The 115,343-nt window shown below is 75.2% G+C and carries 103 protein-coding genes and 1 pseudogene (2 of these 104 running past the window's edge); 31 read left to right on the top strand and 73 right to left on the bottom strand.

What is annotated here, in order from left to right; all coding sequences use genetic code 11:
• A protein-coding gene (locus OOK41_RS12260) for a YciI family protein (RefSeq protein ID WP_117669799.1) crosses the window boundary here: on the bottom strand, positions 1–242 show its 5' portion. The gene continues 124 nt to the left of window position 1, outside the view; 242 of the gene's 366 nt are visible here — the first part of the coding sequence; it begins with the start codon at positions 240–242; the stop codon falls past the left edge of the window.
• 175 nt (positions 243–417) lie between these two features.
• Between OOK41_RS12260 and OOK41_RS12255 the strand changes: the two genes are divergently transcribed.
• Complete coding sequence (locus tag OOK41_RS12255) at positions 418–2,037, top strand: GMC family oxidoreductase (protein WP_266264676.1); 1,620 nt, start codon at positions 418–420, stop codon at positions 2,035–2,037.
• Positions 2,038–2,964: 927 nt separating this feature from the next.
• Entirely contained in the window at positions 2,965–3,633 is a 669-nt protein-coding gene (locus OOK41_RS12250; RefSeq protein ID WP_266264675.1) for a hypothetical protein, read from the top strand.
• A gap of 203 nt (positions 3,634–3,836) precedes the next feature.
• Here the strand turns inward: OOK41_RS12250 and OOK41_RS12245 are convergent, their stop codons facing one another.
• Both OOK41_RS12245 and OOK41_RS12240 read right to left on the bottom strand, forming a co-directional pair.
• Entirely contained in the window at positions 3,837–4,241 is a 405-nt protein-coding gene (locus OOK41_RS12245) for a hypothetical protein (protein ID WP_266264673.1), read from the bottom strand.
• 229 nt (positions 4,242–4,470) lie between these two features.
• On the bottom strand, positions 4,471–5,379 hold the full coding sequence (locus OOK41_RS12240; RefSeq protein ID WP_266264672.1) for a LysR family transcriptional regulator: 909 nt from the start codon (positions 5,377–5,379) through the stop codon (positions 4,471–4,473).
• Positions 5,380–5,567: 188 nt separating this feature from the next.
• Between OOK41_RS12240 and OOK41_RS12235 the strand changes: the two genes are divergently transcribed.
• Positions 5,568–6,524: an FAD-dependent oxidoreductase gene (locus tag OOK41_RS12235; protein ID WP_266264670.1), complete on the top strand. Its 957-nt coding sequence runs from the start codon at positions 5,568–5,570 to the stop codon at positions 6,522–6,524.
• A 29-nt stretch (positions 6,525–6,553) separates the two neighbouring features.
• On the opposite strand, the gene OOK41_RS12230 is transcribed toward OOK41_RS12235, so the two are convergent.
• From OOK41_RS12230 to OOK41_RS12220, 3 genes are all read right to left on the bottom strand, one after another.
• Positions 6,554–7,393 (bottom strand): hypothetical protein, encoded by an 840-nt coding sequence (locus OOK41_RS12230; protein WP_266264668.1) that lies wholly within the window; start codon positions 7,391–7,393, stop codon positions 6,554–6,556.
• A gap of 3 nt (positions 7,394–7,396) precedes the next feature.
• Positions 7,397–9,970 (bottom strand): FtsK/SpoIIIE domain-containing protein, encoded by a 2,574-nt coding sequence (locus OOK41_RS12225; RefSeq protein WP_266264667.1) that lies wholly within the window; start codon positions 9,968–9,970, stop codon positions 7,397–7,399.
• 214 nt (positions 9,971–10,184) lie between these two features.
• The gene (locus tag OOK41_RS12220; RefSeq protein WP_266264665.1) at positions 10,185–10,997 is read right to left on the bottom strand and encodes an SGNH/GDSL hydrolase family protein; all 813 of its coding nucleotides are present in this window, start codon (positions 10,995–10,997) and stop codon (positions 10,185–10,187) included.
• 199 nt (positions 10,998–11,196) lie between these two features.
• On the opposite strand from OOK41_RS12220, the gene OOK41_RS12215 reads away from it, so the two are divergent.
• Positions 11,197–12,741, top strand: coding sequence for a M1 family metallopeptidase (locus OOK41_RS12215; protein WP_266264664.1), 1,545 nt, complete (start codon positions 11,197–11,199; stop codon positions 12,739–12,741).
• A gap of 752 nt (positions 12,742–13,493) precedes the next feature.
• Here the strand turns inward: OOK41_RS12215 and OOK41_RS12210 are convergent.
• Positions 13,494–15,002 (bottom strand): glutamate synthase subunit beta, encoded by a 1,509-nt coding sequence (locus OOK41_RS12210; protein WP_266264663.1) that lies wholly within the window; start codon positions 15,000–15,002, stop codon positions 13,494–13,496.
• On the bottom strand, positions 14,995–19,719 hold the full coding sequence (gene gltB / locus OOK41_RS12205; protein WP_266264660.1) for a glutamate synthase large subunit: 4,725 nt from the start codon (positions 19,717–19,719) through the stop codon (positions 14,995–14,997). Before gltB ends, OOK41_RS12210 begins: the two co-directional genes overlap by 8 nt.
• A 145-nt stretch (positions 19,720–19,864) precedes the next feature.
• Here gltB and OOK41_RS12200 point away from each other — a divergent pair, with 145 nt between their 5' ends.
• Positions 19,865–20,716 (top strand): GNAT family N-acetyltransferase, encoded by an 852-nt coding sequence (locus tag OOK41_RS12200; RefSeq protein ID WP_266264659.1) that lies wholly within the window; start codon positions 19,865–19,867, stop codon positions 20,714–20,716.
• Between the two features lie 70 nt (positions 20,717–20,786).
• On the opposite strand, the gene OOK41_RS12195 is transcribed toward OOK41_RS12200, so the two are convergent.
• The 5 genes from OOK41_RS12195 to trpC all read right to left on the bottom strand — a co-directional run bounded on the left by OOK41_RS12195 (position 20,787) and on the right by trpC (position 26,204).
• Complete coding sequence (locus tag OOK41_RS12195) at positions 20,787–21,974, bottom strand: NAD(P)/FAD-dependent oxidoreductase (RefSeq protein WP_117668838.1); 1,188 nt, start codon at positions 21,972–21,974, stop codon at positions 20,787–20,789.
• Positions 21,975–21,990: 16 nt separating this feature from the next.
• Positions 21,991–23,154: a prolipoprotein diacylglyceryl transferase gene (gene lgt, locus OOK41_RS12190; RefSeq protein ID WP_117668839.1), complete on the bottom strand. Its 1,164-nt coding sequence runs from the start codon at positions 23,152–23,154 to the stop codon at positions 21,991–21,993.
• A 161-nt stretch (positions 23,155–23,315) separates the two neighbouring features.
• Positions 23,316–24,119, bottom strand: coding sequence for a tryptophan synthase subunit alpha (gene trpA, locus OOK41_RS12185; protein WP_117668840.1), 804 nt, complete (start codon positions 24,117–24,119; stop codon positions 23,316–23,318).
• 4 nt (positions 24,120–24,123) lie between these two features.
• Positions 24,124–25,359, bottom strand: coding sequence for a tryptophan synthase subunit beta (gene trpB, locus OOK41_RS12180; RefSeq protein WP_117668841.1), 1,236 nt, complete (start codon positions 25,357–25,359; stop codon positions 24,124–24,126).
• Between the two features lie 41 nt (positions 25,360–25,400).
• On the bottom strand, positions 25,401–26,204 hold the full coding sequence (gene trpC, locus OOK41_RS12175) for an indole-3-glycerol phosphate synthase TrpC (RefSeq protein WP_207892762.1): 804 nt from the start codon (positions 26,202–26,204) through the stop codon (positions 25,401–25,403).
• Positions 26,205–26,727: 523 nt separating this feature from the next.
• Here trpC and OOK41_RS12170 point away from each other — a divergent pair.
• Positions 26,728–26,985, top strand: a complete 258-nt coding sequence (locus tag OOK41_RS12170) for a hypothetical protein (RefSeq protein WP_117668978.1) — start codon at positions 26,728–26,730, stop codon at positions 26,983–26,985.
• A 7-nt stretch (positions 26,986–26,992) separates the two neighbouring features.
• Here the strand turns inward: OOK41_RS12170 and OOK41_RS12165 are convergent, their stop codons facing one another.
• From OOK41_RS12165 to OOK41_RS12140, 6 genes and pseudogenes are all read right to left on the bottom strand, one after another.
• Complete coding sequence (locus OOK41_RS12165) at positions 26,993–27,598, bottom strand: Trp biosynthesis-associated membrane protein (RefSeq protein ID WP_266267794.1); 606 nt, start codon at positions 27,596–27,598, stop codon at positions 26,993–26,995.
• 11 nt (positions 27,599–27,609) lie between these two features.
• Positions 27,610–29,163 (bottom strand): anthranilate synthase component I, encoded by a 1,554-nt coding sequence (locus OOK41_RS12160; RefSeq protein ID WP_117668843.1) that lies wholly within the window; start codon positions 29,161–29,163, stop codon positions 27,610–27,612.
• A complete protein-coding gene (gene hisI / locus OOK41_RS12155) occupies positions 29,160–29,597 on the bottom strand; it encodes a phosphoribosyl-AMP cyclohydrolase (protein ID WP_117668980.1) in 438 nt (145 codons plus the stop codon). Before hisI ends, OOK41_RS12160 begins: the two co-directional genes overlap by 4 nt.
• Before the next feature lie 180 nt (positions 29,598–29,777).
• Positions 29,778–30,101, bottom strand: a pseudogene (locus tag OOK41_RS12150) (phosphoribosyl-AMP cyclohydrolase); the annotation flags it as partial.
• 488 nt (positions 30,102–30,589) lie between these two features.
• Positions 30,590–31,594, bottom strand: a complete 1,005-nt coding sequence (locus OOK41_RS12145; protein WP_266264654.1) for an aldo/keto reductase — start codon at positions 31,592–31,594, stop codon at positions 30,590–30,592.
• Positions 31,591–31,818 (bottom strand): hypothetical protein, encoded by a 228-nt coding sequence (locus OOK41_RS12140; protein WP_266264653.1) that lies wholly within the window; start codon positions 31,816–31,818, stop codon positions 31,591–31,593. Before OOK41_RS12140 ends, OOK41_RS12145 begins: the two co-directional genes overlap by 4 nt.
• A gap of 25 nt (positions 31,819–31,843) precedes the next feature.
• On the opposite strand from OOK41_RS12140, the gene OOK41_RS12135 reads away from it, so the two are divergent.
• Genes OOK41_RS12135 through OOK41_RS12125 form a run of 3 tightly spaced genes read left to right on the top strand, consistent with a single transcriptional unit; the run spans position 31,844 to position 34,024 of the window.
• Entirely contained in the window at positions 31,844–32,632 is a 789-nt protein-coding gene (locus tag OOK41_RS12135; protein ID WP_165878130.1) for an ABC transporter ATP-binding protein, read from the top strand.
• Complete coding sequence (locus tag OOK41_RS12130; protein ID WP_117668845.1) at positions 32,629–33,384, top strand: ABC transporter permease; 756 nt, start codon at positions 32,629–32,631, stop codon at positions 33,382–33,384. Before OOK41_RS12135 ends, OOK41_RS12130 begins: the two co-directional genes overlap by 4 nt.
• Before the next feature lie 46 nt (positions 33,385–33,430).
• Positions 33,431–34,024 carry a TetR family transcriptional regulator gene (locus OOK41_RS12125; RefSeq protein ID WP_266264651.1) on the top strand — a complete coding sequence of 198 codons (594 nt, stop codon included), beginning with the start codon at positions 33,431–33,433 and terminating at the stop codon, positions 34,022–34,024.
• A 108-nt stretch (positions 34,025–34,132) separates the two neighbouring features.
• Here the strand turns inward: OOK41_RS12125 and OOK41_RS12120 are convergent, their stop codons facing one another.
• From OOK41_RS12120 to OOK41_RS12110, 3 genes are all read right to left on the bottom strand, one after another.
• On the bottom strand, positions 34,133–34,885 hold the full coding sequence (locus tag OOK41_RS12120; RefSeq protein WP_117668981.1) for a DUF2470 domain-containing protein: 753 nt from the start codon (positions 34,883–34,885) through the stop codon (positions 34,133–34,135).
• 145 nt (positions 34,886–35,030) lie between these two features.
• On the bottom strand, positions 35,031–36,812 hold the full coding sequence (locus tag OOK41_RS12115; RefSeq protein ID WP_117668982.1) for an ABC transporter ATP-binding protein: 1,782 nt from the start codon (positions 36,810–36,812) through the stop codon (positions 35,031–35,033).
• A gap of 109 nt (positions 36,813–36,921) precedes the next feature.
• Positions 36,922–38,796 (bottom strand): ABC transporter ATP-binding protein, encoded by a 1,875-nt coding sequence (locus tag OOK41_RS12110; RefSeq protein ID WP_207892757.1) that lies wholly within the window; start codon positions 38,794–38,796, stop codon positions 36,922–36,924.
• Between the two features lie 151 nt (positions 38,797–38,947).
• Between OOK41_RS12110 and OOK41_RS12105 the strand changes: the two genes are divergently transcribed.
• The 3 genes from OOK41_RS12105 (at position 38,948) to OOK41_RS12095 (ending at position 42,591) form a co-directional block, all read left to right on the top strand.
• Positions 38,948–39,577 (top strand): TIGR03085 family metal-binding protein, encoded by a 630-nt coding sequence (locus tag OOK41_RS12105; protein WP_117668847.1) that lies wholly within the window; start codon positions 38,948–38,950, stop codon positions 39,575–39,577.
• Between the two features lie 130 nt (positions 39,578–39,707).
• A complete protein-coding gene (locus OOK41_RS12100; RefSeq protein WP_266264649.1) occupies positions 39,708–40,646 on the top strand; it encodes a terpene synthase in 939 nt (312 codons plus the stop codon).
• Positions 40,647–40,764: 118 nt separating this feature from the next.
• Complete coding sequence (locus OOK41_RS12095; RefSeq protein ID WP_266264648.1) at positions 40,765–42,591, top strand: long-chain fatty acid--CoA ligase; 1,827 nt, start codon at positions 40,765–40,767, stop codon at positions 42,589–42,591.
• 55 nt (positions 42,592–42,646) lie between these two features.
• Here the strand turns inward: OOK41_RS12095 and OOK41_RS12090 are convergent, their stop codons facing one another.
• Together OOK41_RS12090 and OOK41_RS12085 are read right to left on the bottom strand one after the other, a co-directional pair.
• On the bottom strand, positions 42,647–42,778 hold the full coding sequence (locus OOK41_RS12090; RefSeq protein ID WP_266264647.1) for a hypothetical protein: 132 nt from the start codon (positions 42,776–42,778) through the stop codon (positions 42,647–42,649).
• Between the two features lie 137 nt (positions 42,779–42,915).
• A complete protein-coding gene (locus OOK41_RS12085; RefSeq protein ID WP_117668850.1) occupies positions 42,916–44,373 on the bottom strand; it encodes a PLP-dependent aminotransferase family protein in 1,458 nt (485 codons plus the stop codon).
• A gap of 59 nt (positions 44,374–44,432) precedes the next feature.
• Between OOK41_RS12085 and OOK41_RS12080 the strand changes: the two genes are divergently transcribed.
• Together OOK41_RS12080 and OOK41_RS12075 are read left to right on the top strand one after the other, a co-directional pair.
• Positions 44,433–45,167: a YitT family protein gene (locus tag OOK41_RS12080; RefSeq protein ID WP_266264646.1), complete on the top strand. Its 735-nt coding sequence runs from the start codon at positions 44,433–44,435 to the stop codon at positions 45,165–45,167.
• Between the two features lie 68 nt (positions 45,168–45,235).
• Positions 45,236–45,697: a hypothetical protein gene (locus OOK41_RS12075; protein WP_266264644.1), complete on the top strand. Its 462-nt coding sequence runs from the start codon at positions 45,236–45,238 to the stop codon at positions 45,695–45,697.
• Positions 45,698–45,731: 34 nt separating this feature from the next.
• Here OOK41_RS12075 and hisF read toward each other — a convergent pair whose 3' ends face one another.
• The 10 genes from hisF to hisD all read right to left on the bottom strand — a co-directional run bounded on the left by hisF (position 45,732) and on the right by hisD (position 53,103).
• Positions 45,732–46,499, bottom strand: a complete 768-nt coding sequence (hisF, locus tag OOK41_RS12070; RefSeq protein ID WP_266264642.1) for an imidazole glycerol phosphate synthase subunit HisF — start codon at positions 46,497–46,499, stop codon at positions 45,732–45,734.
• 90 nt (positions 46,500–46,589) lie between these two features.
• On the bottom strand, positions 46,590–47,588 hold the full coding sequence (locus tag OOK41_RS12065; RefSeq protein WP_266264640.1) for an NADP-dependent oxidoreductase: 999 nt from the start codon (positions 47,586–47,588) through the stop codon (positions 46,590–46,592).
• Positions 47,572–48,003, bottom strand: a complete 432-nt coding sequence (locus OOK41_RS12060) for a RidA family protein (RefSeq protein WP_117668854.1) — start codon at positions 48,001–48,003, stop codon at positions 47,572–47,574. Before OOK41_RS12060 ends, OOK41_RS12065 begins: the two co-directional genes overlap by 17 nt.
• Positions 48,000–48,725, bottom strand: a complete 726-nt coding sequence (gene priA, locus OOK41_RS12055) for a bifunctional 1-(5-phosphoribosyl)-5-((5-phosphoribosylamino)methylideneamino)imidazole-4-carboxamide isomerase/phosphoribosylanthranilate isomerase PriA (protein WP_266264639.1) — start codon at positions 48,723–48,725, stop codon at positions 48,000–48,002. Before priA ends, OOK41_RS12060 begins: the two co-directional genes overlap by 4 nt.
• 32 nt (positions 48,726–48,757) lie before the next feature.
• Positions 48,758–49,081 (bottom strand): hypothetical protein, encoded by a 324-nt coding sequence (locus OOK41_RS12050; RefSeq protein ID WP_117668856.1) that lies wholly within the window; start codon positions 49,079–49,081, stop codon positions 48,758–48,760.
• A gap of 75 nt (positions 49,082–49,156) precedes the next feature.
• On the bottom strand, positions 49,157–49,792 hold the full coding sequence (gene hisH / locus OOK41_RS12045) for an imidazole glycerol phosphate synthase subunit HisH (RefSeq protein WP_266264637.1): 636 nt from the start codon (positions 49,790–49,792) through the stop codon (positions 49,157–49,159).
• Complete coding sequence (locus tag OOK41_RS12040; protein WP_165878132.1) at positions 49,792–49,962, bottom strand: hypothetical protein; 171 nt, start codon at positions 49,960–49,962, stop codon at positions 49,792–49,794. The genes hisH and OOK41_RS12040 overlap by 1 nt, the downstream gene beginning before the upstream one ends.
• A gap of 28 nt (positions 49,963–49,990) precedes the next feature.
• Entirely contained in the window at positions 49,991–50,602 is a 612-nt protein-coding gene (gene hisB / locus OOK41_RS12035) for an imidazoleglycerol-phosphate dehydratase HisB (protein ID WP_266264635.1), read from the bottom strand.
• A 37-nt stretch (positions 50,603–50,639) separates the two neighbouring features.
• Positions 50,640–51,713 (bottom strand): histidinol-phosphate transaminase, encoded by a 1,074-nt coding sequence (locus OOK41_RS12030; protein ID WP_266264633.1) that lies wholly within the window; start codon positions 51,711–51,713, stop codon positions 50,640–50,642.
• 67 nt (positions 51,714–51,780) lie between these two features.
• A complete protein-coding gene (hisD, locus tag OOK41_RS12025; RefSeq protein WP_266264631.1) occupies positions 51,781–53,103 on the bottom strand; it encodes a histidinol dehydrogenase in 1,323 nt (440 codons plus the stop codon).
• A 106-nt stretch (positions 53,104–53,209) separates the two neighbouring features.
• Between hisD and OOK41_RS12020 the strand changes: the two genes are divergently transcribed.
• The gene (locus OOK41_RS12020) at positions 53,210–53,911 is read left to right on the top strand and encodes an LON peptidase substrate-binding domain-containing protein (RefSeq protein WP_266264630.1); all 702 of its coding nucleotides are present in this window, start codon (positions 53,210–53,212) and stop codon (positions 53,909–53,911) included.
• On the opposite strand, the gene OOK41_RS12015 is transcribed toward OOK41_RS12020, so the two are convergent.
• From OOK41_RS12015 to mraZ, 25 genes are all read right to left on the bottom strand, one after another.
• A complete protein-coding gene (locus tag OOK41_RS12015) occupies positions 53,826–54,749 on the bottom strand; it encodes a DUF2567 domain-containing protein (RefSeq protein WP_266267790.1) in 924 nt (307 codons plus the stop codon). The two genes, OOK41_RS12020 and OOK41_RS12015, sit on opposite strands and share 86 nt — an antisense overlap.
• A gap of 89 nt (positions 54,750–54,838) precedes the next feature.
• Positions 54,839–56,518: an AAA family ATPase gene (locus OOK41_RS12010; RefSeq protein ID WP_266264627.1), complete on the bottom strand. Its 1,680-nt coding sequence runs from the start codon at positions 56,516–56,518 to the stop codon at positions 54,839–54,841.
• Positions 56,519–56,594: 76 nt separating this feature from the next.
• Positions 56,595–57,584 carry a hypothetical protein gene (locus OOK41_RS12005; protein WP_266264626.1) on the bottom strand — a complete coding sequence of 330 codons (990 nt, stop codon included), beginning with the start codon at positions 57,582–57,584 and terminating at the stop codon, positions 56,595–56,597.
• Between the two features lie 43 nt (positions 57,585–57,627).
• Complete coding sequence (locus tag OOK41_RS12000; protein WP_266264624.1) at positions 57,628–58,572, bottom strand: RluA family pseudouridine synthase; 945 nt, start codon at positions 58,570–58,572, stop codon at positions 57,628–57,630.
• A complete protein-coding gene (gene lspA, locus OOK41_RS11995) occupies positions 58,569–59,183 on the bottom strand; it encodes a signal peptidase II (protein ID WP_117668985.1) in 615 nt (204 codons plus the stop codon). Before lspA ends, OOK41_RS12000 begins: the two co-directional genes overlap by 4 nt.
• Before the next feature lie 62 nt (positions 59,184–59,245).
• Positions 59,246–59,665 (bottom strand): TraR/DksA family transcriptional regulator, encoded by a 420-nt coding sequence (locus tag OOK41_RS11990; RefSeq protein WP_117668865.1) that lies wholly within the window; start codon positions 59,663–59,665, stop codon positions 59,246–59,248.
• A 224-nt stretch (positions 59,666–59,889) separates the two neighbouring features.
• Positions 59,890–61,395, bottom strand: a complete 1,506-nt coding sequence (locus OOK41_RS11985) for a potassium/proton antiporter (protein ID WP_266264623.1) — start codon at positions 61,393–61,395, stop codon at positions 59,890–59,892.
• A 22-nt stretch (positions 61,396–61,417) separates the two neighbouring features.
• A complete protein-coding gene (locus OOK41_RS11980; RefSeq protein WP_117668867.1) occupies positions 61,418–61,717 on the bottom strand; it encodes a DUF167 domain-containing protein in 300 nt (99 codons plus the stop codon).
• Positions 61,718–61,723: 6 nt separating this feature from the next.
• Positions 61,724–62,440 carry a hypothetical protein gene (locus OOK41_RS11975; protein WP_117668868.1) on the bottom strand — a complete coding sequence of 239 codons (717 nt, stop codon included), beginning with the start codon at positions 62,438–62,440 and terminating at the stop codon, positions 61,724–61,726.
• Positions 62,441–62,513: 73 nt separating this feature from the next.
• Entirely contained in the window at positions 62,514–63,314 is an 801-nt protein-coding gene (locus tag OOK41_RS11970; RefSeq protein ID WP_117668869.1) for a DivIVA domain-containing protein, read from the bottom strand.
• A 52-nt stretch (positions 63,315–63,366) separates the two neighbouring features.
• On the bottom strand, positions 63,367–63,666 hold the full coding sequence (locus OOK41_RS11965; RefSeq protein ID WP_117668870.1) for a YggT family protein: 300 nt from the start codon (positions 63,664–63,666) through the stop codon (positions 63,367–63,369).
• 29 nt (positions 63,667–63,695) lie between these two features.
• Positions 63,696–64,406 (bottom strand): cell division protein SepF, encoded by a 711-nt coding sequence (locus tag OOK41_RS11960; RefSeq protein ID WP_117668871.1) that lies wholly within the window; start codon positions 64,404–64,406, stop codon positions 63,696–63,698.
• Between the two features lie 192 nt (positions 64,407–64,598).
• Positions 64,599–65,345 (bottom strand): YggS family pyridoxal phosphate-dependent enzyme, encoded by a 747-nt coding sequence (locus tag OOK41_RS11955; RefSeq protein WP_266264619.1) that lies wholly within the window; start codon positions 65,343–65,345, stop codon positions 64,599–64,601.
• Between the two features lie 9 nt (positions 65,346–65,354).
• The gene (ftsZ, locus tag OOK41_RS11950; RefSeq protein WP_117668873.1) at positions 65,355–66,470 is read right to left on the bottom strand and encodes a cell division protein FtsZ; all 1,116 of its coding nucleotides are present in this window, start codon (positions 66,468–66,470) and stop codon (positions 65,355–65,357) included.
• Positions 66,471–66,744: 274 nt separating this feature from the next.
• Positions 66,745–67,563: a cell division protein FtsQ/DivIB gene (locus tag OOK41_RS11945; RefSeq protein WP_117668874.1), complete on the bottom strand. Its 819-nt coding sequence runs from the start codon at positions 67,561–67,563 to the stop codon at positions 66,745–66,747.
• Entirely contained in the window at positions 67,560–69,041 is a 1,482-nt protein-coding gene (murC, locus tag OOK41_RS11940; protein WP_266264616.1) for a UDP-N-acetylmuramate--L-alanine ligase, read from the bottom strand. Before murC ends, OOK41_RS11945 begins: the two co-directional genes overlap by 4 nt.
• A gap of 142 nt (positions 69,042–69,183) precedes the next feature.
• Positions 69,184–70,290, bottom strand: coding sequence for an undecaprenyldiphospho-muramoylpentapeptide beta-N-acetylglucosaminyltransferase (gene murG / locus OOK41_RS11935; RefSeq protein WP_117668876.1), 1,107 nt, complete (start codon positions 70,288–70,290; stop codon positions 69,184–69,186).
• A complete protein-coding gene (locus tag OOK41_RS11930; protein ID WP_266267789.1) occupies positions 70,290–71,696 on the bottom strand; it encodes an FtsW/RodA/SpoVE family cell cycle protein in 1,407 nt (468 codons plus the stop codon). The genes murG and OOK41_RS11930 overlap by 1 nt, the downstream gene beginning before the upstream one ends.
• A 292-nt stretch (positions 71,697–71,988) precedes the next feature.
• Positions 71,989–73,125 carry a phospho-N-acetylmuramoyl-pentapeptide-transferase gene (gene mraY, locus OOK41_RS11925; protein WP_117668878.1) on the bottom strand — a complete coding sequence of 379 codons (1,137 nt, stop codon included), beginning with the start codon at positions 73,123–73,125 and terminating at the stop codon, positions 71,989–71,991.
• Positions 73,122–74,522, bottom strand: coding sequence for a UDP-N-acetylmuramoyl-tripeptide--D-alanyl-D-alanine ligase (murF, locus tag OOK41_RS11920; protein WP_266264614.1), 1,401 nt, complete (start codon positions 74,520–74,522; stop codon positions 73,122–73,124). The genes mraY and murF overlap by 4 nt, the downstream gene beginning before the upstream one ends.
• Positions 74,519–76,081: a UDP-N-acetylmuramoyl-L-alanyl-D-glutamate--2,6-diaminopimelate ligase gene (locus OOK41_RS11915; RefSeq protein WP_266264612.1), complete on the bottom strand. Its 1,563-nt coding sequence runs from the start codon at positions 76,079–76,081 to the stop codon at positions 74,519–74,521. The genes murF and OOK41_RS11915 overlap by 4 nt, the downstream gene beginning before the upstream one ends.
• 52 nt (positions 76,082–76,133) lie before the next feature.
• A complete protein-coding gene (locus OOK41_RS11910) occupies positions 76,134–78,353 on the bottom strand; it encodes a penicillin-binding protein 2 (protein WP_266264609.1) in 2,220 nt (739 codons plus the stop codon).
• A gap of 3 nt (positions 78,354–78,356) precedes the next feature.
• Entirely contained in the window at positions 78,357–78,959 is a 603-nt protein-coding gene (locus tag OOK41_RS11905; protein WP_117668882.1) for a hypothetical protein, read from the bottom strand.
• Entirely contained in the window at positions 78,959–80,056 is a 1,098-nt protein-coding gene (rsmH, locus tag OOK41_RS11900; RefSeq protein WP_266267788.1) for a 16S rRNA (cytosine(1402)-N(4))-methyltransferase RsmH, read from the bottom strand. The genes OOK41_RS11905 and rsmH overlap by 1 nt, the downstream gene beginning before the upstream one ends.
• Positions 80,057–80,260: 204 nt before the next feature.
• A complete protein-coding gene (mraZ, locus tag OOK41_RS11895) occupies positions 80,261–80,692 on the bottom strand; it encodes a division/cell wall cluster transcriptional repressor MraZ (protein ID WP_266264608.1) in 432 nt (143 codons plus the stop codon).
• Between the two features lie 355 nt (positions 80,693–81,047).
• Between mraZ and OOK41_RS11890 the strand changes: the two genes are divergently transcribed.
• Genes OOK41_RS11890 through OOK41_RS11880 form a run of 3 tightly spaced genes read left to right on the top strand, consistent with a single transcriptional unit; the run spans position 81,048 to position 83,690 of the window.
• On the top strand, positions 81,048–82,295 hold the full coding sequence (locus OOK41_RS11890; RefSeq protein ID WP_117668987.1) for a MurT ligase domain-containing protein: 1,248 nt from the start codon (positions 81,048–81,050) through the stop codon (positions 82,293–82,295).
• Positions 82,285–83,004: a type 1 glutamine amidotransferase gene (locus OOK41_RS11885; RefSeq protein WP_117668884.1), complete on the top strand. Its 720-nt coding sequence runs from the start codon at positions 82,285–82,287 to the stop codon at positions 83,002–83,004. Before OOK41_RS11890 ends, OOK41_RS11885 begins: the two co-directional genes overlap by 11 nt.
• A complete protein-coding gene (locus OOK41_RS11880; RefSeq protein ID WP_266264607.1) occupies positions 83,001–83,690 on the top strand; it encodes a TVP38/TMEM64 family protein in 690 nt (229 codons plus the stop codon). Before OOK41_RS11885 ends, OOK41_RS11880 begins: the two co-directional genes overlap by 4 nt.
• A 111-nt stretch (positions 83,691–83,801) precedes the next feature.
• Here OOK41_RS11880 and leuS read toward each other — a convergent pair whose 3' ends face one another.
• Entirely contained in the window at positions 83,802–86,639 is a 2,838-nt protein-coding gene (leuS, locus tag OOK41_RS11875) for a leucine--tRNA ligase (protein ID WP_266264604.1), read from the bottom strand.
• A gap of 546 nt (positions 86,640–87,185) precedes the next feature.
• On the opposite strand from leuS, the gene OOK41_RS11870 reads away from it, so the two are divergent.
• From OOK41_RS11870 to OOK41_RS11860, 3 genes are all read left to right on the top strand, one after another.
• Positions 87,186–88,241, top strand: a complete 1,056-nt coding sequence (locus OOK41_RS11870; protein ID WP_266264602.1) for a MoxR family ATPase — start codon at positions 87,186–87,188, stop codon at positions 88,239–88,241.
• 2 nt (positions 88,242–88,243) lie between these two features.
• Entirely contained in the window at positions 88,244–89,542 is a 1,299-nt protein-coding gene (locus tag OOK41_RS11865) for a DUF58 domain-containing protein (protein ID WP_117668988.1), read from the top strand.
• A 145-nt stretch (positions 89,543–89,687) separates the two neighbouring features.
• The gene (locus OOK41_RS11860) at positions 89,688–92,159 is read left to right on the top strand and encodes a DUF3488 and transglutaminase-like domain-containing protein (protein ID WP_266264600.1); all 2,472 of its coding nucleotides are present in this window, start codon (positions 89,688–89,690) and stop codon (positions 92,157–92,159) included.
• 8 nt (positions 92,160–92,167) lie between these two features.
• On the opposite strand, the gene OOK41_RS11855 is transcribed toward OOK41_RS11860, so the two are convergent.
• Positions 92,168–93,397 carry a helix-turn-helix domain-containing protein gene (locus tag OOK41_RS11855; RefSeq protein ID WP_266264598.1) on the bottom strand — a complete coding sequence of 410 codons (1,230 nt, stop codon included), beginning with the start codon at positions 93,395–93,397 and terminating at the stop codon, positions 92,168–92,170.
• A gap of 2 nt (positions 93,398–93,399) precedes the next feature.
• Positions 93,400–93,585: a hypothetical protein gene (locus OOK41_RS11850; protein WP_117668889.1), complete on the bottom strand. Its 186-nt coding sequence runs from the start codon at positions 93,583–93,585 to the stop codon at positions 93,400–93,402.
• Between the two features lie 229 nt (positions 93,586–93,814).
• On the opposite strand from OOK41_RS11850, the gene OOK41_RS11845 reads away from it, so the two are divergent.
• Together OOK41_RS11845 and OOK41_RS11840 are read left to right on the top strand one after the other, a co-directional pair.
• Positions 93,815–94,669, top strand: coding sequence for a helix-turn-helix transcriptional regulator (locus OOK41_RS11845; RefSeq protein WP_266264596.1), 855 nt, complete (start codon positions 93,815–93,817; stop codon positions 94,667–94,669).
• On the top strand, positions 94,666–94,839 hold the full coding sequence (locus tag OOK41_RS11840) for a DUF397 domain-containing protein (protein WP_117668891.1): 174 nt from the start codon (positions 94,666–94,668) through the stop codon (positions 94,837–94,839). The genes OOK41_RS11845 and OOK41_RS11840 overlap by 4 nt, the downstream gene beginning before the upstream one ends.
• Positions 94,840–95,034: 195 nt before the next feature.
• Here the strand turns inward: OOK41_RS11840 and OOK41_RS11835 are convergent, their stop codons facing one another.
• From OOK41_RS11835 to OOK41_RS11795, 9 genes are all read right to left on the bottom strand, one after another.
• Complete coding sequence (locus OOK41_RS11835) at positions 95,035–95,430, bottom strand: DUF3040 domain-containing protein (RefSeq protein ID WP_117668892.1); 396 nt, start codon at positions 95,428–95,430, stop codon at positions 95,035–95,037.
• Between the two features lie 115 nt (positions 95,431–95,545).
• Positions 95,546–96,805, bottom strand: a complete 1,260-nt coding sequence (locus OOK41_RS11830; RefSeq protein WP_117668893.1) for a DNA polymerase IV — start codon at positions 96,803–96,805, stop codon at positions 95,546–95,548.
• Positions 96,806–96,854: 49 nt separating this feature from the next.
• On the bottom strand, positions 96,855–98,114 hold the full coding sequence (locus tag OOK41_RS11825) for an alkaline phosphatase family protein (protein ID WP_266264593.1): 1,260 nt from the start codon (positions 98,112–98,114) through the stop codon (positions 96,855–96,857).
• The gene (locus tag OOK41_RS11820; RefSeq protein WP_266264591.1) at positions 98,111–98,878 is read right to left on the bottom strand and encodes a methyltransferase domain-containing protein; all 768 of its coding nucleotides are present in this window, start codon (positions 98,876–98,878) and stop codon (positions 98,111–98,113) included. Before OOK41_RS11820 ends, OOK41_RS11825 begins: the two co-directional genes overlap by 4 nt.
• 79 nt (positions 98,879–98,957) lie before the next feature.
• Entirely contained in the window at positions 98,958–99,137 is a 180-nt protein-coding gene (locus tag OOK41_RS11815) for a hypothetical protein (RefSeq protein WP_117668896.1), read from the bottom strand.
• 89 nt (positions 99,138–99,226) lie between these two features.
• Positions 99,227–102,499, bottom strand: a complete 3,273-nt coding sequence (locus OOK41_RS11810) for an error-prone DNA polymerase (protein ID WP_323136258.1) — start codon at positions 102,497–102,499, stop codon at positions 99,227–99,229.
• A 342-nt stretch (positions 102,500–102,841) separates the two neighbouring features.
• Complete coding sequence (locus OOK41_RS11805; RefSeq protein ID WP_266264586.1) at positions 102,842–104,464, bottom strand: DNA polymerase Y family protein; 1,623 nt, start codon at positions 104,462–104,464, stop codon at positions 102,842–102,844.
• Positions 104,461–105,294, bottom strand: coding sequence for a hypothetical protein (locus OOK41_RS11800; RefSeq protein ID WP_266264585.1), 834 nt, complete (start codon positions 105,292–105,294; stop codon positions 104,461–104,463). The genes OOK41_RS11805 and OOK41_RS11800 overlap by 4 nt, the downstream gene beginning before the upstream one ends.
• Before the next feature lie 278 nt (positions 105,295–105,572).
• Positions 105,573–106,022 (bottom strand): SAV_6107 family HEPN domain-containing protein, encoded by a 450-nt coding sequence (locus OOK41_RS11795; RefSeq protein WP_266264583.1) that lies wholly within the window; start codon positions 106,020–106,022, stop codon positions 105,573–105,575.
• Positions 106,023–106,548: 526 nt separating this feature from the next.
• Between OOK41_RS11795 and OOK41_RS11790 the strand changes: the two genes are divergently transcribed.
• From OOK41_RS11790 to OOK41_RS11760, 7 genes are all read left to right on the top strand, one after another.
• The gene (locus OOK41_RS11790; RefSeq protein WP_266264581.1) at positions 106,549–107,604 is read left to right on the top strand and encodes a DMT family transporter; all 1,056 of its coding nucleotides are present in this window, start codon (positions 106,549–106,551) and stop codon (positions 107,602–107,604) included.
• 117 nt (positions 107,605–107,721) lie between these two features.
• The gene (locus OOK41_RS11785; protein ID WP_117668901.1) at positions 107,722–108,210 is read left to right on the top strand and encodes a YbaK/EbsC family protein; all 489 of its coding nucleotides are present in this window, start codon (positions 107,722–107,724) and stop codon (positions 108,208–108,210) included.
• A complete protein-coding gene (locus OOK41_RS11780) occupies positions 108,207–108,944 on the top strand; it encodes a monooxygenase (RefSeq protein WP_266264577.1) in 738 nt (245 codons plus the stop codon). Before OOK41_RS11785 ends, OOK41_RS11780 begins: the two co-directional genes overlap by 4 nt.
• Complete coding sequence (locus tag OOK41_RS11775) at positions 108,941–109,531, top strand: GNAT family N-acetyltransferase (RefSeq protein WP_266264575.1); 591 nt, start codon at positions 108,941–108,943, stop codon at positions 109,529–109,531. Before OOK41_RS11780 ends, OOK41_RS11775 begins: the two co-directional genes overlap by 4 nt.
• Positions 109,532–109,557: 26 nt before the next feature.
• Complete coding sequence (locus OOK41_RS11770) at positions 109,558–110,349, top strand: carotenoid biosynthesis protein (protein ID WP_117668990.1); 792 nt, start codon at positions 109,558–109,560, stop codon at positions 110,347–110,349.
• Positions 110,346–111,473: a glycosyltransferase family 2 protein gene (locus OOK41_RS11765; RefSeq protein WP_266264573.1), complete on the top strand. Its 1,128-nt coding sequence runs from the start codon at positions 110,346–110,348 to the stop codon at positions 111,471–111,473. The genes OOK41_RS11770 and OOK41_RS11765 overlap by 4 nt, the downstream gene beginning before the upstream one ends.
• Positions 111,474–111,484: 11 nt before the next feature.
• Positions 111,485–112,972: an NAD(P)/FAD-dependent oxidoreductase gene (locus OOK41_RS11760; protein ID WP_266264571.1), complete on the top strand. Its 1,488-nt coding sequence runs from the start codon at positions 111,485–111,487 to the stop codon at positions 112,970–112,972.
• Positions 112,973–113,103: 131 nt separating this feature from the next.
• Here OOK41_RS11760 and OOK41_RS11755 read toward each other — a convergent pair whose 3' ends face one another.
• Together OOK41_RS11755 and metF are read right to left on the bottom strand one after the other, a co-directional pair.
• Positions 113,104–113,793, bottom strand: coding sequence for a CDP-alcohol phosphatidyltransferase family protein (locus OOK41_RS11755; RefSeq protein ID WP_117668906.1), 690 nt, complete (start codon positions 113,791–113,793; stop codon positions 113,104–113,106).
• Positions 113,794–113,836: 43 nt separating this feature from the next.
• Positions 113,837–114,754 carry a methylenetetrahydrofolate reductase [NAD(P)H] gene (gene metF / locus OOK41_RS11750; protein ID WP_266264569.1) on the bottom strand — a complete coding sequence of 306 codons (918 nt, stop codon included), beginning with the start codon at positions 114,752–114,754 and terminating at the stop codon, positions 113,837–113,839.
• Between the two features lie 289 nt (positions 114,755–115,043).
• Between metF and OOK41_RS11745 the strand changes: the two genes are divergently transcribed.
• Positions 115,044–115,343 carry the 5' portion of a helix-turn-helix domain-containing protein gene (locus OOK41_RS11745; protein ID WP_266264567.1) on the top strand. The gene runs 225 nt beyond the window's last position, so 300 of the gene's 525 nt are visible here — the first part of the coding sequence; its start codon is at positions 115,044–115,046; the stop codon falls past the right edge of the window.

Below are 115,343 nucleotides of genomic sequence, written 5' to 3'. Positions count from 1 at the left end.
TCCACCGAGCCGGTGCGGGCCAGCCCGAAGCCGATCGGCGGGTCGGGCTCGCGGGCGGGGCCGTCGATCGAACCGGCGACCAGCACGATGCCCCGCCGTTGCAGCGCCCCCATGTGCTCGGTGTGTTCGGCCTGCAACCGCTGGACCGTCTCGTCGGGCAGGGCCCGCCCGGCGGGCCCCGGGTAGAGCACGATGCACTCGTAGGTGTCGAGCGCGAAGTCGACCTGCGGCATCCCCGTCATGGTGCTCCTCCCCCGTTCCCGCGCGTCCCGCGCCGGGCCGGACGGCTCCGGCCCAGCGTCGCACGGGGCGGGCCGGCGGCGGGGCCGCTCGGCGCAATCACCCCGCCCTCTTTCCCCTCGGTGATCGAGCAACTACCTTCTGAGTGGTTCTCGTATCGTCGAGCGGGGGGCCCGCGTGCAGGAGTACGACTACGTCGTGGTGGGCGCGGGCGCCGCCGGGTGCGTGCTGGCGAACCGGCTGAGCGAGGACCCGACGACCCGGGTGCTGCTGGTCGAGGCGGGCGGCTGGGACCGCAGCCCCTTCGTCCGGGTGCCGAAGGGGTTCAGCCGGCTGATGGACGACCGGCGCACCGCCTGGCACTACCCGGCGGAGGCGGCCCCCGCGCGGCGCGAGGTGTGGCAGCGCGGCCGGCTGGTCGGCGGGTCCAGCTCGATCAACGGCATGGTGTACGGCCGGGGCGACCGGGTCGACTGGGACGGGCTGGAGCGGCTCGGCAACCCCGGCTGGGGCTGGGACACCATGCTGCCGATCTTCAAGCGGTTGGAGGACCACCCGCTGGGGGCCTCCGAGGTGCGCGGCGCCGGCGGGCCGCTGCGGCTGTCCTCGGCGACCGGCACCGACGAGCTGTGCGAGGCGACGATCGGCGCCGGGGAGGCGCTGGGCTGGCGCCGGGTGGACGACCTGAACGCCGAGGACGACGAGCGGATCGGCTACCTCACCGCGACGATCCGCGACGGGCGTCGGGTCAGCGCCGCCGACGCGTTCCTGCACCCGGTCCGGGACCGGCCCAACCTGACCGTCGCGGTGGAGACGGAGGTGCTGCGGGTCCTCGTCCACGCCGGCCGGGCCATCGGGGTGCGGGCCCGCCGCCGGGGCCGGACGGTCGACTACGCCGCCTCGGCCGAGGTGGTCCTCGCCGCCGGGGCGATCGCCAGCCCGCACCTGTTGCAGGTCTCCGGCATCGGGCCGGCGGACACGCTGCGCCGGGCCGGGGTGGACGTGCTGCTGGACCGGCCCCGGCTGGGGCGCGGGCTGCGCGAGCACCGGTCGACGCCGGTGCAGTTCCGGCTGGTCGGCAACGGCGGCTACAACCACATGCTGGGCAGCGTGCTCGGGCAGGGGCTGGCCGCGCTGCGGTACGCGCTGACCCGGCGCGGCCCGCTCAGCCTGCCCGTGCACGACGTCGGGGCGCACATCCGCAGCACCCCGGACGTCGATCGTCCCGACGCGCAGTTGCTGGTCGCGCCCTTCTCGGCGGCCCCGCGCCGCCCGGGTCACGCGCTGGAGCTGGAGGCCGAGCCGGGGATGATGGGCCTGTGCACGGTCACCCGGCCGGACAGCGAGGGCAGCCTCGCCATCACCTCCGCCGACCCGTCGGATCCGCCCCGGATCGTCGCCAACTACCTCGACACCCCGCACGACCGGCGGGTCGCCGCGAACGCCTTCCGGCGGATGCGGGAGCTGTTCGCGACCGACCCGGTCGCCGGGCGGCTCGCGGTGGAGACCGTGCCCGGCCCGGACGTGCGCGACGACCGGGAGATCGTCGAGGCGACGCTGGCGCTGGGCTACTGCGGGTACCACGCGGTGGGCACCTGCGCGATGGGGCCGGGCGACGAGCACGTCGTCGACCCCGAGCTGCGGGTGCGTGGGATCGACGGGCTGCGGGTGGTGGACGCCTCGGTGCTGCCGGTGCTGGTGTCGGGCTACCTCAACGCCCCGGTGATGGCGCTGGCCTGGCGGGCGGCCGACCTGATCCTGGCGACGGGCGGGGTGGGGCCGTCAGGAGCAGCCTGAAAAGGCGCGCGGAACTATGAACCCGCGAGCGGTCGGGCCAGCACCCGGAGCCTGGCCTTCTGGGCGAAGATCGAACGTCGCGCGACCGCGTCGCCCCTGTCGTACCGGGTCATGTGGCGGAGCATGCCCGCCTGGAGGAGGGGCTCCCGTGGCGCCTTTGAAGCTGAGTCGTTCGCGACATCGCCCGCCGCGTTCACGCCGGCCGCCTCGGGGAAGGCACCCGGGGCGTGCACGGCCGTCGCAGTGCCGGAGCGGCCTCACCGGCCCGTGGGCCGTCGGTCGCCCTCGCCCTCGCTCGGCCGGTGGCACTGGCGGATCGACAGGCGGTGCCGATGCCGGCAGGGCAGCCCGTTCCCGCACTGGCAGACGTACCGCCACCTGATCCACGACCACACCGGCTCGTGCCGACAGGCCAGGGTCATCGCCGTGGCGAGCAGACACTCCTTGTAGGACACCCTTCGCGGATACGGTGTGACTCAGGCCGGAAGGCGGATAACGGGCAGGTCGGCACCATCCCCGTACACCTTTGCTTCGCCGGTCAGCACGCAGGCATCGTGCTCCAGTACCGCCATCACCACGGCCGCAAGGTCGACTCGGCCCGTGAATTTCCGCCAGTACGCCAACTCCTGCCACGCCGGGCGAGTTCGGCGTCCAGATCCTCGGCGCGCATCCGGTCGCGGATGACACTGACGACGTACGCGCTGGCACGAACTCCTCCCGCTTGCCGGCAGAGACCTTCAAGAATCCGCGATTCTCGACGTCCACAGTCGACGGTGAACACGACAGTATATGAAGAGTCGCCGATGTTCGCCGACCACAGGCGTATCGGATATCCGACAGATATTCGCGAGAACTATCGACGATCTTCATCCGTTGATGGGTCAAGATTCTTCGCGATCAGAGTCGACCGACACGACCGGGAGAGCCATGCGGGACAGCGTCCTCAGTACCGCCGACGAGGTGTTGGAACGGCTCGAAGAGGAGATCGCGTTCCTGGCGGAGGGCCTGGCCGGCGTGTCCGGCCAACTGCACGACCTGACCTTCGCGCTCGGCGGCCTCCTCGCCGGCCACGACCACGAACAGGTGAGGAACGCGACCGACCAGGTCGTCGCGATCCTGGGCGAGCAGGTGCGCAGGGACCTCACCGCGCTGGCCGGCCTCGGCGCGATCCGCCACGGCCATCCCCCGGCCCACGACGACGACGTCACCGCGTCCGTCCCGGCCCTGGCCGTCGAGGCGTTGGCCGCCGCCCCCGAGGAGGACGAGGCCGACGAGTCCGAGGCGGCCCGGATCGCCAACCTCAGGGATCGGCTCGCCACCACGGCGGAGCACCTGCGGCGGCTGCTGGCCTTCGCCGCCGGCCGGTTCGACCTCGCCCGGACGGCGGCGGAACGCGGCGACGCCGACCGGGCCCTCGACGGCCTCCGGCTGGCCCGGGAGGCCACCGGGAGCGCGCCGGACGGTTACCACCTCTGGGCGCGGTGCCTGGTCGAGCTGGCCGAGGCGAGCCCGGAGAGCCTGGGCGACCTCGGGCAGCGGCTGCGGGACGTCGCGGCGTTCCGGGACACCGCCCGCAGCGCCGGCACCGGGCGCTGAGCCTCCGCCCGACCTGACCGGGTGCCCGACCTGACCGGGCGCCTGGCCTGACCGGGCTCCCCCGGTCCAGCCCACCCGAGGCGCGGCGCCCGGCTCGACTCGACCGGCTCACCCGGCCCCGGCCCGAGGCGACGGCCCGGGGCAACACCGGGCCGGGGCGACACCGACCCCGGGCGACACCGACCCCGGGCGACACCGCAAGCTCAGCCCGGGTGGATCCGCGCGAGCACGGCGCGCAGCTCCGCCTCCGGCACCCGCTCCGGGTCGGCCAGCACGTCGACCGCGACCCCGGGCTCGACCAGCCGGAACGCCTCGCCGTCGCCGACCAGGCCGGTGACGTCGCCGTCGGTGAACTCGGTGGGCCGCCACCGCGCGGCGTCCCGCTCGTGGTAGCCGGCGAGGAAGTCGCGCAGCTCGTCGAGGGTGCCCAGCCGGCCGCCGCGCAGGACGTGCACCCGCAGGTCGACCCGGTAGCCCTCCTCGACCTGCCGCTCCCACACCCGGGTACGGAAGCGCACGTCCTCCCACTCGCTGGCGAAATCGGACACCTCCGCGCCGATTCCCGCCGGCACGTACCCGATGACGAACCCGTCCAGCTCCCCGCTCACCGGCACCTCCCCGTCGCCCGACCCAGCCCGCCGCCGAGTCCTGGATACCTATCGTCCACAGCAGACGAGTATCGGCCAAGGTCCACGAGTGCCGAAACGAGATGCGGTATGTCGTGGCTTCGGCGCGGCTCGAAGGCGCGACATGCCGCACCCCGAGTCGATCTGCGCCCGAGTCGATCATGGAGGTCCGGTCGTCGAGCGCGTCCGGACCCTCGATCCCGGCCCCGGGTCAGTCGTCGTCGAGGAGGGCGAGGAGGTGGTGGACGGCCGGGTTCGTGGTGTCGCGGGGCCAGGCCAGCCGCACGTCCACGGTCGGGGTCGGGGCGGTGAACCGGCGCAGCCGTACCCCCGGCACCTTCAGCGCCCGGGCGCGGCCGGCCGGCACCGCCGCGACCACGTCTCCCCCGGCCACGGCGCGCAGCAGTTGCTCGTCGTCCGGCTCGTGCCGGACGAGGCGGAAGCCGCCGTGCGGCCAGACCTGGGCGATGGTCCGGTCGAACATGCCGGGGCCGTTGTCGCGCGGCCACATCACCGCGGGCAGGTCGACCACCTCGGCCCGGCTGATCCGGCGGCGGCCGGCGGCCAGCGGATGCCCGGCCGGCAGGGCGAGCAGCAACTCCTCGGTGTCGACGAGCCGGCACCGCAGGCCCGGCTCCTCGACCGGCGTGCGGACGAACGCCGCGTCGAGCCGGCCGGTGAGCAAGCCGGCGACGTTCGGCGCGGTCCAGGCGGTCTCGGCGACCACCTCCACGTGGGGGTGGGCGGCCCGGAACCGGGCCACCAGGGCGTCCACCCGGCCGCCCCGGGCCGAGCGGGTGTACGCCAGCCGGAGCCGGCCGTCCCGGCCCCGCACCAGGTCACGGATGCGGGCGGTGCCGGCGTCGACGTCGGCGAGCAGCCGGCCGGCCTCGGCGGCGACCCGCTGCCCCACCTCGGTCAGGGTGCAGCCCCGGCTGGTGCGGTGCACGAGCGGGACGCCGAGCTGGCGTTCCAGTGCCCGGATCTGCTGGCTGAGCGCCGGCTGGGCGACGTGCAGGCGGGCGGCGGCCCGGGTGAAGTGCAGTTCCTCGGCGAGCACCGCGAAGTACCGCAGCCGGCGCAGGTCCCACCAGGGGTCCCGGGTCGCGGAGTCGGGCATGTCCGCCATCATAAGCGCCGCTTATCGCCCGCTGCCGTTTCCGTCTTGGACGGCGCACCGCCCGCCCGGGCACGATCCGAAGCCACGGCATGACGCTGCGGCACGACAGCCTCGGCACGACGGCCGTGGACGACCGGCGCGAACGACAGCCACGGCACCACGGCCGTGGACGACCGGAGGGAGCGGCGATGACGGAGACGACGGACGTGGTGGTGGTCGGCGGCGGGGTGATCGGGCTGACGGCCGCCGTCGCGCTCCAGGAGCGGGGCGCGCGGGTGACGGTGTGGACCGCGGACGATCCGGCCGACACCGTGTCGGCGGTGGCCGCCGCGGTCTGGTTCCCCAGCCACACGGAGGAGGATCCCCGGGTGCTGCGCTGGGCCCGGGAGACCCACGCGGAACTGGGCCGCCAGGCGGTCGGCGGGGTGCCGGGGGTGGTGGCCCGGCCGACCCGGATGCTGCTGCGGCACCGCTACGCCGGCCCACCCTGGTGGGCGGACGCGACCGGGGACCTGGTGGCCGAGCCGGCCGCCGAGCCGTACACGACGCTGCTGCGGTTCACCGCGCCGATGGTGGAGATGACGCCGTACCTGGCGTGGCTGACCGAGCGGGTCGAGGCGGGCGGGGGGCGGGTGCGGCGCCGCCGGGTGCAGCGGCTGGACGAGGCCTTCGAGGCAGCGCCCATCGTGGTGAACGCGACCGGGCTGGCGGCCGGCTGGCTCGCCGCCGACCCGGCGGTGCATCCGGTGCGCGGGCACCTGGTGTTGGTGGCGAACCCGGGCCTGACCACCTCGGTACGCGACGAAGACGCCCCGGCCGGGATCACCTACGTGCACCCGCGCCGGCACGACGTGGTGCTCGGCGGCACGTTCCAGCCGGGGGTGTGGGACACCCGTCCCGACCCGGAGACGGCGGCGGCGATCCGGCGCCGCTGCGTGGCGCTGGTGCCGGAACTGGCCGACGCGCCGGTGCTCGGCGAGCGGATCGGGCTGCGGCCGGCCCGGCACGGCGGTCCCCGGGTGGAGGTGCAGCCGGCCGGGGCGGTCGGCGGCCGGCTGGTGCACGCGTACGGGCACGGCGGCGCCGGCGTCACCCTCTCCTGGGGCTGCGCCGCCGAGGTCGCCCGCCTGGCCCTGGACGGCTGACCCCGGCCGGTGGGCCGACGGGCCGGCGGTCAGCGCACCAGGCGGAACAGCAGCAGGTAGCCGCAGTAGGCGAGGGGCACGAGCAGCACGCAGGTGACGAAGCCGAGCGGGACGAACCGGGGCGGCTGGTCCGAGCCCAGCGCCGGCCGCCCCCACCGGCCCAGCACCAGGTACCCGGCGACGAAGGAGAGCACCGGCAGCCCGGCGCAGGTGGCGGCGTAGAGGGCGCCGAGGCCCACCACCGCCAGGTCGGCGGCCACCACCATGATCAGCATCAGCACCACCCCGGCCGCCGCGCAACCGGTGTACACGGCCAGCGCCCGGGCCAGCGGCGACCAGGTCGGCAGCAGCGGCGGTTGCCGGGCGACGGCCTCGGTGACCTGGACCAGCCGGTCGGTCTCGTCGGCGAGCCGCCGGACCTCGGCCAGCTCCGCGGCCGGGTCGGCAACCCCGGCGCGGGGCGCGGGCACCCCGGCCGCCGCCGGCAGCGCCACCACCGCCCCGCCCGGGGCACCCGGTGGGTACGCCCCGACGCCCGGCCGCCCCGGCGCGGCGGCTGCGCCGCCGTCGGGCACCGCCCCCGCCCCGGAGGTCCCGCCGGACGACGTCGCCCCGGGGGTGCTGCTTCCGGGGGTGGTCGTCCCGGAGCGGTCTCCCCCGGCGGCGGGTGGCGGGTCGGCGGGCAGGCCGATGGCGTGGCCGAGCTGGCCGAGGCGGTGGGACTGGACGGCGAGGCGCCGGGTGAGCTGGTCGAGCGTGGCGTGCATGGCGCGGCGGCGGCCGGCCTCGGCGGCGGCGTCCTGGTCGGTCTCGCGGCGCTGGTCGGCGAGCTGTCGGGCCAGGGCGGCGTACTCGGAGAAGGTGGACACCGCTCAGTGCTCCTCGTCCCGCTCGTGCCCGGCCCGCGCGAACGGCACGATCAGCCGGGTGCGCTGGTCGTGCCGGTCCACCAGCAGCGCCCGGTCGGCGCGCGGGGTGTGGGCGAGGTCGTGCTCGCCCAGGTGCAGCCCCAGCTCCGCGCCGGGGACGTTCAGCGCGACGAGGCAGGCGGCGTCGTCGCGGTGGTGCGACCCGCCGAGGTCGTCGGCGAGCCGGCGCAGCCCACGCCACCAGCCGAGCAGGTGCACGCCGCGGGCGGGGCCCTCGCGCAGCAGGGCGCGCAGGTCGTCGTGGCCGGAGCGGAAGGTGACCGGGTCGGTGCCGGCGAGGGTTGCCGACGCCGCGTCCGCGCCGAACAGCACCAGGTAGGTCCGGCCGGCGGGCGGGACGGCGGTCGCGGGCGGGGTGGCGGCCGGCGGAACGGTCGCGGGCGGGGTGGCGGCGAGGGCGGCGAGCCGGTCCCGCAGGGCGGCCTGGTCGAGCCGCTCGACCGGGTGACCGGTGGCGGCGAGCGCGGCGGCGGTCTCGTCGGCCGCCGGGCCGGCTGCGGCGACCAGCGGGGCGAGCAGGAACCGGGCGTCGCCGGGGGCGTGCTGCCGGGCGAGGCTGAGGGCGGCGGCCCGTAGCACGTCCGCGCCGGCGGTCGCGGTGCCGACCACCGCCAGGTGCCGGCCCGGGGTGGCGTCCAGGGTGAACGACGCCGTGCTGCCGGCCACGTCTACCGTGCGGCCGACCAGGGCGACCGGGGGCCCGGCACCGGGGCGCAGCCCGGCGAAGGTGGGGTCGTCCTCCAGCCGCGCGGCCTCGTAACCCCGGAAGACGGCCGGGGGGCCGTCGCCGGCCGGCCGGTCCCGCCACAGCTCGTGGCGCAGCCGGGCCAGGTCGGCGCGGGCGGCGTACGCGTCGGGGAACCGGACCACGGTGTCGGCGCCAGCCGCGCCCGCGGCGGTGTTGAGCACGGCCGCGCCGATCGGCAGCGCGTTGGCGGCGCCGTTGAGCGGGTCGAGCGCCCCCGCGCCGCCAGGCAGCGCCACCCGCAGCGGGAACTGCCCGAAGATCGCCTCGGCGCGCCCGTACAGCGACTCGATGCCGGTGGTGGCCTGGCTGGCCAGCACCAGGTGCACCCCGTACGAGCGGCCCTTGCGGGCCAGCTCCTCCAGCAGGTCGACGGCCTCCCGGGCCACGGCGTCGGTGCCGGCCAGCAGCACCTGGAACTCGTCGACGACCGCCACGATCCGGGGCACCGCCGCGTCGCCGGGCAGGTCGGCGAGCTTGGTGACGCCGTGCCGCTTGAGCACGGTGGCCCGCCGGTTCAGTTCCCGGCGCAGCTCGCGCAGCACGGCGAGGCCGTACTCCCGGTCGGACTCGATGCCGACGGCGCGGGCGTGCGGCAGCCAGGACGGGTCCCGCTCGGTGGGGACGAACTCGGTGAAGCTGACCCCCTCCTTGAAGTCGAGCAGCCAGAGCTGGAGCTGCGCCGGTGAGTAGCGGGCGGCCAGCCCGTAGAGGACGTCGAGCAGGAAGACGGTCTTGCCGGCGCCGGTGCGCCCGGCGACCAGCCAGTGCGGGGTGGCGTCGTCGAAGGCGACGGTGACCGGCTGCCGCCCGGCCCGGCCGACCACGGTGGACAGCCCGGCGGCGCTCGACTCGGTCCAGCGGCGGGCGGGCAGCAGGTCGGCGAAGGTGGGCGGGGTGTCGCGGCGTACGGCCGGGCCGAGGTGCCCGGCGAGCGCGGCCACGGTGGCCGGCGGCAGGTCACCGTCGAGCACGACGGGGGCGGCCAGCCCGGAGCCGTCGGCGCTGAACGGGTGCCCGGGCGGGTCGCCGACGTGGGCGTACCGCTGCATCAGCCGCAGCGCGGTGGCCGCGCCCAGCGGCGGCGGGTCGGCCGCGCCGGCCTGCGGGTGGCCGGCGAGCAGCACGCAGACCGCGGCGGACGGGCCGGCATGGGTGAGCGCGGCGAGCCGGGCCAGCTCCGGGGGCGGGGGCGCGGCGGCGGCGACCAGCACCAGCAGCTCCCGGGCGGACGGGGCGGCGTGCTGCGCCGCCCGGGCGTGCCGCTCGGCCTCGTCGAGCAGCGCGGCGACCTCGGCGGCGGTGGTGGCGGCCGGGGCGAGCACCCCGGCGTCGAGCAGCGGGCGCAGCGGCAGGAAGGTGGCCCCGAAGGCCACCGTGTCGATCCCGGCGACCCGGACCGTGCCGGCCGGGGCGGTGGCCAGCAGCCGCAGCACCAGCGCGCGCAGCAGCTCGCCGACGCGGGGGTCGCGGGCGTCGGCGTCGACGGTGAGGTGGCAGCCGCCGCCGAGTGGGACGAGCACCGGGAAGCCACCGTCCAGGGTGGTCGCCTCGCCGACCCGGACGCCGACGGGCGTCTCGGTCAGCGGGGTCGCGCCGGGGCTGGGGGCGGCGAGCCGCCTGCCGAGGCCGGCCAGCCGGGCGACGACCTCGGCGGCGCCGGTGACGGCCGCCGGCGGCGCGCCGAGGGCCAGCCGGGCCCGGTCCAGCCGGTCGCGGGCCTGCCGGTGCGCGGTGACCGCCCGGCCGTACGCCGCCGCGAGCCTGCCCACCCTCTGCCTCCCACGCAACGGCCGTCCGGTCCAGCGAACCCTAACGGACGCGCGGCGGCATCGGACAGTCCCGCAGGCCGGGCGTCGGCGCCGAGCCGTCGGCGTGGGTGATGGTCCCGTTGGCGTGACCGGCGTCGCCGGCGTGGCCGGCGGTCCAGGGGTGGACCGCCGGCCACCGGCGCTTCGTGGGGTGCGGCGTTCCGGGCGGCCCGGGTCAGCCGGTGACGGCGGTCAGCGCGGGCAGGTAGCCGTTGCGGTAGCCATCGGCGTTCGGGTGGTACGCCTCGATGACGCCGCTGACGTCGCGGATCCACGGCGCGGCGGCGCAGACGCCGTGCCCGGCGAAGTACGGGCGGGTGTCGGCGAAGGTGGCCCCGGCCGCGGCGGCCCGGCCGGCGGTCACCGAGGCCAGCAGGTCGGCGGCCTCGTTGAGGATGGTGCGCTTGTAGGTGCTCATCGCCAGCAGCCCGCACGAGCCCGTCTCGAACAGGCGCGGGTAGCCGAGCACGATCAGCCGGGCGTTCGGGGCCCGGTCGCGGATCGCGGCGTAGGTGCGGTCGAGCCGGCCGGGCAGCTCGCCGGTGGCGAAGACCTTCGCCTCGTTCACCGCGTCCGTGCAGCTACTGGTGCTGCCGAACCGGCAGCTCGTGATGACGTCGGCGAAGCCGGCGTCGTTGCCGCCGATGGTGATGGTGACCAGGGTGGTGCCGGTGCTCAACGCGTTCACCTGGCTGCCGATGACGTCGGCGGTGACCGCGCCGCCGCAGGCCGGGAACGTGAAGCTGGCCACCTGGTTGGCGGCGGCCCAGAGCGGGGCGTACGACTTCTCGCTGCGCAGGCAGGTGGACTGGTCGTACGGACCCGCGCCGACGCCGGAGGAGTACGAGTCGCCCAGGGCCACGTAGTTGACGTCCGCGGCGGCGTGGGCGGCGGCGTGGGCGGCGCCGGGGACGGCCGCCGCCCCGACGGCGGCGGTGAGGACGGCGACCAGCGCGGTCAGGGCGCGGGCCAGCGGGCGTTGGGGCATGGGGAACCTCCACGGGGCAGGGGTGGTGGATCCTCGGAACCGCGCGCGTGGCCAAGGGTGGTGGTTGTTACTGGGCGGTAATGATATCGAAACATTCACATTAATGGAATAGGCCGCAGAATCCGCACGCGGAACACACATGTTCACAACCGTCGATTAGGTTGATCGGGCGTACACCTCGACGGAGGGAGTCCACCTCGTGCGACGCGTTCTCGCGGCGGCCATCGCCGCCCTGACCGTCACCACCGCCGGCGCGGCCGCGACCGCCGACCCCGGCCAGGCCGCCGCCCGATCGGGCTGGGGCCGCCCGGCCCTCGCCCCCGCCGCGCCGACCCCCGGCGACCCCGGCCTGGGCGACAGCTACTTCCCCGACTACGGCAACGGTGGCTACGACGTCGACCACTACGACATCCGGCTGCGCTACGAGCCGGCCACCGACCAGCTCAGCGGCACCACCACCATCCTGGCCCGGGCCACCCAGGACCTGTCCCGGTTCAACCTGGACTTCCTGCTCGACGTCGAGTCGGTGCGGGTCAACGGCTTCTCGGCCACCTTCGCCCGGGAGGGCGTCCACGAGTTGGCGATCACCGCACCCCGTCCGATCGTCAGGGGCCAGTCCCTGACCATCGTGGTCAAGTACGCCGGCGTGCCGTCGGAGACCCTGGTCAACGGCTACAGCGGCTGGACCCGCACGGCCGACGGCGGGCTCGCCGTGAACGAGCCCGAGTCGGCCTGGTGGTGGTACCCGAGCAACGACCACCCCCTCGACAAGGCGAACTGGGACGTGTCGGTGTCGGTGCCGGCCGGCGTCGAGGTGCTCAGCAACGGCGTGCAGCCGCGCCCGCCGCTGGCCGAGGCGGGCAACCGGATGCGGTGGAGCTGGCGCAGCACCAGTCCCGGCGCGACGTACGAGTCGTTCCTGGCCGTCGGCCAGTACGACATCGTCACCGACACCGCCCCCAACGGGCAGCCGGTGGTCAACGCGTACAGCACCAGCCTGGGTGCCCTCGGTCCGGCGGCGCGGGCCAGCATCGAGCGGACCGCCGAGATCGTCGACTGGGAGAGCACGATCTTCGGGCCGTACCCGTTCGAGGCGCAGGGCGGGGTGGCCGGGCCGGTCGACGGCATCGGCTTCGCCCTGGAGACGCAGACCCGCCCGGTGTACGGACCGGGCTTCTGGCGGCGCGGGTCGAACACCTACGTGGTCGTCCACGAGAACGCCCACCAGTGGTTCGGCGCCTCGGTCTCGGTGGCGGACTGGCGGCACATCTGGCTGAACGAGGGCTTCGCCTCGTACGCCGAGTGGCTCTGGTCGGAGGAGCAGGGCGAGGGCACCGCGCAGGAGCTGTTCGACTTCACCTACGCCACCTACCCGGCCGACGACGAGTTCTGGCAGGTCACGCCCGGCGACCCGGGCGCCGACAACGTCTTCGACGGGGCGGTCTACGACCGGGGCGCGATGGCCCTGCACCAGCTCCGGCTGGCCGTCGGCGACGATGCCTTCTTCCGGATCCTGCCGCAGTGGACCGCCGCCCACCGGCACGGCAACGGCACGGTCGAGCAGTTCCAGGCCCTCGCCGAGCAGGTCTCCGGCCAGGACCTGAACGCGGTGTTCACCACCTGGCTGTTCACGAAGGGCCGCCCGGAGCTGTCCGGCTCGGCCGCCGCCCGCACCGCCACCGCGCCGGCCGAACCGAAGTCGTGGGCCAGGCTCCGCGAGTCCCACCGGCTCCTCGCCCACTGACCCATCCACCGACCTTCCTGTCCGCCGACCTTCCTGTCCGCCAACCTCTCCCATCCGCCCAGTGACAGATGGGCACGGGGCGTCCGCCGACGGTCGGCGGACGCCCCGTGCCGCCTTTGGAGCTGATGTCGCGGACGACTCAGCCGTGCTCGGGCCGCATCGCGGCGCCCGCCGGGCCAGCCCTTCCGGGACCGGGCCTTCCGGGACCGGGCCTTCCGGGACCGGGCCTTCCGGGACCGGGCCTTCCGGGACCGGGCCTTCCGGAGCCGGGCCTTCCGGAGCCGGGCCTTCCGGAGCCGGGCCGCGCCGCCAAGGCGGTGGCGACGCCGCCAAGACAGTGGGCACGCCGCAGTGGCCACAACGCCGCACGATGGCCACACCGCCAGCCAGTGGCCACACCGCCAGCACAGTGGCCACACCGCCAAGCAATGGCCACGCCATGAAGAGGCTGGCCACACCGACGGGGCGGTTTGGCAGGCGTCGGGGCGGGGGCCGGGGTGGTGAGTGGGCGCGGTGCCGAGCCGCCCGAGTCGCTGACGACATCAGCTCCATAGCGCTGAGGAGGGGTCAGTCCCGCGCCGGCCACCGGCCCGGCCCGCACGGCGGCCGGCGGGCCGGGGACACGAGGGTCCAGGCCCGCCGGCCGTCACGGCACTCGCGAGATCGGCGGCTCGACGCGGCCCAACACCTCCACGCAGTCCAACACCTCGGCGCGGTCCAACGCCTCGGCGCGGTCCAACACCTCGGCGCGGTCAGCGGGCGGCGAGGGGCTGCCGCGCCGGGTCGACCGGGGCGGGCAGTTCGCCCACCCCGCCGAGGTACGCGTGGATCGCGGCGGCTGCCGCGCGCCCCTCGGCGATCGCCCAGACGATCAGCGACGCGCCCCGGTGCATGTCCCCGGCGACGAAGACGCCGTCGGCGTCGGTCTGCCAGTCCGGCCGGGCGTCGATCGCGCCCCGGGCGTTGCGGGCGACCCCGAACTGCTCCAGCAGCGGCTGCCGCTCGGTGCCCTCGAAGCCGATCGCCAGCAGCACCAGGTCCGCTGGGAGTTCCCGCTCGGAGCCGGGCAGCGGGGTGACGATCCGGCGGCCGTCGCGCTTCTCGACGGTCACCTCGGCGATCCGGACGGACTTCACCTGGCCGGTGCCGTCGTCGACGAACTCCTGCACGGCGGCGGCGAACACCCGGTCGCCGCCCTCCTCGTGCGCCGGGTAGTTGCGCAGGATCCACGGCCAGGTCGGCCACGGGTCCCGGCCGGCGTCGCGGGAGTGCGGCGGCTCCGGGTACAGGTCGAGCTGGTGCACCCCGGCCGCGCCCTGGCGGTGGGCCACGCCGAGGCAGTCCGCGGCGGTGTCGCCGCCGCCGATGATCACGACGTGCTTGCCGGCCGCGTCGATCGGGGTGCCGTCGGGCAGCACCGCGAGGGCCGGTCGGCCGCCGCCGGCCGCCGCGACCACCCGGTTCGCCGCGACCAGGTGCGTCATCGCCTGGTGTACGCCGCGCAGTTCCCGCCCCGGGGTCTCGGGGGTGTCCCGGCCCTGGAGCGCGCCGCAGGCGAGCAGCACCGCGTCGTGCGCCTCGCGCAGCTGCTCGGCGGTCACGTCGACGCCGACGTTCACCCCGGTGCGGAACCGGACGCCCTCGGCCGCCAACTGGGCGATCCGCCGGTCGATGTGCTGCTTCTCCAGCTTGAAGTCGGGGATGCCGTACCGGAGCAGGCCGCCGATCGCGTCGTCGCGCTCGTACACCGTGACGGCGTGGCCGGCGCGGGCCAGTTGCTGGGCGGCGGCCAGGCCGGCGGGACCGGAGCCGACCACGGCGACCGAGCGACCGGTCGGGGCCGCCGCCGGGTGGGGATCCAGCCCGCCCCGGGCCACCGCGGCGTCGGCGATCTCCACTTCGACCTGCTTGATGGTGACCGGGGCGCCGCCGCCGATGCCGAGGACGCAGGCGGCCTCGCACGGCGCCGGGCAGAGCCGGCCGGTGAACTCGGGGAAGTTGTTGGTGGCGTGCAGCGAGTCCACCGCGGCGTCCCAGCTACCGGTCCGGACCAGGTCGTTCCAGTCCGGGATGCGGTTGCCCAGCGGGCAGCCGTCGTGGCAGAACGGGATGCCGCAGTCCATGCACCGGGTGGCCTGCTCGCGGACGAGTTCCTCGCCGGCCGGCGGGTACACCTCCCGCCAGTCGCTGATCCGCACCGGCACCGGCCGGCGCGCGGGCAGCCGCCGGTTGTAGCGCAGGAAACCGTTCGGGTCAGGCACGAGCCACCTCCTGGGCGACCGCCCGCGGGGCGGGCGGCATGGACGCATCGGAAGGCGCCGACGGCGCCGGGGCGGCTGACGCCGCCAGTGCGCTCATCACCGCGTCGTCGACGTCACGGCCGGCGGCTTCGGCGGCCCGCATGATCTCCAGCACCCGGCGGTAGTCCCGGGGCACCACGGCGGTGAACTCCTCCACCGCCTCCGGCCAGCGCTTCAGCAGCGCCTCGGCGACCGCCGAGCCGGTCTCGGCGAAGTGCCGGTGCACCAGCTCGTGCAGCCGGTCCCGCTCCTCGTCGCGCAGCGGCGACAGGTCGACCAGCTCCGCGTTGACCCGACGCCGGTCGAGGTTCCAGACGAAGGCGGTGCCGCCGGACATGCCGGCGGCGAAGTTGCGCCCGGTCTCGCCGAGCACCACCACCGTGCCGCCGGTCATGTACTCGCAGCCGTGGTCGCCGACGCCCTCGACGACCGCCACCGCGCCGGAGTTGCGCACCGCGAACCGCTCGCCGACCCGGCCGCGCAGGAAGACCTCGCCCGCGGTGGCCCCGTACAGGATGGTGTTACCGGCGATGATCTGGTCCTCGGCGCGCTCACCCGGCCTGGCCTCGCCCTCGACGAACGGCGCGGCGGCGTCCGGTCGGACGACGATCCGACCGCCGGACAGGCCCTTGGCGACGTAGTCGTTGGCGTCGCCGTGCAAACGCAGGGTGACCCCGCTGGGCAGGAACGCGCCGAACGACTGCCCGGCGGTGCCGCGCAGCAGGAACTCGATGGTGTCGGCGGGCAGGCCGGCCCCGCCGAAGCGGCGGGTGACCTCGCCGCCGAGCATCGCGCCGACGCTGCGGTGCTCGTTGCGCACCGCCACCTCGACCCGCACCGGCGTGCCGTCGGTGAGCGCCGGCCCGGCGAGGGCGACCAGCTCGTTGTCCAGCGCCAGCTCCAGGCCGTGGTCCTGGGCCCGGACGCCGCGCCGGGCGGCGTCGGCCGGCAGCTCCGGCAGGTGCAGGACGCGACCGAGGTCGAGGCCGTGGGCCTTCCAGTGGTCGACGGCCGGTACGACGTCGAGCACCTCGGTGCGCCCGATCGCCTCGGAGATCGACCGGAAGCCCAGCTCGGCGAGGTACCCGCGGACCTCCTCGGCGAGGAAGAGGAAGAAGTTCTCCACGAACTCCGGCCGGCCGGTGAACCGCTCACGCAGCACCGGGTTCTGGGTGGCGATGCCGACCGGGCAGGTGTCCAGGTGGCAGACCCGCATCATCACGCAGCCCTCGACGATCAGCGGGGCGGTGGCGAAGCCGAACTCCTCGGCGCCGAGCAGCGCCGCGACCAGCACGTCCCGGCCAGTCTTGAGCTGGCCGTCGACCTGCACGGTGACCCGGTCGCGGAGCTTGTTGAGCAGCAGGGTCTGCTGCGCCTCGGCCAGCCCCAGCTCCCAGGGGGTGCCGGCGTGCTTGAGCGAGTTCAGCGGGGACGCGCCAGTGCCGCCGTCGTGGCCGGAGATCAGGATGACGTCGGCCTTGAGCTTGGCCACCCCGGCCGCGACGGTGCCGACGCCGACCTCGCTGACCAGCTTGACGTGCACCCGGGCGGCCGGGTTGACGCACTTGAGGTCGTGGACGAGCTGGGCCAGATCCTCGATCGAGTAGATGTCGTGGTGCGGCGGCGGGGAGATCAGGCCGACGCCCGGGGTGGCGTGCCGGGTCCGGGCGATCCACGGCCAGACCTTGTTGCCGGGGAGCTGGCCGCCCTCGCCGGGCTTGGCGCCCTGGGCCATCTTGATCTGGAGGTCGTCGGCGTTGACCAGGTATTCGCTGGTCACGCCGAACCGGCCACTGGCGATCTGCTTCACCGCGGAGCGGCGCTGCGGGTCGTGCAGGCGCTCGACGTCCTCGCCGCCCTCGCCGGTGTTGGACTTGCCGCCGAGGCGGTTCATCGCGACGGCGAGGGTCTCGTGCGCCTCGGCCGAGATCGACCCGTACGACATGGCGCCGGTGGCGAACCGCCTGACGATCTCGGTGGCCGGCTCGACCTCCTCCAGCGGCACCGGCGGGCGGACGCCGGTGCGCAGGGTGAACAGGCCGCGCAGCGAGCCGGCCTTGGCGGCCAGCTCGTCGACCTTGGCCGTGTACTGGCGGAAGACGTCGTACTGGCGGCTGCGGGTGGCGTGCTGGAGCAGGAAGACCGTCTCCGGGTTGAACAGGTGCAGCTCGCCCTCGCGGCGCCACTGGTACTCGCCGCCGACCTCCAGCCGGTCGGTGGCCACCGCGCCCGGCGCCGGCCAGGCCAGCGCGTGCCGGGCGGCCACCTCGGCGTGGATGCCGTGCAGGTCGACGCCGCCGATCGTGCTCGGGGTGCCCCGGAAGTACCGCTCGACGAGGCGGGTGTCCAGACCGACGGCCTCGAACACCTGCGCCCCGCAGTACGACGAGACGGTCGAGATGCCCATCTTGGACATGATCTTCAGGACGCCCTTGCCGAGCCCCTTGACGTAGTTGCGCACCGCCTTCACCGCCAGCTTCGATGGCGACTCGTCCGGCTCGGCCGGCTCGACTCGGGTCATCACCCCGGTGGCGATCATGTCCTCGACCGACTCGAAGGCCAGGTACGGGTTGACGGCGGCGGCGCCGTACCCGATCAGCACGGCCGCGTGGTGCACCTCGCGGCAGTCGCCGGACTCGACGATCAGCGCCACCTGGGTGCGGGTCTGCTCGCGGACCAGGTGCTGGTGCACGGCGGCGGTGAGCAGCAGCGACGGGATCGGGGCCAGGTCGGCGTTGGAGTCCCGGTCGGAGAGCACCAGGATGCGCACGCCGTCCTCGATCGCCTCGGAGACGTGCCGGCAGATCTCGGTGAGCCGGGCCTTGATGCCGGCCCCGCCGTCGCGGATCCGGTACAGCCCAGAGACCCGCACGGCCTTGAAGCCGGGCAGGTCGCCGTCCTCGTCGATGGAGAGGATCTTGGCCAGCTCGTCGTTGTCGATCACCGGGTAGGGCAGCACGATCTGCCGGCAGCTCGCCGGACTCGGGTCGAGCAGGTTGGCCTCCGCGCCGATGGTGTGCTGGAGGCTGGTCACCAGCTCCTCGCGGATGGCGTCCAGCGGCGGGTTGGTGACCTGGGCGAAAAGCTGGTGGAAGTAGTCGTAGAGCAGCCGGGGCCGGGTGGACAGCGGGGCGATCGGGGTGTCGGTGCCCATCGAGCCGAGCGGCTCGGCGCCGGTACGCGCCATCGGCGCGAGGAGGATCTTCAGCTCCTCCTCGGTGTACCCGAAGGTCTGCTGGCGGCGGCGCACCGAGTCGTGGGTGTAGACGATGTGCTCGCGCGGCGGCAGGTCGGTCAGGTCGATCAGCCCGGCGTGCAGCCACTCGTCGTACGGCTGCGCGGCGGCCAGCTCCGTCTTGATCTCGTCGTCGGAGACGATCCGGCCGGCGACGGTGTCGACCAGGAACATCCTGCCCGGCTGGAGCCGCCCCTTGGCGACCACGGTGGCCGGGTCGAGGTCGAGCACGCCGGCCTCGCTGCCGAGCACCACCAGCCCGTCGGAGGTGCGCCACCAGCGGCCCGGGCGCAGGCCGTTGCGGTCCAGCACCGCCCCGACGATCTCGCCGTCGGTGAACGCGACCGACGCCGGCCCGTCCCACGGCTCCATCAGGCTGGCGTGGAACCGGTAGAAGGCGCGCTTGTCGGCGCGCATGTCCGGGTCGTTCTCCCACGCCTCCGGGATCATCATCAGCACCGCGTGCGGCAGGCTGCGCCCGGCCAGGTGCAGCAGCTCCAGTACCTCGTCGAAGTTCGCCGAGTCGGAGGCGGCGGGGGTGCAGACCGGGAAGACCCGGCGGATGTTGCCCGGGATGTTCGGGCTGCGCAGCAGCGCCTCACGGGCCTGCATCCAGTTGCGGTTGCCGCGGATCGTGTTGATCTCGCCGTTGTGGGCGATGATCCGGTAGGGGTGGGCCAGCGGCCACGACGGGAACGTGTTGGTGGAGAACCGGGAGTGCACCAGCGCGATGGCGCTGTCGACGCGCTCGTCGGTCAGGTCGGGGAAGAACTCGGGGAGCTGGTCGGGGGTGAGCATCCCCTTGAACACCATGGTCCGGCCGGACAGCGACGGGAAGTACGCCGGCACGCCCCGCTCGGCGCTCTCCCGCTCGGCCTGCTTGCGCACGCAGAACGCCACCCGGTCCAGGTCGAGGCCGGACAGCGGGGAGCCGGCCGGGCCGGCCGGGGTGTCGGTGAGCCGGCGCGCGGCGAGGAAGACCTGCCGGACCCGGGGCATCGCCGCGAGCGCGGTCTCGCCGAGGCCGCTCGGGTCGGTCGGCACGTCCCGCCAGCCCAGGATCTCCGCGCCCTCGACCAGGGCGTACTTCTCCAGCACCCGGCGGGCGCGGGCCTCGCCGGCGTCGTCGGTCGGCAGGAAGACCAGGCCGGTGGCGTACTCGCCGGCGGGCGGCAGCGGGAAGTCGACCACCGCGCGCAGGTACGCGTCCGGCACCTGGATCATGATGCCGGCGCCGTCGCCGGTGTTGTGCTCCGCGCCTCGGGCGCCCCGGTGGTCCAGCCGGAGCAGGGCGCCGAGACCGTTGGCCACGACCGCGTGGGAGCGCCGGCCGTAGAGGTCCGCAACGAAGGCCACCCCGCACGCGTCGTGCTCGTGCGCGGGGTCGTAGAGCCCGGTCGCGCGTGGGGCCGACTGCTGGCGGGGAGGGTACGGAAAGGCCACCGGGCCTCCTGTCGTCACTCAGGTTGGATCATGGTCGGGACGACGTCGGCCCTTATGGGTCTATTGAGTCTACGTTAGGGGTTGCGGCGCAAGGCCAGTTCAGATTGATCACACTTCCAGATGCTGGGAAGGATAGTCTCGCGCGGTGGATCACGTACGCACTGAGACGACTGGGACGTTCGACCGGCTGGAGCACTTCTACGACGCGGTGCCCCGGGACTCCGCCCGGCCGGAGGAGTACGGCCCGCTGGTGCTGTTCGTCCGGGAAGGGGCGGGTTGGCCGTTCTACGCACGGCCCCGGCTGGACGCCACCGAGCCGCCCTCGCTGGCCGACGTGAGCGCCGTGCGGGAGCGGCAGCGGGAGCTGGGCCTGCCGGAGGCGTTCGAGTGGGTGCACGAGCGCAACCCGGACCTGCTGGCGGTGGCCCGCTCGGCGGGGCTGGCCGTGCTGGAGGCCCCGCTGATGATGCTCGACCCGGCCGCGCTGGCCGCCCCCGGGGAGTTCACCGACGTACCGGTGCGGCTGCTGGACCCGGCCGCGCCCGGCTTCGCCGCCGACGTGGCCGCCCGGCGGGCGGTCGCCGCGGTCGGGTTCTCCGCCGCCGGCACCGCCCGGGGTACGGCCGGCCCGGCGCAGCGGGACGCCGCGGTCACCGAGCTGGACGTGGCGACGCTGGACGAGGAGCGGGCCCGCGTCGCCGACGGCGGCCGGCTGTCCGCGCTCGCCGGGACGCCCGCCGACGGGCCGCTGGCCAGCGGGATGGCGATGCGGGTCGGCGAGGTGGCCGAGATCGCCGGGGTCGCCACCCTGCCGGCGGCCCGCCGCCGGGGCCTCGGCGCGGCGGTCACCGCCGCCCTCGCCCGGGCGCTGCTGGACGCCGGCACCGACCTGGTGTTCCTCTCCGCCGGCAGCGAGGAGATCGCCCGGGTCTACGTCCGGGTCGGCTTCCGCCGGGTCGGCACCGCCTGCGTCGCGGAGCCCGCCGCGCTCATCTGAGCCCGCCCCACCGCCCGGTTCCCGGCACGCCGACCGGGACGGGCCCCGGCCGGCCGGGCGGGTCCGCCGGTCAGGCCGGGGGGCGCCACTGGGCGGCGACGGAGGCCGCGGTGGACAGCAGGCGGGGGCTGATGGTGCCCAGGGCGGCGTCCCGGGCCCGCAGGGCGAGCCGGCCCCGGGCCTGGAGCACCGCCGACATCCGCCGGGTCTGCCGGACCACGGTCGCCGCCCGGGGCCGACGCAGCCGATCGTACGTGGCGACGGCGTCCGGAAGCCGGGCCTCGCGCAGCAGCGAGGCGAGGGTGGCGGCGTCCTCGAAGGCGAGGCAGGCGCCCTGGCCCAGGTGCGGGGGCATGGCGTGGGCGGCGTCACCCAGCAGCACCACCCCGCCCGGCCCGGCCGGGAAGCCGTACGCGCGGGGCAGCGGGCGCAGCTCGCGGATCTCCTGCTGGACCACGTCGGCCGGGTCGGTGGCGTCGAGCAGCTCGCCGATCGGGGCGGGCCAGCCGGCGTACCAGCGGCGGAGCAGCGCGAGCTGGGTCTGCGGGGGCTCCGGCCGGGGCGCGCCGGCCGCGGTGGCCACCCAGTAGATGCCGCCCCGGCTCGACCCGCCGGACGAACCGCGCTCGCCCAGCGAGGCGGCCACGAACCGGTATCCGGCGCCCAGCGTCTCCCCGCCGACCGGCTGGTCGGCGGGCAGCCGGGGCGCCCGGTACCAGGGGATGACCGCCCGCCACGCGGCGCAGCCGGAGCTGACCACCCCCGACTCCGGGGCCAACTGCCGGCGGATCTCGCTGTCGGTGCCGTCCGCCCCGACCACCAGATCGGCCTCGAAGCGCTGCCGGCCGTCGCCGACCGAGGGCCGCTCACCGGACTCGGCCCGGACCGTGCGCACCGCCACGCCGGTACGCAGCTCCACCCGCTCGCCGAGGCCCGCGATCAGCGCGTCGTGCAGGTCCTCCCGGTGCACCACCACCGGCATCCGGTCGGCCGGGGTGGGGCGGGGCTGCACCAGCCAGTGCCCGTCGGGCCGGCGGATACCACCGTCGGGCAGCGGGGTGGCGATCGCGTCCAGGCCCGCGCCGAGGCCGAGGGCGCGCAGCGCGCGTACCCCGTTGGGCCAGAGCACGAGGGCCGTCGGGTCCGGGCGGACCCGGTCGGCGCGCTCCAGGAGGGTGACCTGCCACCCGGACCGGGCGAGCGCGCCGGCGACCGCGAGGCCACCGATCCCGGCCCCGACCACCACCGCGGTACGCATGCCGCCCCTCCCCCGCTCAGCTCTCCCGGTCGGTGGCGCGGGGGCCGGTCGTGCCGGCCCGCTCGTCGCCCGGCGACACGTCGGCTGGCGCGTCGCGGTCGGCTGGCGCGTCGTTCCCGGCCGCCCCGGGATCCGGCGCGGCGGCGTCCGCGGTCGGGTCGGGACCGTCGGGGACGACCCCGGTGTCCCGGTACTCACGGAACTGTTCCTCACCCACCACCCGGTACCCCTCCGGGGCGGTGGCCTGCGCGCCGGCCTCGCGCTCGGACAGGTCGACCTGGGAGACGTCGCCGCCGCCGGCCGGGGCGGGGGCGGGCCCGCCGATCGGAACCAGGTACTCCCGGGGGCCACGGACCCGCAGGAAGTAGATCAGCGCGCCGACGAAGACCAGGGCGGCCGTGAAGACGTTGAGCCGGACACCGAGGATGTGGGTGGCCTCGTCGGTGCGCATCAGCTCGATCCAGAACCGGCCGGCGGTGTAGCCCATCACGTAGAGCGCGAACGCCCGCCCCTTGCCCAGGCGCAGCTTCCGGTCCAGGACGAGGACCAGGGCGGCGACGCCGATGTTCCACAGCGCCTCGTAGAGGAAGGTCGGGTGGTACAGCCCGGGCAGCAGCACCGGCTCGCCGTCCACGACCTTCGCGTGACCGGGGTTGCTCGGGTCCATGTCGTGCACCCGCAGCCCCCAGGGCAGGGTCGTCCGGCCGCCGTACAGCTCGTTGTTGAACCAGTTGCCGAACCGGCCGATGGCCTGGGCCAGCGGCAGCCCCGGGGCGAGCGCGTCGGCCACCACGGCGAACGGGATACCGAGCTGGCGGGCGGCGATCCAGGCGCCGAGCGCCCCGCCGGCCACCGCGCCCCAGATGCCCAGGCCGCCCTCCCAGATGGCGAACGCCTTGAGCGGCTCACCGCCGGCGCCGAAGTACTTCTCCGGTGAGGTGATCACGTGGTAGATCCGGGCGCCGATGATGCCGGTCGGCACCGCCCAGACGGCGATGTCGAGCACCGCGCCGGGGGCGACGCCGCGCTGGCGCAGCCGGCGCTCGGTGACCACGCAGGCCACCACGATGCCGGCGATGATGCAGAGCGCGTACGCCCGCAGCGGCAGCGGGCCGAGCTGCCAGACGGCCGTGCTGGGGCTCGGCAGGGCCGCCTGGGGGATCGTCGAGGCGAGGGTCACGGGTGCACACGCTACCGCTGCGCACCGCCGCAGCGGCACCCCGGTCGGGTGAACCGGCGCGGCTCGTCGGCCCGACGACCCGCGACGTACGGCGGTCGCCCGTTTCCACCGCCCCGCGCCAGCGGTGCGGCAGGCCGCGGCGGCGCCCGGCAGCCGGGCGGTCAGCGACGCGGGTCGCGCACCCCGTCGGCGAGTTCGGCGCTCAGGGTGCGCAGGGCGGCCAGGCCGGCGGCCGGGTCGGGCGCGTCGAGCAGGCAGCGGACCAGCGCGCTGCCGACGATCACCCCGTCGGCGTACCCGGCGACCGTGCCGGCCTGCGCGCCGGTGCCGACGCCGAGCCCCACGCCGACCGGCAGGTCGGTGACCTCGCGCACCCGGGAGACCAGGACGGGGGCCGCGTCGGAGGTCTGCGAACGGGCGCCGGTGACCCCCATGATCGCGGTGGCGTAGACGAAGCCCCGGCAGTGCTCCACGGTCATCCTCAGCCGCGCGTCGGTGGACGACGGGGAGACCAGGAAGGTGCGGTCCAGCCCGTGCGCGTCCGAGGCGGCCAGCCACTCGTCGGCCTCGTCCGGGATCAGGTCGGGGGTGATCAGGCCGGTGCCGCCGGCCGCGGCCAGGTCCCGGGCGAACGCGTCGACGCCGTACTGCTCGATCGGGTTCCAGTAGGTCATGGTGACCACCGGGGCGCCGGTGGCCGCGACCGCCTCGACGATGCGCAGCGTGTCGGCGGTGCGGACGCCGCCGGTCAGGGCGATGTCGCTGGCCTTCTGGATCACCGGGCCGTCCATCACCGGGTCGGAGTACGGGATCTCCACCTCGATGACGTCCACCCCTGCGGCGACCATGGCGGTCATCGCGGCGATGCTGCCCTCGACGGTGGGGAACCCGGCCGGCATGCAGCCGACCAGCACCGCCCGCCCGTCGGCCCGGGCCTTGTCGAACGCCACCCCGATCCGGCTCACGTTCTCACTGCTCCTTGTCGAGGATGCCGAAGTACTCGCCGGCGGTGTGCACGTCCTTGTCGCCCCGGCCGGAGAGGTTGACCACGACGACCGGCTCCCGGCCCAGCTCGGCGGCGAGCCCCGGGGCGATCTTCAGCGCGCCGGCGAGCGCGTGCGCGCTCTCGATCGCCGGGATGATCCCCTCGGTGCGGCAGAGCAGCTCGAACGCGGCCATCGCCTCGCGGTCGGTCACCGGCGTGTACGTCGCCCGGCCGCTGTCGTGCAGCCACGCGTGCTCCGGGCCGACGCCCGGGTAGTCCAGGCCGGCCGAGATCGAGTGCGACTCGATGGTCTGCCCGTCGGCGTTCTGGAGCACGTACGTGCGGGCGCCGTGCAGCACGCCGGAGGAGCCGCCGGTGATGCTGGCCGCGTGCCGCCCGCTCTCCATGCCCTCGCCGCCGGCCTCGAAGCCGTACAGCCGCACGCCGGGGTCGCCGACGAAGGCGTGGAAGATGCCCAGCGCGTTGGAGCCCCCGCCGACGCAGGCCGCGACCGCGTCCGGCAGCGCGCCGGTCAGGTCGAGGCACTGCTGGCGGGCCTCCTCGCCGATGCCCCGGACGAAGTCCCGGACCATCTCGGGGAACGGGTGCGGGCCGGCGGCGGTGCCGATCAGGTAGTGGGTGTCGTCGACGTTGGCGACCCAGTCCCGCATCGCCTCGTTCATCGCGTCCTTGAGGGTGCGCGAGCCGGTGGTGACCGGGACGACGGTGGCGCCGAGCATCCGCATCCGGGCCACGTTGAGCGCCTGCCGCCGCGTGTCCACCTCGCCCATGTAGACCACGCAGTCGAGGTCGAACAGGGCGGCGGCGGTCGCGGTGGCCACGCCGTGCTGGCCGGCGCCGGTCTCGGCGATCACCCGCCGCTTGCCCATCCGCTTGGTCAGCAGCGCCTGGCCGAGCACGTTGCGCACCTTGTGCGCCCCGGTGTGGTTGAGGTCCTCCCGCTTGAGCAGCACCCGGGCGCCGATCTTCGCGGAGAACCGCTTCGCCGGGTAGAGCAGCGAGGGGGTGCCGGCGTAGCCGCGCAGCAGCGCGTCGAACTCGGCACGGAACGACTCGTCGCCCATCGCCTTGCGGTACGCCGCGTCGAGCTCGTCGAGCGCCGCGACGAGCGCCTCCGGGACGAACCGGCCGCCGAACCGGCCGAAGTGACCGGCGGCGTCGGGGACCTGGCCGGCCGGGGCCGGGGCGTTGGCGCTCATCGCGGTGTCCTCTCGCTGCTGCTTCTCGCCCCCGGCGCGGGTCAGCGCACCGGGCGGGGCGTGGCCGGGTGGTTGCCGGCGTTGACCAGTCCGGCCACCGCCTCGCGGGGGCTGTTCTGGGTGACCAGGCCCTCGCCGACCAGCACGGCGTCGGCGCCGGCCGAGGCGTACCGGATCAGGTCGTGCGGCCCGCGCACGCCGGACTCGGCGATCTTGACGACGCTGCTGGGCAGGCCGGGGGCGATCCGTTCGAACACCGAGCGGTCGACCTCCAGCGTACGCAGGTCACGGGCGTTGACCCCGATCACCTGGGCGCCGGCCTCCAGGGCCCGGTCGGCCTCCTCCTCGGTGTGCACCTCGACCAGCGCGGTCATCCCGAGGGACTCGATCCGCTCCAGCAGCCCGACCAGGGCGTTCTGCTCCAGCGCGGCGACGATCAGCAGGACCAGGTCGGCGCCGTGCGCGCGGGCCTCGTGCACCTGGTAGCTGGAGACCACGAAGTCCTTGCGCAGCACGGGGACCTTCACCGCGGCCCGGACGGCGGCCAGGTCGTCCAGCGACCCGCCGAACCAGCGCCCCTCGGTGAGCACGCTGATCGCCCGGGCGCCACCGGCCGCGTACTCGGCGGCCAGCTCGGCCGGGTCGGCGATCTCGGCCAGCTGTCCCCTGGACGGCGACGAGCGCTTCACCTCGGCGATCACGGCCACGCCGGGCCGGCGCAGGGCCGCGTACGCGTCCAGCGGCGGGGGCGCGGCGGCGGCCAGCTCGCGGATCCGCTCCAGCGGAACCTGCTCCTGCCGCCGGGCGACGTCCTCGCGGACACCGGCCAGGATCTCGTCGAGCACGCTTCCGGACGCCGCCGGACCGGCCCCGTCCCCCTCCGCGTGCGCATGGTCAGCAGTCACCAACGGACTCCCCTCTCCGGGTGTCATGGGCCGATGCTAGGGGGCGCCACCTGGGACCGGGTGCCGGGGGTATGGCGCTCCTCACGAGATGGGCTGCGGCATAATGCCCGACTTCCGGTGAACGCCACATCACGCAGCGCGACCGTCCCCATCGATCGCGGTGACCCCGCGGCCGGCACGTTCGCCGATCGGCCCATCGACGGGTACCCATTCTCATTCGACCATTGTCGGGCCGCGCCCACGCGCCGCGCATCTCGGTCAGTGCTGTGACGAAGGTCAAGGCGGAACGGCCCTTTCCAGGTCGCCGGCCCCGCAGGACAGTTGACGTGCCGGTGACCGGGGCGAAACGTGGGCCGGGCACCGTCTTTCTCGGGCAGACTCGATGACGCGCCTGCCCGGGCCGCCGGACGGCGCGGCGACGCGCGGCCCGAAACCGTCGGAACGATCCTCGTGCGGGGTGACCATGAGCAACACCGAGCCCAACCCGGCCCTCGGACTGACCACCATCTCCCGTACCGTCGCGTCGCTCGCTGTCGGGGTGGTGCACACCCTGGAGCGCGCCGTGGTGGGGGACGGCCGGGTCCGCACCGCGCGCGGCAACGCCTGGGAGGCGGTCTGCGCCGACCGGGCCCGCGCCGACCAGCGCGCCGAGCTGGACCGCCTGGTGGCCGAGCTGGCCGCCGCCCGGGCCACCGTCCGCGACCGCCAGCCGGTCGGCTGACCGCCCGTCAGCCGGCCGTCGGGTCCTCGCCGCGATCCAGCGCGTCCCACGCCTCGGTGGTGCGCCGCCCGGTGACCGGGCCGGCCGCCGCGGGCCCCGGCTCGGCGCCGACCCGCCGGGCCGGCCGCTCGTAGCGGGCCCCCATCGCCGGCCAGCCCGCGCCGCGCAGCGCGGTGAGCGCCCCACCGGCGCCGGCGAGCAGCCCGCCGACCAGGCAGAGCGCCGGCCACTGCCGGCTGACCTCGCCGTCGAACGCGGCGACCAGCCCGTATCCGCCGCCGGCCGCCACGGCCGCGCCGAGCGCCAGCAGCAGCGCGCCGACGAGCCGGCGCAACGCACCCCGGGTGGCCAGCACCGCGCCGCCGCCAGCCAGCCCGACCACGGCCAGCGCCGACAGCCAGGGCAGCAGCCCCGCCCCGGTGCGCGCCTCGCGCACCGGGGGCAGCGGCGTGGGCCGGACGGTCAGCTCGACCGACCAGGTGCGGGTCGACGCCCACAGCGCCAGGCCCGCCCCGGCCAGGCAGAGCAGCACCGCGTACGTCAACTCGCGCCGGCGCCGCGCGGCCGGCGCGCCGGGGGTGTCCCCGCCGGGCCCCGCGGTGGTCGGGTCGATCGCCGGGCCGGTCACCGGGCCGGCCGGAGGGTCTCGGCAGCGGCGATGGCGGCCAGCACGGCGGCGGCCTTGTTCCGGGTCTCCTGGTCCTCGGCGGCCGGGTCGGAGTCGGCCACCACTCCGGCGCCGGCCTGCACGTACGCCCGGCCGTCGCGGATCAGCGCGGTGCGGATGGCGATCGCCATGTCCAGGTCGCCGCCGAAGCCGAAGTACCCGACGGTGCCGCCGTACGGGCCGCGCCGGACCGGCTCCAGCTCCTCGATGATCTCCATGGCCCGGACCTTCGGCGCCCCGGACAGGGTGCCGGCCGGGAAGGTCGCCGCGAGCGCGTCGAAGGCCGACCGGTCCTCCCGCAGGGTGCCGACCACGGTCGAGACGATGTGCATGACGTGGCTGTACCGCTCGATGGTGGCGAACTCGGGCACCTCGACGGTGCCCGGCCGGCAGACCCGGCCCAGGTCGTTGCGGCCCAGGTCGACCAGCATCACGTGCTCGGAGCGCTCCTTCGGGTCGGCGAGCAGCTCGGCGGCGAGCCGGGCGTCCGCCTCCGGGGTGCCGCCGCGCGGACGGGTGCCGGCGATCGGGTGCAGCAGTGCCCGGCGCTGCCCGTCCGGGCCGGTGCTCACCTTCAGGTGCGCCTCGGGCGACGAGCCGACGATGTCGAAGCCGTCGAAGCGCAGCAGGTACATGTAGGGGCTGGGGTTGGTGGTGCGCAGCACCCGGTAGATGTCCAGCGGGTCGGCATGGGTCGGCCGCTCGAAGCGCTGGGCGAGCACGATCTGGAAGCACTCGCCGGCCCGGATCGCCTCCTTGGCCGCCTCGACGGCCTTCGGGTAACCACCCTCCTCGGTGCGGCTGGTCACGTCGCCGACCGCCGGCCGGTCGACCGTGGAGATCATCGGCGGGATGGGCCGGGACAGCGCGGTGGTCATCGCGTCCAGCCGCCCCACCGCGTGGTGGTACGCGGCGGCGACCAGCGCGTCGCGGTCCGGCTCGTCCGGCGGCGGGAGCACCGCGTTGGCGATCAGGATCGCCGAGCCGTCGTAGTGGTCGAGGACCACCAGGTCGGTGGCCAGCATCATGCCCAGCTCGGGCACGCCGAGATCGTCCTCGGTCAGCTCGGGCAGCCGCTCGATGCGGCGGATCAGGTCGTATCCCAGGTAGCCGACCATGCCGCCGGTGAGCGGCGGCATGCCGCTGGCCGGGTCCCAGGCCGGGCCGGCGAGGGCGTCGACCGTCTCGCGCAGCACCCGGACCGGGTCGCCCCCGGTGGGCAGTCCGGTGGGCGGCTGGCCGGTCCAGTGGGCGGCCCCGTCCCGCTCGGTGAGCGTCGCGCCGCTGCGCACCCCGATGAACGAGTACCGCGACCAGGCCGAACCGGCGGGGCCGGCGCCCTGCTCGGCGGACTCCAGCAGGAACGTGCCCGGCCCGCCGGCCAGCTTCCGGTACACCCCGACCGGGGTCTCCGCGTCGGCGAGCAGCCGGCGGACGACCGGGACGACCCGCCAGCGGGCCGCCAGGTCGGTGAAGGATGCCTGGTCCGGGCTGACGGAGCCGTCGGTCATGAGGGGTCTCCAGGTGCGGAGGTGACCGGCAGCTCGGTGAAGAAGCAGGTCCGCTCGCCGGTGTGGCAGGCCGGACCCACCTGCTCGACGCTGACCAGCAGCGCGTCGCCGTCACAGTCGAGGGCGACGGAGCGGACGTGCTGGTGGTGGCCGGAGGTGGCGCCCTTGACCCAGTACTCCTGGCGGCTGCGCGACCAGTAGGTGGCCCGGCCGGTGGTGAGGGTGCGGTGCAGCGCCTCGTCGTCCATCCAGGCGACCATCAGCACCTCGCCCGTGTCGTGCTGGCGGACCACGGCGGCGACCAGGCCGTCGGGGTTGCGGCGCAGCCGGGCGGCGACGGCCGGGTCGAGCCGGGACGGGCGGGCCGGCCCACCGGCCGCCGACGGGTTCGCAGGGGCGTTGGCGCCGGTCGTCGGCGCGTCAGGTACGGGCACAGTGACCCATTGTCCCGCACCCGGGGCGGGCACCGGCGACGGCTCCCGCCGCGGCCGTGGTGCGGCCGTCGCGACGCCGGTGAGCTGGACGAGGTAGCGGTCCAGCCGCCCGTCGAAGAGGGCGTCGGCCAGGTCCGCGCCGGCCACCGCGGCGATCTCGTCGGCGTACGGGCGGACCAGCGGGACGGTGCCGGTGACCAGCCGCCCGGCGGCGGCCCAGAGGGCTCCGGTGGAGCCGGGGCGCACGCCGAGGCAGAGCAGCATGTCGTCGCGGTACCCGGGCGGGGCGACCGGCAGGTCGAGGGCGGCGGTGAACGCGGCCCGCCGGGACACCACCCGCACCGACGGGTTGGCCAGCCGGAGCACGGACGGGCAGAGCCGGGCCAGGTCGGCGGCGGCGAGCCGGACGCCGAGGTGGTCCTCCCGGGCCCGGGCCCCGGCGACCTTACCGAGAGTGGCGATCAGCTCCTCCAACCGCGGCTCGTCGGCGGGCTGGCAGAGCACCGTCAGGTCGATCCGGTCGCGCCAGTGCTCGTCGGCCCACACCAGCCGGGCGGGCGCGGTGACCGGCAGCCCGAACGCCCAGTCGGCCGGCTGGGCCAGCCGGGCCAGCCAGGAGCGGACGTCCCGGACCGCCACCGAGACGTGGGTCAGCCGACCGCCGGATTCGGCCAGGTAGGCCCGGCGGGCCGCGTACGGGGCGTTGATCGGCGGGGCGGCCGTCCGGGGCGGCGCGCCGTCGGTGACGAGCACGTCGAGGTCGACGTCGCTGTGTGCCGTGGCGGCCCGCCGGGCGTGGCTGCCGCGCAGCAGGATGCCGACGACGGGTCGCTCGGCCGACTGCCGCAGCCGGGCGGCCCAGTCGTCGAGGAACCCGCCTTCAGGTGACGCAGCGTGACCCACCGCGCCATCGTGCCGTACGCCCGATCAGGGCGCAATGCCCGATGCCGGACCGGCTGTCCGGGTCCGAAGGCTAGTGCCCGGTCCGAAGGCTAGTGCCCGACGGTTCTCATTCCTGCCTCGGGGTACCTTTCGCCGGCGGCGGCGCCCGGCGGCACCGCCTCACTCAGCCGGGCCAGTTGCTCGGCGCCGAGCCGCAGGTCGGCCGCGGCGGCGTTCTCCTCCAGGTAGCGGACCCGCTTGGTGCCGGGAATGGGCAGGATGTCCTCGCCCTGGGCCAGCAGCCAGGCCAGCGCGGCCTGGGCCGGGGTGCAGCCGGCCTCGGCGGCGACCGCCCGGACCTCGTCGACCAGCCTCAGGTTGGCGTCGAGGTTGCCCTCGGCGAACCGGGGCGCCCCGGCCCGCCAGTCACCGTCGGCGAGCTGGTCGCGGCGGGTGATCGCCCCGGTGAGCAGGCCCCGGCCCACCGGCGAGTACGCCACCAGCGCCACCCCCAGTTCCCGGCAGGTGGCCAGCATCTCGCCCTCGACGTCCCGGGTGAACAGCGAGTACTCCATCTGCACGGCGGCCACCGGGTGCACGGCGTGCGCCGCCCGCAGGGTCGCCGGGTTCACCTCGGACAGCCCGATCAGCCGGACCTTGCCGGCCGCCACCAGGTCGGCCAGCGCCCCGACGGTCTCCTCGATCGGGGTGTCCGGGTTGCGCCGGTGCAGGTAGTACAGGTCGATGGCGGCCACCCCGAGCCGGCTCAGCGACGCGTCGCAGGCCTGGCGGGCCCAGGCGGCGCTGCTGTCGACGTACGCCCCGGGGGTCCCGGTGCCGCCGACGGAGCCGCCGCTGGTGCGGTTGCCGAACTTGGTGGCCAGGAAGACCTCGTCGCGGCGCTGCCGGAGCACCGGGGCGAGCAGCCGCTCGTTGGCGCCCTGGCCGTACATGTCGGCGGTGTCGAGGTGGTTCACCCCGAGGTCCAGGGCCCGGTGCAGGGTCCGGGTCGACTCGGCGTCGTCGGCGCCGCCGTACGCGAAGCTCATCCCCATGCAGCCGAGACCGATCGCCGAGACCTCCGGCCCGTGCGCCCCCACCCGTCGACGTCTCATCCGCAGCCCTCCGTCCGCTGGTACATGTCGATCTTGTAGTTGAGCACCTCGAGGTCCTCCTCCAGTTCGCCGATCTGCCTCAGTACCCGGGCCCGGTGCGCCTCGAACAACGCCCGGCGGGCGGCCCGCGTCCGGTCGCCCTGCCGGGCCAGTTCCGCGTAGCGAGCGCGCTCGAAGTCAACCCCGTTGTGACCGGGGAAGAATTCATCTAGCGTTGATTTCATAGGGCGATGAGATCCGGAGGTGGCGATGGACCACGCGATCGCGGTCCACGACCTGGTCGTGGAGCGTGGCCGGCGGCGGGTGCTGCACGGCGTGAGCTGCGCCGTGCCGCGGGGCTCGGTGACCGGGCTGCTCGGGCCCAGCGGCAGTGGCAAGACCACCCTGATGCGGGCCGTCGTCGGCGTGCAGACCGTCCGCTCCGGCTCGGTGACCGTGCTCGGCCGCCCGGCCGGCGCGGCGTCGCTGCGCAGCCGGGTCGGCTACCTGACCCAGGCGCCCAGCGTGTACGCCGACCTCACCGTCCGGGAGAACGCCCGGTACTTCGCCGTCCTACAGGGCCGGGGCCGGGCCGAGGCGGACCGGGCGGTGGCCGACGTCGGGTTGGCGGAGGCGGCCGGACAGCTCGTCGGCACCCTCTCCGGCGGCCAGCGCAGCCGGGCGTCGCTGGCCTGCGCGCTGGTCGGCGAGCCGGAGCTGATCGTCCTCGACGAGCCGACCGTCGGGCAGGACCCGGTGCTGCGCGCCGACCTGTGGGCCCGGTTCCACGCCCTCGCCGCGACCGGGACGACCCTGCTGGTGTCCAGCCACGTGATGGACGAGGCGGCCCGCTGCGACCGGCTGCTGCTGATCCGCGAGGGCCGGCTGATCGCCGACGACACCCCCGACGCGGTCCGCGCCGCCGCCGGGGTCGACGACCTCGACGAGGCGTTCCTGCGCCTGATCCGGGCCGGCGGCACCGTCGGCGGCACGGGAGGCTCGGCCGACCCGCCCCGGGGCGCCACGCGGCCGGGCGACGCGGCCGGGGGCCGGTCGTGAGCCCGCGCATCCTGGCCGCCACCACGGGGCGCATCCTGCGCCAGCTCCGGCACGACCGGCGCACCGTGGCCCTGCTCGTGGTGGTGCCGGCGCTGCTGCTCACCCTCGTCAACTTCATGTACGCCGACCAGCCCACCCCGCCCGGCCGGCCGAGCATGTTCGACCGGGTGGCGCTGGTGCTGCTCGGCGTCTTCCCATTCGTGATCATGTTCCTGGTGACCAGCATCGCGATGCTGCGCGAGCGCACCTCCGGCACCCTGGAGCGGCTGCTCACCACCCCGCTCGGCCGGCTCGACCTGCTGTTCGGCTACGGGATCGCGTTCGGCGTCGCCGCCGCCGGGCAGGCCGCGATCGCCGCGGCCGTGGCGTACTGGGTCTTCGGGCTCAGCACCGCCGGCAGCAGCGCCCTGGTGATCGGAATCGCGGTGGTCAACGCGGTGCTCGGGGTGGCCCTCGGGCTATTCTGCAGCGCGTTCGCCCGCACCGAGTTCCAGGCCGTACAGTTCATGCCGGTCGTGGTGATCCCCCAGCTACTGCTCTGCGGGCTCTTCGTCGCCCGCGACGAGATGGCCGGCTGGCTCCAGGCGGTCAGCTACGCCCTCCCGCTGTCGTACGCGGTCGAGGCGTTGCAAGAGGTCGGCGCGCACGCCGACCCCACCGGCACCATGTGGCGGGACCTCGGGGTGGTGGCCGGCGCGGTGGTGCTGGCGCTGGTGCTCGCCGCGGCCACCCTGCGCCGGCGCAGCGGCTGAGCCGCCGGGCGCGGACGGCAAGACGGCGGACGAGCGAGGGGCGGCGATGGTGCGACGGACCGGCCGGCGACCCGGGAACCCGGACACCCGGGAGGCGATCCTCGACGCGGCCCGGGCCGGGTTCGCGGAGCGGGGCTTCGACGCGACCTCGATCCGGTCGATCGCCGGGGCGGCGGGGGTGGACCCGGCGCTGGTGCACCACTACTTCGGCAGCAAGGACCGGCTCTTCCTGGCCGCGATGAACGCCCCGCTCGACCCCGGCGAGCTGCTCCCCGGGATGCTCGGCGGGGACGCCGACGGCATCGGCGAACGGCTGGTCCGCACGTTCCTGGGGATCTGGGACTCCCCGGCGGGCGCCGCCGCCGTGGCCCTGCTGCGGTCCGGGGTGAGCAACGAGTGGACCGCCCGGCTGTTGCGCGAGTTCCTGGTCACCCAGGTGCTGCGCCGCGTCCTGGACCACCTCGACGTCGACCCGGCCGAACGGCCGCTGCGCGGGTCGCTGGTGGCCACCCAGATGATCGGGCTGGCGATGATGCGGCACGTGATCCGGCTGGAGCCGGTCGCCTCCGCACCGGCGGAGACCCTGGTCGCCGCGATCGCTCCCACGGTCCAGCGGTACCTGCGCGGCCACCTCTCGTAGGGCCGCGCGGAACCGGGCTCCCTGCCCATCCCCTGCGCGGGGACGCCGACGGGCCCGGCGGACGCGCCCGCAGGTGCCACGCTTGCGGGGGGCGCGTGCGGGGTCGGGTCAGGCCGGGCCGGTCAGCCGGGTCGACTCGGGTTGCCGGCAGAACACCGGGTGCAGCAACCGGGCCAGCTCGCCGTGGTCGGCCACCGGGCGCGGGAAGGCCAGCCGGGCCCGCCGCCGGGCGCCGGCGGAACCGAAGGAGACCACCAGGCCGTACCGGTCGACCCGCACCACCCGGGGCGGGTCGACCCGGGCCGCGTCGGCCAGGCCGAGCTGCCGCCGGACGTAGGCCGTCATCGCCCGGCCGTGGTGCACGGTGAGCTCGGCCAGCAGGTCCGCCTCCACCGGGTGCAGCGGGTCCGGCTCGGCCTCCGCGTACGCCAGCGGATCGATCCGGAGCAGCCCGTCGGGGCGCTCCAGGCGGGCCTCGGCCACCTCGAAGCGGTGCAACCGGAACCGGGTGCCCACGTCGAGCAGGTCGCCCGTCGGGTCCGCCTCGGCGAAGTCCAGCGCGGCGCGGCGGCCCTCGTCGCCGTGCAGCGCGACCGCCCAGCCGGAGACCCAGGCCCGACCCAACGACGGGGCGCCGGCCGCCGGCGGCAGGTCCAGCACGTCGAGCGCCAGGGCGACGTCGCCGCCGGGCGGCAGGGCCGCCGCGAGGTCGCTGTGCACCGGTACGAGCAGCAGCACCCGGCCCTCGGCATCGGTGACGTGCCGGACGTGGAACGGGCCGGGCCGCTGGGCGAGGTAGGCCAGGCCGGGCAGCCGGCCGGCGACCAGGGTCCGGACGATCTCGGCGGGACTGGGCCGCAGGGCGGGGCTGGGGCGCATGACCCACCTCCGAAGGTTAGGCTTACCTAAGCAGCACGGTAGACCACCCGCGCCCCCCACGTCCACCGACCAGCCGATTCCGGCCGGCCCACCCGGCCCGCCCACCCGGTCTGCTCAGCCGGTCTGCTCAGCCGGTCTGCTCCAGCCACGAGGCGTAGAGCAGCCCGTAGACCGAGTCCGGCTCGCGGACCAGCTCGTCGTGCGGGCCACGCTGCACGATCCGGCCCCGGTCCACCACGATCACCTCGTCCGCGGCCTGGGCGGTGGAGAGCCGGTGCGCGATCGCGAGGGTCGTCCGGCCCCGGGTCACCGCGTCCAGGGTGCGCTGGAGGCGGACCTCGGTGGCCGGGTCGACCGCGCTGGTCGCCTCGTCCAGCACCAGCAGGTCCGGGTCGGCGACGTACGCCCGCGCCAGCGCGACGAGCTGCCGCTCCCCCACGCTCAACGCCTCGCCGCGCTCGCCGACCGGGGTGTCCAGCCCGGCCGGCAGCCCGTCCAGCCAGTCCGCCAGCCCCAGCTCGGTGAAGGCGGTCGTCAACTCGGCGTCGGTCAGCTCCGGCCGGGCGAACCGGACGTTCTCCCCGACGGTGGCGTCGAAGAGGAAGCCGTCCTGCGGGACCATCACCACCCGCGCGCGCAACGAGGCGAACCGGACCCGCGGCAGCGGCACCCCGGACAGCAACACCTCGCCGCCGCTCGGGTCCATCAGCCGGGTGAGCAGCTTGGCGAAGGTCGTCTTGCCGCTGCCCGTCTCCCCCACCACGGCCACCCGGCTCTTCGCCGGGATCTCCAGGCTGACGTCGTGCAGCACCGGCGGCCCGCCCGGATAGGCGAAGTTCACCCCGGCGAAGCGGATGTCCAGCGGACCCGACGGCAGCTCCCGCCCCTGCTCGCCCGGGTCGGCCACGTCCGGGACGGCGTCCAGCACGTCGAGCACCCGCCGCCAGCCGGCGATCGCGTTCTGCGCCTCGTTGAGCACCTCGGTGGCGATCTGCACCGGCTGGATGAACAGCGTCACCAGGAACAGGAACGCCGTGAGCTGGCCGACCGACAGGGTGCCGTCCACCCCGAGGGCGACCCCGAGGACGACGACACCGGCCAGCGCCAGCCCGGCCGCCAACTCCCCCACCGAGCTGCCCAGGATGCTGATCCGGATCGCCCGCTGCTGGGCCTGCCGCTGCCCCTCGATCGCCGTGTCCAGCCGGCGGGCGGTCCGTCCCGCGATCCCGTACGCCCGGATCACCGGCGCCCCGACCACGCTCTCGGCGATCGTGCCGAGCAGGGCCCCCGTCCGCTGCCGGACCACCCCGTACGCCCCGGCGAGGCGGCGCTGCAACAGCCGGATCACCAGCACCGCCGGCGCGAACGCGGCGAGCACCACCAGGGTGAGCTGCCACGAGTACGCCAGCATCACCGCCGTGGTCACCACGAGCTGACCGAGGTTGACGATCAGGATCACTCCGCCCCACTGGAGGAACTGGGTGATCTGGTCGACGTCGCTGGTCACCCGGGAGACCAGGGAGCCGCGCCGCTCGGACTGCTGGTGCAGCATCGACAGGTCGTGCACGTGCCGGAACGCCCGGGTACGCACGTTGGCCAGGGCGGTCTCGCTGACCGTGAACAGCCGCCGCATCATCAGGTACCCGCAGGTGGTGGTCACCACCAGCACGGCGACGGTGGCGGCCACCACCGTCCACACCACGTCCAGGTCGAGCCCGCCGACGATGCCCTTGTCGATGCCCTGCTGCACGGCCACCGGCACGGCCACCCGGCCGACCATGTAGACCAACGCCAGGGCGACCGTGCCGGCCAGGCCGGTGCGCAGCTCCGGGGAGAGGGCCAGCCCCCGCCGCAGGGTCCGCCAGGTGCTCTCGGCCGGTTCCTCCGCCGGCCGCTCGGCCTCCGCCACGCTCACCGGTCCCCCCCGTTCCCGACTGCGGGGCTCGCAAGCTCACTCCTCGCGCTCACCGTGCCGCCCCCGTTCGCGACTGCGGGGCTCGCAAGCTCACTCCTCGCGCTCACCGGTCCACCTCGATCTCCAGGCCCGTGGCCAACGGCGTGACCTCGTCGGGCGTGCGCTGCTGTTGGGGGTCGGTCTCGGCCTGCTCGTAGGCGGTGACCAGGTCGGCGTAGCCGGCAACGGAGGCGAGCAGCTCGGTGTGGGTGCCCCGGGCCAGCACCCGGCCGTGCTCCAGGTAGATCACCTCGTCGGCCAGCGCGATGGTGGCCCGCCGGTACGCCACCACCAGGATCGAGGCGGCCGGCCCCCCGGCCGTCGGGGCGCGCAGCCCGGCCAGGATCGCCGCCTCCACCCTGGGGTCCACCGCGCTGGTGGCGTCGTCGAGGACCAGCAGCCGGGGCCGCCCGGCCAGCGCCCGGGCCAGGGTGAGCCGCTGCCGCTGTCCGCCGGAGAGCGAGGTGCCCCGCTCGCCGACCATCGTGTCCAGCCCGTCGGGCAGCGCGGCGACGAAGCCGTCCGCCTCGGCCAGCCGCAGCGCCGCCCAGGCCTGCTCGTCGGTGATGCCGGGCCGGTCCAGGGTGATGTTGGCCCGGACCGTGTCGTCGAAGACGAACGGCACCTGCGCCACCAGCGCGACGGCGCCGGCCAGCGATCCGGCGGTGAGCTGGCGGACGTCCACCCCGTCGAGGCGGACCGTGCCGGCGTCCGGGTCGACCAGCCGCACCGCCAGCGCGGCGACGGTCGACTTCCCGGCCCCGGTCGGCCCGACCAGGGCCACCGTTGCGCCGGCCGGGACGGTGAAGGAGACCTCGCCGAGCACCTCGGCGCCGGGCAGGTGTGCCTCGGCCGGCTCGTACGCGAAGCCGACATCGGCGAAGTCCAGGGTGGCCGGGGTGGGGTCGGCCGGGTCGAGCGCGACGTCCCCGTACGGCATCTCGCCGGTGGCGTCGAGCACCCGGCGCACCCGGTCCCAGCCGGCGACGCTGCGCGGCAGCTCCGCCAGGACCCAGCCGATGGCCCGCACCGGGAACGCCAGGACGGTGAACAGGAAGGCCACGCTGACCAGCTCGGTGACCGTGATGGCGCCCTGCCGGAGCCGGAACGCGCCGACCACCAGCACGGCGAGGGTGCCGAGACTGGGCAGGGTCTCCAGCATCGGGTCGAACACGCCGCGCAGCCGGCCGACGGCGACCAGCGCGTCGCGCAGCTCGCCGGCCCGGGCGGAGAACCGGGCGGTCTCCTGGGCCTCGCGGCCCATCGTCTTGACCACCAGGGCGCCGTCGAAGCTCTCGTGGGCGATCCCGCTGACCTCCGCGCGCAGCCGCTGGGCGCGGGCCTGGCGGGGGGCCATCCGGCGGGAGTAGACCACGTTGAGGGCGAACAGCGCCGGGAACACGGCCAGCCCGACCAGGGCCAGCGCCCAGTCGGTGACGAACAGCGAGACCACCGCGCCGACCAGCATCACCAGCGTGCCGACCGCGAACGGCAGCGGGGCGATCGGATACCAGGCCGCCTCGACGTCGGAGTTGGCGTTGGACAGCAGGGTGCCGGTGGCGTTGCGCTGGTGCCAGGACAGCGGCAGGTCCAGGTAGCGGCGGGTGACCCGGCGACGGTACGCGGCCTGGAGCCGGAACTGCATGTAGCCGGCGCCGATCCGGCGGCCGAAGATGCCGACCACCCGCAGCACGCTGATGCCGAACAGGGCCCCGGCGGCGAGGGCGACGGCCGCCACGCCCACCGACCCGCGCTCGACCGCCGGCACCACCACGTCGCCGACCACCGCGCCGACGACGTACGCGCTGGCGATGACCAGCCCGCCGAACAGCACGCTGCCGGCCACCGCGACCGCGAAGATCCGGGGCTGTTCCCGGATCGCCCGGCCGAGCACGGACAACCCCCGGCCGAGCACGTCCCGACTTGTCCTGCTGGTCACGCTCTCCCCCGCCGTAAGCCGCAATTCTCCCCCCTCATCCTTACCGGTCCGGTCCACCCCCGCCGTCCCGGAACGGGTATGTCGGTGGTCACGTCGCGCCCCCTGACGGCGCCGCCGCGCCGACCACACCGGACCGGCCTACGATCGGGCGATGACGCGGTACGCCCGGTCGGAGCGCGACGCGCTCGCCGACCTCATGCTGAGCCTGGGTCCGGACGCGCCGACGATCAACGAGGGCTGGTCGGTCCGGGACCTCGCCGCCCACCTGATCGCCCGGGAGCGCCGGCCGGACGCCGCCGGCGGGATCGTGCTGCCGCCCCTGCGCGGGTACGCCGAGGGGGTGCGGGCCCGGATCGCGGCCCGGCCGTTCCCCGAGCTGGTCGGCCAGGTCCGCCGCCCGCCGGTGTGGAGCCCGGTGAGCAACCCGCTCACCGACGAACTGGTCAACACCATGGAGTTCTACATCCACCACGAGGACGTCCGGCGGGCCCGGCCCGGGTGGCAGCCGAGGAACCTGCCGGCCGGGCTGCACGCCGTGCTGTGGCGCCGGGCCGCGGTGCTGGGCCGGCTGGCGCTGCGCCGCTTCCCGGCCGACCTGCTGGTGCAGGCGCCCGGGCACGGCGAGCTGTCGGCGGGGCGAGGCGGGCCGCGGGCCCGGCTGGTCGGCGCGCCGGGCGAACTGGTGCTGTTCCTGACCGGCCGGCAGCGGGTGGCCCGGGTTCAGGTGGACGGGCCGGCGGAGCTGTCCGCGCGACTGAGGTCCGCCAACCTGGGCATCTGACGGATCGCGATCCCCCGGTCACACACAGGCGTGAACCGGTCGTGGCCGAATTATGAATGTCGATCGGCCCTGACGTACCCTCGTCCGGCCGTCGCCCCGCCCCGGGGCGGCCACATCCGGAGGGGGCGACATGCGGAGCTTCGCGGTCTCGGCCCTGGACGAACCGCCGTTCCCCCCACGCCGGCACGCCGAGACCGACCTGGCCGCCGAGGCGAGCCTCGCCTGGGCGCAGGAACTCGGCCTGATCACCAACGGAGACCGGCTGATCCGGCTACGGGGGGCAGCCGCCGCCGAGCTGGCCGGGCGCACCTGCCCGGACGCCGCCGACGAACGGCTGCGCCTGCTCACCGACCTGGTCACCTGGCTGTTCGTGGTCGACGACGCGTGCGACGAGGACGGCCTCGGCGCCGCCCCGACCCGGCTGGCCCCGGCCGTCGCCGACCTGCTCGACGTGCTGAACCGGCACGGCGTGCCGGGGAAACCGGGCCGCGGGCCGCTCGGCGACGCCCTGGACGACCTGTGCCGGCGGACCCGCGCCCAGGGCTCCCCGGCCCTGTTGCTGCGCTTCGTCGGCCAGGTGCGCGACTACCTGCTGGCCCTGCTCTGGGAGGCGGCGAACCGGGAACACCGGCGCATCCCCGGGGTGGCGGAGTACGTCCAGCTCCGCCGGCACACCGGCGCCGTACACCCCGCGTTCACCCTGACCGACCTGGCGTACGACGCCCCGCCCGCGGCGGCGCGCCGGGTCGAGCCGGCGCTGGTCGACGTCGAGACCCTCGCCGCGGACCTGGTCTGCTGGTGCAACGACCTCTTCTCGTACGACAAGGAGAACCAGTCGGGTCCGGACGCGCACAACCTGGTCAGCGCCATCGCGGCCGAGACCGGCCAGGACGAGCCGGCGGCGCTGCGGGCCGCCGCCGACCGGTTCAACCGCACCCTCGCGATGTACGCCGAGCGGGAGGCGGCGCTGCTCGCCGACGACCCGACGGTGGGTCCGTTCCTGGCCGCCCGGAGCAACTGGGTGCGGGCCACCTACGACTGGTCCACCCGGGCCGCCCGGTACGCCTGAGCCCCGCGCCGGCGGGGCCGCCGGGGCTAGCCGACGCGCGGGTACAGGCAATACCCTTCGGTAACCGCAGAATGACGTGACCCCCGTCACGCCTCCACCCCTGAAGGCGGCTACAGCGATGGATCTCGATGTACCGTACCGTTCCATCCCCGACATGTTCCTCAAGCGCGTCGCGGCGTCCCCCGACCGCCATGCCTTCGCCCACCCCGCCCCCGACGACTCCGGGCCGGTCTGGCTGACCTGGGAGCAGGTCGGACACCGGGCCAGGGCCGTCGCGGCCGGGCTGCACGGGCTCGGTGTCGGCCAGGAGGACCCGGTGGCGATCCTGTCGAGCACCCGGCTCGACTGGGTGATCGCCGACTTCGGCATCATGTGCGCCGGCGGCGCCACCACCACCGTGTACCCGACCACCGAGCCCGAGGACGCGACGTACATCGTCGCCGACTCCGGCTCCCGGGTGCTGTTCGCCGAGAACCCGGCCCAGGCCGCGAAGGTCGCCGGCGCGGAGCTGCCGGCGCTGACCCACGTGGTGCTCTTCGACGGCGCGGCCGATCCGGCCGCGGCCGTGCCCCAGCTCACCCTGGCCGAGCTGGAGGAGCAGGGTGCCCGCGCGCTCGCCGCCGAGCCGGGGCTGATCGAGCGGCTGGTGGCCGGGATCGGGCCGGACCACCTGGCCACCCTGATCTACACCTCGGGCACCACCGGCCGCCCCAAGGGCGTCGAGCTGCTACACGGCGGCTGGTGCTGGGAGGGGGTCGCGCAGGCCGAGGTCGGGCTGCTGCGCGACGACGACCTGCAGTACCTGTGGCTCCCGCTGTCCCACTCGTTCGGCAAGACCCTGCTCTGCGGGGCCACTCACGTCGGCCTGCCGACCTACGTCGACGGCCGGGTGGAGAAGCTGGTCGAGCTGCTCGGGATCATCCGGCCGACGCTGATGTGCGGGGCGCCCCGGGTCTTCGAGAAGGTCTACAACAAGGCGGTCACCACCGCCCGGGACGCCGGCGGCGTCAAGGCGAAGATCTTCGCCTGGGGGGTCGGGGTCGGCCAGCAGAAGGTGGCCCTCGAACAGGCCGGCCGGCCGGTCCCGGGCGGGCTGAGGCTGAAGTACGCGCTGGCCGAGAAGCTGGTGTTCAGCAAGCTCCAGGCCCGCCTCGGCGGACGGATCCGGGTGCTGGTCTCCGGCGCCGCGCCGCTGAGCAAGGAGATCGCCGGCTTCTTCGCCGCCGCCAACCTGCCCATCTCGGAGGGGTACGGCCTCACCGAGACCAGCGCCGGCAACTTCGTCAACCCCCCGGACGGGCTGCGCATCGGCACCGTGGGCCGGGCGATGGGCGACCTGGAGTGCCGGATCGACACCGACGGGGAGATCCTGGTCCGGGGCCGTCCGGTGATGCGGGGCTACCACAACCTGCCCGGGGACACGGCCGCCGCGTTCACCGACGACGGGTTCTTCCGCACCGGCGACATCGGCAGCCTCGACGACGACGGCTACCTGCGCATCACCGACCGGAAGAAGGACCTGGTCAAGACCTCCGGCGGGAAGTACATCGCGCCGTCGCACATCGAGGGCATGTTCAAGGCGCTCTGCCCGTACACCTCGCAGGCGATCGTGATCGGCCAGGCCCGCAACTACTGCACCATGCTGGTCAGCCTCGACCCGGACGCGATCGCCGGCTGGGCGGCCGGCGGCCCGCTGGAGGGCCGCGGGTACGCCGAGATCGTCGCCTCCGACGAGGCCCGGCTCATGGTCGAGGAGTACGTCGCGCAGCTCAACGCCAAGCTCAACCGCTGGGAGACGATCAAGAAGGTCACGGTCCTCCCCCGGGACCTGACCATCGAGCACGGCGAGATGACCCCGTCGCTGAAGATCAAGCGCCGGGGTGTGGAGAGCAACTTCGCCGCCGAGATCGAGAAGATGTACGCCGGCACGCTCGCCGAGCTCTGACCGCGGTCCCGCCGGCGGCCGTGTCCCCCCGTCCCGGGACACGGCCGCCGGCGTCTCACCGGTGCTCGCCCCGCCACCGGCTCTCCTCGATCTCGGCCGCCCGCTGTTCCTCCATCGCCAGCCGGCGGATCCGGCGGCGCCGGGCTCGCTGTCGGCCCCGGCCCGGTCCCGCCCCTGATCGCCCCACGTCGGCTCCGGGGCAGCGGCTCGTCCCGCGCGGGCAGGACCCGGCGGCGGCCGGGGCGACCCGGCCGGCCACCGAACGCCCGCGGGCCGGGGCTGTCGTCCTGTCCGCCGAGGAGCCACGGCAGGGCGGGGCGGGGCTCAGGCGATGACCGCCGGCTCCCGCCACTGCGACCGGCCGGCGCGGTCCAGGTCGTACCGGACCGCGGCGAGCCGTCCCACGGCCTCGACAAGGTCCGCGGCGGGCAGGGTGAACGGCAGCCGCAGGAACCGCTCCAGCGTCCCGTCCAGGCCGAACCGGGGGCCGGGAGCCAGCCGTACGCCGACCTCCTCGGCGGCCCGGGCGAGCGCGCTGGAGATCGGCCCGTCCAGCTCGGCCCAGAGCGTCACCCCGCCGCGCGGAACGGTGACCCGCCAGTCGGGCAGCCGCTGGGCGAGCGCGCCGGTCAGCGCGTCGCGCTGGGCGGCGAGCTGCGCCCGGCGGGTGGCCACGATGGCCGGCGCGTCGGCCAGCAGGTGGACCGCGACCAGCTGGTCCAGCACCGGGCTGGCCATGTCCATCCCGACCCGGACGGCGGCCAGCCGCTGCACCTGGGGGGCGGAGGCGCGGACCCAGCCGATGCGCAGGCCGCCCCAGTACGGCTTGCTCATCCCGCCGATGGAGATCACCCGGGAGTGCCGGTCGAAGGTGGCGACCGGCGGCGGCAGCGGGGTGCCGTCCAGCGGCAGGTCCACGAACGACTCGTCGATGACCAGGTCGGTGCCGGCGGCGTGGGCCGCGCCGACCACCCGCTCGCGCAGCTCGGCGGGCATCAGGTGCCCGGTCGGGTTCTGGAACTCCGGGATCAGGTACGCCAGCTTCGGCCGCCCCTGGCGCAGGCTGCCCAGCAGCAGTTCGGCGTCCCACCCGGCGCCGTCAATGGCCAGCCCGTGGGTGGTGATCCGGGCCCGCCGGGCGGCCAGCGCGGCGAGCGCGTTCGGGTAGGTCGGCGACTCGACCAGCACGCTGCCGCCGGGGGCCAGGGTCAGCCGGAGCACCAGGTCCAGCGCGTGCTGGGTGCCGCTGGTGACCATGATCTGGTCGGCCGAGGTGGGCAGGCCCCGGTCGGTGTACCCGGCGGCGACGGCCTCGCGCAGCTCGATGATCCCGGTCGGGTGGTAGCCGGCCCCGCCCAGGTAACGGGGCAGGTCCTCGGCGGCGGCGCGGGCGGCGGGCACCAGTTCCGCCGGGGCGGCCAGCGCGGCCACCCCGAGGTCGATCATGTCCCGGTCGTCCTGCGGGGTCCACAGCCCGGTGCTGGCGACCCGGTGGGTGCCCGGGAGCATGGTCCAGCTCCCCGCGCCCCGCCGGCTGGCCAGGTGGCCGGTCTCCCGCAGCAGCCGGTACGCGGCGGTGACCGTGGTCCGGCTGATCCGCAGCGCCTCGGCCAGTTCCCGCTCGGCGGGCAGGCGCACCCCCAGGGGCAGGCGGCCGTCGGCGAGCAGCCCCCGGACGGCGGCGGCGAGCGCCGCGTAGTCCGGGCTGCGGCGGCGACCCGGCAGGGCGTGCCACTGCCCGAGCAGCCGGGCCAATTGGGCACCCCGCACCTGACTCGTCATGGCCACCCTCCCGATATTGGCTCCTCATGTGGCGCCAATTGGACCCTAGGGTGGCATGCATGGCACCGATTGGCAATCTCCGGCAGCGGCCGGTCCGACGACTGACCCAGCTCTACGCGGGCCTGGTCCTCTACGGCGTCAGCATGGCGTTGATGATCCGCTCCGGGCTCGGCCTCGACCCGTGGGACGTGTTCCACCAGGGGATCGCCCGGCGCACCGGGCTGTCGTTCGGCACCGTCACCATCGCGGTCGGCGCGCTGGTGCTGCTGCTGTGGATCCCGCTGCGGCAGCGTCCCGGTCTGGGCACGGTGAGCAACGTGGTGGTGATCGGGCTGGTGGTGGACGCCACCCTGGCCGTGCTGCCCGACGGCGGCCCGCTCGCGGCGCGGGCGGCCCTGCTGGTCGCCGGCATCGTCAGCAACGGCGCCGCCACCGCCCTCTACCTCGGCGCGCGGCTCGGCCCGGGCCCCCGCGACGGCCTGATGACCGGGTACGTGGCCCGCCGGCCCGGACGGTCCGTCCGGCTGGTGCGCACCGTCATCGAGGTCACCGTGCTGGCCCTGGGCTGGCTGCTCGGCGGCACCGTCGGCGTCGGCACGGTCGCCTACGCGCTCACCATCGGGCCGCTGGCCCAGTTCTTCCTGCCCCTCTTCACGGTGGACCTGCCACCCGGGAAGCCCGCCGCGCCGGATCCGGCCGCCCCGGAGGCGGGCGATCGGATCGCGGCCGGCCCGGAGGCGGGCGGCCATAATGCGGTCGAAGCACCGGCGGTGGACTGCACTCAGCCGCGCTGAGCTGCGGTGATGCCACGCCGGGAAAAGTGGGTGTTTCCTTGTTCGGCGCCGCACGGCATCATTCCTGCATGGGGGAGAACGGATGGCGCTGGGCCGACGCCTGGATCTTCGTCTCACTGGTGATCGCGAACGGCGCGGGACGGCACCGCCGGGCGGCGTCCACCCGGCGGCCGGAGGGCGTCCGGCTCACTGACGTGCTCTCCACAGCCGACCACCTGAACCACGCCATCCCCGAACGGCACGAGGTGGAGACGGCGGTCCGGCGGCTCCTCGGCGCCGGCCTGGTCAGCGTCTCGGACGGCTGGTTCCGGCTCACCGCCGACGGGGAGCGGCTGTGGCGCACCCGGCCGAGCGCCGGCCTGGCCACCGCCGTGGACACCGTGCAGGGCGTGCTGAGCCGGCGGCACATTCCCGGCAGCGCCGACTGGACGCTGGAGGAGGAGGAGCACGCCGCCGCCGTGCAGGAGTACGCGGTCCGCTCGATCCCGGCCCCGCGCCGCTCACCGGAGGGCCACTCCGGTCGGGGCTGACCCCGGGACCGGGCCCGGCGCAGGCCCGGGGGGGTCAGCGGACGGGGTGACCCGAGCCGCGCAGCACGTCCTTGACCTCGCCGACGCTCAGCTCGCCGAAGTGGAAGACGCTGGCCGCGAGCACCGCGTCCGCCCCGGCGGCGATCGCCGGCGGGAAGTGGCCGACCTCGCCCGCTCCGCCGCTGGCCACCACGGGCACGTCGACGACCCGGCGGACCTCGCCGATCAGCTCCAGGTCGAAGCCGGCCTTCGTGCCGTCGGCGTCCATCGAGTTGAGCAGGATCTCCCCCGCGCCCAGCTCGGCGCTGCGGCGCGCCCACTGGACGGCGTCGATCCCGGTGCCCCGGCGACCGCCGTGAGTGGTCACCTCGAAGCCGCTCGGGGTGGCGCCGGCCGGCGCCCGCCGCACGTCGAGGGAGAGCACCAGCACCTGCCGGCCGAACCGGTCGGCGATCTCCGCGATCAGCTCCGGGCGGGCGATCGCGGCGGTGTTCACCCCGACCTTGTCGGCGCCGGCGCGCAGCAGGGTGTCGACGTCGGCGACCTGCCGGACGCCGCCGCCCACGGTGAGCGGGATGAAGACCGACTCGGCGGTGCGCCGCACCACGTCGAGCATGGTGCCCCGCTCGCTGGAGGAGGCGGTCACGTCCAGGAAGGTCAGCTCGTCCGCGCCCGCCCGGTCGTACGCCGCCGCCAGCGCCACCGGGTCGCCGGCGTCACGCAGGTCGAGGAAGTTGACCCCCTTGACCACCCGCCCGGCATCCACGTCCAGACACGGGATGACCCGTACCGCCACCGTCATGCCGGAAAGCCTATCCCCTCCCACCCGAACCCCCCGTGACCGCCCGCGCACCGCCTCCGGTGCGCGAGGCTAGGCGGTGGGGACGGCGGTCTACAGTCGGACGAGCATCTTGCCGAGGTTCTCGCCGCGCAGCAGGCCGAGGAACGCCTCCGGGGCGCGGGCGATGCCGTCGACGACCGTCTCGTCGTACGAGAGCATCCCCTCGCGCAGCCAGCCGGCGACCTCCTGGACGAACTGGCCGCGCAGGTGGCCGTGGTCGCCGACCAGGAAGCCGCGCAGGGTGAGCCGCTTGCCGATGACCAGCGCCAGGTTGCGCGGGGCGGCCGGCGGCTCGGTGTCGTTGTACTGGGCGATCATCCCGCAGATCGCGGCCCGGCCGTGCAGCCGCATCGCGCCGATGGCCGCCTCCAGGTGGTCACCGCCGACGTTGTCGAAGTAGACGTCGATCCCGTCCGGCGCGGCGGCCCTGAGCGAGTCGCGCACCGGGCCGTCGTGGTAGTCGAACGCCGCGTCGAAGCCCAGCCCCGCCAGCCGCTCGACCTTGGCCGCCGAACCGGCGCTGCCGACCACCCGGCCGGCGCCCCTGAGCTTGGCGATCTGGCCGACCATGCTGCCCACCGCGCCGGCCGCACCGGAGACGAAGACGGTCTCGCCCGGCCTCATCGCGGCCACGTCGAGCAGCCCCGCGTACGCGGTCAGCCCGGTCATGCCGAGCACGCCCAGGTACGCGCTCACCGGGGCCAGGTCGGGGTCGATCCTGCGGGCGCCCCGGGCGTCGACCAGGGCGTACTCCCGCCAGCCGAGGCCGTGCAGGACCGTGTCGCCCGGGGCGATCCCGTCGGCCTCGCCGGCCACCACCTCGCCGAGCGCCCCACCGTCGAGCGGGGCGTCGAGGGCGAACGGCGGCACGTACGACCTGACGTCGTCCATCCGCCCCCGCATGTACGGGTCGACGGACATGAACTGGTTGCGCACCACCAGCTGGCCGGGGCCCGGAGTGGGCACCTCGGTCTCCACGAGGCGGAAGTTGTCGGCGGTCGGCCAGCCCTGCGGACGGGAGGCCAGGTGGATCTCACGGTTGACCGTCACGGGTGTCGTCCTCTCGGTCGCTGGTCGGGGCCGCGCCGAGGTACGCCTCCAGCTCCACCTCGACCAGGTGGTCCGGGTCCAGCAGGGCGGCCACCACGACCAGGGTCGCCACCGGACGGACCGCGCCGAACACGGCGTTGTGGGCCCGGCCCACCTCGTCGGCGTACGCGCGGTCGGTCACGTACATCCGGGTGCGCACCACGTCCCCGGGCTCCGCGCCCACCTCGGCCAGCGCGGCCAGGCCGATTCGCAGCGCCTGGGCGGTCTGCGCGGCGGCGTCGCCGCAGTGCACGACCCGCCCGTCGACCGTGGCGGTGCAGCCGGCCGTGACGGCCCGGTCGCCGGCCCGGACCACCCGGGAGTAGCCGTAGAGCTGCTCCCAGGGGCCGCCCGAGCCGAGCCGGGTGACGGTCACGCGGCGGCCAGCACGTCGAGGGCCTGCCGCACGGTGAACGCGCCCGCGTACAGCGCCTTGCCGGCGATCACGCCCTCCACGCCCACCGGCTCCAGGGTGGCCAGGGCCCGCAGGTCGTCCAGCGTCGAGACGCCGCCGGAGGCGATCACCGGGGCGGCGGTGCGGGAACACACCTCGCGCAGCAGGTCCAGGTTCGGTCCGCGCATGGTGCCGTCCTTGGTGATGTCGGTCACCACGTACCGGGCGGCGCCGGCCTTGTCCAGCCGCTCCAGCACCTCGTACAGGTCCCCGCCGTCGCGGGTCCAGCCGCGCGCCGACAGGGTACGGCCCCGCACGTCCAGCCCGATGGCGACCCGGTCGCCGTACTCGCCGCAGACCCGGTCGCACCACTGCGGGTCCTCCAGCGCGGCCGTGCCGATGTTGACCCGGGCCGCGCCGGTGCCCAGGGCGGCCCGCAGCGACTCGTCGTCCCGGATGCCGCCCGACAGCTCCACCTTGACGTCGAGCCGGCGGACCACCTCGGCCAGCAGGGCGGCGTTGGAGCCCCGGCCGAACGCGGCGTCCAGGTCCACCAGGTGGACCCACTCCGCGCCGTCGCGCTGCCAGGCCAGCGCCGCCTCCAACGGGTCGCCGTAGGTGGTCTCGCTACCGGCGGCGCCCTGCACGAGCCGGACGGCCTGGCCGTCGGCGACGTCCACGGCGGGCAACAGGGTGAGGCTCAACGTTCTTCTCCTCGATTCGGGAACACGGTGGATCAGGACCGGCGGTCCAGGGCGATCACCACGACCGCCGGAAGGACCAGCAGCAACAACACGACCAGCACCACCCGCAGCGCCAGGTCGTCGACGAAACTCCAGATGCCGAGCACCGCCACCCCGGTCAGCCCCACGATCGCGGCCCGCTCGCCCCGGGTGTGCCGGGCCAGCCGGCCCGAACGGCGACGCGGCCAGCGCGGCATCAGCCCGCGTACCACCGCGCGGCGGCGCTCCCGGCGGGCCACCCGGCGGCGGCGGACGGCCCGCTCCCGCTCAAGCTGGGCCTCGCGGGCCTCCCGCCGACGGGCCCGCTCCTTGCTCATCGGGCGCCCCGGCCCGGCGCCGCCGGGCCGGCGGGCGGGCGGCCGGCCGCGGCGTGGCCCGGCCGGGTGCCCCGCTCAGCCACCGACGGTCACGGTGGCCAGCCAGTTGCGCAGCAGCGCCGCGCCGGTGTCGGCCGACTTCTCCGGATGGAACTGGGCGGCCGACAGCACGCCGCGCTCCACCGCGGCCACGAAGTCCGTCTCGTGGTACGCGGTGGTCACCGTCGCCCCGGCCGCGGCCAGCGCCGCCGGGTCGGTCACCCCGTAGGAGTGGACGAAGTAGAAGCGGCTGTCCGACGGCAGGCCGGCGAACAGCGTCGACGACGCCGGGGCGTGCACCGTGTTCCAGCCCATGTGCGGCAGCCGGGCGGCGGTCAGCCTGGTCACCCCGCCGGGCAGCAGCCCGAGCCCCTTGGTGACCACCCCGTGCTCGTCCCCGTGCTCGAAGAGCACCTGCATGCCGACGCAGATGCCCAGCACCGGGCGGCCGGCGGCGACCCGTTCGGCGATCACCGGGCCGGCGCCGATCGCCTCGATCCCGGCCATGCAGGCGGCGAACGCGCCGACGCCCGGGACGACCAGGCCCTCGGCCTCGGCGACGGCGGTCAGGTCGTCGGTCACCGTGACGTCCGCGCCGGCCCGTTCCAGGGCCCGCTCCGCCGAGCGCAGGTTGCCCGAGCCGTAGTCGAGCACCACGATCCGCTTCGTCATCAGCCCTCCCCGGGCAGCAGCCAGAGCACCCCGCCGATGGTGGCCAGCACCGCGAGCAGCGCGGTGATCACCACCGCGCCGCGGGGCGCGCCCTGGCGGTACAGCGACCAGACCCCGCCGACCAGTACCCCGGCGAGGATCAGCAGCAGCGTCGGCAGCACCGACCCCATCAGGATCGTCCCTTCCGCGCGCCCGGCCTCACAGCGCGCCCTTCGTGCTGGGAATCGCGCCGGCCGCGCGCGGATCGATGGCGGTGGCCTCGCGCAGCGCGCGGGAGACCGCCTTGAACTGGGCCTCCACCACGTGGTGGGCGTCCGGGTGGCCGCCGGGGCGGGCCGCCCGCAGCACGTCCACGTGCAGGGTGATCCGGGCCGCCTGGCCGAAGGACTCCCAGATGTGCCGGGTCATGCTGGTCGGGTAGACCGGGCCGATGTACGGCGCGAGCGGCGGCTCGTCGTGCACCACGTACGGGCGGCCGGACAGGTCGACGGCGGCCCGGACCAGGACCTCGTCCATCGGGACGGTGGCCGAGCCGTACCGTCGGATGCCCGCCTTGTCCCCCAGCGCCTCGTCGAACGCGGTGCCCAGGGCCAGCGCGGTGTCCTCCATCGTGTGGTGGGCGTCGATCTCCAGGTCGCCGACGGTGCGCACGGTCAGGTCGAAGCCGCCGTGCCGGGCGATCTGGTGCAGCATGTGGTCGTAGAAGCCGATCCCGGTGCCGATCTCGGCCGCTCCGGTGCCGTCGAGGTCGATCTCGACGAGCACCTTGGTCTCCTTGGTGATCCGCTCCACCCGGGCGGTCCGGCTCATTGCTCGCCTTTCGGTCGCGACTGCGGGGCTCGCACACTCACAGCACTCTCTCCGCTGCGGTGAGGAAGGCATCGGTCTCGGCGGGGGTGCCGGCGGTGACCCGCAGCCAGCCGGGCAGCCCGACGTCGCGGACCAGCACACCGGCGTCGAGCAGGGCACGCCAGGCCGCCGCCTGGTCGCCGCCGACCTCGAACAGCACGAAGTTGGCGTCGCTGTCGGCCACCCGGTGGCCCCGGGCGCGCAGCTCGGCGACGATCCGGTCCCGCTGTTCCTTGATCGCTGCCACCGTGCCGAGCAGGGCGTCGCGGTGCGCCAGCGCCGCGCGGGCGGCGGCCTGGGTGAGCGCGGAGAGGTGGTACGGCAGCCGCACGAGCTGCACCGCCGCCACCACGGCCGGGTCGGCGGCCAGGTAGCCGAGCCGGCCGCCGGCGAAGCCGAACGCCTTGCTCATCGTCCGGCTCACCACCAGCCTCGGGTGGCCGGGCAGCACCGCGAGGGCGCTGACCGCGCCGGGGCGGGCGAACTCGGCGTACGCCTCGTCGACCACCACCATGCCGGGGGCCTCCGCCAGCACCGCGGCGACCACCGCCGGGTCCAGCGCGGTTCCGGTGGGGTTGTTCGGCGAGCAGAGGAAGACCAGGTCGGGCCGGTGCTCGCGGACCTGGGCCACCGCCTCGTCGGCGGTCAGCCCGAAGTCCGCCCCGCGCCGGCCCGGCACCCAGCGGGTGCCGGTGCCCAGGGCCAGCAGCGGATGCATCGAGTACGCCGGGGTGAAGCCGAGCGCGCTGCGCCCCGGGCCGGCGAACGCCTGGAGGAGCTGCTGCTGGATCTCGTTGGAGCCGTTGGCCGCCCACACCTGCTCGACGGTGAGCCCGTGGCCCAGGTAGGCCGCCAGGTCAGCGCGCAGCGCCACGGCGTCCCGGTCCGGGTACCGGTTGAGGTCGCGCAGCTCCGCCGCGAGGGCCTTGCCGATCGCGTCGACCACCGGCTCGGGCACCGGGTAGGAGTTCTCGTTGGTGTTCAGCCGCACCGGCACGTCAAGCTGCGGCGCCCCGTACGGCGACAGCCCGCGCAGGTCGTCGCGGATCGGCAGGTCGTCGAGCCTGGTCATGCCGCCACCCCGCTCCGTTCGGTGACGGCCTGCGGCCGGTGCGGGCTGAGCCTGATGGTTCGCTCGCTCACGGGGCGTCCTCCGGGAAGCGCGCGCTGACCGCCTGGCCGTGGGCCGGCAGGTCCTCCACCCCGGCGAGGGTGACCACGTGCGGGGCCACCTCGCGCAGCGCCTCGCGCGTGTACTCCACCAGGTGGACGCCGCGCAGGAAGGACTGCACCGACAGGCCCGAGGAGTGCCGGGCGCAGCCGCCGGTGGGCAGCACGTGGTTGGAGCCCGCGCAGTAGTCGCCCAGCGACACCGGCGACCACGGGCCGACGAAGATCGCCCCGGCGTTGCGCACCCGCAGCGCCCACTCGCGGGCGTTCTCGGTCTGGATCTCCAGGTGCTCGGCGGCGTACGCGTCGACCACCCGCAGGCCGGCCTCCAGGTCGTCGACGAGGACCACGCCGCTCTGCTCGCCGGTGAGCGCGGTGCTGACCCGCTCGGCGTGCTTGGTCGCGGGCACCTGGCGGGCCAGTTCCCGCTCGACCGCCTCGGCCAGCGCGGGCGAGGGGGTGACCAGCACGCTGGCCGCGAGGGGGTCGTGCTCGGCCTGGCTGACCAGGTCGGCGGCGATGTGCGCCGGGTCGGCCGTGTCGTCGGCGAGGATGGCGATCTCGGTGGGGCCGGCCTCGGCGTCGATGCCGACCACCCCGCGCAGCAGCCGCTTCGCGGCGGTCACCCAGATGTTGCCCGGGCCGGTGATCATGTCGACCGGGTCGCAGCGCTCCGCGCCGGTGGGGTCGACCGGCGAGCCGTACGCGAGCATGGCCACCGCCTGGGCGCCGCCGACGGCGTACACCTCGTCGACGCCGAGCAGCGCGCAGGCCGCGAGGACCCGGGCGTCGGGCAGGCCGCCGTTGGCCTGCTGGGGCGGGCTGGCCACCACCAGGGAGCGGACCCCGGCCGCCTGGGCGGGGACCACGTTCATCACCACGGTCGACGGGTACATCGCCAGGCCGCCGGGGACGTACAGGCCGACCCGGTCCACCGGCACCCAGCGCTCGGTGACCGTGCCGCCCGGCACCACCTGCGTGGTGTGGTCGGTGCGCCGCTGGTCGGCGTGCACCTTCCGGGCCCGGCTGATCGACTCCAGCAGCGCGGCGCGGACCGGCGGGTCGAGCGTCCCCTCGGCCTCGGCGATCGCCTGGGCGGGAACCCGCAGCCGCTCCGGCGAGACGCCGTCGAACCGCTCACTCGCCTCCCGGATCGCCGGGTACCCATGCTCCCGGACCGCCTCCACGAGCGGGCGGATCCGCTCGACGGCCACGGAGACGTCGAGTTGGGCACGGGGCAGCAGGCGGCGGGGGTCCCGGCCGCCGCCGCGCAGGTCGATCCGATTCAACACGCTTGCGAGTCTAGGCGGACGGCCCGGCCCGGACCCGCGCCGTCCGCACGGCGGGACGGTGAGCCGAGCCACGCCGACGCGGCGCGGGCGGGCTAGGCTCGACCACGTGACTGCACGGTTGCCGATCTTCCCCCTCGGGACGGTGCTCTTCCCCGGCCTGGTGCTGCCGCTGCACATCTTCGAGGAGCGCTACCGAGCCCTGGTGCGCCATCTGGTGAGCCTGCCCGAGGGCGCGCCCCGCGAGTTCGGGGTGGTGGCGATCCGGGCCGGCTGGGAGGTGGCCCCCGGGGCCACGGAGCGGCCCGTCCCCGGCGTCGGGGACGTCACGCTGCACGAGGTGGGCTGCACCGCCGAGCTGCGTCAGGTGACCGAGCTGACAGACGGCGGGTTCGACATCGTCACGGTGGGGCGGCGGCGGTTCCGCGTCACCGACGTCGACGAGCGGGCCGAGCCGTACCTGACCGCCGAGGTGGAGTGGCTGCCGGAGCCGGGCGGCCCGGACGAGGCCGCCGACCTGCTGGCGGCCCGGGTCATCTCGGTGTTCCGGCAGTACCTCGGCCTGATCCGCCCCGACCCGGAGGAGATCTCCGAGCAGCTCCCGGAGGACCCCACCGTCCTGTCCCACCTGGTCGCCGCGACGGCCCTGCTGACCGTGGACGACCGGCAGCGGCTGCTCGCCATCGACGACACCGCCGCCCGGCTCCGCGCCGAGCTGCGGCTGCTCAACCGCGAGGCGGCTCTCCTGCGCCAGGTGCGGGCAGTTCCGGTGCCGCTGTCGGAGCTGGCGAGCCCGCCGGCCCCGAACTGACCCCCGGCGGGCCGGGGGTCGCGGGGGGCGGGCCGGCCGGGGGGCCGCCGGGCGGGGCGGCCAGCACCCAGGCCAGCTCGGGCGGCGGCTCCGGTCGCAGCGACGGCCAGCGGGACCAGCCGGCCAGCAGGGTGTACGCCACGGCCGCGGCGAACGCCGGCAGCAGCAGGTTGCCGTACGGCACCGGGAGCACGTCGAGGAACCAGTGCACGCCCCCGGCGCGCAGGTCGGCGGGCTTGGTGAACGCCTGCCCCGGCGGGGCGTCGGCCAGCAGCCGGTCGTACGTCGACAGGCCGATCCGGCGACCGACCTGCCAGGCCACCGGGGCCGCCGCGAGCCCGCCGAGCACGCCGGCGAGCAGCCCGGCGGGCCCCCGGTGGCGACGCAGCAGCATCCACAGGGCCAGCGCGGCGAGCACGCCGAAGCCGAGCCCGAGCATGCTGAACCAGCCGTCCGCGGCGATCGGCTGCTCCGGCTGCGGCTGGGCGTAGACGGCACCCTCGGCGGTCTTGACCACCGGGGTGTCGGGCGCGACAGCCGCCCACAGCAGCCCCAGCGGCACGCCCAGCGCGGCCAGCGCCGCCGCCGCGCCGAGCGCCACCGCGAGCGACCGGCCCGGCCGGTGCGCGGGCCGGTCGGCGGCGGGGGGCGGGACGTTCCCGGTGTCGGGCGTCGCCGGCCCGGGGGCCGGCCAGGCGAGCGGGTCCGCGCCGGGCGCGGCGGCCGGGGTGCCCGCCGGAACCGGCAGGCCGGCCGACCGCCCGGGGGCCTGCGGGCCCGCCGCCGGCCGGGGTTGCGCCCCTGACTCGGGCCCGCCGGGCGCGGCGGGTGGGGGCACGGGGCGGTCGGAATCGGAGGTGTCCGGGCTCACCGGTTGATCCTTCCAGACCTGGCCCGCGCCCGGGGCGGCGGTGCCGCCGGACGACCTCAGCGGGCGAAGGGTTCGAGCATGATCGACGCGGCGCGCAGCCAGGCCTGGCGGGTCTCCGGCTGGAGCTGCTGGTACTCGATCGAGGACCCGGTCTCCAGCGCCGGGTCGTACGGCACCACGGCCACGGCCCGGGTGCGGGTGGCGAAGTGCCGTTCCAGGTCGTCCTGGAGCGGGGAGCGGCCGGGCGTCGGGCAGGAGATCAGGGTGACCGCGTTGTCGGCCAGCTCGCCCATGCCGACCTCGTGCAGCAGGTCGAGCATCCAGTCCGCGCTGAACGCGGCGTCCTCCCGCGGCACGGTGGTCACCACGAGCTGGTCGGCCGCCTGCATCACCGACCGCCAGTTCGGGCTCTCCACGTTGTTGCCGGTGTCCACGCAGACCACGTCGTGGGTACGGCGCAGCAGCTCCAGCACCCGCTTGACGGTGAACTGGTCCAGCCGCTGGGCGAACCGGGGGCTCTCCTCCCCGGCCAGCACGTCGTACGAGCCGTCGGAGGCGTGCCGCAGGTAGTCGTCGAGCTGCCCCAGCAGGGCCCCGCCCTCCAGGATCTCGATCTGGGCGAGGTCGTGGATCAGGTGCCGGATGGTCCGGGCGTGCCGGGCACTGCCGGCGCGCAGCCCGAGGGTGCCGCGCAGCTCGTTGTCGTCCCAGGCGAGCACGCCCCGGCCCCGCACGCTGCCGACGGTGGCGGCGGCCAGCACCGTGGCCGTGGTCTTGTGCACCCCGCCCTTGGGGTTGGCGAAGGCGAGCACCCGGGGGGTGCCCAACTCGCGGCGGAGGACCCCGGCGGCCCGCTCCAGCTCGCTCTCCGGGCTCGGCGGTCGCCACTCGATCCGGGCCGGGTAGCCCCGGTCCACCACCGCCGGCGGCCCGGCCTGGTACGCCGGCTCGACCGGCGGCTGGTAGACCGGCTCGACCGGGTAGCCCGACTCGACCGCCGGCCGGTACGCCGGCTCGACCGGCTCCGCCGTTGGCTGGTAGGTCGGCTCGGGCCGGTAGCCGCCGCTGTCCAGCAGCGCGTACCGGGACTCGGCCGGCGGCGGCTCGGGCCGGTAGCCGTTGTCCAGCAACGCGTAGCGGGACTGGGCGGGCGGGGCGGGGTCGGCCCGGCGTACCGGCTCCGGCTCGGGGCGGCCCGGCTCGGCCCGCCACGCCGGTCCGGGCTGGTAGGACGGCTCGACCTGGTACGCCGGCTCGACCGGATAGGCCGCCTCGGCCCGGTACGTCGGTTCGGCCTGGTACGTCGGTTCGGCCTGGTACGTCGGTTCGGGCTGGTACGTCGGTTCGGCCCGGTAGGACGGTTCGGGCTGGTAGGACGGGTCAGGCTGGTAGGACGGGTCGATCCGATAGGCCGGGTCCACCCGGTAGCTCGCCCCGGCCCGGTAGCCCCCGGGGGGCGGCTCGGCCCGGTGGCCGGGCTCCGCGCCGTACGACGGCTCGGCGGACGGGCCGATCGCCGCCGCCCGCCCGGCGTAGCCGTTGCCCGACACGCGCCGGGGCAACGGCTCGGGGGCCGCCCGGGACGCCTCCTCGGCACGATGGTCGGCCTCGGCCTGCTCCGCGGTGCGACCGCCGTGGCGGGCCCGGTCGAGCAGCGCCCGCCACCGCGGTGCCGGCTCGGCCGGTCGACCCCAGCCGGTCTCCGTGCCGTCCAAGGCTCGCCCTCCCAGCGCCATCGATCTCCGCCTGACAGGCTACGAACGAAACCCTATTCGGACCACACCGGTCCGTGCACATCCTGATCCGTCTTTGTCACCGGGGCACCGCCGCCGGGCCGCCGCCGGCCGTATCCGGCGAGGTCGCGGCGCTCGGCGCGACCTGTCCGGCCGACGCCGGGCCGACGGGCGGTGACGACGCCGCGACCTTCGGTGCCGCTTCCGACGTTTCGCCCACCCCCGGCACCGGCCCGGTGTCGGCCGGCGGGCGGGCCACGTCGCGCTGTTCGGGCAGCGGCGGGGTGACCACCGCACGGTCCAGCCGGCGCAGCTCGGGGGCCGGGTCGACGGCCCGGATCCGGGGCCGGCCGGCCAGGTCCCGCAGCGCCTCCGGCGTGCCCCGCACCACCGCCGCGTACACGCAGGCACACCCCGCCCGGTACGCCGCCGCCTCGCCCGCCGCGACCCGCGCCCCGGTCTCGTACCCCCGGCGCAGCTCGGGGTCGGCGGCGCCGGCGGCCCGGGCCCGCTGGTCGATGGCCTCGCGGTCCTTGCGGTCGGCCACCCCGGCCAGCCCGGCGGTCACGTCCTGCGGCAGCCACTGGACCGCCAGTCGGACGATCTCGGTCTGCCGGCCGGGCAGCGGCGCCCGGGCCACCACCTCCGCGACGGACACGCCGTCAAGCAGCGCCGGCAGCCCGCCCGGGGCGACGTACGCCGAGAACGCCACCAGCGCGTACGTGCCGGCCGGCGACCCTGCGGCCGGCAGGGCGGCCAGCTCGGCCTCGGCGGCGCGCAGGTAGCCGGGGATCGGGTCGCCCGAGGCGATCCCGACCCGGGTCACCTCGCCCACCGTGCGGTCCCCCGCCGGCCGGTCCTGGCGGCTCGCCCATCCGGCGGTGAGCAGCACCGCCGCCACCGCCGCCACCGCGGCCGAGGTGAGCCAGCGGGGCAGCCGGCGGGCCGCTGCCGGCACGGCCGGACCGGCGGCGGGGCCGGACGCGACGGCCGGCCCGGGGTCCGGGACCGGCAGCGGCTGGTCGTCGCGCGGCTGCTGGTCGGACTGCGGCGGTTCGGCAGCGCGCACCGGGGCGGTCCCCCTCGTCGGATGAGTCTCGGCGGACGTCGGGTCAGTCGCGGAGGATCAGCAACGCCCGTTCCAGGTCGGCAGGGTAGTCGCTGACGAAGGTCACCTCGTCACCCGTCCGCGGGTGCAGGAAGCTCAGCGACCTCGCGTGCAGCCACTGCCGGTCCAGGCCCAGCCGGGCGGACAGCGTCGGGTCCGCGCCGTAGGTGAGATCGCCCACGCAGGGGTGCCGCAGGGCGGAGAAGTGCACCCGGATCTGGTGGGTCCGCCCGGTCTCCAGCCGGACGTCCAGCAGGCTCGCCGCCGGGAACGCCTCCAGCGTGTCGTAGTGGGTGACGCTGGGCTTGCCGCCGGAGACCACGGCCCACCGGTAGTCGTGGTTCGGGTGCCGGTCGATCGGGGCGTCGATGGTCCCGCGCAGCGGGTCCGGGTGGCCCTGCACCACGGCGTGGTAGCGCTTCTCCACCTCGCGGTACTTGAAGGCGCGCTTCAGCGCGGTGTACGCCTGCTCGCTCTTGGCCACCACCATGATCCCGGTGGTCCCGACGTCGAGGCGGTGCACCACGCCCTGGCGCTCGGCGGCGCCGCTGGTGGAGATCCGGTGCCCGACGCCGGCCAGCCCGCCGATCACGGTCGGTCCGGTCCAGCCGGGGCTGGGGTGGGCCGCCACGCCCACCGGCTTGTCCACCACCACGATGTCGTCGTCGGCGTACACCACGCGCAGGCCGGGAACCGCCTGCGGCACCACGGTCGGCGGGGCGACCGGGGCGGGCAGCGTCACCTCCAGCCACGAGCCGGCCTTGACCTTGTGCGAGTTGGGCCGCGCCGCGCCGTCGACCAGCGCGTCGCCGGCGTCGACCAGGGCCGCGGCGGCGGTGCGGGAGAGCCCGAAGAGCCGGGACACCGCCTGGTCGAGCCGCATCCCGTCCAGGCCGTCCGGCACCGGCAGGGACCGCTGGTCGCCGCCCGCGGCGAACGCCGCGGTCATGCCCGCTCCCGCTGCGCGGCCGGGGCCTCGTCGGCGGCCTTGTCCTTGCCGAGCCGGGAGCCGTCGCGCTGGCGCCCGGTGAGCTCCAGCGCCACGGCCAGCACCACGCCGCAGACCAGCGAGCTGTCGGCCAGGTTGAACACCGGCCACACCTGGCCGTACGGGTCGAAGAGGCTGATCATGTCGACCACGTGGCCGACGAAGTGGCCGGGAGCGCGGAAGATCCGGTCGGCCAGGTTGCCCAGCGCCCCGCCGAGCACCAGGCCGAGCGAGACCGCCCAGGGCAGCGAGCGCAGCCGCAGCGCCATCCAGCCGATCCAGCCGATCACCGCGGTGGTGATCAGCGGAAAGACCCAGGTGTGGTCGGCGCCGATGCTCCACGCCGCCCCGCTGTTGCGGGTGAGGCTGAGGTAGACCGCTCCCCCGAGCAGCCTCACCGGCTCCCGGTCGCTGAGCGCGAGCAGGGCGAAGTGCTTGGTGAGCAGGTCGGCCAGGAACGCCACCAGGGCGACCGAGACGAGGATCACGATCGCCCGGCGCCGGGCGAGAGGCCCACTCCCGCCCGGCTCGGCGGTGCGGGTCTCGGACCCGGCGGGCGGTGTAGCCGTCATCTGCTCCCCATCGACGCTCTCGGCGGTGATCACTCACCGTCCTGATCGGCCGGGGAGCGAGGTCAGCGCCGCTCCTCCAGCTGCTTGCACTTCACGCAGAGGGTCGCCGACGGGAAGGCGGCGAGCCGCTCCACCGGGATCGGGTCGCCGCACCGCTCGCACCAGCCGTAGCCGCCCTCGTCGAGCCGCTCCAGCGCCCGCTCGACCTGCGCGATCCGTTCCCGGATGCTGTTGGCGAGTGAGATCTCCTGCTCCCGCTCGAACGTCTTGGTACCGGTGTCGGCCTGGTCGTCCCCGGCCGAGTCCGTCAGCCGGTCGCGCTGCAGCTCGGTGATCTCGCTCAGCGTCTGATCGTACTCGGCGCGCAACTCGTCCCGCCGGGCCGCCAGGGCCGCCCGGATCTTGTCGGTCTCCGCGGCGCTGCGGGTGGCCTTGGCCACCGGCTTGCGGCCGGCGGTCCTGGTGTCGGCTGGCTTCGCCATCGTCGCTCCCTCGCGCCGCGGCGCCGCGGCGCTGCCGCGGCCCCTGGACAGGGGCCGCCGGCCTGGCGCCCCCAGGTAACAAAACGGGCGCACGGCAGCGATCGCCGTGCACTCCGGAGGTTGGCAAGAATACGGAACGTACAGGCGTCCGACAACGTGCCGCACCGCCGCCCCGTCATTCCGCCCCGAAAAGCCCTTAATTGGGCAAAAGGAACGCTAGCAGATCAACCGTCGCGATCCTCGCCGTACTCGCCAAACCACCGAGCCAGGCGCCCCCGGCGGCTGACCGCGCGCAGCCGCCGCTCGGTGGCGTCCCGCACCCCCGCCGTCGCGACGATCAGCAGGCTGTCGCCGGCCTTCAGCCGGGTGTCCGGGCCGGGCACGAAGCCCGCCCCGTCGCGCAGCACCAGGGTCACCGAGGCACCCGCCGGCAGCCGCAGCTCGTCCACGTGCACCCCGGCCAGCCGCGACTGCGCAGGCACCTCGAGTTGCAGCAGGTCCGCCCGCATCCGCTCCAGCGGCGCGATCTCCACCCTGATCTCCGCCGGCTCGGCGGGCGCGGTCACCCTCAACCAGCGGGCGGCCGGGGCGAGCGTGCCGGCCTGGAGCAGGGTGAAGATGACCACCAGCACGAAGACCGCGTCGAAAAGCCGCTCCGCCCCCGGCACCCGCTCCGACAGCGGGATGGTCGCCAGCACGATCGGCACCGCCCCGCGCAGCCCGGCCCAGGACAGGAACGCCTGGTCACGCAGGCCGAACCGGAACGGCCAGGCGGACACCGCCACCGACAGCGGCCGGGCGGCCAGCACCAGCGCCAGCCCGGCGACGACCGCCGGCAGCAGCGCCGCGTCCAGCCGACCCGGCGAGGCCAGCAGCCCCAGCAGGACGAACAGGCCGATCTGGGCCAGCCAGGCCAGCCCGTCGGCGAAGCCGAGGATGGCCTGCCGATGCGGCAGCCGGGCGTTGCCCAGCAGCACCCCCGCGACGTACACGGCCAGGAAGCCGGAGGCGTGCAGCACCGCGCCCGCCGCGTACGCGAGCACGGTGAAGCCGACCGCCGCGATCGGGTACAACCCTGCCGAGGGCAGCGCCGCCCGGCGCAACGCCGCCCGGCCGGCGAACCCGACGCCCAGCCCGACCACGGCGCCCACCCCCAGCTCGTAGCCGAGCAGCAGGCCCTCGTACCACCACGGGTGGGCGGCATCGGTGGCCGAGCGGGACAGCAACACCACCAGCAGCACCACCGGGGCGTCGTTCATCCCCGACTCGGCCTCCAGGGTGGCGACCAGCCGGGGCGGCAGGCGCAGCCGGCGCAGGGTGGCGAAGACGGCGGCGGCGTCGGTGGACGAGAGCACCGCGCCGTAGAGCATCGCCAGCCGCCAGTCCAACCCGAGCAGCAGGTGCACCGACAGGCCGACCACCAGGATGCTCACCACCACCCCGACGGTGGACAGCGCCGCGGCCAGCCCGAGCACCGGGCGCAGGGTGCTCCACCGGGCGGTCAGCCCGCCCTCGGCGATGATCACGATCAGGGCGCAGAAACCGAGGGTGCGGGTCAGCTCGACGTCGTCGAACCGGATGCCCAACCCGGACTCGCCGATCGCCACGCCGAGCGCGAGGTAGACCAGGAGGCTCGGCACGCCCAGCCGGGTGGAGAACCGGACCGCGCCGACGGCCACCAGCAGCACCGCGGCGCCGAGCAGCAGTGCCAGGTCGAACCCGGGGGTCATGCCGACCCGGGACGGGCAGCCGTCACCGGTCGGCCCCGTCGCGCAGCCGGCGCAGCGCCTGCGCCAGCTCCGGCGGCGGGCGCTCGACGAGGAAGAGCTTGTCCCGGCTGGCCGCGCCGGCCCGCAGCGACACGGCCGCCGGCCGGACGCCGAGCGCGTCGGCCAGCGCCCGCCGGGCCGCCTCGGTGGCCCGGCCGTCGACCGGCGGGGCGTTCACGGCGATCACCAGGGCCGGCCCGTGCGGGCCGTCGTGCCGGCCGCCGACCCGGGCCCGGGCGGCCCCCGGCTTCACCCGCACGGCGACGGTGAGCGTGTCGTCCATCGGGGGTCAGAGCGGCCGGGCGTCGGCGAGCAGGAAGGTGTCCGGCGCGCAGCGGGCGCACGGGGTGAAGCCCAGCCGGACGGCCTCGGCCACCGGCAGCGGCTCGGCGTCACGGCCGAACAGGTGCGGGCAGTCGGCCAGGTGGTAGCGGGGGCGCCCGTCGACGACCTGGACCTCGGCGTCGAGCCGGGCGACCAGCGCGGCGTCCGGCGGGGACACCCGCAGCGCGGGCGGCTCGTCCGGCGGCACGGCGACCTGGTCCGGGTCGGCCGGGCCGGCGTACGGATCGTCCTGGTCGGCGTACGGCTGCCCGTCGAAGGACAGGTCGTGCGGGCCCTCGGCCGGGTACGGCTGCCCGTCGGCGGGCGGGACGTGCGGGTCCTCCCCGACGGCCGACGAACCGGGTGATTGCCGCCACCCGGTGTCGTCGGCACCGCTCGTCGTAGGAACGTGCTGGACCGGGATGTCCGGTCCGGCCGGAGTGGGTTCCCCGGCCTCCGGGTCGTCGCCGGCCGGTCGCCGGCGGGCCCGGTGGGCGTCCGGGTCGGACCGCCCGGCTGCCGCCCGGGTGGCGGCTGCCTGGCGGGCACCGACCACCAACGCGACGGCGGCCAGCAGGCTGGCCGCGATGGAGGCGGCCAGCAGCAGGCTGGAGCCACCGGTGAGGCCGACCACCAGAAGCACGACGGCGACGAGGATGAGCAGCAGGCTTGCGACTATCACGGCTCACCCCCGCCGCGTCGGATTCAGGTGGGCGCGGTCGGCGGTCGTCCCCACGACGACCGCCGCACCGGAATCAGCGGCCCGACTCCAGAGCGCCGGAACGACCGCCGCCGTACGAGCCGGCGAGGCCGGCAGCCGCGAGGCCGTTGCTGCCCCCCACGGCCCGGTTGCCCTCGCGGGTCATCTCGGCCTCCAGGCCCTGGCCCCGGCCGTCGAGGTCGCGCAGCTGGCTCTCCAGGTACGCCTTGAGCCGGGTGCGGTACTCCCGCTCGAACTGCTTGAGCTCCTCGATGTGCTTCTGCAGCGCGGTGCGCTTGGCGTCCAGGCCGCCCATGGCCTCCTGGTGCCGCTGGCGGGCGTCGCGCTCCAGCGCGTCGGCCTTGGCGCGCGCCTCGCGGGTGACCTCCTCGGCCTTGGAACGGGCCTCGGAGAGCAGCTGGTCGGCCTCGCGACGGGCGTCGGAGACGTGGTCGTCGGCGGTGCGCTGGGCCATCATCAGCACCCGCAGCGCCTGCTGCTCGCCGTCGCCGGTCGCGGTCGCGCCGCCCTGGGCGCGGACCTGCTCCAGCTCCGCCTGCATCGCGCGGGCGGCCTGCTCGGCCGCCGCCTTGTCGCGCTGCACCCGGTCGAGCTGGGCCTTGACGTCGTTGAGCTCGGCGGCGAGCCGGGCGTCGCCGCCGGGGCCGGCGGGGGCACCGCCACGACCACCGCGCTCCACCTGGGCGCGCAGCTCGTTGTTCTCCTCGATCAGACGGGCAAGCTCACGCTCGACCTCGTCCAGGAAGGCGTCGACCTCCTCCTCGTCGTACCCCCGCTTGCCGATCGGCGGCTTTTTGAAGGCGACGTTGTGGACGTCGGCCGGGGTCAGCGGCATCGAAACTCCTCGGGTCAGTTGCGGCCGCGTAGCGGGCTGGACCTGCGGGTGTTCACCCTAGGATCAGCCGCTTCAACACGAACTCCATCAGCACGAACAGGATAACCAGGAGCACAAGGGAGGCCAGGTCGATGCTCACGGTACCAATTCGCAGCGGAGGGATCACACGCCTCAACGCCTTGAGAGGCGGATCAGTGACGCTCCACACGGATTCCAGTCCCGCCGTCGCTCCCCGCCCCGGCTGCCAGCGGCGGCCATAGGCAAGGACCGCGCTGAGGACAAACCGGGCCAGAAGAATGATCAGGAAGACATACAGAATCAGGTACAGGACTTGCAGCAGGATCGACAACACAGCAGGCGACGTCCCTCGGTCGGGCGGGGCTAACTCAGGCTGAAGAACCCGCCCTCGGCAATCTTGGCCTTGTCCTCCGCGGTGACCTGGACGTTGGCCGGTGAGAGCAGGAACACCCGGTTGGTCACGCGCTCGATCGTACCGCGCAGGCCGAACGCCAACCCGGCGGCGAAGTCGACCAGTCGGCGGGCATCCGCCTCGTCCATCTCGGTGAGATTGATGATCACTGGTACGCCGTCGCGGAAGTGCTCCCCGATCGTGCGGGCCTCCCGGTACGTGGTCGGGTGCAGCGTGGTGATCTGGTACCGCTGCTCCTCCTCGGCCGGCGCCACCCGCTCCCGGCTCTGCGACTGCGGGGCCAGGGCCAGGTTGTCCCGGGTGTGGTAGGTCAGCGCGCCCGAGCCGTCGCCGGTGGAGTTGCGGGTGATCGACCGGACGCTGGACCGGTCGGGGCGCTCGCGCTCGACCCGCTCCGGCCGGTCGGACTCGGCCCGGTCGCCGTCCAGCGGGCGGCTCGCGGAGCGCTCGGTCAGCCGACCCCGCTCCCCGGCCCGGGGCCGGGGAGCCGGCGGCTCGTCGGCCTCGTCGTCATCGTCGTCGGCGAACTCCTCGGCGTACCGGCCCTGCCGGTAACGCGACTCGCGGTAGCCACCCTTGTCGTAGCCACCGTCGTCGTAGGCCCGCTCGTCGTCCTCCTCGACCAGACCGAGCCAGACCCCCGCCTTGCGCAGTGCACCCATCCCGCGCCCTTCCGTCCGCCGTGCGGCACGCGCCCCCGTGCCGTGTCGCTTCTCGCGAGTGGACTACCAACTGCCCACCGGACCGGAGCGGCAATCCCCGGCCCGCGATTCGCGGTCTCGGGCCCTGCCCCCTGACAACGGGACGCCGCTCCTGAAACAACACTGATGTAATTTGCTTCTCTCGCGGTCAGGCTACCGCAGCGTGGAACGCATTCCGAGCAACGCGCTGCCGACGCGGACATGTGTCGCGCCGTACTCGATCGCGGTTTCCAGGTCGCCGCTCATTCCGGCGGAGAGGGCGACCGCCTCCGGATGGGCGGCCCGGAACTCCCGCGCCACCTCGGCCAGCCGGGCGAACGCCCGCTGCGGCTCCCAGCCCAGCGGGGCCACCGCCATCAGCCCGGCCAGCCGCAGCCCGGCCGCGCCGGCGACCGCCTCGGCCACCGGCCCCAGCCCGGCGTCCGGATCGGCGGAGCCCGGCAGCGCGCCGCCGCGGGCCGGGTCGCCGTCGATGCTGAGCTGGACCAGCACGTCGAGGGGTCGTTCCCGGCCGGCCGCCGCCGCGGCGCCCAGCGCCCGGGCCAGCCGGGCGCTGTCGACCGACTGGACGACGTCGGCGTACCGGACCACCGAGCGGCACTTGTTGCGCTGCAACTGCCCGATGAAGTGCCACCGCGGGGTCACCCCGGCGGCGGCCACCTCGGCGGCCTTGCCGGCGGCCTCCTGGTCCCGGTTCTCCCCCACCTCGGTCACCCCGAGCCCGGCCAGGACCAGCACGTCGGAGGCCGGGTAGGTCTTGGTGACCGCGACCATGGTGACCTCGGACCGGTCCCGCCCGGCGGTCGCGCAGGCATCGGCGATCCGGGCCCGGACCTGGGCCAGCCCGGCCGCCAGCTCGGCCCGGCGGTCCGGGCGCACGGTCGGCTTCGCGTCGGTCATCGCCGCTGGTCAGGATCCGTTCTTGAGGAAGTCCGGCACGTCCACGTCGTCGAAGAGCACGCGGCGCGGCGACTGGGTCGGCGCCGGCATGGTGGTCTGGGGCGGCACCGGCGCGGCGGGCTGGGCCGGCTGGTTCTGGTTGGTCTTGCGGCCCGGCTCGGCCGCCTTGTACGCCGGGGTGCCGCCGTCGAAGCCGGCGGCGATCACGGTGACCCGCACCTCGTCGCCGAGCGCGTCGTCGATGACCGCGCCGAAGATGATGTTGGCGTCCGGGTGGGCCGCGTCGGTGACCAGTTGGGCCGCGTCGTTGATCTCGAACAGGCCCAGGTCGGAGCCGCCGGCGATGGAGAGCAGCACGCCGCGCGCGCCGTCCATGCTCTGCTCCAGCAGCGGGCTGGAGATGGCCGCCTCGGCCGCCTCCACCGCGCGGTTCTCCCCGCGGGCGCTGCCGATGCCCATCAGGGCGCTGCCCGCGCCGCTCATCACGCTCTTGACGTCGGCGAAGTCCAGGTTGATCAGACCCGGGGTGGTGATCAGGTCGGTGATGCCCTGGACACCGGAGAGGAGCACCTGGTCGGCGGTGCGGAACGCGTCCATCATGCTGATGTTGCGGTCGCCGAGCGCCAGCAGCCGGTCGTTGGGGATGACGATCAGCGTGTCGCACTGGTTGCGCAGCTCGTCTATCCCCGCCTCGGCCTGCACCTGGCGGCGCTTGCCCTCGAAGGAGAAGGGCCGGGTGACCACGCCGATGGTCAGCGCGCCGAGCTTGCGGGCGATGTTCGCCACCACCGGCGCGCCGCCGGTGCCGGTGCCGCCGCCCTCGCCGCAGGTCACGAAGACCATGTCGGCGCCCTTGAGCACCTCCTCGATCTCGTCGCGGTGGTCCTCGGCGGCGTTCTTGCCCACGTCCGGGTTGGCGCCCGCGCCGAGTCCGCGGGTCAGCTCGCGGCCGACGTCCAGCTTGACGTCGGCGTCGCTCATCAGCAGCGCCTGCGCGTCGGTGTTGATCGCGATGAACTCGACGCCCTTGAGCCCAACCTCGATCATCCGGTTGACGGCGTTGACGCCGCCGCCCCCGATGCCGACGACCTTGATGACCGCCAGGTAGTTGTGCGGAGGTGTCATCTCCGGTCCTTTCCCTTCGAGATTGGCATGGGCCGACCCCACACGGCTTGGCCAGACCAGCGTCGACAGTCAGCCTGTCCCTACGAGGCCGAGAGCTGAACCCTCACCCTCTACTAGAGGCTTACAGTTATGTCAACCACTGATCCTCTTCGGGGCAACGTAAGCGGCCCCACGCCCGGAGCCAAGGACCCGCCCGGCGTGTCGCCGCCAGGAGAGGGCCACGCCTCACCGCCGCGCGCCACCGGCCACCCCGGACGGGCCGCTGACCGGCCAGTCACTTGAAGGTGACCACGTCCGGGGCGCTGACGTCGATCGTGTCGGCCTCACGACCGAGCAGGGCGGTGGCCACCCGGGCCTTGTCCGCGCCCCGGGTGGCGTCCCCCCAGACCACGGTCCGGTCGCCGGCCAACCGCAGGCTGATCCGGGCCAACCCCGCCACGGTCACCTCCACCAGTTGCCCACGTAGCTGCGGGGTGAGCGCGGCCAGTACCTCCAGCCCGGCCCGGGTGCCCGGGTCCTCCGGGCCCGGCCGGCCGACCCGCACCACCGGCAGGCCGTCCGGCGGCCGAGGCAGGGACCGGAAGACCACCCCGGACCGGTCGACCACCGCGAACGCGCCGCCCTGCGGCACCGCCGCCACGGGCGTCCGCTCCACCACCCGCACCACCAGCGTGCCCGGCCAGTCCCGGGTGACCGTCGCCTGCTGCACCGGGGCCAGCGCGCCGATCCGCCGGGCGGTGCCGGCCAGGTCCACCCGGGCCAGCGGGAAGTCGTCCGGTACTCCGGCGGCCTCGCGGACCTCCACGGGGCTGACCAGCTTGGCGCCCTCCACCCGGACCTCGCGCACCCCGAGCAGGCCGGTGCCGAACACCGTCCAGGCCACCAGCGCGACCACGACGAGCACCCCGGCGGCCACCGCCCAGGGCAACGCCGCGCGCATCCGGCGCTGCCGGGCCCGGGCCATGAACCGCCGCGCGGACGGCGGCACCGCGTCGGTTCCGGCCCGGACCAGCTGCCAGCGGCGCACCGGCCCGCGCCGGCCGCCGCCCGGGTCCGCGCCGGTGGTACGCCCGCGCGCCGGACCGGGGCTCATCCGGTGGTGGCCGCCGAGCCGTCCGGGTCGACGGCAGGGCCGACGCCGGCGGCGTCACGGGCGCGGGCCGACAGGGCGTCCAGGAGCTGGTCGCCCATCAGCGAGATGGGCGGCGCGCCCATGGTCACCACCACGTCGCCGGAGCGGGCCCGGCGGGCCACCTCCACCGGCGCGTCGTCCCAGGAGTCCGCGAAGACCTTCCGGTCGGCGGGCAGCGGCACGGCCTCGATCAGCGCGGCCGAGCCCTCGCCGGGCTGGCGCAGTTCGCCGGGGCCGAAGACCTCCAGCAGCACCAGCTCGTCGGCGATGCCCAGCGCCGCGGCGATCTCCGCCTGGAGGTCCCGGGTTCGGTAGAGCCGGTACGGCTGGAACACCACGATCAGCCGACCCGCGCCGGCCACCTCGCGCAGCGTCTGCAACGCCAGGGTCATCGAGGTCGGATGGTAGGCGTACTCGTCGTAGACCAGCACCCCGTCGGCGACGCCCTTGCGCTCGAAGCGCCGCCGCACGCCCGGGAACGACCCGAGCGCCGCCTCCGCCGCCTCGACCGGCAACCCCAGCAGGTACGCGGTCAGCACCGCCGAGGCGCTGTTGAGTCCCATGTGCCGCCCCGGCACCGGCAGCCGGATCTCGCCCAGCGAGCGGCCGTCCACCTCGGCCAGGTAGCGCACCCCCTGAGCGGACGAGACGATCTCGCTCAGCCGCAGGTCGGCGTCCGGCGCCTCGCCGTACGTGTGCACCCGGCGCCCCTCGGCCCGCAGCGTCTCGGCCAGCCGCCGCCCGCCCGGGTCGTCGGCGCAGGTGACGATGAACCCGTCGGGGTCGGTGAGTCGGGCGAACTCGGCGAACGCCGCCTCCAGGGTGGCCAGGTCGCCATAGGTGTTGAGGTGGTCCGCCTCGATGTTCGTGATGACCGAGACGTACGGGCGGTAGATGAGGAACGAGCGGTCGCTCTCGTCCGCCTCGACCACGAAGTGCTCGCCGGTGCCGTGGTGCGCCCCGGAGCCGACCTCGGAGATCTCCCCGCCGATCACGAAGGACGGATCGACCCCGGCCTGCTGGAGCACCATCGTCACCATCGAGGTGGTGGTGGTCTTGCCGTGGGTGCCGGCCACCGCCACCGTCCGCCGGCCGGTCATCGCCGCGGCCAGGGCCTCGGAGCGGTGCAGCACCCGCAGCCCGCGCCGGCGCGCCTCCACCATCTCCAGGTGGTCCTGGGGGATGGCCGAGGAGTAGACGACGGTGTCGACGCCGTCGAGGTTGGCCGGCTCGTGGGTGGAGTGGATGGTCCCGCCCAGCGCGCGCAGCCCGGCCAACGACGGCCACTCCCGCAGCTCGCTGCCGGAGACCGGCAGGCCCCGGGTCAGGAACAGCCGGGCCAGCCCGCTCATCCCGACCCCGCCGACCCCGATCAGGTGGATCCGGCCCAGGTCCTCGGCGGTCAGCGTGCCGGCCGGGGTGAACTGCGCGGTGTTCATGACGGGTACCTTCCGGTCTCGACGGTCGGCCCGCTCACGGTGCCTCCCTTGTTCGCGACTGCGGGGCTCGCAAGCTCACTCCTCGCGCTCACCGTGCCTCCCTTGTTCGCGACTGCGGGGCTCGCAAGCTCACTCCTCGCGCTCACCGTGCCACCGCCTCGTAGACGAAGTTCAGCAGCGCCTCGTCGCCGTCGCGCCGCCCGTAGGCCGCCGCGGCGGCGCCCATCGCGGCGAGCCGGTGCGGGTCGCGGATCAGCGGAATGATCGTGCCCTCCACCCAGGCCGGGGTCAGCTCGGCGTCGTCGACGAGCAGCCCGCCGCCGGCCTCCACCACGGGCAGCGCGTTGCGCTTCTGCTCCTGGTTGCTGTGCGGGTACGGCACGTAGACGGTGGGCAGGCCGATCGCCGCGACCTCGGCACAGGTCATCGCCCCGCCCCGGCCGAGCATCAGGTCGGCGGCGGCGTAGCCGATCTCCATCTGGGACAGGTACGGCAGGGTCACGTACGGCACCGGCAGGTCGGTGGGGACCGGCACCGGCTCGTTGCGGGCGCCCATCACGTGCAGCACCTGCACCCCGTGCCGGGCCAGCTCCTTGGCCGCCCCGGCCACCGCGAGGTTGATCGAGCGGGCACCCTGCGAGCCGCCGGCGACGAAGAGCACCGGCAGGTCGGGGCGGAGTCCGAAGTGGGCGCGGGCGGCGGCGGCGTTGGCGGCCCGGTCCAGCCCGGCGATGCCCCGGCGCAGCGGCACGCCGACCACCCGGGCGTCGCGCAGCACCTCGGACTGGGCCGGCTGGTGCGGGAAGCCCACCGCGACGTTCTTCGTGAACTTCATCCCGAGCCGGTTGGCCACCCCCGGCGGCACGTTCACCTCGTGGATGACGATCGGCAGCTCACGCCGCCACGCGGCGAGGTAGCCGGGCACCGAGACGTACCCGCCGAAGCCGACGACCACGTCGGCCCGGACCTCGTCGATCACCCTGCCCGCCGCGCGGGCCGCCTTCCACATCCGGTCCGGGGTGCGGACCAGGCTCATGTTCACCGACCGGGGAAGCTGGTACGCCGGGATCTGCCGCAGGTCGTAGCCGGCCGGCGGGATCAGCTCGTTCTCCAGGCCCTTCGGTGTGCCGAGGCAGGTGATCCGGACGCCCGGGTCGTGTCGGCGCAGGCAGTCGGCGAAGGCGAGCAGCGGGTAGATGTGGCCACCCGTGCCCCCTCCGCAGAGCACCACCGAACGCAGCGGACCCATCAGCGTCTCCTCTCGCTCGCCGACCCGCCCCGGGCCCGGTCGGGCCGGGCGGCGCGGGATGCGGCCTGGTCGTCCTCGCGCCGCGCCCGGGACCGGGGTACGGACCCACGGTCCGCCGGCGGCGGCGCCGGACGGCGGCGCCGGACGGGAAGCGGCGGCAACGGGGCCCAGAGTAGTCGGACCCATCGGGCGGGTGGACGCGCATGCAGGGCTCGGGCCGCGTCGGGTTCCGCGCGGGCGAACGACGCCAGCATCCCGATCGCCGCCAGGGTCACCACCAGGGCGCTTCCGCCGTCGGAGATGAACGGCAGCGGCACACCGGTCATCGGCATCAGGCCGATGACGCCGCCGATGTTGATGATCGCCTGGCCGACCAGCCAGGTGGTCGCCCCGGCCGCGGCGAGCCGGCGGAACGGGTCCTCCACCCGGCGGGCGATCCGCAGCCCGGTGTAGCCGAGCACCGCGAACAGGGTGATCAGCACCATGCAGCCGACCACGCCCAGTTCCTCGGCGAGGATCGCGAAGATGAAGTCGTTGTGCGCCTCGGGCAGCCAGCCGAACTTGAGGCTGCTCTTGCCCAGCCCCACGCCGAACCAGCCGCCGTGCTCGATGGCGTTGCGGGCCTGGGCCGTCTGGTAGCACCAGGTCTCGAAGCACTCCACCGGGTCGGGCGGGTTGAAGAACAGGGTGAGCCTGGCCAGCCGGTAGTTCTCCTCCCCGCGCGCCCCGGACCCGGCGCCCAGCGAGGCGGCGGCGACCAGCAGGCCGATGCCGACCAGTCCGATCACCGACAGCACCGCGAACACCTTGGCCCGCACCCCGGCCGCCCAGAGCAGGCCGACGACCAGGGCGAGCAGGCAGAGCATGGTGCCGACGTCGTTGTAGCCGACGAGCACGAACAGCAGTGCGACCACCGGGAACAGCGGGGTGGCCAACTCCTTCCACCAGCCCAGCCGGGCGCCCTTGCGGGCCAGCACGTCGGCGCCCCACAGCACCAGCGCGAACTTCGCCAGCTCGGAGGGCTGGAGCTGGATGCCGCCGACGAACAGCCAGAGCAGGTCGGCGCGCAGCGGCCCGACCTGCTCCACCTCGAAGAACGAGTTCAGGGCGAGCAGCAGGTTCAGCACCAGCAGCAGCGCCACCGCGACCCCGAGCGCGATCCGGGCGACCGAGCGGTAGGTGCTCGCCGGCAGCCGCTGGCAGAGCCAGAACGCCACCACGCCGATCACCGCGAAGATGGCCTGCTGGGTGAGGTCGGCGAAGGCGTTGCCCACCTCGGCGTAGTTCTTCACGCTGGTCGCCGAGAAGACCATGGTCAGGCCGATCACCAGCAGCAGGCCGGCGCTGGAGATCAGCAGGTAGTACGAGGCCAGCGGCCGGGCCAGCAGGCCGCGCAGCGCGGCCAGCCCGCCGGCGGCGTCCAGGCCGAACGCCGGGCCCACCGCTGGCGGGTCGGCGGTGCGCTCCGCCCCTGCGGCCCGCCGCGGCTGGGTGTCTGTCGTCGTGCCGGTACCTCGGTCCTCCCCCACCCGCCCATCATCGCGAATGCGGCCGGCCCGTTCCCGCCGAACGCCGTGGTCGGCGTGTCGTACCGCCGAAAGGAGACCCCTGCCATCGCGGTCCGCGCGACAAAGGATCTCCTTTCCGGCTCCCCGGCCGGCCCGCCGCGCCCGACGGGCGGTCGGCGACCCGGGCGGCTCAGCCCATCGCGGCCAGGAAGTCGCTGTAGAACAGGCCCAGCGCGATGGCCACCCCGATCCCGGCGATGATCCAGAACCGGACCACGATGTTGACCTCGCTCCAGCCGGCGAGCTCGAAGTGGTGCTGCAACGGCGACATCCGGAACACCCGCTTGCCGGTGGTGCGGAACGAGATGATCTGGATGACCACCGACATGGTGATGATCACGAACAGCCCGCCGATGATCGGCAGCAGCAGGATGGTCCGGGTCGACATCGCCATGCCGGCGATCAGGCCGCCCAGGCCCAGCGCCCCGGTGTCGCCCATGAAGATCCGGGCCGGCGAGGTGTTCCACCACAGGAAGCCGACGCAGGCCCCGGCCGCCGCCCCGGCGATCAGCGCGATCTCCAGCGGATCCCGGACGGTGTAGCAGTAGTTGTTCGGGTTCGCCGTGTACGCCGGGTCGGCGCACCAGTGCCGGTACTGCCAGAACGCGATCAGCGCGTACGCCGCGAGGACCATCACCGACGCGCCGGTGGCCAGGCCGTCGAGACCGTCGGTGAGGTTCACGCCGTTGGTCGCCGCCATCACCACGAAGATGAAGATGACCACCGCGCCGATCTTGCTGATGTCCAGGGCGGGGATGTCCCGGATGAAGCTCAGCGTGCTGGCACCCACCGTCTCGGTGTTGGTGGCCGCGCCGCTGGCGTCGGTCATGCTGCTCGGGAAGTACAGCGCGACGATGCCGAAGATCGCACCGACCAGGATCTGCCCGGCCAGCTTGCCCCGCTTGTTGAGCCCGCCGCTGTGTCGCTTGCGGACCTTGAGGAAGTCGTCGATGAAGCCGACCGCGCCGGAGAACACCATCAGGCCCAGCAGGACCAGCGCCGTGATCGTCGGCTCGACCTGGGCGATCTGCGCGTCCGGCAGGGTGGTCAGGGCCAGGTGCCCCGCGACGTACGCGATGACGGTGGCCAGGATGAAGACCACGCCGCCCATCGTCGGCGTGCCCTTCTTGCCCTCGTTGCTGGCGAGCCCGAGGTTCGATCGGATCGGCTGGCCGGCCTTCAGCCGGGCGAACACCTTGATCGCGATCGGGGTGCAGAACAGCGAGACGAGGAACGCCACCCCGATGGCGATGATCACCGCCCTCATGCGGCGGCCCCCTCGCCCGTGGCGTCGACGCGCAGCGCGTCGGCCACCTCCCAGGTGCGGTACCGGGAGCCCTTCACCAGGACGACGTCGCCCGGTCGTAGTTCGCCCCGCAGCACCTCGACGGCCGCCGCCTGATCGGTGAGCAGCACCGACTCTCCTCCCCAGTCCTCTACCGCTGTCGCGCCCTCATGGATCGGCGCCGCCGGCTCGCCCACCACGAGCAGCCGGTCCACCCCCAGGCCGGCCGCGAGCCGGCCGACCTCCAGATGCCCCCCCCGTTCGTACGGCCCCAGCTCGGCCATGTAGCCGAGCACCGCGACCGCCCGCCCCCCGCCACGCATGCCGGCCAGCGCCCGCAGCGCCACCGCCATCGACGCCGGGTTCGCGTTGTACGAGTCGTCGATCACCGTCACGCCGTCGGGGCGCTCGAAGACGTCCATCCGACGGGTGGAGACCAGACCCAGCTCGCCCAGCGCGGTGGCCAGCTCGGCCAACGGCATGCCCAGCTCCCGGGCCACGGCGGCGGCGGCGAGGGAGTTGGACACCTGGTGCCGGCCGGTCAGCCCGAGCCGCACCGGCGCGCTCCCCTCCGGGGTCACCAGGGTGTACGACGCCCGGCCCCGCCCGTCCAGGGTCACGTCTTCCGCCCGGACGTCGGCGTGCGCCGCCTCGCCGTAGCGGACCACCCGGGCCCGGGTGCGCCCGGCCATCGCGTCGACGAGCGGGTCGTCGGCGTTGAGCACCGCCAGCCCGTCGGCCGGCAGCGACTCGACCAGTTCCCCCTTGGCCAGCGCGATGTTCTCCACCGAGCCGAACTCGCCGAGGTGCGCCACGCCGACGTTGAGCACCACGGAGATCCGGGGCGGCACCACCTCGCACAGGTAGCGCACGTGCCCCACCCCCCGGGCGCCCTTCTCCAGCACCAGGAACCGGGTGTCCGGGCCGGCCTGCAACGCCGTCCACGGGTGTCCCAGTTCGTTGTTGAACGACCCGGGCGGTGCCACCGTGGGGCCGAGCCGGACGGTGAGCTGGGCGATCAGGTCCTTGGTGGTGGTCTTGCCGGACGAACCGGTCAGCCCGATGACGGTCAGGTCGGGCAGCCGGTCCACCACGGCCCGGGCGAGCCGGCCCATCGCGTCGAGGGCGTCGGCGACCAGCACCATCGGCACCCCGGGCACCTCCCGGGTGCCGAGCACGGCGACCGCGCCGGCCGCGACGGCCGCGACGGCGTAGTCGTGCCCGTCCACCTGCTCCCCGGGGAACGCCACGAACAGCGCGCCCGGCCCGGCCTTGCGCGAGTCGAACTCGACCGGCCCGGTGACCCGGGCGGCCGGGTCGGCGGCGAGCAGCCGGCCGCCGACCGCCCCGGCCACCTCGGCCAGCGTCAGCGGGATCACCGCTGCCCCGCCAGGTCCCCGAAGCGGGCGCGCAGCGCGTCCGCCAGCTCGGTCCGGTCGTCGAACGGCAGCACCTCGCCGGCCACCTCCTGCCCGCGCTCGTGCCCCTTGCCGAGCACGGCCACCACGTCGCCCGGGGCGGCCAGTCGGACCGCCTCGTCGATCGCCGCCCGCCGGCCGGCCACCTCGACGATGCGCGCCGGCGCGCCGGCCCCGTACGCCCCGGCCAGCACCTGCGCCCGGATCGCGCCCGGGTCCTCGGTGCGCGGGTTGTCGTCGGTCACCACCACCACGTCGGCCCCCTGCGCGGCGGCGGCACCCATCACCGGCCGCTTGCCCCGGTCCCGGTCGCCGCCGGCGCCGATGACGCAGATGAGCCGCCCGGCGCTCAGCTCGCGCAGCGCGGCCAGGGCCGCCACGATCGCGTCCGGCTTGTGCCCGTAGTCGACCACCCCGCGCACCGGGCCGACCGTGGAGACCAGCTCCAGCCGGCCGGGGACCCCGCCGCAGGCGGCCACCCCGGCGGCGGCGGTCGCCGCGTCCACCCCGGCGGCGACCAGCACGGCGATGGCCAGCAGGGCGTTGGCCACGTTGTGCCGACCGGGCAGCGCCACCCCGGCCGGCACGGTCAGCCCGCCGGGGCCGTGGGCGACGAACCGCTGGGCGTAGCCCTCGCCGTCGACGTCGCTGGCGTACCAGGTGGCGGTCGGGTCGCCGGCGGCCGAGTAGCTGACCGTGGCGGGCCTGAACAGCGGGCGCAGCGCCGGGTCGTCGTGGTTGAGCACCTCGACCGCGCAGCGCCCGTCGAAGAGCTGCGCCTTGGCCGCGAAGTAGTCCGCCGAGTCGGCGTGGAAGTCCAGGTGGTCGGAGCCGAAGTTGGTGTACCCGCCGACGGTGAACCGCACCCCGCCGACCCGGCCCATCGCCAGGGCGTGGCTGGAGACCTCCATCACCAGCGCGGTCACGCCGCGCTCCCGGGCGGCGGCCAGCATGGCGTGCAGGTCGGTGGCCTCCGGGGTGGTCCGCACGCTGTCGACCACCAGGTCGCCCAGCCGGGTCTCCACCGTGCCGATCAGCCCGGTCACGTGGCCGGCGGCGCGCAGCCCCGACTCGACGAGGTAGGCGGTGGAGGTCTTGCCGGCCGTGCCGGTGATCCCGATGACGGTCAGCCCGGCGGTCGGGTCGCCGTAGACGGCGGAGGCGAGGCCACCGAGCACCGCGCGGGGGTCGGGCACCACCAGCGCGGGCAGGCCCGCAGCGGCCACCGCCGGGGCGCCGGCCGGATCGGTCAGGGCGGCCACCGCGCCGGCGGCCACCGCGCCGGCGGCGAACTCCGCGCCGTGCCGGCGGGCGCCGGGCAGCGCGGCGTACAGGTCGCCGGGGCGGACCTCCTGGCTGGCGTGGGTCACCCCGGTCACCGTGACGTCGGCGGCGCCTGGCGGCGGCTCGACGGCGAGCCGGTCGGCGAGATCGCCGAGCCGGAGTCCGGTCACGGTACGGGGGCGTGGATTGCCGGGCACGGCGTCAGACCCTACCCGGTCGTCCGGTCCCGACCGCACAGCCGCCCCGGTGGTTCGTCCCCACTCACCGATGATGTCCCCCCGCGCCTGGTCAGCGCGGAAAGACCTCGAACTTGGGCGGCTTGGCCGCCGACGGGGGAACCCGGTACCGGCTGAGCGTGAAGCCCATGATCTCGCGGAAGGCCGGCGCGGCGACCGCCCCGCCGCCGCCCCCGGGGCTCCACACGAAGACCGCCACCACGAACCGCGGGTTGTCCGCCGGGGCCATCCCGATGAACGAGCCGACCTCCCCGGGCTGCTGCTTGCCGTCGACGTAGCGGATGCCCGTGCCGGTCTTGCCGGCCACCTGGTAGCCGGGCACCGCCGCGGCGAGCCCGGTGGCCCCGTCGACCGTGGTGACCGCCTGGAGCATGGTCCGCAGCGCCGCCGCGTTCTGCGGGCTGAGCACCGAGCGGGTGACCGGCGCCTTGCCCGGGGTACGGCTGCCGTCCTTCCCGCTGATCACCTCTTTGATCAGGTGCGGCTGCACGTAGGTGCCGTTGTTGGCGATCGCGCCGTACGCCGCGGCCATCTGCAGCGGGGTGGCGTCGACGCTGTGCCCGATCGGCACCGACCCGTACGACGACTCGCTCCACTGCTCGGCGGGGAGCAGCCGGCCGCTGGCCTCGCCCGGCATGCCCTCGCCGGTGGGCTGGCCGAGCCCGAAGCGCTTCTGGTAGTCGATCAGCCGGTCCGGGCCGAGCTTGCCGGCGATCTCGATGGTGCCGACGTTCGACGAGTACGCCAGCATCCCGGCGAGGCTCATCTTCTGCCCGTTCGCCGGGTGGGTGTCGCGGAAGGTGGTGTCACCCCTGCGGATGGTGTCGGCGATCGGCAGCGCGGTGTCCGGCGTGACGACGCCCTCCTGGAGCGCCGCGCCGAAGGTGATCGCCTTGTGGATCGAGCCGGGGTCGACCACGAAGCTGGTGGCGGCGTCCTCCCGGTCGGTGGGCTCGCTCTCGTCGGGCTTCGCGGCGTTGTAGGTGGGGTGGCTGGCCTGGGCCAGCACCTCCCCGGTGTGCGGATCGAGCACGATGGCGACGCCGACGCTGCCCTGGGCCTTGACCATCTGGCCCCGGAGCACCTGCTGCGACTTGAACTGGAGGTCCCGGATGATGGTCAGCTCCAGGGAGTTGCCCGGCTTCGGCGGGGTGGTTCTGCTGTAACCGCCCGGAATGGGGGCGCCCAGGTCGCCCTGCCCGACCTCGTACACCCGGCGGCCGTTCTCGCCGCGCAGCAGGTCGTCGTAGCGGGCCTCCAACCCCTCCAGGCCGACCATGTCCTGGCTGGTGAAGCCGAGCAGGTTGGCGGCCAGGTCGGCGCCGGGCACCTCGCGCCGCTCGTCACGGTGCACGCCGATGCCGGCCAGGTCCAGCGCCATGATCTTCTTGGCGGTGGGGATGGACACCCCGCGCGCCAGGTACTCGAACTGGGAGGCGCGGCCGTTCTCCCGGGTACGCGGCTTCATCCGCGCGGCCAGCTCGGAGGCGGGCAGGCCGAGCAGGGGCGACAGCGCCCGGGCGGTCGCCGTGCGGTTCTTGACCCGGGTGGGGTCGGCGAAGACGTACCGGGCCTCGACGCTCTGCGCCAGCGGGGCCCCGGTGCTGTCGTAGATCGCGCCCCGGGGGGCGGGCAGGTCGACCCCGGTCAGCCGGCCTGCCACCCCGCCGCCGGCGTACGCCGGGGTGTCGACGGTCTGGAGGACGACCAGCCGGATGCCGATGGCGGCGAACAGCGCGAGGACGAGCAGGGTGCCCAGGCGCAGCCGGCGCCGGGGGTCGGCCAGCCGGGGCGGCTTGCGCGGCTTGCGCGGCGCGCGCCGGGCGGCGGGCCGGTCCGGGCGGCGCGGGCCGGGCCGGCGACGCGGCGCGGGTGGGGCGTCGAAGTCGTCGTCGGGCAGCGCCCGGGACGGTCGGGCCTGGACGGTCCGGACCACCCCGGAGCGCCCGGTCGGGGCGCTCTCCCGCCGGCCCGCGCGGGTCGCGCCGGCCCGGCCGCCGTCGAGCACCTGCAACGCCGGCCGGAACGGGTCGCCGCCGGCCCGGGTGCCCCGGGGGGTACGCCGCTGCTCGGCGCCCCCGGCGCTCGGCCGGCCGAGCGCGCCGCGCTCCTCGCGGATGGTCCGCCCCCGGGGGGTGTACGCCCGCGCGTCGGAGATGCCCCCCACGCCGGGCTCGCCGGAGCGCGGCTCGCCCCGCCCGCCCGTCGAGCGCGACGAACCGCGCCGGGAGCCCGTGGGGTCCCGGCGCGGTTCGTCCGATCTCGGCGGCACCGGCTATCCTCCCGCGCCCTGCTGGCTGGTCACCGAGGGCTGGCCGTTGGCGGGCTGCGGCACGCCGATGATCCGGCCGTCCGGCAGCCGGATGTACGCCGGCTCCTCGGCCTCGACCATGCCCAGCCGCTTGGCGGCGGCGGTGAGGTTGCCGGGGGCCTTCGCGTCGGCGATCTCCTTCTTCAACTGCTGCTCGTCCACGTCGAGCTTCGCCTGCTGCTGCTGGAGCCGCTCGATCCGGAACGAGTTCTCGTTGATTTTGGTGTTGACCAGCAGGATGCCGAGCACCCCGCCGACGACCAGCACCAGGATCAGTGCGACGAACGGCGCCCGCGGCACCGACACCGGCGGCGGCGGGGCGACCCGCAGCCGCGGCGACGGGGTTGCTGCCGGGCTGGTCCGCTCGGCCGGGCGCAGCGCGGCGCTGCCGCTGGTGGGGAACTCGCGCGCCCCCCGGGCGCGAGTCTCCCGCTGCCGGTCGAGCCGGCCGGCCCCCGCCGCCGGAACCCCGGTCCGCGTGGTCCGCTGCGCCGCGGTCCGGCCCCCCGACCGCGGTGCGCGCTGCCCGACGCCGGTGTCCCGGCCGTCGCGCTTGTCAACGTTCATCATCCCTCCCCCTCTTCGTCCGTCCCTGCGTCGTCGTCTCGCGCCGGCCGGGGATCCGCCGATCCCGCCGACCCCGGTTGGTGCATCGCCCGGACCCGCCGGCGGGACCGTTCGCGGTCGGCCCGCCCCTGCTGCTCCGCCTCCGGGTCGATCCGTTCCGCGGCCCGCAGGCGCACCGAGGCGGCGCGCGGGTTCGCGGTGACCTCCGCCTCCCCGGGCAGCTCCGCGCCCCGGCTGAGCAGCCGGAACGTCGGACCGAACCCGGGAAGTTCGACCGGGAGGTCGACCGGGCCCTTGCTGCGGACCCGGTCGGTGAGGGCCGCCTTGGTGAGCCTGTCCTCCAGCGAGTGGTAGGACAGGACCACCATGCGACCACCCACGGCGAGCTTGTCGAGTGCGGCCGGCAGCGCCGTCTCCAGCGCTGCCAGCTCCCTGTTTACCTCGATCCGTAAAGCCTGAAACGTTCTCTTGGCCGGGTGTCCCCCGGTTCGTCGGGCTGGTGCCGGGATGCTCTCCCTGACCAGCTCGGCCAACCGCGCCGACGAGGTGATCCGGGCCCGCTCGCGCTCCCGGATGATCGCCGAGGCGATCCGCCCGGCGAACTTCTCCTCGCCGTACACCCGCAGCACCCGGGCCAGGTCCGGGTGCGGGTAGCTGTTGACCACCTCCTCGGCGGTCACCCCACGGGTCTGGTCCATCCGCATGTCCAGCGGAGCGTCCTGCGCGTAGGCGAACCCGCGGTCGGGCGCGTCCAGCTGGAGCGAGGAGACGCCCAGGTCGAACAGGACGCCGTCGATCGCCGGGTAGCCCAGCCGGCCCAGCACCTCGGGCAGCTCGTCGTAGACGGCGTGTTCGAGGTGGACCCGGTCGGCGAACCGGGCCAGCCGGACCCGCGCGTGCGCGAGGGCCTCGGTGTCCCGGTCCAGCCCGATCAGCACCGTGCGCGGATGCCGTTGCAGCACCGCCTCGGCGTGACCGGCCAGGCCCAGCGTGGCGTCGACGTGGATCGTGCGGTCGCCCCTGTCCAGCGCGGGGGCCAGCAACTCGAGACACCGCTCGAGCAGCACGGGCACGTGCGTGCCGCGAAGCTCCCCCATGTCGACCCCCACTGGTTGAATCGTCCGTTTCTCTCCGCGCCTGCCGTCGCCACGACGCCTCCGTCGTACCGCCAGATCCCCATCCGCTCCCGCCCGCCGGAGGCCGCGGCCCTCCGATGAGATCGTGCGCCTGGCACCGGGGAAGGGGCGCCAGGAACTCGAAAGCGGCTGGAGATCTCGCAGTACGTCGGACGTCGTCACGCCCTACAGACCGCCGGGCAGCACCCCCTCCTCGATGTCGGCGAAGTCGTCTTCGCTCTCGGCGAGGTAGGTCTCCCAGGCTGCCTTGTCCCAGACCTCCACCCGCGTGCTCGCCCCGATCACCACCAGGTCCCGGTCGAGCGCCGCGTAGGCCCGCAGATGGGCCGGGATGGTGACCCGGCCCTGCTTGTCCGGGACCTCGTCGTGCGCGCTGGCGAAGAAGACCCGGCTGTACGCCCGGGCCGCCTTGTGCGTCATGGGTTGCGCGCGCAACTGGTCGGCGATGCGCTGGAACTCGGGCATCGGGAAGACGTAGAGACAGCGGTCCTGCCCTTTGGTGATCACGACACCCCCCGCCAGCTCATCCCGGAACTTCGCCGGAAGGATCAACCGGCCCTTGTCGTCCAGGCGTGGGGTGTGAGTGCCGAGAAACATCGGCCCAACCCCCTCGCCCTTCAGCGGCGTTCGCGGCGCCGCCTCCCCCCGGGCCGGTGGGGCCCTCCCGGCCTCACCATTGGGCCCCACTCTACTCCACTTCCCTCCACCTGCAACCAGAATCGCCCGCGCGGCGCGGCGTTTCCGAACGCAAAACAGCACGTCAGAGGGGGTGGAGCGGAGTGGAGGGCCGGAGCGCCCCCGACGGGGCGTCCACTACCCGACATAGATCGACTCCGTCCGGTCGAACACGCGCTGGCCGTCCGCCGGGCGTCCCCGGCCGAACGGTTCGCCGTCGGCGGCGATCTGGCGGGGGCGGCGGTCCGGTAACCTCGCTCGCGTGACGGACGCGAAGATGCCCCTGCGGGCGAAGGTGGCCAGCTCGGTGTCGCGGACCGCCGCGGCGCTGTCGAGAGCCGCGGGTCGTGGTGACGGTTCGGTGATCGGCGGGTGGATCGGCCTGAAGATCGATCCGGACCTGCTCGCCCACCTGTCTGCCGGACGCGCCATCGCGCTCGTCTCCGGCACCAACGGCAAGACGACCACCACCCGGCTGGCCGCCGCGGCGGTCGGCGTCCTGGGCCGGGTGGCCACCAACTCCTTCGGCGCCAACATGCCCACCGGCCACACCTCGGCGCTGGCCAAGGCCGGCAGCACCCCGTACGCGGTCCTGGAGGTCGACGAGCACTACCTGGCCCAGGTCCTGGAGGCGACCGAGCCGCACGTGGTGGCGCTGCTCAACCTCTCCCGGGACCAGCTCGACCGGGCCAAGGAGGTCGCCATGATGGCGCAGCTCTGGCGGGCCGCGCTGGTCAACCACCCGGACGTGCGGGTGGTGGCGAACGCCGACGACCCGATGGTGGTGTGGGCCGCCACCCCGCCCGGCGACCCGGCCCGCGGCGTCCGGCCGCCCCACGTCACCTGGTTCAGCGCCGGCCAGCGCTGGCACGACGACTCGTGGGTCTGCCCCGAGTGCGGCCACACCATCCAGCGCTCCGGCGAGCAGTGGTGGTGCAGCGGCTGCCCGCTGCGCCGCCCCGGCCCGCAGTGGACGGTGGAGGACGACGGCGTGCTCGACCCCACCGGGGCCTGGCACAAGGTGACCCTCCAGCTCCCCGGCAAGGTCAACCTGGGCAACGCGGCGACCGCCCTGGCCGTCGCCGCCGAGTTCGGCGTACGCCCGGTCGACGCGGTCTCCCGGCTGGGCTCCGTCACCTCGGTCGCCGGCCGCTACGCCCAGGTCGACCGGGACGGGCGCAACATCCGGCTGCTGCTGGCGAAGAACCCGGCGAGCTGGCTGGAGGCGTTCGAGATGGCCGACGTGGCCCCGACACTGCTGTCCATCAACGCCCGGGACCCCGACGGGCTGGACACCTCCTGGCTGTTCGACGTCGACTTCGCCCCGCTGCGCGGCCGGCAGGTGCTGATCACCGGCGACCGGGCGTACGACCTGGCGGTCCGCCTCGACGTCAACGGGGTGCCGTTCCAGCACGTGCGGGCGTTCGCCGAGGCGGTCCGGGCCGTACCGCCCGGCCGTCTGGAGGTCATCGCCAACTACACCGCCTTCCAGGACATCCGAGCGGAGCTGGACCGTGTCAACTGAGAGCCTGCGTATCGTCTGGATCTACCCCGACCTGCTGTCCACCTACGGCGACCGGGGCAACATGCTGATCCTGGCCCGCCGGGCGCAGCAGCGCGGAATGCCGGTGGAGGTGCTGGAGGTCCGCTCCGACCAGCGGCTGCCCGCCACCGCCGACATCTACCTCATCGGCGGCGGCGAGGACGGCCCCCAGGCGCTCGGCGCGCAGCGGCTGCGGGCCGACGGCGGCCTGCACCGGGCCGTCGCCCAGGGGTCGGTGGTGTTCGGCGTCTGCGCCGGCTACCAGCTCCTCGGCACCTCCTTCTTCGCCAAGGGCGCCCAGTGCACCGGGCTGGAGCTGCTCGACCTCTCCTCCGACCGGGGCCCGTCCCGGGCCGTCGGCGAGCTGGCCGGCGACATCGACCCCCGGCTCGGCGTGCCGGCGCTCACCGGCTTCGAGAACCACGGCGGCCGGACCCACCTCGGCCCGGGGGTGTCCCCGCTGGCCCGGGTCACCGCCGGGGTCGGCAACGACGGGGCCACCGAGGGCGCGTGGCGGGGCAAGCTGCTCGGCACGTACTCGCACGGCCCGGCCCTGGCCCGCAACCCGGCGCTGGCCGACCTGCTGCTGCGCTGGGCGACCGGCGCGCACCAGCTCCCGCCGCTGGACGACACCTGGGCCGACCGGCTCCGCGCCGAGCGCCGCGCCGCGGTGGCCGCCGCCCGGGCATGATCCCGGCGGTCCGGCGGCTGCTCCGGCAGCCGGCGGCGCGCCGGTTCGCCCTCCTGCTGCTCCTGCTCGCCGGGTTCGCGGCGCTGCTGCCGGCGGTGCCCCGGCCCGACGCGGCGGAGCTGCCCCGGCTCGCCGACTCCCTCGGCGGGTACGCCCCGGTCGCGGCGGTCGTCGGCGGGGCGCTGCTGCTGGTCGCCCTGGTCCCCCGCACCTTCGTCACCCTCGCCACGGGGGCGATCTTCGGCCCTCTCCCGGGGGCCGGTTACGCCCTCGGCGCGGCGCTGCTGGCCGCGGCGATCGGTTTCACCGTCGGCCGGGTGCTGGGCCGGGAGTTCGTCGCCGGACGGGTGCGCGGTCGGCTGGCCCGCCTCGACGGCTGGTTCGCCCGGCAGAGCGTGCTCGGGGTGATGACGGTCCGGCTGCTGCCGATCTCCGGGTACGGGCTGGTCAGCTACGGCTACGGCACCACCGGCGCCCGGGTGCTGCCGTTCCTGGCCGGCAGCGTCCTCGCCTCCGCCCCGACGGCGTTCGGCTACGCGGCACTCGGCGCGGCGGCCACCTCGCCGGGCGACGTCAACTGGTACGCCGTCGCCCCGGCCGGCCTCGGCCTGATCGCCAGCGCGGCGCTGCTCCACCAGTGGTGGCGCGCCGAACGCCGCACACCCCCTGACGCACTGACCCACTGACCCCCCGACAAGATCCGCGCAAATTCACGGAAAGAGTGGCCATCCCGCGTCGGGAGGCCACTCTTTCCGTGAATTTGCGCCCGCTACGGCGAGGGGGGCGAGGGGCGCGGGTCAGGCCACGATGGAGACCATCCGGCCCTTGATCACGATGACCTTGCGGGGGTCCTTGCCGGCCAGCGAGGACGCCACCGCCGCCAGGGCCGCCGCGCGGACGTCGTCCTCGGACGCGTCGGCGGGGACCTCGACCCGGCCGCGGACCTTGCCGTTGATCTGCACCGGGTACGTCACCGTCTCGGCGACCAGCAGCGCCGGGTCGGCGACCGGGAAGTCCGCGTACGCCAGCGAGGCGTCGTGGCCCAGCCGGCGCCACAGCTCCTCGGCGACGTGCGGGGCGAACGGGGCGACCATCAGCACCAGCGGCTCGGCCACCTCGCGGGGGGTGGCCGGCAGCCGGGTCAGCCCGTTGGTCAGCTCGATCAGCTTGGCGATCGCGGTGTTGAACCGGATCCCCTCCATGTCGCCCCGGACCCCGTCGACCACCTTGTGCAGCAGCCGCCGGGTGGCCTCGTCGGCCGGGTCGTCGGTGACCCGCAGCTCGCCGGTCTGCTCGTCGACGACGGCCCGCCAGACCCGCTGCAGGAACCGGTACGACCCGACGACCGCCCGGGTCTCCCACGGGCGGGACACCTCCAGCGGGCCCATCGACATCTCGTACACCCGGAAGGTGTCCGCGCCGTACGCGGCGCACATGTCGTCGGGGGTGACCACGTTCTTCAGCGACTTGCCCATCTTGCCGTACTCGCGGCGCACCTCCTGCTCGTCCAGGAACCAGCCGCCGTCGCGCTCGACGACCTCCTCGGCCTGCACGTAGGAGCCCCGGGCGTCGGTGTACGCGTACGCCTGGATCATGCCCTGGTTGAACAGCCTGCGGTACGGCTCGAACGACGAGACGTGGCCCAGGTCGTACAGCACCTTGTGCCAGAAGCGGGCGTACAGCAGGTGCAGCACGGCGTGCTCGGCGCCGCCGACGTACAGGTCGGTGCCCCCGCAGTCGCCCTCGGCGCGCGGGCCCATCCAGTACCGCTCGTTCTCGGCGTCGACGAACCGGTCGGCGTTGGTCGGGTCCAGGTAGCGCAGCTCGTACCAGCAGGAGCCGGCCCACTGCGGCATCACGTTGGTCTCCCGGGTGTACCGCTTCGGCCCGTCACCCAGGTCCAGCTCCACCTCGACCCAGTCGCGCCGGCGCGACAGCGGGGTCTCCGGGTTGCTGGCGGCGTCGTCGGGGTCGAACGTCTTCGGGGAGAAGTCGTCCACCTCGGGCAGCTCGACCGGCAGCATCTCCTCCGGCAGCGCGATGGTGGCCCCGGTCTCGTCGTACACGATCGGGAACGGCTCGCCCCAGTAGCGCTGCCGGGAGAACAGCCAGTCGCGCAGCCGGTAGGTGACCGCGCCGGTGCCGTGGCCGTTGGCCTCCAGCCAGGCGATGATCGCCGCCTTGGCGTCGGCGACCCCCAGGCCGTTCAGGTCCAGGCCGCGCTCGGGCGCGGCGCTGTTGATCGCCGGGCCGTCCCCGGTGTACGCCTTGCCGGCGAAGCCCTCGGACGGCTGCACCGTCCGCACGATCGGCAGGTCGAAAACCTCGGCGAACGCCCAGTCCCGCTCGTCCTGGGCGGGCACCGCCATGATCGCGCCGGTGCCGTAGCCGGCCAGCACGTAGTCGGCGATGAAGATCGGGATCTGCCCGCCGGTGACCGGGTTGGTGGCGTACGCGCCGACGAAGACGCCGGTCTTCTCCTTCGTGTCGGACTGCCGCTCCACGTCGGTCTTGGCCGCCGCCGCCTTGCGGTACGCCTCGACGGCCGCCCCGGGGCTGGCGTGCCCGCCGGTCCAGGCGTCCCTCGTGCCCTCCGGCCAGGCCGCCGGCACCAGCGCGTCGACCAGCTCGTGCTCGGGGGCCAGCACCATGTAGGTGGCCCCGAAGACGGTGTCCGGCCGGGTCGTGAACACCCGGACCGGCGCGACGGCGGTCGGGAAGTCGATGTGCGCGCCGGTGGACCGGCCGATCCAGTTGCGCTGCATCAGCTTGATCGGCTCGGGCCAGTCCAGGGTGTCCAGGTCCTCCAGCAGCCGGTCACCGTACGCGGTGATCCGCATCATCCACTGCCGCAGGTTCCGCTTGAACACCGGGAAGTTGCCCCGGTCCGAGCGGCCGTCGGCGGTGACCTCCTCGTTGGCCAGCACGGTGCCCAGCCCCGGGCACCAGTTCACCGGCGCCTCCGAGACGTACGCCAGCCGGTGGTCGTCGACGACCGCCCGTCGCTCGGCCACGGTCAGCTCCGCCCAGGGGCGGCCGTCCGGGGTGGGCCGGGTGCCGCCGGCGAACTCGGCGATCAGCTCGGCGACCGGGCGGGCGCGCTTCGCCTCCCGGTCGTACCAGGAGTTGAAGATCTGCAGGAAGTTCCACTGAGTCCAGCGGTAGAAGTCGGTGTCCATGGTGGCCACCGAGCGGCGGTCGTCGTGGGCCAGCCCCAGCCGGCGTAGCTGTGCCTTGTACCGGCCGATGTTCGCCTCGGTGGTGGTGCGCGGGTGGGTGCCGGTCTGCACCGCGTACTGCTCGGCGGGCAGCCCGAACGCGTCGAAGCCCATCGCGTGCAGCACGTTGCGCCCGGCCATCCGCTGGTACCGCGCGAAGCAGTCGGTGCCGATGTAGCCCAGCGGGTGCCCGACGTGCAGACCGGCCCCCGACGGGTACGGGAACATGTCCAGCACGTACAGCTTCTCCGCGCCGGCCCGCGGGTGGTCGGGGTCGGCCAGCGGTCCGGTCGGGTTCGGGGTGTGGAAGGTGCCCTCCCGCTCCCAGGTGTCCTGCCAGCGCCGCTCGATCTCGTCGGCCAGGGCCGCGGTGTACCGGTACGGGGGGATGTCGCCCGTCGATGCTGCCTCACTCATGGCGTCTCCTCGCTTCGCTCGTCGCCGCCGGCCACGCCACGGCCGGGCTGGTTGCTGACCTCGCTCGGCGCGGTCATGTCGGTATGGGGAGCCGGCCCGCCCCGCCGCCGGCCGCCCGACGGAGGGGTCATGCCGCCCGGCGGCCGGGCCACGGCCGGCGAAGGGCACAAAAAAGCCCCTCGCGCAGGAGGGGCCGCCGTGCTGTCGCGCGTCAGCGCATCAGCACGGCCCGGTAAGAAGCTGGAAGACTCCGGCCATGTCGGGGAGTGTACCCCGCCGGCCGGGCGGCCACGTCGCCCGCCACCGGGAGGCAGGACGCCGACCCGGCCCGTTCACCGACGGAGGAGGGTCTGTTTCCCCCGTCCGGCGAATATTCGGGGCGTAACCGGCCGACTTCCTGCGGGGGTCGGCGATCACGACAAACATGGTTAGCCTGAGAGGCCAGTGAGATTTCTGCGGCAGACGAGACTCTTCCCGCTGCGAACCCAACGGCGGGTCCAGGTGCTCTGTAACAGAGCTGCCGTTCCGGCGACGAGGAGGAGGCCCGTGACACAACAGACCTGGGACGAGGTTGGCGGTCTGCTGCCGCACGACGAGTTCCGCGCCGCCAGTGAGGCCATCGTGGCCAACATCGAGCAGGTCATCGAGGGCAAGACCGCCACGGTCCGGCTCGCCCTCGCCGTCCTGCTCGCCGAGGGCCACCTCCTCATCGAGGACGTCCCAGGCGTCGGAAAGACCAAGTTGGCGAAGGCCCTCGCCCGGTCGATCGACTGCTCGGTGCGCCGCATCCAGTTCACCCCGGACCTGCTGCCCAGCGACGTCACCGGGGTGAGCGTCTACAACCAGGAGACCCACGACTTCGAGTTCCGTCCCGGGGCGGTCTTCGCCAACCTGGTCGTCGGCGACGAGATCAACCGGGCCTCGCCGAAGACCCAGTCCGCCCTGCTGGAGTGCATGGAGGAACGGCAGGTCACCGTCGACGGCGTCACCTACCAGTTGCAGACCCCGTTCATGGTGATCGCCACCCAGAACCCGATCGAGATGGAGGGGACGTACCCGCTGCCCGAGGCGCAGCGGGACCGGTTCACCGCCCGGATCGCGATGGGCTACCCGGACCCGGCGGCCGAGCTGGCGATGCTGGACGGGCACGGCGCGGCCGACCCGCTCCAGGATCTCGGGGCCGTCTCCGACGCCGACACGGTCCGCCGGCTGATCGCCACGGTCCGCGAGGTGCACGTCGCCGACGCGGTGAAGCAGTACGCGGTGGACCTGGTCACCGCCACCCGGGAGTCCCCCGACCTGCGGCTGGGCGCTTCCCCCCGGGCCACCCTCCAGCTCCTGCGCACCGCCCGGGCCGTCGCCGCCCTGGAGGGGCGCGACTACGTCCTGCCCGACGACCTCCAGGCGCTCGCGGTGCCGGTGCTCGCCCACCGGATCATCCCGACCGCCGACGCCCAGCTCGCCCGGCGTACCACCGACGCGATCGTGTCCGAGCTGGTGCACCGGCTCCCGCTGCCGCACGACCGCCAGCGCTCCCCGTACGACACCCGGCCCACCGGCGAGGGCAACGGCCGAGCCCCGTACGAGCCCCGGCGGCGGTGACCGTGCGCGACGGGCTCCGAGGGCTGACCACCCGCGGCCGTTCCTTCCTGGCCGCGGCGCTGGCCGCGGGCGTCTCCGCCGTTATCCTCGGCGAGAAGGACCTGCTCCGGGTGGCCGTGCTGCTGGCCATCCTGCCGCTGCTGGCCGCCGCGTACGTCGGGCGGAGCCGGTACAAGCTGGCCTGCAACCGGTCCCTGGAGCCGCACCGGGTGCCGGTCGGGGCCAGTTCCCGGGTGGTGCTGCGGTTGCAGAACATGTCCCGGCTGCCCACCGGCACCCTGCTGCTGGAGGACCGGCTGCCGTACGCGCTGGGCAGCCGGCCCCGGGTGGTGCTGGAGCGGCTCGGCGCGCACCAGGCCAGCTCGGTGGCGTACACCGTCCGCGCGGACGTGCGCGGCCGGTACGAGGTGGGCCCGCTGGTGGTCCGGTTGACCGACCCGTTCGGGCTGTGCGAGCTGAGCCGGGGCTTCCCCAGCACCGACCACCTCACGGTGATCCCGCAGGTCACCGCCCTGCCCTCGGTCCGGCTCCCCGGCGAGTACGCGGGCAGCGGCGACAGCCGGGCCCGCTCGGTGGCGGTGCACGGCGAGGACGACGCGGCGACCCGGGAGTACCGGATGGGCGACGACCTGCGCCGGGTGCACTGGAAGTCGACCGCCCGCACCGGGGAGCTGATGGTCCGCCGCGAGGAGCAGCCCTGGGAGAGCCGGGCCACCGTCGTCCTGGACACCCGGGGGTACGGCCACCGCGGCGACGGGCCGACGGCGAGCTTCGAGTGGACCGTCTCCGCTGCGGCCAGCATCGCCGTGCACCTGCGCCATGCCGGATACAAGCTGCGCCTGGTCACCGGCGACGGCGCGGACGTCGACGCGACCGAGGGCACCGGGGACGGCGTGCTCCTCGACCACCTCGCCGAGGTCCGGCTCGATCCGCGCGGCGAGATCACCACGCTGGTGCAGCGGGTCCGGCAGCGCGCCGACGGCGGCCTGATCATCGCGCTGTTCGGCTCGCTGAGCACCGCCGAGGCCGAGCTGCTCGCCGGGCTGCGCGGCAACGGCGCCACCTGCGTCGGCTTCCTGCTGAACAGCTCCACCTGGCTGAACCTGCCGGCCCGGGCCCGGGCCGAGGCCGACCACGCGCACGGCGCCGCCGCGCTCGCCCTGGTGCGCAACGGGTGGCGGGTGATCGGGATCGACCACGGGGCCCGGCTGCCCGCGCTCTGGCCGCAGGCCGGCCGGGGCTCGCAGGGGTTCGCCCTGCGGGCGGCGCTGGCCGAGACCGTCGCGGGCGGCGTGAAGTGACGCTCCGGCCGGGGTGGCGAACCGACGCCCCGGCCGGAGCGTGCGGTGGCGCCTCCCGAGCGGGGGCGTGCGGTGACGCCTCCCGAGCGGGGGCGGGTGAGGGGCCCGGCGCGCCGGGCGTGACAGAGACCGGAAGGGTGGTCCCGTGACCGCGACCCGCAACCTCGGCTTCGTGGCCGCCGGCGCGACCCTGCTCTCGGCGGCACCGCTGTCGGCCATCTTCGAACGCTGGACCTGGCTCATCCAGGCCACCATCGCGGTCGCGGTGGTGGCCGGGGCGGCGGCGTTGACCCGGCTGGTCCGGGCACCGCTGTGGGGGCAGGCGCTGGGCATGCTCGCCGGGCTGGTGCTCGCGCTGACCTGGATCTTCCCCAGCGGCGGGGAGCTGGTGGCGTTGGTGCCCACCCCGGCCACCTTCGCCCACTTCGGCGAGTTGGTCGGGGCGTCCGCGCAGGACATGCGCTCGTACCGGGTGAAGGTGCCCGACACCCCCCCGCTGCTGTTCGTCAGCGTGCTCGGCATCGGCGGGGTGGCGCTGGTGGTGGACGTGCTCTCCGTCGGGCTGCGCCGTCCGGCGCTGGCCGGCCTGCCGATGCTCGCCATCTACTCGGTGCCGGTCGCGGTGTACGTCGACAGCGTCCCCGCGGTGCCGTTCGTGGTCGGCGCCGCCGGCTACCTCTGGCTGCTGGTCGCCGACAACGTCGACCGGGTGCGCCGGTTCGGTCGCCGGTTCACCGGTGACGGCCGGGACGTCGACGTGTGGGAGTCGTCCCCGCTGGCCGCCGCCGGGCGCCGGCTGGCCGTGGTGGGGGTCGCGCTGGCGGTGGTGCTGCCGCTGGCCGTGCCGGGGATGACCGGCGGGCTGCTCGACACCCTCGGCTCCGGGACGGGCAACGGCACCGGCCGCGCCGGCCAGGGCGGCAACCCGGGCCGGGTCGACCTGTTCGCCGCGCTGAGCGGCGAACTCAACCAGTCCGAGGTCGCCGACATGGTGAAGGTGACCACCAGCGAGTCGGGCCCGTTCTACCTGCGCTTCGGCGTCGCCGACCAGCTTGAGGCGGACGGCTTCCGGGTGGGCAACCCGACCGGCCAGGCGGTGACCCGGGGGCTGCCCGACCCGCCTCAGGAGGCCCGGGAGGGCGTCGAGCAGCGGCGGTATCGGGCCACCGTGGAGACGACGAAGAACTTCGCCATGCCCCTGCTGCCGGTCTACGGCGAGCCCGTGCGGATCGAGGAGCTGGGCGGCAACTGGCGGTACGACCCGGCCCTCCAACTGGTCTTCTCCAACCGGGACGACTCCCGCGAGAAGCGCTACTCGTTCGACTACGTCCGGTCGACGTACAGCCCGGCGGCGCTGCGCCGCGCCACCTCCCTGCCGGCCGACCACCCGCTCCGGCTCCGGCAGACCGCGACCCCGCCGGTGTCGCAGGTGGACACCCTCGTCGCCGGCCTCGTGCGGGGCGAGCGCACCGACTACGACAAGGTGCGGGCGATCTACGACTACTTCTCCTCGGACAACGGCTTCTCCTACAGCCTGACCACCAAGGGCGGCACCAGCGGGCAGGACATCGTCGACTTCCTCAACAACAAGGCCGGCTTCTGCCAGCAGTACGCGGCGGCGATGGCGTGGCTGGTCCGGGCGGCCGGCATCCCGGCCCGGGTGGCGTTCGGCTTCACCAACGGCACGGGCCGCACCGACGAGGGGTACGTGCTGACCAACCGGAACCTGCACGCCTGGACGGAGGTCTACTTCGACGGGATGGGCTGGGTGCCCTTCGACGCCACTCCGGCGTACGGGGTGCAGGGCTCGACCCGCTCGGCGTGGGCCCCGGACACCGACGCCCCAGAGTCCGTCACCCCCGAGCCCGGCGCGCCGGTCACCCCGGGCGAGAACGACCCCTCGACGGAGGCCGCCGGCCCGGACCGGCCCGACCGGGAGACCGACGCCGGCCTGGCCGTCGGGGCCGGCGATCCCACCCGGCAGGCCCCGGTCTGGCCCTGGTGGACGGCGGGGATACTGGTCCTGCTCGGCCTGCTCGCGGTGCCGGCACTGCGCCGGGCGGCGCTGCGCCGACGCCGGGGCACCCGGGTGGCGGCGGTCCCGACGGCGACCATGGTGGACGCCGGCACCGGCCGGGACGGCGTCGAGCGGACGATCGTGGTCGGGGTGGACCCCGACCGGGCCCGGGCGGACGCGCACGCCGCCTGGGACGAGTTGCTCGACACCCTGGTCGACTACCGGGTCCGGGTGGACCGGACGGAGACCCCCCGGGCGACGGCCGAGCGCCTGGCCGCCGACGCGCTGACCGAGGACGCCGCCGCCGCGGCGGCGGCACGGCTGCTCGGGCGCGCCGAGGAGCGGGCCCGCTACGCCCGCGACCCGCTCGCCGGTGAGGAACTGGCCCCGGCCCTGCGCAGCGTCCGCGGCGTGCTCGCCGCCCGGGCCGACCGGCGGACCAGGCTGCTGGCCACGGTGCTGCCCCCGTCGGTGCTGCTGCGCTGGCGGACGGCGGTGAGTGACACGTCCTCGCGGGTGGTGGCCACCACCGGCGACGCCCGGTACCGGCTACTCCGCTGGGACCCGCGCCGGCTGCTGGCCAACCGCGCGGCCAGATGATCCGTCGATCAGACCACCACTCCGATCTCGTCGGCCAGGCGCAGGACGTCGAGGCTCGCCGCCGGCGACCGGCGCAGCAGGGTCGCCAGCAGTTCGTGGCCCAGCGGCCGGTTGCGGACCTCCGCCGGCGCCACCCGGTCGGCGCTCACCAGTGCCTGGCCGGCGGTGGTCAGGTCGCCCGTCTGCATGAACCCGTTCGCGGCGTCGAGCAGGTAGGCCGCCCGGCGCTCCGGCGGTAGCCGCCGGAAGGCGGTGCCTTCGATGAGCCGCTGATGCGCGGCAGGGTCAACGGCGCCCGTACCGAGTTCGGCCGCCGTCGCCATGCGGGCCAGTTCGACGGTGACCGGACCGAAGGCGGTCCGGTAGTGGTCCTGCCCGTCGCCGACGATCTCCGCCGCCTCGCCGGCCTGGCCTACCAGTTCGGCAACGCTGTCGGCGTGGCCGAGGGCGGCAGCGCCCAGCGCGGCCACGATGAGCAGCGTGCCGTAGACCGACAGTTGGTCGGGCGGGGCATCGAGCGGACTCGGCGGGGCGATCTGGTGGGCCACCGCGATGCCGATCTCCACCGCGTGCCGGGCCTGCCCCTGGGCGAGCAGCGTGTACCCGAACTGGGCGGCGCAGGCACCTGTCAGGAACGGATCGTCGGCGTCCTGGCTGGCGGTTAGCGCCCGGTCCGCCGCCATCCAGGCCAGGTCGTTGATCCCGGCCTTGCGCATCACGGCCGACGCGATCCGGTACGCCTCGGCCAGGCGCTGCGCGGCCTCCGGCGCGCCGGGGTTGGCCGCCCGGACCTGCTGGGCGTCGAGCAGCAGCTTCGGCAGCGACCGGACCAGGTCGGCGTACCTGGCGTGCTGGCAGGCCAGCCCGGCATGGTCGACGGCCTTCCCGAGGTCGCTGAGGGTGGGCGTCGACTGACCGCGCCCGAGCTGGACCGGCCCCCACCGGGCCAGGACACCCCGGAGCGCGTCGATACTGGCCCTGTCCGGCAGCCCGTCCGAGCCCGCCTCCCGCCCGGCGTCCTTGCCGAGCAGCAGCCGCAGGTCGACCCGGAGCCCATCGGCGATGGCCTGCAAGCTGGACAGCTTGTCCAGCGCGCGGACACCCCGCTCCACCTTGTCGACCCAGCTCTTCGACTTCCCGACAGCGTCGGCGAACTGCTGCTGCGACATGCCCCGCCGGCCCCGCCAGTACGCGACCCGGCGGCCTATCGGCAGCTCGTCCGTGGCTGATCCGTGCACGGTCACGCCTCCTCACCCGGCCAGTGCCCCCGGTTGATCGGGATGCGGTGCCGCACCTGGCAGGGCAGGTCCCGGCCACATCGGCAGGTCACCCGCTTGAGGATGTGGTTCCACGCCGGACTGTGCCGCCGCGCCAGGGTCAGGGCCACGGCGGCGATGAACTCGCTGTACGAGACGTGTCTGCCCATCCCGCCCCTCCTCGTCGGGGGCGTGGCGGCCGGGCCACTCTCGGTCATCCGACCACCACACCCAGCGCCATGCTTCACCGACGGAGGTCAGTAGTGCAATATTACATCCTGGATGAAATGAAGTGTGAAGATCTGTCATGTTAAATTCCATTGCTAAGCGTGGTCGGTAGGTGTTACATATCGAGCGCAGCTTTCGCCCGGTATGTAGTCACGGAGATAGGAGTGGTCAGTGACGACAAGCACGGGCTCGACAGTCCCGAGGCGCCAGCTCGGGCGCTATCTGCGCCAGCTCCGCGAGGAAGCGCGCATGACGATCAAGGCAGCAGCCGACGCACTGGAGTGGTCGACTCCGAAGATATGGCGGATCGAGACCGGCGCGACGTCGATGCGGTCGCTGGACGTGGAGGCCATGTGCAGGATCTACCGAGCGTCACCAGAAATCACCGAGGCGCTGATGGGCCTCGCCAAGGAGACGAAGGGTCGCGGCTGGTGGCACTCGTACGGCGATGCCATCCCCGAGTGGTTCGAGCTTTACGTGGGCCTGGAAGCCAGCGCGACCCGTCTCCGCAAGTACGAGCCGCTGCTGATCCCTGGCCTGCTTCAGACGAAGTCCTACGCGACCCAGGTCTATAGAGTTGGACGCCCGGACATGACCACCGAGGAGATCGATCGAGGTGTGGCGGTGCGACTCGGCCGGCAGGCCCTGCTGACCCGGACCATGCCGCCGGCCCCCCAGGTCGACATCATGCTCGACGAAGCGGTTGTGCGACGCGGCGTGGACACCCAACAACTCGGCCACATCATCGGCGTCAGTCGTCAGCCCAACGTGTCCGTGCGGGTGCTGCCCTTCGGCGTCGGTCTACACCGTGCCGGCTTGGCCAACGGTGCGTTCACGATCCTCGACTTCGACGGCAGCAGCGAGCCGTCGATCATCTACTCCGACGGCCTCACCGGCGCTCTCTACCTCGAAAAACCCGCCGAGGTCGCCGCATACGGAGACCTGTGGTCCGCCATCGAGAAGAAGGCCCTGAGCGAGGCGCAGTCTCGCAAACTAATCGCATCCATCGCAGAGGAGCTGACATGACCACGCTGACGTGGAAGAAGTCCACCCGCAGCAACGCGGGCGGAGACTGCGTGGAGGTTGCCACGCCGCCCCAGGCCGTCATGGTGCGCGACAGCAAGGACCGGCAGGGGCCGGTGCTGTCGTTCAGCCCGACCGCCTGGACCTCGTTCGTCGACGGGCTCAGGCGCTGACGCTCCGTCGACTGACGAACACCCCCCGGGCATTCAACGTCCGGGGGGTGTTGCTCTGACCGCCCGGGTTCAGCCGCTTGAGCGGGCGCCGGTCGGGCACGGCGCGGGCACGAAACGCCGGCCCGTCGTCGGACGGGCCGGAATCGGCGCGGCCCCGCCGGGACGGCGGGACCGGGGATCAGTGGAGGGGCCGGGTCAGCGGTGCCCCTCCGGGCGCTGCCGCCACCGGTCCTCCATCCGGTCCAGGAACGACGACCGCCGGCCCGACCGCCCACGCGGACGACGCCGACTGGTCGTCCCGCCGACCACGTGCAGGTCGGGGGACTGCGCCCGACGGTGCGACTGCACCGCGTACGCCGCCGAACCCAGCATGACGACGAAACCCGCCACCGCGAGCGGCGGAGTCTTGATCACCGCACCGTAGACCAGCAAAGCCAGGCCAACGATGATCGCGCCGGCAGCGACGAGCAGACGACGCCGCGCATGGAAGCGCGGATCGCTGGCACGCACGGCCGAGGCGAATTTGGGGTCCTCGGCAAGCGACCGCTCGATCTGCTCGAACAGCCGCTGCTCGTGCTCCGAGAGCGGCACGGCACTCCTCCCCGGTCACGTGGGTCGGCCCGGGCGGGCCGACAGACCGTGACAGCCAACCGGCTGCTTACCGCCAAGTCTACGAGGGGGGTCGCGCGTCGGAAAGCGGGACGACCTATGGGCGGGGTGGATTTTCATTTCGCCCCCGATCGCGACGCCCGAGCAGACTCGCCGGACCTATGACGGACCGCCCGAAACGGGCAGCGGCGGCGTCGGCCGCCGCCTCCGCCTCCCGCCAGCCACGCTCGGGAGCGCCGAGGGTGAGCTGCTGCGGGGTCTCCCCCGCCGGGGCGAGCCCCTCCACCCGCACCCCGACGAGGCGGATCCGATCGCCAGGGTCGAGAACGGTGTAGAGCGCCCACGCCGTGTCGAAGATCTCCCGGGCGGTGTCGGTGGGGACGCCGAGGGTGCGCGAGCGGTTGACCGTGCGGAAGTCGGCCATCCGCACCTTGATCGACACCGTCCGCCCGACCTGACCGGCCCGGCGCAGCCGGATGCCGACCTTCTCGGCGAGGGCGAGCAGCGACCGGCGGATCTCCAGCGGGTCGCCGACGTCGGCGTCGAAGGTCACCTCGGCGCCGATCGACTTCTCCGCGTGCTCCGGGGTGACCCGGCGCGGGTCGCGCCCGCAGGCCAGCTCGTGCAGGTGGGCGGCGGCGGCCTCCCCGACCGCCTTGCGGAGCATGCCGAACGGCGCCTCGGCCAGGTCGCCGACGGTGGTCAGCCCCAGCCGCCGCAGCGTCTCGGCGGACCGCTCCCCCACCCCCCAGAGCGCGGAGACCGGCAGCGGATGCAGGAAGTCGAGCACCCGGCCGGCCGGCACCACCAGCAGCCCGTCGGGCTTGGCCCGGGTGGAGCCGAGCTTCGCCACGAACTTGGTCGGTGCGACCCCCACCGAGCAGGTCAGCTCCTGCTCCCGCTCGACCCGGGCACGGATGCGCCGGGCGATCTCGGCCGGTGAGCCGAAGAGCCGGCGGGCACCGGCCACGTCGAGGAACGCCTCGTCGAGCGAGAGCGGCTCGACCAGCGGGGTGACGTCCCGGAAGACCTGCATGACGGCCCGGGAGGCCGCCGTGTACTGCGCGAAGTCGGGCGGCAGGTAGACCGCGTGCGGGCAGAGCGCCCGGGCCCGCATGGTGGGCATGGCGCTGCGGACGCCGTACCGTCGGGCCTCGTAGCTGGCGGAGCTGACCACGCCGCGCGGCCCGACCCCGCCGACCACGACGGGCCGGCCGCGCAGCTCGGGGCGGCGACGCACCTCGACCGAGGCGAAGAAGGCGTCCATGTCGACGTGCAGGATCGGGCAGCCGGAGTCGTCGCCGTCGGGCCCGAAGCGCGGATCGCCCCCACGCGGCAACGACTGACTGCGGCCCATCCCCGCAGGCTAGCCCCCGGGTACGACACCTCGGAGGTCGCACGACGCCTCAGCCGCGGACCACCAGCAGCGGGATGGTCATCTCGGCGGCCGTGTCCGCCCCGTGGTACGCCACCAGGCGCGACTCGATCGGCTTCTCCGAGCGGGTGGCCACCACCGCTGACGTGCCCCGGCAGACCACCACCACGTCGCCGACCCGGCGCAGGTGCTCCTCCGGCACCGGGCCGAACCAGCCGGTGGCCACCGCCTCGTCCCGGTGCAGCACCCGGGCCGCGTCGCCGAGCACCGCCGACCAGGCCGCCACCACGTCGTCGGCCGCGCCGGGCTCGACGTGCAGGTAGCGGACCCGGGGCTCGCCGGCCAGCACCCGCACCCCGGCCCGCAGCCCGAGGTCGGCGTCGAAGTCGACCCGGTCCGCCGCCGGCACGTCGAGCTGGCCGTGGTCGGCGGTGACCAGCAGCGCGGCGTCCGGCGGCAGGCCGTCGACCAGCCGGGCGAGCAACGCGTCCACGACGGCGGCGGCGACCCGCCACGGCGCGGAGTCGACCCCGCTGAGATGGCCGTGCCGGTCCAGGTCGGGGTGGTAGCCGGAGACCAGGGTCGGCCCGGTCCCGGCGGCCAGCGCGGTGAGCATCGCGGCGGCGAGCGCGTCGGCGTCCGCGGCGCCCCGGTAGTCGCCGCCCCGGTTGGCGGCCAGGGTGAGGCCGCTGCCGGCGTACTCGGGGCGGCTCACCACGGTCACCGCCACCCCGGCGGCGCGGGCCCGCTCAAGCTGGGTGGCGACGGGCTGCCAGCGCAGCGGCTCGGGGTCGCCGGTCCACTCGATGTGGCTGAGCACCCGGTCGGTGCCGGGCACCCGGACCTTGAAGCCGAGCACCCCGTGCGCGCCGGGCGCCACGCCGGTGCCCAGGGTCACCAGGCTGGTCGGGGTGGTCGACGGGAAGCCGGAGGTGAGCGGGCGGCCGACGGTCGCGGCCAGCCCGGCCAGGGTCGGGGCGTACGGGGCGGCGGTGGGGATCTGGTACCAGCCGAGCCCGTCGACCAACAGCACGGCGACCCGCCGCACCCCGGCCAGCCGGGGGGCCAGCCCGAGCAGGTCCGCGGCCCCCGGCACGCCGAGCATCGCCAGCGCGCTGGGCAGCACGTCGGCCAGGCTCCCGCCGCCGTACCGGGGCGCGACCGGCTCCAGCGGCGCGACCGGGAACGCCGGCCCCGGTGCCGGGCGGGCCGGCGCGACCGGGGACACCGGCCCGCCGGGCGGAGCCGGGCGGAGCGGATCGCCGGGCGGGGACGGGACGGGCCCGGTCATGCCGGCCGGCGGGCGAACAGGTGCAGTTGGGCGGCGAGGTCCCGGTACGGCGGTCGGGCGGCCAGGGCCCGCTCCAACTCGACCAGGGCGGCCGGCTGGCCGTCCGCGACGGCGGCAGGGAGCAGGTCGGCCAGGACGCGTACCCCGTGGATCTCCTCGACCGTCAGGCCGCCGGCGGTGAGCAGCGCCACGGCGCGGTCGGCGTCGTAGCGCCGGCGCAGGGTGTCCCGGGGACCGGCGGCGCCGGCCGGGTCGGCGGCCACGGTGGCGGCCAGGTCGAGGTGGCCGTTCATCGCCCGGCCCAGCACCGCGGCGGCCTGGCCGGCGACCAGGACGCTGGCCGCGCCGCCCGGGCGCAGCGCGGCGACCAGCGCGGCCACCACCGGCGCGGGGTCATCGACCACCTCCAGCACGGCGTGGCAGAGCACCAGGTCGACGCTGGCCGGCTCGACCAGCCCGGCGAGCGCGTCGCCGTCGCCCTGGAGCGCGCGGACCCGGTCGGCGACGCCGGCCTCGGCGGCCCGGCGGGTCAGCGCGGCGAGCGCGTCGGGACTGGCGTCGACCACGGTGACCCGGTGCCCGGCCTGGGCCAGCGGCACGGCGAACCCGCCGGTGCCGCCGCCGACGTCGAGGACGGTGAGCCGGTCACCGGCGCGGCGGTCCAGCTCGGCCCGGAGCACGGACCAGATGACGGCGGTACGGGGGGTCAACGGCGGGCCGGTGAGCCGGCCACGGGTCTGCTCCACGCGGTCGAGCCTAGTCACCTGGTCCAGTCGCCCGGCGTGTCCGGTGGCCGGAGAACGGCGACCGGTGGGGCCGGGCGGGCTCCGGGCCGGGGTGGGGTCAGGACTCGCCGCCGCCGGCCGGGTCCTCCTCGGCACGGGACCGGCGGGCGTTGGCCACCGGGCCGTCGGTCACCGAGTATTCGCGAGCCTCGGTGGTGTCCGCCGCGACCCAACCGGCACCGAGCCGGGTGCGTCGGGCGTTCGCCACCGCACCGGTGTACGTGTCGTTACCCGCCACTTGTCTTACCCCTTCGTGGAACCCGGGCCACTCTGCCCGCGCGCGGTCACAAGTCTCCCGCGCGATCGCCCGCCACACTGTAACGTCGGTCACCGGAAGTCGCGGGAGGCCGGGGCGACCGGCGGTTCGATCGGGTCGAGCCGGTCGGCGGTGAGGTTGATCACCCCCTCGTGCCGCTGCAACCGGCCGCGCACCACCAGGGCGGCGCTGGTCCGCGCCACCCGCCGGTAGCGCTGCCACAGCCCCGGCGAGCAGGTGACGTTGAGCATCCCGGTCTCGTCCTCCAGGTTGAGGAAGGTGACCCCGCCGGCGGTGGCCGGCCGCTGCCGGTGGGTGACGATCCCGCCGACCCGGATCCGCCGACCCGGCTCCACCCGGGCGAGCCGGGCGATCGGCACCGCGCCGAGGGCGTCGAGCCGGTCGCGGACGAACCGGGCCGGATGGCTCTCCGGCGACAGCCCGGTCGCCCAGACGTCGGCAACGAGGCGGTCCACCGCCTCCATCCCCGGCAGGGTCGGGGCGGTCGTGCCGGTCACCGTGCCCGGCAGCCGGCCCGGCCGGTCCTGGGCCGCCGCCCCGGCGGCCCAGAGCGCCTGCCGCCGGGTCAGCCCGAAGCAGGCGAAGGCGTCCGCGGTGGCCAGCGCCTCCAGCTGCGCGGCGGTGAGACCCACCCGCCGGGCCAGGTCCGGCATGTCCCGGTACGGCCCGTGCGCCGTCCGCTCGGCCTCGATCCGCTCGGCCACCCCGTCGCCGAGGGTACGCACGCCGCCCAGCCCCAGCCGGACGGCCGGCCCGCCGAGGCCCCACTCGTGCGGGGGCTCCCCGGCGGCGCTGCCCCACCGGGTGGCCGGGGTGGACTCCAGCACCGCCTTCGCGCCGCTGGCGTTGACGTCCGGCCGGCGCACCTCCACCCCGTGCCGGCGGGCGTCGTCGACCAGGGTCTGCGGCGAGTAGAAGCCCATCGGCTGGGCGTTGAGCAGGGCGGCCAGGAACGGGCCCGGGTGGTAGCGCTTGAGCCAGGAGCTGGCGTACACCAGGTAGGCGAAGCTCATCGCGTGGCTCTCCGGGAAGCCGTAGCTGGCGAACGCGGTGAGCTTGCGGTAGACGTCGTCGGCCAGTTCCCCGACGATGCCCCGCCCGGCCATCCCGGCGTAGAGCCGGTCGGCGATCTGCGCCATCCGCTCCACCGAGCGCTTGGCCCCCATCGCCCGGCGGAGCTGGTCGGCCCCGGCCGCGTCGAAGCCGGCCAGGTCGATGGCGAGCTGCATGAGCTGCTCCTGGAACAGCGGCACGCCGAGGGTCTTCTCCAGCGCGTTGCGCATCAGCGGATGGGCGAACGTCACCGGCTCCTGGCCGTTCTTGCGCCGGATGTACGGGTGCACCGAGCCGCCCTGGATCGGGCCGGGACGGATCAGCGCCACCTCCACCACCAGGTCGTAGAACTCGCGGGGCTTGAGCCGGGGCAGGGTGGCCATCTGGGCGCGGCTCTCCACCTGGAACACCCCGACCGAGTCGGCCCGGCAGAGCATGGCGTACACCTCGGGGTCGTCCAGCGTCATGTCGCCCAGGTCGAGGGTCTCGCCGATCATGTCGTAGCCGTAGTGCAGGGCGGAGAGCATGCCGAGGCCGAGCAGGTCGAACTTGACCAGGCCGACGGCGGCGCAGTCGTCCTTGTCCCACTGGAGCACGCTGCGGCCGGGCATCCGGCCCCACTCCACCGGGCAGACCTCGATCACCGGCCGGTCGCAGATGACCATCCCGCCGGAGTGGATGCCCAGGTGCCGGGGGAACGTCTGCAACTCGTCGGCGTACGCGACGACCTGCTCGGGGATGCCCTCGACGTCGACCGAGGCGACCGAGCCCCAGCGGTCGATCTGCTTGCTCCAGGCGTCCTGCTGGCCGGGCGAGAAGCCGAACGCCTTCGCCACGTCCCGCACCGCCGACCGGGGCCGGTACGAGATGACGTTGGCGACCTGGGCGGTGTGCTCCCGGCCGTACCGGGCGTAGACGTGCTGGATCACCTCCTCCCGGCGGTCGGACTCGATGTCCACGTCGATGTCGGGCGGGCCGTCGCGCTCCGGGGCGAGGAAGCGCTCGAAGAGCAGCCGGTGCCGGACGGCGTCCACGTTGGTGATCCGCAGCGCGTAGCAGACCGCCGAGTTCGCCGCCGACCCCCGGCCCTGGCAGTAGATGTCCTGCTCGCGGCAGAACGCGACGATGTCGTACACCACCAGGAAGTAGCCGGGGAAGCCCAGTTCCTCGATCATCCGCAGCTCGTGGTCGAGCTGCCGGTACGCCTCCGGGTGCGCTGCGCAGGGCCCGTACCGCTCCCGGGCGCCGTCCATGGTGAGCTGACGCAGCCAGGTCATCTCGGTGTGCCCCGGCGGCACCGGGTACGCCGGCAGTCGCGGCGCGACGAGCTGGAGGTCGAACGCCAGCTCCGCGCCGAACTCGGCGGCCCGGGCCACCGCGCCCGGGTACGCGGCGAACCGGGCCGTCATCTCCGCCCCGCTGCGCAGGTGCGCGGTGGACGCGGCGGGCAGCCAGCCGTCGATCTCGTCCAGGCTGCGCCGGGCCCGCACCGCGGCCAGGGTGGTGGCCAGCCGGCGCCGCCCCGGCGTGGCGTAGTGCACGTTGTTCGTGGCCACCGTGGGCAGCCCCGCCGCGGCGGCCAGCTCGGCGAGGGCGTCGTTGCGGTCGGCGTCGACCGGGTGGCCGTGGTCGGTCAGCTCCACCGCCACCGTGTCCGCGCCGAACAGCGCGGTCAGCCGGTCCAGCTCCCGGGCCGCCGCGTCGACGCCCTCGGTGAGCAGCGCCGCCGGCACGTGCCCCTTGCGGCAGCCGGTGAGCACCAGCACGTGGTCGCGCAGCTCGGCGGCGACCTCCTCCAGCTCGCCGTAGTCCGGGCGGCCCTTCTCCCCGCCGCGTAGCTGGGCGCGGGCGATGGTGCGGGCCAGCCGGGCGTACCCCTCGGGGCCGTGGGCCAGGGCGAGCAGGTGGGCGCCACGCGGGTCGGGCTCGCCGTTCTGCGGGCCCGGCAGGCCCAGCGACAGCTCCGCGCCGATCACCGTGGGCAGCCCCAGCGTACGGGCCGACTCGGCGAAGCGGACCACGCCGTAGAAGCCGTCGTGGTCGGTGACGGCGAGCGCGGTGAGCCCGAGCCGGGCCGCCTCCGCCGCCAGTTCCTCGGGGTGGCTCGCCCCGTCCAGGAAGCTGAAGTTGCTGTGCGCGTGCAACTCGGCGTAGGGCACCGCGCCGCCGGGGCGGGACAGCTCCGGCGGCCGGTACGGCTCCCGCCGGCGGCTCCAGGCCGGCGCGTCGCCCCCGTCGGCGTCGACGGCGAGCGGATCCACCACGTGCAGGTGCCGCCCGTCAGCCCCTCGCCCGCCGGCCCCAGCCCTGGCCCCACCGCCCCGGGGCGCGCCGCTCCCGACCCCGCTGCTCCGGGAGGCACCGCCACCCGACGCGCCGCCACCCGACGCACCGCCACCCGACGCACCGTCGCCCGACCCACCGCCACCCGACCCACCGTCGCCCGACGCACCGCCGCCGGCTCGCCCGGAGAGCACCCGCTCCAACTCCGCCCACGGCATCCGCGGATTGTGGAAACTCACCGCGCCCCCGGTTCGGCAGAGATCCGGAGAGGTTCCGGGCCCCGGAGGGGCCGAGTTCTTCCCAGCTCCGTGGGGAAGACGGCCCGTCGGTCAGTCATAGATGGCCTCCACCAGCCACTGGCCGGCCTCGACCGCGAGGAGAAGGGCGGCGCCGTCGGCCAGGCAGACCTGGAACCGGGCGCGGCGGCGGGCCTCGGCCGGCGCCCACCAGCGCTCGTCCACCGGCCACGGGCCGGCCCAGCCGACGATGTCCACCGGGCGGGCCGTGCCGACGACCAGCCGGGCGGGGGCGGCGCTCACCTGGAGCCGGGCGCTGACCCCGACCGGCTCACCGGCGGCGTCGTACACCGTCGCGGCCAGCGGCGCGGGGAGCACCACGGCCGGCGCGGGCGGCGGAAGGCGGCCCGGCCACGGGGGCGTCCCGGACCCCGCCGGGTTCACCGGCGCCGGAAGGGCGTCCTGGGCCGGCCGGGTGGGCCCGCCCGGGCGGGCGGGCAGCCGCTCGTCGCCCCAGGGCACCAGCCGCACCTGGTCGGCCGGGGACCGCCCGCCGCCGAGCACCGCGGTGACCACCGCCTCGGGGCCGAGGATGCCCTGCACCCGGCTCAGCGCCCGGTGCGCCCGTTCCCGCTCCTCGCCCGTCTCCCCCCACAGCCCGGGTTGCAGGCCGACCTGGGCGAGCACCCCGTCGGGCACCAGCCGCAACCGGATGATCCCGGCCGTCGGCCGGGCCGGGCGGGCGCCGGACCGGCCGGTGCTGCCGGAGAGCCAACCGTCCAACTGCCAGCGCACCCGGTCGGCGATGGCCGCGGCGGTGAGCAGGCCGTCGTGCCGCCAGACCCGGTGCAGCTCCTGGCCGTCCGCGGTGACCGCCTCGATGCCGAGCCGGGTGCAGGCCAGGCCGTGCGCGGCCAGCCGGTCGTGCAACCGCTCGGCCAACGCGCGGGCGGCGAAGGCCGCCGCGTCCACCCGGTCGATCGGCTCGTCGTGGTCGGCGGTGACCGCCAGGTCGGCCGGGGGCTGACGGACGGCCAACGGCCGGTGGTCCCGGCCGGCGGCGAGCCGGTGGGCCAGCGCGCCGTCGAACCCGAACCGGGCCAGCACGTCCCCCGCCGGCAGCGCGGCGAAGTCCCCGAGGGTACGGACGCCGAGCCGGCGCAGCAGGTCGGCCAGCGCCGGCCGGCCGAGCGCCTCCACCGGCAGGCCCGCCAGGAACCCGGGCGTGCCGCCGGCGGGCACCACCTGCCCGGCGCGGGCGGCGAGGCCGGCGGCGAACACCCCGTCAGCGATCCCCACCTGGCTCTCCACCGCGCAGGTCTGGGCGACCTGCTCGATGATCCGCTCGGCGGCTGCCTGCTCGCCACCGAGATAGCGGCTCGGACCCCGCGCGGCCAGCGCGCAGGCGCCCGGACGGACCACCTCGACCCCGGCGGCGACCTCCTCGACCGCGGCGACCACCGGCTCGAACGCCCGGGCGTCCCGGCCCGGGTCGTGGTCGACGACGGTCAGCTGCGGGCAGCGTCCCTGCGCCTCCCGCTTGCGCAGCCCCCGACGGACGCCCTCGGCGCGGGCCCGCTCGGAGCAGGCGACCACCCGGTTGGCGTGCAGCACGGCGACCGGCCCGACGGCCGGTACCCCCTCGACGATCTCGGCGGCGAGCACCGGCCAGTCCGGGCACCAGAGCAGCAGCGTGCGCGTCGGCACCCCGGTCACCCGGGACCGACCGCGGCAAGCCCGCCACGGTCGGGCGGGACGTCCGGAACGGGCCCGCCACGGCCGGGCCGGACGTCGGAGGCGGGCAGGAACGCCGGGGGCACCGGGCGGAGCCGGCCGGCGGTCGACCGGCCGGTGACGGAGGCCGCCGGGACGGCGGCCGGGCGGGGGATGACCCGGGTGAGCCCGTCGCCGGGGAGCCAGACCTTGATCTCCTTGGGCCGGGCGGCAGCGCCCCGCCCCCGGGCGGAGACGGTCACCTCGCGCCGGCGCAGCCGGCCCCGGCCCTGTCCCAGCCCCTCCCAGACGCCCCGGACCACCTGCAACGTGACGTCCGCGCCGTCCCAGCGGCCGTATGGGACGAGCACGCTGCCCCGCTGCCGGGCCCGGGCGGCCAGCCGGTTGGCGACCGAGGCGGAGAGGGCGGCCGGCACGGCGGCCACCACCACGTCCACCCCGTCGATCAGCGCGGCGACGACGGTGGGCCACTCCGGCCCCGGCTGCGGCACCAGGGCGAGCCGGTCCAGGGCGAGCCCGGCCTCGGCCGCCGCGCCCGCGCCGAAGGTGGGCACCCCCACCACGGCGCACCACGAGCCGGCCCGGGACGCCTCGGCGAGCAGCGCCAGCACCAGCGACGTGCCGCCGCTGCGCCGGGGCTGGCCGGTGGCTACCGCGATCGTGCTGCCCCGGCGCAGCCCCCGGTTGGGCAGCAGGCCGGTCAGCTCGGGGGGCACCGGGAGCACTCGCTGCCCCCCGGCCGGGTCCGGCGCGCTCGCCGGACGCACCAGGCCCGCGAGTGCGGCGGAACCGACCACCATGCGGCCCGCCATCGGACCTACCCCCCGTCGTGCTCGTCGTGCCGGAATCGTGCGTGCCGGATCGTGCTGAAGTCGTGGTGCGCCGGGCCACGCCGGGCCCGGCACCGGACCGGGTGCCGCCGGACCGGGTGCCGCCGGACCCGCCCGACCTGGGTGAGCCCGAGCGGGCGGGAGTGCCGCCGCAGGACCGGGGCGTCGTCACACACCGGCGGGGCGGCGCCGACGCGGGGGCGGGGCGGGCTGGGCGGGGGCAGCCCCGCCGGGAACCAGCGCCCGCCAGGGCGGCTCGCTCAGGCGGCCAGGCCGTCGAGCGCAGGCTGGTGGGCCAGCCCGAGAGTGGCCTCCACCACCGCCACGAACTGCTCGGCCGCCCGGAGCAGGTCGTCGGCCTGCCGGGCGCTGACCACCCGGGGAATGCCGGCCTCGGCGGCGGCGCGCTTGCTGGCGCCGGCGGCGAAGAACGCCGCCCACTCGTCCAGCTCGGGGGCGACGGTGGAGAGCAGGACCCAGACGCTGGTGATCCGGTTGCGCCGGGCCGGCGCGGGACGGGCCCGGGCGGCGAGCAGGGCCGCGGCGGCGCGGAGCGCGGCCAGGTGGGCGGCCGCGTAGCGCAGCCCGTCGGGGCCGGTCCGGGCGGCCTCGGCCAGCCCGTGGCGGGCCACCGCGAGAAGCTGGGCCGGGGTGCGGTGCGGCAGCACGTGTGCCGGCACCGTCGGTGGCTGGGCCGGGTTGGTCGGCATGGGCTGTCTCCTCCACGTGGCCGGGCCGGGCGCGGCGACCGGGGCCGCCGGCGCGCAGGCCGTCGAGTGGTGCGGAGGAAGACGCACCGGTGGGGCCGGCCGGGTGTGGACGCTTCCCCACACCACACCCGGCCGGCGTACCGGCGGGTTCGTCGCCCGCCGCCCGGGGGTCGTGGGCGGCGGGCGACGCTCCTGCCTGACGGGCCCGGACTCGCGACTGCCCGGGACCCAGGTGCGGCCCGCGGAGCCGCACCGCCCGGGGACCGGCGCCGCGAAACACCGCCCGGGCTGTTGGAACGAACGTTCGAGGCAATCGAACACTCGTTCTAACTGCTGCTGACAGTACACCTCGCCCCCGACGAAAATGCAACGTGTGGCGGACGGCGCGGCGGACCGACGACCCCGCACGCCGGACCGGCGCGGCGCACCGGACGAGACCCGACCGGCCGCCGCCCGCGCGGGGCCCGGACGGGTAACGAGTGCCTGCCCCCTACGTCCCTGACGACCGCAGCGCTAGCCTCTGCTCGTGACGACTCCCCGCCCCGCCCTCGGTGTCGCCATGGTGCTCGGCTCGGGAGCCCTGTTCGCCGTCAACGGCACGGTCTCCAAGCTGGTGCTCCGGGCCGGCCTGAACGCCCAGCAGCTCACCCTGCTGCGCGCGCTCGGCGCCGTCGCCGGTCTGCTCCTGCTGAGCCTGCTGCTGCGCCCGGGCGCGCGCCGGCTCCGGGCCGCCCCCCGGCAGATCCCGCTGCTGGTCGCGTACGGCCTGACCGGCTTCTTCCTGGTGCCGATGCTCTACTTCGTCGCCATCTCCCGGCTGCCGGTCGGCCTCGGCCTGCTGTTCGAGTACTCCGCCCCGCTGCTGGTCGCCCTCTGGGCCCGGTTCGGCCAGCGGCACCGGGTCCGCCCCCGGCTCTGGGCCGGCCTGGCGTTGAGCCTCGCCGGGCTGGGCTGCGTGGCCGAGGTGTGGGGCGAGCTGAAGCTGGACGGGCTCGGCATGCTCGCCGGCCTCGGCGCGGCGGTCTTCCTGGCCGGCTACTACGTGCTCGGCGCGCGCGGCGTGCAGGGGCGGGACACCCTGTCGCTGTGCACCTGGGCGTTCGGCGCGTCCGCCGTGGCCGGGCTGCTCACCCAGGCGGCCACCGCCGGCACCGGCGGCTGGGAGCCGCTGACCGGCAGCGCCGCGGGCGTCCCGGTCGCCCTGCTCTGCGGATACGTGGTGGTGCTCGGCTCGATCGTGCCGTACCTGCTGGTGGCGGGCGCGATGCGGCACCTGCCGGCGACCAGCGTCGGGATCGTCGGCATGGTGGAGCCGGTGCTCGCCGCGGCGGTCGCCTGGGTGGTCATCGGCGACGGCGAGACGCTCAACGCCGCCCAGCTCGGCGGCGGGGCGCTGGTGCTGCTCGGGGTGGCGCTGGCCGAGACGGCCCGGGTGGCCACGCCCCGGGCGACCGTGCCGCCCGCGCCCGCCGCCCCGCCCCGCAGGTTCCGTCTCGCCGACCCCGGCCGTCGGGACGGCGCCCGGCCGTCCAGGGGGTCCGACCAGATCGAGGGTGGACCTGTCACCGCGAGGCGCACCTGAAAAGACAAGACGCCGTACTCGTACTTCTGGGTGGCGGACTGGTGGCAACGAGCGGGCCGGACGAGACCCGGGCTGCCCCTGGGAACCGGGCGGGAACGGGCCGGGGAGAATGACCCCATGCAGTCACACCCGAACGTACGGGCCGTGCAGGAGGCCCTCGACGCCGCGGATACGCGGGACGGCGCGGGTCGGCCCAGCGAGGTCCGCCTGCTGCCCGAGGCCGTGCACACCGCCGCCGCGGCGGCCGAGGCGCTCGGCGTGGGCGTCGGCGCGATCGCCAACTCGCTGGTCTTCGCCGCCGACGACGCGCCGCTGCTGGTGCTCACCTCCGGCGCGCACCGGGTGGACACGGCCGGTCTGGCCGCGTCCCTCGGGATCACCCACCTGCGCCGGGCCACCCCCGAGTTCGTCCGGCAGCACACCGGCCAGGTGATCGGCGGGGTCGCCCCGCTCGGCCACCCCGCGCCGCTGCGCACCCTGGTCGACACCGCCCTGGAGCGGTACGACGAGGTCTGGGCGGCCGGCGGGGTGCCCCAGGCCGTCTTCCCCACCACGTACGCGGAGCTGGTCCGGATCACCGCCGGCACCCCGACCGAGGTGGCGTGACCGGCGTACCCGAGCTGGTCACCCTGCACGTCTGGCGGATCGGTCGGGCGGCGCTGCCCGGCGCGCTGGCCCGGATGGCGACGCACCCGGCGCGGCTGCGCCGCACCGGCGGGGTGCGGTTCGGCAAGCTGCTCGGCACCGGGACGGGCACCGGCTTCGGCCCCGGCGACGCCGACCTGACCCGCTGGGCGGCGCTGGCCGTCTGGGACTCCCCGGCCGCCGCGGCCGGCTTCGACGATTCGCCGGTGGGCCGCTCCTGGTCCCGCGTCGCCCGCTCCTCGGCGCGGGTGGACCTGCGCCCGTTGACCAGCCGGGGCGAGTGGTCCGGCCGGCGCCCGTTCGGCGAGCCGTCCGGCAGCCGGGTCACCGGCCCGGTGCTGGCGCTGACCCGGGCCCGGCTGAGGCCCCGCCGGGCGGTCACCTTCTGGCGGGCGGTTCCGCCGGTGGCTGCCGCCCTGCACGCCGCGCCCGGCCTGCTGGCCCGGTTCGGCGTCGGCGAGGCCCCGCTGGGTTGGCAGGGCACGGTCAGCGTGTGGCGCGACGCGGCGGACCTCGTCGCGTTCGCGTACCGTCACCCCGAGCACCGCGCCGCGATCACGCGCACCCCCACCGAGGGGTGGTACGCGGAGGAGCTCTTCGCGCGGTTCGAGGTGCGCGACGTGGTCGGCGACCGGTCGGTGCTGGGTTGGGTCGCCGACGGCGACCCGGAGACGGCGAAGGATGGGCGGGCATGAGGTTGGTGCGCTGGACGCCGGACGACCTGGTCCGGCGGCTGGACGACGTGGTGGCCGTCTACGGCGAGGCGATGAACTACCGGGCCGACCTGTTGGAGGCCCGGCGCGGCTACATCGCCACCCACGTGCGCCGCCCCGGCTTCCGCGCCGTCGCCAGCCTCACCTCCGAGGGCCACCTGGCCGGCTTCGGGTACGGCTACCTCGGCGCCCCCGGCCAGTGGTGGCACGACCAGGTGCACCGGGCGCTGGACGGCGCCGCCCGGCGACGCTGGCTCGCCGACTGCTTCGAGGTGGTCGAGCTGCACGTCCGGCCGCCCGCGCAGGGGCACGGCCTGGGCGCCCGGCAGCTCACCGCCCTGCTCACCATGGCCTCGGGCAGCACCACCCTGCTGTCCACGCCGGAGGCCGACGAGCGGCGTTCCCGGGCCTGGCGGCTGTACCGCCGGTTCGGTTTCGTCGACGTGCTGCGCCACTTCCAGTTCCCCGGCGACGAACGCCCGTTCGGCATCCTCGGCCGGGACCTCCCGCTCACCCCGCAGTCCCCGCCGGACCGGGCGGCCTCCGCCCCGGGCCCGGACACACCGTGACCCGACCCCGGCTGCCCCGGGCCGGGCTGGGCGGCCGGCTGCCCCCGGCCGGGCTGGGCGTGCTGGTCCTGGCCCAGATCTGCTACCCGCTCACCACCGGCCCCGCCCGGGCCGGGCTGACCGTGGCCACCGTCGTGCTCGGGTACCTGCTCTCGGTCGGCCACGCGCTGCTGAGCCGGGGACCCCGGGCGGCGGCGGCGCTGGTCGCCGTGGCCACCGGCGGCGGCTTCGCGATCGAGGCACTGGGGGTGGCCACCGGCTTCCCGTTCGGCAGCTACGACTACTCCGGCGAGCTGGGCCCGAAGCTGGCCGGGGTGCCGCTGATCATCCCGCTCGCCTGGACGTGGATGGCCTGGCCGGCCTGGCTGACCGCGGCCCGGCTCTGCCCGCCCGGGGTCGGCCGGGTGGCCCTCGCAGCCGTCGGGCTGGCCGCCTGGGACCTCTTCCTCGACCCGCAGATGGTCGCCGAGGGCTACTGGGTGTGGCGGGACGTCACCCCGGCGCTGCCCGGCCTGCCCGGCGTGCCGGTCAGCAACTACCTCGGCTGGCTGCTCTTCGCGGTGCTGCTGATGGCGGTGCTGCGCCCGTTGGCCGGGCCGGTGATCGACCACGCGGACTCCCGGGACGACCCGATGTTCGCGCTCTACCTGTGGACGTACCTGTCCAGCATCCTGGCCCACGCGGTCTTCCTCGGCCTGCCTGCCTCGGCGGTGTGGGGCGCGGCCGGGATGGCGGTGGCCGCGGGGCCCCTGGCCCTGGCGCTGGTCCGGGAACGCCGGGAGCGGCGCCCGCGCCGGCCGGCCGACGCCACCGCATGACCGGCGTCCTGCTGCTGGTCGTGGGCGTGGCCGCGCTCACCGCGCACACCTGGGTCAACGCCACCCGGTGGCTGCGCCGCCCGGCCGACGGGCCGGTGCGGGTCGCCGAGGTCGTCGCGGTGCTGCTGCCGCTGCGCGACGAGGCCGCCCGGGTCACCCCGTGCCTGCGGGCGCTGCTCGCCCAGCGGGGCGTGCCCGACCTGCGGATCGTGGTGCTCGACGACGGCTCGACCGACGGCACCGCCGACGTGGTCCGCGCGGTGGCCGGCGCCGATCCCCGGGTCGCCCTGCTCACCGGGGTCGCCCCGCCGCCGGGCTGGCTGGGCAAGCCGCACGCCTGCCACCAGCTCGCCACCCGGGCCGACCCGGCCGCCACCGTGCTGGCCTTCGTCGACGCCGACGTGGTGCTCACCCCGTACGCGGTGGCGGCGGCGGTGGCCGAGCTGCGCGCCGCGCGGGTGGCGCTGCTGTCGCCGTACCCCCGGATCGTGGTGGCGACGGTGGCCGACCGGCTGGTGCAGCCGCTGTTGCAGTGGCTGTGGCTGACCTTCCTGCCGCTGCGGGCGATGGAACGCTCGCCGCGGCCGTCGTTGGCCGCGGCCGGCGGGCAGTTCCTGGTGGCGGACCGGGCCGGGTACGACGCGGCCGGCGGGCACGCCGCGGTGCGCGCGCGGATCCTGGAGGACATCGAGCTGGCCCGGGCGGTCAAGCGGTCCGGCGGCCGGATCGCCCTGGCCGACGGCTCCCGACTGGCCGCCTGCCGGATGTACGACGACTGGCCGCAGCTGCGCGACGGCTACACCAAGTCGCTGTGGGCCACGTTCGGCAACCCGGGCGCGGCGGCGGCCGTGCTGACCCTGCTGCTCCTGCTGTACACCGCTCCCCCGCTGATCGCGCTGGCCGCCCTCGCGGCGGGCGCTCCGGCGGTCGCGGCCCTCGCGGCGCTCGGCTACCTGCTCGGGGCGGCCGGGCGGGCGGTCAGCGCCCGGGCGACCGGCGGCCGGGGGTGGCCCGACGCGCTCGGCCACCCCGTGTCGGTCGTGGTCCTCGGTTGGCTGACCCTGCGGTCGTACCATCTGCGGAAGCGGCGGCGCCTGTCCTGGCGTGGTCGTCCGGTCAGCTAGGAGGGCACGTCATGGCGCGGATCGTGGTCGTCGGCGCCGGGGTGGGCGGGCTGGCCGCCGCCGCCCGGCTGGCCGCCACCGGGCACGAGGTGACCGTCTTCGAGCGGGCCGACACCGTCGGCGGCAAGCTGGGCCGGTACGTCCACGACAGCCCCGCCGGGGCGTTCCACTTCGACACCGGCCCGAGCCTGCTCACCCTGCCGGAGGTCTTCCACGACCTGTTCGAGGCGACCGGGGCGAAGCTCGACGAGTACCTCGACCTGACGCCGCTGGACCCGATCGTCCGGCACGTCTTCCCCGACGGGGCCACGCTCGACTCGTGCGCCGACCCGGCCGGGTTCGCCGCCCGCGTCGGCGCGGCGTTCGGCGACCGGGCCGCCGCCGACTGGCAGCGGCTGTGGCACCGCGCCGCCCGGGTCTGGGACGCCTCGCACCGGGACATCCTGCGCCGGGCCGTGGACTCCCCGCTGGACCTCGCCGCGCTGGCCTGGCGGCTGGGCGACCTCGCCGCGATCGGTCCCGGCCGCACCCTGCGCGGGCTGGGCCGCCGGCACCTGTCCGACCCCCGGCTGCGGATGCTGCTGGACCGGTACGCCACCTACACCGGGGCGGACCCGCGCCGGGCCCCGGCAGCGCTGGTGGCCGTCCCGTACGCCGAGTTGACGTTCGGCGGCTGGTACCTGCGCGGTGGCCTGGGCACCCTCGCCGACGCGCTGCTGACCCGGTGCCTGGACCTGGGCGTGGTCGTGCGGACCGGCACCGCGGTCACCCGGATCGACGCCGCGGGCGGCCGGGTGCACGGGGTACGCCTGGCCGGCGTCGCCGCGCCGGTCCCCGCCGACGTGGTGGTGGCCAACGTGGACGCGCTGACCGTCTACCGGGACCTGCTGCCCAGCCCGCGCCGGCTGGCCGGGCTCACCGACCGCAGCCTCGCCGGCTTCGTGCTGCTGCTCGGGGTGGCCGGCGACACCGGGCTGGCCCACCACAACGTGTTCTTCCCCCGCGACCACGACGCCGAGTTCGACGCCGTCTTCGGCCACCCGGGACGCGGGATCCGGGCCCGCCCCGCGCCCGACCCGACGGTCTTCGTCACCGTCGCCGACGACCCGGCAGTCCGCCCGGCCGGGCACGAGGCGTGGTTCGTGCTGGTCAACGCCGCCCGGCACGGCACCGCCACCGGGGCGGTGGACTGGCAGCGGCCAGGGCTCGCCGACGCGTACGCCGACCGGGTCCTCGACGTGCTCGCCGAGCGGGGCGTGGACGTGCGGGACCGGCTGGCGTTCCGGGAGGTCCGCACCCCGGCCGACCTGGGCGCCGCCACCGGCGCGCCCGGCGGGTCGATCTACGGCACGGCCGGCGGCCTGCTCCGCCCGGCCAACCGGGGCCCGGCGGCCGGCCTCTGGCTGGTCGGCGGCTCCACCCACCCGGGCGGCGGCCTGCCGATGGTCACCCTCTCCGCCCAGATCGTCGCCGACGAGATCGGCCCCGCCTGGGCTTAGCCCCACCCCACCCCCAAGATCTTCGCAATTTCACGGAATGAGTGGCCTCGACGAGCCTGGAGGCCACTCATTCCGTGAAATTGCCCGCCGCGCCACGGCGCGGCGGGGGCGCGGCGGGGGTTGGGGTGGGGTCAGTCGGCGTTGACGAGGGCGCGGCGGACGGTGGAGAGGAGCTGGCCCAGGCCGAAGCCGGCGAGCAGCACCCAGACGGCGGTGGCCATGGTGATGGTGCCGGCGGTCAGGTCCGGGTCGACCAGCCCGGCCAGCCCGGCCAGCAGCAGCCCGACCAGGGCCACGCAGACCCGGGCGGGCCGCTCCCCCACGGTGACCGCGCCGATCTCCCGCATCCCAGCCGAGACCGCCCGGGCCCGGACGTACTCGTGCAGCCAGGACAGCCCGCCCGCGGCGGCGACCAGCGCGCCCGGCGCGCCCAACAGCCAGAACGCGGCCAGCCAGGCGACCTCGCCGAGCCGGTCGGCCACGGAGTCGTAGACGTACCCGAGCCGGGTGGTGCGGTTGGTGACGACCGCCACCGCACCGTCGACGCTGTCGGCCACCGAGGCGGCCAGCACGAACAGCGCACCGATGACCGGCCCGTTTACCGGCCGGACGGCGAACAGCGGCACGCAGAGGCAGAGCAGCACGCCCGCCACGGTGACCGCGGTCGGGGTGACCCGCAGCCGGCCCAGCACGTACCCGACGTGGTAGGCGAACCGCAGCCAGGCGCGTACCACCGGGGCCGCCGCCCGGGGGTCGAAGCCCCCGTGCAACCGTGCCCACGCCGTCGCGTACTCGTCCCAGTTCAGCTGAGTGCCCACCACGGATCAACCGTCCCATCGGCGCCCAGGTGTCGCGCCACGGGGGTCACACCCGCGTGCCGACCTGCAACTGCTGCCAGACCTCCCGGGTCGCGGTGGACCGGTTGAGGGTGATGAAGTGGATCCCGGGGACGCCCTCGTCCAGCAGCCGCCGGCACATCTCGGCCGCCTGCTCGATGCCGAGCCGGCGGACCGCCTCCGGGTCGTCGGCGACCTCGGCGAACCGCGCGGCCAGGGCCGGCGGGAACGGCGCCCCGGAAAGCTGTGTCGAACGCTCGATGGTGCTGAGCTGAGTGACCGGCATCACCCCGGCCAGGATGGGGGTGTCGCAGCCGGCCGCCGCCACCCGGTCGCGCAGCCGCAGGTAGTCGTCGGCGTCGAAGAACATCTGGGTGATCGCGAACTCCGCGCCGGCCCGGCACTTGCGGACGAAGTGCGCGGTGTCGCTGGCCACGTCGACCGAGCGCGGGTGCTTGTACGGGAAGGCGGCCACCCCGACGCTGAAGTCGCCGGCGTCGCGGACCAGCCGGACCAGGTCCTCGGCGTAGAGCACGCCCTCGGGGTGGCGGACCCACTCCCCGCCCGGGTCGCCCGGCGGGTCGCCCCGCACGGCCAGCACGTTGCGCACCCCGACGCCGGCCAGCCGGCCGATGACGTTGCGCAGCTCGGCGACGGAGTGGTTGACCGCGGTCAGGTGCGCCATCGGCAGCAGGGTGGTCTCGGTGGCGATCCGCTCGGTCACCGCGACCGTGGTGTCCCGGGTCGACCCGCCGGCCCCGTAGGTGATCGAGACGAACGACGGGCGCAGCGACTCCAGTTCGCGGATCGCCTGCCAGAGCAGCTGCTCGCCGCGCGGGGTCTTGGGCGGGAAGAACTCGAACGAGAAGGTCGGCTGACGGTCGCGGATCAGCTCCCCGATCGCCGGCTGCGGATTGGGGAGGACCGAGGGAAGACCGAGCGCCACGCCTGAACTCTAGCGGCCGGCGGGTGCCGGACCCAGAACCTTCCCACCTGGCGCGACCCACAGCAGCCGGGACCGACCCGCACCCGTACGAGGTGGGGCCCACGCCCACGACCACCGGCCGGGCAGACCGTCGTACCCCCGGGGTAGACAGGTGGGCAGCGCGGACGGGGCCGGCCGGGGCCGGCTCCCGGGGGCCCGCGCGGGGGTCAGCACCGACCGGCGGCAACACCGGTCCCGCCCGTCCGGGCAGGTCGACGCCGCCACCGCGCCGACCCCTCCCGGAGGACCGATGACGCCGTCCACGCCACCCGGGCCCGAGCTGCTCGGGCCGCTGCTCGCCCGGCTCCGGCTGGCCCGGGGCCGGAGTCAGCAGTTCCTCGCCGCCGAGCTGTGCGCCGCCTCGGGCGTGCCCACGCTGAGCCGGCACGAGGTGTCCCGCTGGGAGCGGCAGCTCCGCGTGCCGGGGGACTTCTGGCTGGGATGGCTGGCCGTGGTCCTCGCCGTGCCGGTCGAGCTGCTGGCCGAGGCCGCCGGGCACAGCCGGCCAGCTCGCCGGGGCACGCCACCGGCTGACCCGGCCCGCCCCCGA

The organism is Micromonospora sp. NBC_01655, from assembly GCF_026339755.1.
GTDB lineage: Bacteria > Actinomycetota > Actinomycetes > Mycobacteriales > Micromonosporaceae > Micromonospora.
Note: the sequence above shows the minus strand (reverse complement) of the source record. Positions and strands in the feature narration are given on the sequence as shown.

Excerpts from the sequence above, each read along its gene's own strand:
- OOK41_RS11800 (WP_266264585.1), bottom strand. The coding sequence starts at position 105,294 with ATGGCGGGCCGCATGGTGGTCGGTTCCGCCGCACTCGCGGGCCTGGTG.
- OOK41_RS11970 (WP_117668869.1), bottom strand. The coding sequence starts at position 63,314 with ATGCCGCTGACCCCGGCCGACGTCCACAACGTCGCCTTCAAAAAGCCG.
- OOK41_RS11840 (WP_117668891.1), top strand. The coding sequence starts at position 94,666 with ATGACCACGCTGACGTGGAAGAAGTCCACCCGCAGCAACGCGGGCGGA.
- OOK41_RS11980 (WP_117668867.1), bottom strand. The coding sequence starts at position 61,717 with ATGGACGACACGCTCACCGTCGCCGTGCGGGTGAAGCCGGGGGCCGCC.
- OOK41_RS12105 (WP_117668847.1), top strand. The coding sequence starts at position 38,948 with ATGACGCGGTACGCCCGGTCGGAGCGCGACGCGCTCGCCGACCTCATG.
- OOK41_RS11795 (WP_266264583.1), bottom strand. The coding sequence starts at position 106,022 with ATGCCGACCAACCCGGCCCAGCCACCGACGGTGCCGGCACACGTGCTG.
- OOK41_RS11990 (WP_117668865.1), bottom strand. The coding sequence starts at position 59,665 with ATGGCGAAGCCAGCCGACACCAGGACCGCCGGCCGCAAGCCGGTGGCC.
- OOK41_RS11760 (WP_266264571.1), top strand. The coding sequence starts at position 111,485 with ATGGCGCGGATCGTGGTCGTCGGCGCCGGGGTGGGCGGGCTGGCCGCC.
- OOK41_RS12080 (WP_266264646.1), top strand. The coding sequence starts at position 44,433 with ATGGCACCGATTGGCAATCTCCGGCAGCGGCCGGTCCGACGACTGACC.
- hisH (WP_266264637.1), bottom strand. The coding sequence starts at position 49,792 with ATGACGAAGCGGATCGTGGTGCTCGACTACGGCTCGGGCAACCTGCGC.
- rsmH (WP_266267788.1), bottom strand. The coding sequence starts at position 80,056 with ATGGGGGAGCTTCGCGGCACGCACGTGCCCGTGCTGCTCGAGCGGTGT.
- hisB (WP_266264635.1), bottom strand. The coding sequence starts at position 50,602 with ATGAGCCGGACCGCCCGGGTGGAGCGGATCACCAAGGAGACCAAGGTG.
- trpB (WP_117668841.1), bottom strand. The coding sequence starts at position 25,359 with ATGAGCGCCAACGCCCCGGCCCCGGCCGGCCAGGTCCCCGACGCCGCC.
- OOK41_RS11985 (WP_266264623.1), bottom strand. The coding sequence starts at position 61,395 with ATGACCCCCGGGTTCGACCTGGCACTGCTGCTCGGCGCCGCGGTGCTG.
- OOK41_RS12220 (WP_266264665.1), bottom strand. The coding sequence starts at position 10,997 with ATGCCCCAACGCCCGCTGGCCCGCGCCCTGACCGCGCTGGTCGCCGTC.
- hisF (WP_266264642.1), bottom strand. The coding sequence starts at position 46,499 with ATGACGGTGGCGGTACGGGTCATCCCGTGTCTGGACGTGGATGCCGGG.
- OOK41_RS12050 (WP_117668856.1), bottom strand. The coding sequence starts at position 49,081 with ATGAGCAAGGAGCGGGCCCGTCGGCGGGAGGCCCGCGAGGCCCAGCTT.
- OOK41_RS12250 (WP_266264675.1), top strand. The coding sequence starts at position 2,965 with ATGCGGGACAGCGTCCTCAGTACCGCCGACGAGGTGTTGGAACGGCTC.
- OOK41_RS12085 (WP_117668850.1), bottom strand. The coding sequence starts at position 44,373 with ATGACGAGTCAGGTGCGGGGTGCCCAATTGGCCCGGCTGCTCGGGCAG.
- OOK41_RS12235 (WP_266264670.1), top strand. The coding sequence starts at position 5,568 with ATGACGGAGACGACGGACGTGGTGGTGGTCGGCGGCGGGGTGATCGGG.
- OOK41_RS12195 (WP_117668838.1), bottom strand. The coding sequence starts at position 21,974 with ATGCGTACCGCGGTGGTGGTCGGGGCCGGGATCGGTGGCCTCGCGGTC.
- OOK41_RS12170 (WP_117668978.1), top strand. The coding sequence starts at position 26,728 with ATGAGCAACACCGAGCCCAACCCGGCCCTCGGACTGACCACCATCTCC.
- OOK41_RS12000 (WP_266264624.1), bottom strand. The coding sequence starts at position 58,572 with ATGACCGCGGCGTTCGCCGCGGGCGGCGACCAGCGGTCCCTGCCGGTG.
- OOK41_RS11880 (WP_266264607.1), top strand. The coding sequence starts at position 83,001 with ATGATCCCGGCGGTCCGGCGGCTGCTCCGGCAGCCGGCGGCGCGCCGG.
- OOK41_RS11775 (WP_266264575.1), top strand. The coding sequence starts at position 108,941 with ATGAGGTTGGTGCGCTGGACGCCGGACGACCTGGTCCGGCGGCTGGAC.
- OOK41_RS12010 (WP_266264627.1), bottom strand. The coding sequence starts at position 56,518 with ATGGCGCTGGGAGGGCGAGCCTTGGACGGCACGGAGACCGGCTGGGGT.
- OOK41_RS11765 (WP_266264573.1), top strand. The coding sequence starts at position 110,346 with ATGACCGGCGTCCTGCTGCTGGTCGTGGGCGTGGCCGCGCTCACCGCG.
- OOK41_RS12160 (WP_117668843.1), bottom strand. The coding sequence starts at position 29,163 with ATGACCGACGGCTCCGTCAGCCCGGACCAGGCATCCTTCACCGACCTG.
- OOK41_RS11850 (WP_117668889.1), bottom strand. The coding sequence starts at position 93,585 with ATGGGCAGACACGTCTCGTACAGCGAGTTCATCGCCGCCGTGGCCCTG.
- OOK41_RS12095 (WP_266264648.1), top strand. The coding sequence starts at position 40,765 with ATGGATCTCGATGTACCGTACCGTTCCATCCCCGACATGTTCCTCAAG.
- OOK41_RS11960 (WP_117668871.1), bottom strand. The coding sequence starts at position 64,406 with ATGGGTGCACTGCGCAAGGCGGGGGTCTGGCTCGGTCTGGTCGAGGAG.
- OOK41_RS12145 (WP_266264654.1), bottom strand. The coding sequence starts at position 31,594 with ATGAGACGTCGACGGGTGGGGGCGCACGGGCCGGAGGTCTCGGCGATC.
- OOK41_RS12240 (WP_266264672.1), bottom strand. The coding sequence starts at position 5,379 with ATGCCCGACTCCGCGACCCGGGACCCCTGGTGGGACCTGCGCCGGCTG.
- OOK41_RS12125 (WP_266264651.1), top strand. The coding sequence starts at position 33,431 with ATGGTGCGACGGACCGGCCGGCGACCCGGGAACCCGGACACCCGGGAG.
- OOK41_RS11890 (WP_117668987.1), top strand. The coding sequence starts at position 81,048 with ATGCCCCTGCGGGCGAAGGTGGCCAGCTCGGTGTCGCGGACCGCCGCG.
- OOK41_RS11955 (WP_266264619.1), bottom strand. The coding sequence starts at position 65,345 with ATGACCGACGCGAAGCCGACCGTGCGCCCGGACCGCCGGGCCGAGCTG.
- lspA (WP_117668985.1), bottom strand. The coding sequence starts at position 59,183 with ATGACGGCTACACCGCCCGCCGGGTCCGAGACCCGCACCGCCGAGCCG.
- murC (WP_266264616.1), bottom strand. The coding sequence starts at position 69,041 with ATGAACACCGCGCAGTTCACCCCGGCCGGCACGCTGACCGCCGAGGAC.
- OOK41_RS11825 (WP_266264593.1), bottom strand. The coding sequence starts at position 98,114 with ATGACCGGGCCCGTCCCGTCCCCGCCCGGCGATCCGCTCCGCCCGGCT.
- mraZ (WP_266264608.1), bottom strand. The coding sequence starts at position 80,692 with ATGTTTCTCGGCACTCACACCCCACGCCTGGACGACAAGGGCCGGTTG.
- OOK41_RS12040 (WP_165878132.1), bottom strand. The coding sequence starts at position 49,962 with ATGGGGTCGGTGCTGCCGACGCTGCTGCTGATCCTCGCCGGGGTACTG.
- OOK41_RS12135 (WP_165878130.1), top strand. The coding sequence starts at position 31,844 with ATGGACCACGCGATCGCGGTCCACGACCTGGTCGTGGAGCGTGGCCGG.
- OOK41_RS12140 (WP_266264653.1), bottom strand. The coding sequence starts at position 31,818 with ATGAAATCAACGCTAGATGAATTCTTCCCCGGTCACAACGGGGTTGAC.
- OOK41_RS11905 (WP_117668882.1), bottom strand. The coding sequence starts at position 78,959 with ATGAACGTTGACAAGCGCGACGGCCGGGACACCGGCGTCGGGCAGCGC.
- OOK41_RS11945 (WP_117668874.1), bottom strand. The coding sequence starts at position 67,563 with ATGAGCCCCGGTCCGGCGCGCGGGCGTACCACCGGCGCGGACCCGGGC.
- leuS (WP_266264604.1), bottom strand. The coding sequence starts at position 86,639 with ATGAGTGAGGCAGCATCGACGGGCGACATCCCCCCGTACCGGTACACC.
- OOK41_RS11830 (WP_117668893.1), bottom strand. The coding sequence starts at position 96,805 with ATGGGCCGCAGTCAGTCGTTGCCGCGTGGGGGCGATCCGCGCTTCGGG.
- ftsZ (WP_117668873.1), bottom strand. The coding sequence starts at position 66,470 with ATGACACCTCCGCACAACTACCTGGCGGTCATCAAGGTCGTCGGCATC.
- OOK41_RS11785 (WP_117668901.1), top strand. The coding sequence starts at position 107,722 with ATGCAGTCACACCCGAACGTACGGGCCGTGCAGGAGGCCCTCGACGCC.
- OOK41_RS12075 (WP_266264644.1), top strand. The coding sequence starts at position 45,236 with ATGGGGGAGAACGGATGGCGCTGGGCCGACGCCTGGATCTTCGTCTCA.
- OOK41_RS12100 (WP_266264649.1), top strand. The coding sequence starts at position 39,708 with ATGCGGAGCTTCGCGGTCTCGGCCCTGGACGAACCGCCGTTCCCCCCA.
- mraY (WP_117668878.1), bottom strand. The coding sequence starts at position 73,125 with ATGAGGGCGGTGATCATCGCCATCGGGGTGGCGTTCCTCGTCTCGCTG.
- murG (WP_117668876.1), bottom strand. The coding sequence starts at position 70,290 with ATGGGTCCGCTGCGTTCGGTGGTGCTCTGCGGAGGGGGCACGGGTGGC.
- OOK41_RS12030 (WP_266264633.1), bottom strand. The coding sequence starts at position 51,713 with ATGACCAGGCTCGACGACCTGCCGATCCGCGACGACCTGCGCGGGCTG.